At 62.4% G+C, this 114,652-nt stretch carries 104 protein-coding genes, 1 tRNA gene and 2 pseudogenes (2 of these 107 only partly in view); 46 read left to right on the forward strand and 61 right to left on the reverse strand.

The window, feature by feature from the left end; translation table 11 throughout:
• Positions 1-781, forward strand: the 3' portion of a protein-coding gene (accC, locus tag ACSSVQ_RS03155) for an acetyl-CoA carboxylase biotin carboxylase subunit (protein ID WP_339613797.1). The gene continues 563 nt to the left of window position 1, outside the view; the window shows 781 of its 1,344 coding nt (coding positions 564-1,344); its start codon lies beyond the left edge, outside the window; its stop codon occupies positions 779-781.
• Positions 782-817: 36 nt separating this feature from the next.
• A complete protein-coding gene (gene aat / locus ACSSVQ_RS03160) occupies positions 818-1,477 on the forward strand; it encodes a leucyl/phenylalanyl-tRNA--protein transferase (RefSeq protein WP_454180793.1) in 660 nt (219 codons plus the stop codon).
• Here the strand turns inward: aat and ACSSVQ_RS03165 are convergent.
• The 4 genes from ACSSVQ_RS03165 to ACSSVQ_RS03180 form a co-directional block, all read right to left on the reverse strand.
• Positions 1,411-1,839, reverse strand: a complete 429-nt coding sequence (locus ACSSVQ_RS03165) for a DUF2155 domain-containing protein (protein ID WP_454180794.1) — start codon at positions 1,837-1,839, stop codon at positions 1,411-1,413. The two genes, aat and ACSSVQ_RS03165, sit on opposite strands and share 67 nt — an antisense overlap.
• Positions 1,840-1,899: 60 nt before the next feature.
• Positions 1,900-2,415 (reverse strand): outer membrane lipid asymmetry maintenance protein MlaD, encoded by a 516-nt coding sequence (gene mlaD, locus ACSSVQ_RS03170; protein ID WP_293328908.1) that lies wholly within the window; start codon positions 2,413-2,415, stop codon positions 1,900-1,902.
• A gap of 19 nt (positions 2,416-2,434) precedes the next feature.
• Entirely contained in the window at positions 2,435-2,833 is a 399-nt protein-coding gene (locus ACSSVQ_RS03175) for an NADH:ubiquinone oxidoreductase subunit NDUFA12 (RefSeq protein WP_454180795.1), read from the reverse strand.
• Positions 2,834-2,968: 135 nt separating this feature from the next.
• The gene (locus ACSSVQ_RS03180) at positions 2,969-3,478 is read right to left on the reverse strand and encodes a response regulator (protein ID WP_454180796.1); all 510 of its coding nucleotides are present in this window, start codon (positions 3,476-3,478) and stop codon (positions 2,969-2,971) included.
• A gap of 415 nt (positions 3,479-3,893) precedes the next feature.
• Here ACSSVQ_RS03180 and ACSSVQ_RS03185 point away from each other — a divergent pair, with 415 nt between their 5' ends.
• Together ACSSVQ_RS03185 and ACSSVQ_RS03190 are read left to right on the forward strand one after the other, a co-directional pair.
• Positions 3,894-7,604 (forward strand): vitamin B12-dependent ribonucleotide reductase, encoded by a 3,711-nt coding sequence (locus ACSSVQ_RS03185; protein ID WP_454180797.1) that lies wholly within the window; start codon positions 3,894-3,896, stop codon positions 7,602-7,604.
• Between the two features lie 173 nt (positions 7,605-7,777).
• Positions 7,778-8,401 carry an OmpW family outer membrane protein gene (locus tag ACSSVQ_RS03190; protein WP_454180798.1) on the forward strand — a complete coding sequence of 208 codons (624 nt, stop codon included), beginning with the start codon at positions 7,778-7,780 and terminating at the stop codon, positions 8,399-8,401.
• A gap of 61 nt (positions 8,402-8,462) precedes the next feature.
• Here the strand turns inward: ACSSVQ_RS03190 and ACSSVQ_RS03195 are convergent, their stop codons facing one another.
• Positions 8,463-10,358, reverse strand: coding sequence for a PAS domain S-box protein (locus ACSSVQ_RS03195; protein ID WP_454180799.1), 1,896 nt, complete (start codon positions 10,356-10,358; stop codon positions 8,463-8,465).
• A gap of 321 nt (positions 10,359-10,679) precedes the next feature.
• Here ACSSVQ_RS03195 and ACSSVQ_RS03200 point away from each other — a divergent pair, with 321 nt between their 5' ends.
• Positions 10,680-11,252 carry a fasciclin domain-containing protein gene (locus tag ACSSVQ_RS03200; protein ID WP_454180800.1) on the forward strand — a complete coding sequence of 191 codons (573 nt, stop codon included), beginning with the start codon at positions 10,680-10,682 and terminating at the stop codon, positions 11,250-11,252.
• A 10-nt stretch (positions 11,253-11,262) separates the two neighbouring features.
• On the opposite strand, the gene ACSSVQ_RS03205 is transcribed toward ACSSVQ_RS03200, so the two are convergent.
• Positions 11,263-11,721 carry a host attachment protein gene (locus ACSSVQ_RS03205; protein WP_454180801.1) on the reverse strand — a complete coding sequence of 153 codons (459 nt, stop codon included), beginning with the start codon at positions 11,719-11,721 and terminating at the stop codon, positions 11,263-11,265.
• A gap of 214 nt (positions 11,722-11,935) precedes the next feature.
• On the opposite strand from ACSSVQ_RS03205, the gene ACSSVQ_RS03210 reads away from it, so the two are divergent.
• The gene (locus tag ACSSVQ_RS03210) at positions 11,936-12,364 is read left to right on the forward strand and encodes a phasin family protein (RefSeq protein WP_454180802.1); all 429 of its coding nucleotides are present in this window, start codon (positions 11,936-11,938) and stop codon (positions 12,362-12,364) included.
• 90 nt (positions 12,365-12,454) lie between these two features.
• On the opposite strand, the gene aspS is transcribed toward ACSSVQ_RS03210, so the two are convergent.
• A complete protein-coding gene (aspS, locus tag ACSSVQ_RS03215) occupies positions 12,455-14,287 on the reverse strand; it encodes an aspartate--tRNA ligase (protein WP_454180803.1) in 1,833 nt (610 codons plus the stop codon).
• A gap of 189 nt (positions 14,288-14,476) precedes the next feature.
• Between aspS and rnd the strand changes: the two genes are divergently transcribed.
• Positions 14,477-15,631, forward strand: coding sequence for a ribonuclease D (gene rnd / locus ACSSVQ_RS03220; protein WP_454180804.1), 1,155 nt, complete (start codon positions 14,477-14,479; stop codon positions 15,629-15,631).
• A gap of 18 nt (positions 15,632-15,649) precedes the next feature.
• Here rnd and ACSSVQ_RS03225 read toward each other — a convergent pair whose 3' ends face one another.
• Complete coding sequence (locus ACSSVQ_RS03225) at positions 15,650-16,606, reverse strand: diguanylate cyclase (RefSeq protein WP_454180805.1); 957 nt, start codon at positions 16,604-16,606, stop codon at positions 15,650-15,652.
• Positions 16,607-16,610: 4 nt separating this feature from the next.
• Entirely contained in the window at positions 16,611-17,543 is a 933-nt protein-coding gene (locus tag ACSSVQ_RS03230) for a diguanylate cyclase (RefSeq protein WP_454180806.1), read from the reverse strand.
• Between the two features lie 251 nt (positions 17,544-17,794).
• On the opposite strand from ACSSVQ_RS03230, the gene ACSSVQ_RS03235 reads away from it, so the two are divergent.
• Positions 17,795-18,232 carry a MarR family winged helix-turn-helix transcriptional regulator gene (locus ACSSVQ_RS03235; protein WP_454180807.1) on the forward strand — a complete coding sequence of 146 codons (438 nt, stop codon included), beginning with the start codon at positions 17,795-17,797 and terminating at the stop codon, positions 18,230-18,232.
• Between the two features lie 6 nt (positions 18,233-18,238).
• Here ACSSVQ_RS03235 and ACSSVQ_RS03240 read toward each other — a convergent pair whose 3' ends face one another.
• The 6 genes from ACSSVQ_RS03240 to ACSSVQ_RS03265 all read right to left on the reverse strand — a co-directional run bounded on the left by ACSSVQ_RS03240 (position 18,239) and on the right by ACSSVQ_RS03265 (position 26,836).
• The gene (locus tag ACSSVQ_RS03240) at positions 18,239-19,615 is read right to left on the reverse strand and encodes a 4Fe-4S ferredoxin (protein ID WP_454180808.1); all 1,377 of its coding nucleotides are present in this window, start codon (positions 19,613-19,615) and stop codon (positions 18,239-18,241) included.
• A gap of 71 nt (positions 19,616-19,686) precedes the next feature.
• Complete coding sequence (gene ppx, locus ACSSVQ_RS03245) at positions 19,687-21,180, reverse strand: exopolyphosphatase (RefSeq protein ID WP_454180809.1); 1,494 nt, start codon at positions 21,178-21,180, stop codon at positions 19,687-19,689.
• A gap of 30 nt (positions 21,181-21,210) precedes the next feature.
• Positions 21,211-23,349 (reverse strand): RNA degradosome polyphosphate kinase, encoded by a 2,139-nt coding sequence (locus ACSSVQ_RS03250; protein ID WP_454184640.1) that lies wholly within the window; start codon positions 23,347-23,349, stop codon positions 21,211-21,213.
• A gap of 291 nt (positions 23,350-23,640) precedes the next feature.
• Complete coding sequence (locus ACSSVQ_RS03255) at positions 23,641-24,318, reverse strand: chromosomal replication initiator DnaA (RefSeq protein ID WP_454180810.1); 678 nt, start codon at positions 24,316-24,318, stop codon at positions 23,641-23,643.
• Entirely contained in the window at positions 24,319-25,482 is a 1,164-nt protein-coding gene (locus ACSSVQ_RS03260) for an AI-2E family transporter (protein WP_454180811.1), read from the reverse strand. It lies immediately after the preceding gene.
• A gap of 43 nt (positions 25,483-25,525) precedes the next feature.
• Entirely contained in the window at positions 25,526-26,836 is a 1,311-nt protein-coding gene (locus ACSSVQ_RS03265) for a DUF2066 domain-containing protein (protein WP_454180812.1), read from the reverse strand.
• 288 nt (positions 26,837-27,124) lie between these two features.
• Here ACSSVQ_RS03265 and purM point away from each other — a divergent pair, with 288 nt between their 5' ends.
• From purM to ACSSVQ_RS03280, 3 genes are all read left to right on the forward strand, one after another.
• Positions 27,125-28,219 carry a phosphoribosylformylglycinamidine cyclo-ligase gene (purM, locus tag ACSSVQ_RS03270; protein ID WP_454180813.1) on the forward strand — a complete coding sequence of 365 codons (1,095 nt, stop codon included), beginning with the start codon at positions 27,125-27,127 and terminating at the stop codon, positions 28,217-28,219.
• Positions 28,219-28,866: a phosphoribosylglycinamide formyltransferase gene (gene purN, locus ACSSVQ_RS03275; RefSeq protein WP_454180814.1), complete on the forward strand. Its 648-nt coding sequence runs from the start codon at positions 28,219-28,221 to the stop codon at positions 28,864-28,866. The genes purM and purN overlap by 1 nt, the downstream gene beginning before the upstream one ends.
• 142 nt (positions 28,867-29,008) lie before the next feature.
• Positions 29,009-29,404 (forward strand): L,D-transpeptidase family protein, encoded by a 396-nt coding sequence (locus ACSSVQ_RS03280; protein ID WP_454180815.1) that lies wholly within the window; start codon positions 29,009-29,011, stop codon positions 29,402-29,404.
• An 8-nt stretch (positions 29,405-29,412) separates the two neighbouring features.
• On the opposite strand, the gene ACSSVQ_RS03285 is transcribed toward ACSSVQ_RS03280, so the two are convergent.
• Both ACSSVQ_RS03285 and ndk read right to left on the reverse strand, forming a co-directional pair.
• Positions 29,413-30,261 carry a sterol desaturase family protein gene (locus ACSSVQ_RS03285; protein ID WP_454180816.1) on the reverse strand — a complete coding sequence of 283 codons (849 nt, stop codon included), beginning with the start codon at positions 30,259-30,261 and terminating at the stop codon, positions 29,413-29,415.
• A 176-nt stretch (positions 30,262-30,437) separates the two neighbouring features.
• On the reverse strand, positions 30,438-30,860 hold the full coding sequence (gene ndk / locus ACSSVQ_RS03290; protein WP_454180817.1) for a nucleoside-diphosphate kinase: 423 nt from the start codon (positions 30,858-30,860) through the stop codon (positions 30,438-30,440).
• A 140-nt stretch (positions 30,861-31,000) separates the two neighbouring features.
• On the opposite strand from ndk, the gene ACSSVQ_RS03295 reads away from it, so the two are divergent.
• Complete coding sequence (locus ACSSVQ_RS03295) at positions 31,001-32,917, forward strand: ABC-F family ATP-binding cassette domain-containing protein (RefSeq protein WP_454180818.1); 1,917 nt, start codon at positions 31,001-31,003, stop codon at positions 32,915-32,917.
• Between the two features lie 19 nt (positions 32,918-32,936).
• Here the strand turns inward: ACSSVQ_RS03295 and ACSSVQ_RS03300 are convergent, their stop codons facing one another.
• Together ACSSVQ_RS03300 and ACSSVQ_RS03305 are read right to left on the reverse strand one after the other, a co-directional pair.
• Positions 32,937-33,263 (reverse strand): DUF6665 family protein, encoded by a 327-nt coding sequence (locus ACSSVQ_RS03300; protein ID WP_454180819.1) that lies wholly within the window; start codon positions 33,261-33,263, stop codon positions 32,937-32,939.
• A 76-nt stretch (positions 33,264-33,339) separates the two neighbouring features.
• Positions 33,340-34,206, reverse strand: a complete 867-nt coding sequence (locus ACSSVQ_RS03305) for a transglutaminase family protein (protein ID WP_454180820.1) — start codon at positions 34,204-34,206, stop codon at positions 33,340-33,342.
• A gap of 312 nt (positions 34,207-34,518) precedes the next feature.
• Between ACSSVQ_RS03305 and ACSSVQ_RS03310 the strand changes: the two genes are divergently transcribed.
• A complete protein-coding gene (locus ACSSVQ_RS03310; RefSeq protein WP_339613804.1) occupies positions 34,519-34,659 on the forward strand; it encodes a hypothetical protein in 141 nt (46 codons plus the stop codon).
• Positions 34,660-34,665: 6 nt separating this feature from the next.
• Here the strand turns inward: ACSSVQ_RS03310 and ACSSVQ_RS03315 are convergent, their stop codons facing one another.
• Positions 34,666-35,670, reverse strand: a complete 1,005-nt coding sequence (locus tag ACSSVQ_RS03315) for a fatty acid desaturase family protein (RefSeq protein WP_454180821.1) — start codon at positions 35,668-35,670, stop codon at positions 34,666-34,668.
• A 417-nt stretch (positions 35,671-36,087) separates the two neighbouring features.
• On the opposite strand from ACSSVQ_RS03315, the gene ACSSVQ_RS03320 reads away from it, so the two are divergent.
• Positions 36,088-36,303: a cold-shock protein gene (locus tag ACSSVQ_RS03320; protein WP_339613807.1), complete on the forward strand. Its 216-nt coding sequence runs from the start codon at positions 36,088-36,090 to the stop codon at positions 36,301-36,303.
• Between the two features lie 186 nt (positions 36,304-36,489).
• On the opposite strand, the gene ACSSVQ_RS03325 is transcribed toward ACSSVQ_RS03320, so the two are convergent.
• From ACSSVQ_RS03325 to ACSSVQ_RS03345, 5 genes are all read right to left on the reverse strand, one after another.
• A complete protein-coding gene (locus tag ACSSVQ_RS03325; protein WP_454180822.1) occupies positions 36,490-37,176 on the reverse strand; it encodes a Crp/Fnr family transcriptional regulator in 687 nt (228 codons plus the stop codon).
• A gap of 24 nt (positions 37,177-37,200) precedes the next feature.
• Positions 37,201-37,506, reverse strand: a complete 306-nt coding sequence (locus tag ACSSVQ_RS03330; protein ID WP_454180823.1) for a DUF4242 domain-containing protein — start codon at positions 37,504-37,506, stop codon at positions 37,201-37,203.
• Positions 37,507-37,629: 123 nt separating this feature from the next.
• Positions 37,630-38,556 carry an MBL fold metallo-hydrolase gene (locus ACSSVQ_RS03335; RefSeq protein WP_454180824.1) on the reverse strand — a complete coding sequence of 309 codons (927 nt, stop codon included), beginning with the start codon at positions 38,554-38,556 and terminating at the stop codon, positions 37,630-37,632.
• Positions 38,557-38,681: 125 nt separating this feature from the next.
• Positions 38,682-39,131, reverse strand: coding sequence for a DNA polymerase III subunit chi (locus tag ACSSVQ_RS03340; protein ID WP_339613811.1), 450 nt, complete (start codon positions 39,129-39,131; stop codon positions 38,682-38,684).
• 21 nt (positions 39,132-39,152) lie between these two features.
• A complete protein-coding gene (locus ACSSVQ_RS03345; RefSeq protein ID WP_339613812.1) occupies positions 39,153-40,652 on the reverse strand; it encodes a leucyl aminopeptidase in 1,500 nt (499 codons plus the stop codon).
• A 231-nt stretch (positions 40,653-40,883) separates the two neighbouring features.
• Here ACSSVQ_RS03345 and lptF point away from each other — a divergent pair, with 231 nt between their 5' ends.
• The 8 genes from lptF to ACSSVQ_RS03385 all read left to right on the forward strand — a co-directional run bounded on the left by lptF (position 40,884) and on the right by ACSSVQ_RS03385 (position 50,813).
• A complete protein-coding gene (lptF, locus tag ACSSVQ_RS03350) occupies positions 40,884-42,056 on the forward strand; it encodes an LPS export ABC transporter permease LptF (protein ID WP_454180825.1) in 1,173 nt (390 codons plus the stop codon).
• Entirely contained in the window at positions 42,056-43,150 is a 1,095-nt protein-coding gene (lptG, locus tag ACSSVQ_RS03355; protein ID WP_293323887.1) for an LPS export ABC transporter permease LptG, read from the forward strand. Before lptF ends, lptG begins: the two co-directional genes overlap by 1 nt.
• A 78-nt stretch (positions 43,151-43,228) precedes the next feature.
• Positions 43,229-45,451 (forward strand): LPS-assembly protein LptD, encoded by a 2,223-nt coding sequence (locus ACSSVQ_RS03360; RefSeq protein WP_454180826.1) that lies wholly within the window; start codon positions 43,229-43,231, stop codon positions 45,449-45,451.
• Between the two features lie 195 nt (positions 45,452-45,646).
• Positions 45,647-47,002, forward strand: coding sequence for a peptidylprolyl isomerase (locus tag ACSSVQ_RS03365; protein ID WP_454180827.1), 1,356 nt, complete (start codon positions 45,647-45,649; stop codon positions 47,000-47,002).
• Between the two features lie 5 nt (positions 47,003-47,007).
• Positions 47,008-48,066: a 4-hydroxythreonine-4-phosphate dehydrogenase PdxA gene (gene pdxA, locus ACSSVQ_RS03370; protein WP_454180828.1), complete on the forward strand. Its 1,059-nt coding sequence runs from the start codon at positions 47,008-47,010 to the stop codon at positions 48,064-48,066.
• Positions 48,063-48,917, forward strand: a complete 855-nt coding sequence (gene rsmA, locus ACSSVQ_RS03375; RefSeq protein ID WP_454180829.1) for a 16S rRNA (adenine(1518)-N(6)/adenine(1519)-N(6))-dimethyltransferase RsmA — start codon at positions 48,063-48,065, stop codon at positions 48,915-48,917. The genes pdxA and rsmA overlap by 4 nt, the downstream gene beginning before the upstream one ends.
• 82 nt (positions 48,918-48,999) lie before the next feature.
• Entirely contained in the window at positions 49,000-50,049 is a 1,050-nt protein-coding gene (locus ACSSVQ_RS03380; RefSeq protein WP_454180830.1) for an alcohol dehydrogenase, read from the forward strand.
• A gap of 140 nt (positions 50,050-50,189) precedes the next feature.
• Positions 50,190-50,813, forward strand: coding sequence for a Spy/CpxP family protein refolding chaperone (locus ACSSVQ_RS03385; RefSeq protein ID WP_454180831.1), 624 nt, complete (start codon positions 50,190-50,192; stop codon positions 50,811-50,813).
• A gap of 6 nt (positions 50,814-50,819) precedes the next feature.
• Here ACSSVQ_RS03385 and gmk read toward each other — a convergent pair whose 3' ends face one another.
• The 7 genes from gmk to fabD form a co-directional block, all read right to left on the reverse strand.
• A complete protein-coding gene (gene gmk, locus ACSSVQ_RS03390; RefSeq protein WP_293323869.1) occupies positions 50,820-51,458 on the reverse strand; it encodes a guanylate kinase in 639 nt (212 codons plus the stop codon).
• 14 nt (positions 51,459-51,472) lie between these two features.
• Positions 51,473-52,363: a YicC/YloC family endoribonuclease gene (locus tag ACSSVQ_RS03395; protein ID WP_454180832.1), complete on the reverse strand. Its 891-nt coding sequence runs from the start codon at positions 52,361-52,363 to the stop codon at positions 51,473-51,475.
• 73 nt (positions 52,364-52,436) lie between these two features.
• Positions 52,437-53,507, reverse strand: coding sequence for an endolytic transglycosylase MltG (gene mltG / locus ACSSVQ_RS03400; protein ID WP_454180833.1), 1,071 nt, complete (start codon positions 53,505-53,507; stop codon positions 52,437-52,439).
• Positions 53,504-54,760 (reverse strand): beta-ketoacyl-ACP synthase II, encoded by a 1,257-nt coding sequence (fabF, locus tag ACSSVQ_RS03405; protein ID WP_454180834.1) that lies wholly within the window; start codon positions 54,758-54,760, stop codon positions 53,504-53,506. The genes mltG and fabF overlap by 4 nt, the downstream gene beginning before the upstream one ends.
• Positions 54,761-54,897: 137 nt before the next feature.
• Positions 54,898-55,137: an acyl carrier protein gene (locus tag ACSSVQ_RS03410; RefSeq protein WP_167095541.1), complete on the reverse strand. Its 240-nt coding sequence runs from the start codon at positions 55,135-55,137 to the stop codon at positions 54,898-54,900.
• A gap of 256 nt (positions 55,138-55,393) precedes the next feature.
• Complete coding sequence (gene fabG / locus ACSSVQ_RS03415) at positions 55,394-56,131, reverse strand: 3-oxoacyl-[acyl-carrier-protein] reductase (protein ID WP_454180835.1); 738 nt, start codon at positions 56,129-56,131, stop codon at positions 55,394-55,396.
• 59 nt (positions 56,132-56,190) lie between these two features.
• Positions 56,191-57,132, reverse strand: a complete 942-nt coding sequence (gene fabD / locus ACSSVQ_RS03420; protein WP_454180836.1) for an ACP S-malonyltransferase — start codon at positions 57,130-57,132, stop codon at positions 56,191-56,193.
• A gap of 250 nt (positions 57,133-57,382) precedes the next feature.
• Here fabD and clpS point away from each other — a divergent pair, with 250 nt between their 5' ends.
• From clpS to ACSSVQ_RS03485, 13 genes are all read left to right on the forward strand, one after another.
• A complete protein-coding gene (gene clpS, locus ACSSVQ_RS03425) occupies positions 57,383-57,688 on the forward strand; it encodes an ATP-dependent Clp protease adapter ClpS (RefSeq protein ID WP_454180837.1) in 306 nt (101 codons plus the stop codon).
• Positions 57,689-57,932: 244 nt separating this feature from the next.
• The gene (rpsF, locus tag ACSSVQ_RS03430) at positions 57,933-58,397 is read left to right on the forward strand and encodes a 30S ribosomal protein S6 (protein ID WP_454180838.1); all 465 of its coding nucleotides are present in this window, start codon (positions 57,933-57,935) and stop codon (positions 58,395-58,397) included.
• Positions 58,397-58,636 (forward strand): 30S ribosomal protein S18, encoded by a 240-nt coding sequence (gene rpsR, locus ACSSVQ_RS03435; RefSeq protein WP_167095546.1) that lies wholly within the window; start codon positions 58,397-58,399, stop codon positions 58,634-58,636. The genes rpsF and rpsR overlap by 1 nt, the downstream gene beginning before the upstream one ends.
• Before the next feature lie 23 nt (positions 58,637-58,659).
• Positions 58,660-59,280, forward strand: coding sequence for a 50S ribosomal protein L9 (gene rplI, locus ACSSVQ_RS03440; protein WP_454180839.1), 621 nt, complete (start codon positions 58,660-58,662; stop codon positions 59,278-59,280).
• Between the two features lie 182 nt (positions 59,281-59,462).
• A complete protein-coding gene (locus tag ACSSVQ_RS03445; RefSeq protein WP_454180840.1) occupies positions 59,463-60,707 on the forward strand; it encodes a class I SAM-dependent methyltransferase in 1,245 nt (414 codons plus the stop codon).
• Between the two features lie 246 nt (positions 60,708-60,953).
• Positions 60,954-62,465, forward strand: coding sequence for a replicative DNA helicase (locus ACSSVQ_RS03450; protein ID WP_454180841.1), 1,512 nt, complete (start codon positions 60,954-60,956; stop codon positions 62,463-62,465).
• Positions 62,462-63,685, forward strand: coding sequence for an alanine racemase (alr, locus tag ACSSVQ_RS03455; RefSeq protein ID WP_454180842.1), 1,224 nt, complete (start codon positions 62,462-62,464; stop codon positions 63,683-63,685). Before ACSSVQ_RS03450 ends, alr begins: the two co-directional genes overlap by 4 nt.
• Positions 63,682-64,455, forward strand: a complete 774-nt coding sequence (locus ACSSVQ_RS03460) for an MlaE family ABC transporter permease (protein ID WP_454180843.1) — start codon at positions 63,682-63,684, stop codon at positions 64,453-64,455. The genes alr and ACSSVQ_RS03460 overlap by 4 nt, the downstream gene beginning before the upstream one ends.
• 8 nt (positions 64,456-64,463) lie before the next feature.
• Positions 64,464-65,252, forward strand: coding sequence for an ABC transporter ATP-binding protein (locus ACSSVQ_RS03465; RefSeq protein WP_454180844.1), 789 nt, complete (start codon positions 64,464-64,466; stop codon positions 65,250-65,252).
• Complete coding sequence (gene radA / locus ACSSVQ_RS03470; protein ID WP_454180845.1) at positions 65,252-66,658, forward strand: DNA repair protein RadA; 1,407 nt, start codon at positions 65,252-65,254, stop codon at positions 66,656-66,658. Before ACSSVQ_RS03465 ends, radA begins: the two co-directional genes overlap by 1 nt.
• A 58-nt stretch (positions 66,659-66,716) precedes the next feature.
• Entirely contained in the window at positions 66,717-67,379 is a 663-nt protein-coding gene (locus ACSSVQ_RS03475) for a CvpA family protein (protein WP_339613814.1), read from the forward strand.
• A gap of 39 nt (positions 67,380-67,418) precedes the next feature.
• Positions 67,419-69,032, forward strand: coding sequence for an amidophosphoribosyltransferase (gene purF / locus ACSSVQ_RS03480; RefSeq protein ID WP_454180846.1), 1,614 nt, complete (start codon positions 67,419-67,421; stop codon positions 69,030-69,032).
• A gap of 10 nt (positions 69,033-69,042) precedes the next feature.
• Positions 69,043-69,768, forward strand: a complete 726-nt coding sequence (locus ACSSVQ_RS03485; protein ID WP_339613816.1) for an SDR family NAD(P)-dependent oxidoreductase — start codon at positions 69,043-69,045, stop codon at positions 69,766-69,768.
• 152 nt (positions 69,769-69,920) lie between these two features.
• Here ACSSVQ_RS03485 and der read toward each other — a convergent pair whose 3' ends face one another.
• From der to ACSSVQ_RS03545, 12 genes are all read right to left on the reverse strand, one after another.
• A complete protein-coding gene (gene der, locus ACSSVQ_RS03490; protein WP_454180847.1) occupies positions 69,921-71,348 on the reverse strand; it encodes a ribosome biogenesis GTPase Der in 1,428 nt (475 codons plus the stop codon).
• 60 nt (positions 71,349-71,408) lie between these two features.
• Positions 71,409-72,785, reverse strand: a complete 1,377-nt coding sequence (locus ACSSVQ_RS03495) for an outer membrane protein assembly factor BamB family protein (protein ID WP_454180848.1) — start codon at positions 72,783-72,785, stop codon at positions 71,409-71,411.
• 25 nt (positions 72,786-72,810) lie between these two features.
• On the reverse strand, positions 72,811-73,569 hold the full coding sequence (locus ACSSVQ_RS03500; protein ID WP_454180849.1) for a tetratricopeptide repeat protein: 759 nt from the start codon (positions 73,567-73,569) through the stop codon (positions 72,811-72,813).
• Positions 73,570-73,734: 165 nt separating this feature from the next.
• Positions 73,735-74,559, reverse strand: a complete 825-nt coding sequence (gene panB / locus ACSSVQ_RS03505) for a 3-methyl-2-oxobutanoate hydroxymethyltransferase (RefSeq protein WP_454180850.1) — start codon at positions 74,557-74,559, stop codon at positions 73,735-73,737.
• 298 nt (positions 74,560-74,857) lie between these two features.
• Entirely contained in the window at positions 74,858-75,751 is an 894-nt protein-coding gene (locus ACSSVQ_RS03510) for a hypothetical protein (RefSeq protein ID WP_454180851.1), read from the reverse strand.
• A gap of 37 nt (positions 75,752-75,788) precedes the next feature.
• A complete protein-coding gene (locus ACSSVQ_RS03515) occupies positions 75,789-76,706 on the reverse strand; it encodes a hypothetical protein (protein ID WP_454180852.1) in 918 nt (305 codons plus the stop codon).
• An 11-nt stretch (positions 76,707-76,717) separates the two neighbouring features.
• Positions 76,718-77,590: a hypothetical protein gene (locus ACSSVQ_RS03520; protein WP_454180853.1), complete on the reverse strand. Its 873-nt coding sequence runs from the start codon at positions 77,588-77,590 to the stop codon at positions 76,718-76,720.
• A complete protein-coding gene (locus ACSSVQ_RS03525; protein WP_454180854.1) occupies positions 77,587-78,492 on the reverse strand; it encodes a hypothetical protein in 906 nt (301 codons plus the stop codon). The genes ACSSVQ_RS03520 and ACSSVQ_RS03525 overlap by 4 nt, the downstream gene beginning before the upstream one ends.
• A gap of 117 nt (positions 78,493-78,609) precedes the next feature.
• Positions 78,610-79,368: a hypothetical protein gene (locus ACSSVQ_RS03530; RefSeq protein ID WP_454180855.1), complete on the reverse strand. Its 759-nt coding sequence runs from the start codon at positions 79,366-79,368 to the stop codon at positions 78,610-78,612.
• The gene (locus tag ACSSVQ_RS03535) at positions 79,365-79,910 is read right to left on the reverse strand and encodes a tetratricopeptide repeat protein (protein ID WP_454180856.1); all 546 of its coding nucleotides are present in this window, start codon (positions 79,908-79,910) and stop codon (positions 79,365-79,367) included. Before ACSSVQ_RS03535 ends, ACSSVQ_RS03530 begins: the two co-directional genes overlap by 4 nt.
• 49 nt (positions 79,911-79,959) lie before the next feature.
• On the reverse strand, positions 79,960-80,361 hold the full coding sequence (locus ACSSVQ_RS03540) for a nuclear transport factor 2 family protein (protein WP_293324027.1): 402 nt from the start codon (positions 80,359-80,361) through the stop codon (positions 79,960-79,962).
• A complete protein-coding gene (locus ACSSVQ_RS03545) occupies positions 80,358-81,626 on the reverse strand; it encodes a cytochrome P450 (RefSeq protein ID WP_454180857.1) in 1,269 nt (422 codons plus the stop codon). Before ACSSVQ_RS03545 ends, ACSSVQ_RS03540 begins: the two co-directional genes overlap by 4 nt.
• Positions 81,627-81,793: 167 nt before the next feature.
• Between ACSSVQ_RS03545 and ACSSVQ_RS03550 the strand changes: the two genes are divergently transcribed.
• The 7 genes from ACSSVQ_RS03550 (at position 81,794) to ACSSVQ_RS03580 (ending at position 89,652) form a co-directional block, all read left to right on the forward strand.
• A complete protein-coding gene (locus ACSSVQ_RS03550; RefSeq protein WP_454184641.1) occupies positions 81,794-82,303 on the forward strand; it encodes a MarR family winged helix-turn-helix transcriptional regulator in 510 nt (169 codons plus the stop codon).
• A 108-nt stretch (positions 82,304-82,411) separates the two neighbouring features.
• The gene (locus tag ACSSVQ_RS03555; protein WP_454184642.1) at positions 82,412-83,431 is read left to right on the forward strand and encodes an aspartate-semialdehyde dehydrogenase; all 1,020 of its coding nucleotides are present in this window, start codon (positions 82,412-82,414) and stop codon (positions 83,429-83,431) included.
• A 184-nt stretch (positions 83,432-83,615) separates the two neighbouring features.
• A complete protein-coding gene (locus ACSSVQ_RS03560) occupies positions 83,616-84,431 on the forward strand; it encodes a lysozyme inhibitor LprI family protein (RefSeq protein ID WP_454180858.1) in 816 nt (271 codons plus the stop codon).
• Between the two features lie 14 nt (positions 84,432-84,445).
• Positions 84,446-84,937, forward strand: a complete 492-nt coding sequence (locus ACSSVQ_RS03565; RefSeq protein WP_454180859.1) for an anthrone oxygenase family protein — start codon at positions 84,446-84,448, stop codon at positions 84,935-84,937.
• 231 nt (positions 84,938-85,168) lie between these two features.
• A complete protein-coding gene (gene ilvD, locus ACSSVQ_RS03570; RefSeq protein WP_454180860.1) occupies positions 85,169-87,031 on the forward strand; it encodes a dihydroxy-acid dehydratase in 1,863 nt (620 codons plus the stop codon).
• Positions 87,032-87,160: 129 nt separating this feature from the next.
• Entirely contained in the window at positions 87,161-88,378 is a 1,218-nt protein-coding gene (locus tag ACSSVQ_RS03575; RefSeq protein ID WP_454180861.1) for an amidohydrolase family protein, read from the forward strand.
• Positions 88,375-89,652 (forward strand): serine hydrolase domain-containing protein, encoded by a 1,278-nt coding sequence (locus ACSSVQ_RS03580; protein ID WP_454180862.1) that lies wholly within the window; start codon positions 88,375-88,377, stop codon positions 89,650-89,652. Before ACSSVQ_RS03575 ends, ACSSVQ_RS03580 begins: the two co-directional genes overlap by 4 nt.
• Positions 89,653-89,671: 19 nt before the next feature.
• Here ACSSVQ_RS03580 and ACSSVQ_RS03585 read toward each other — a convergent pair.
• The 9 genes and pseudogenes from ACSSVQ_RS03585 to ACSSVQ_RS03625 form a co-directional block, all read right to left on the reverse strand.
• Positions 89,672-89,752: pseudogene (locus ACSSVQ_RS03585) on the reverse strand (GMP synthase (glutamine-hydrolyzing)); the annotation flags it as partial.
• Between the two features lie 7 nt (positions 89,753-89,759).
• Positions 89,760-90,083, reverse strand: a pseudogene (locus tag ACSSVQ_RS03590) (RpiB/LacA/LacB family sugar-phosphate isomerase); the annotation flags it as partial.
• 45 nt (positions 90,084-90,128) lie between these two features.
• On the reverse strand, positions 90,129-92,963 hold the full coding sequence (locus ACSSVQ_RS03595; RefSeq protein ID WP_454180863.1) for a type I restriction enzyme HsdR N-terminal domain-containing protein: 2,835 nt from the start codon (positions 92,961-92,963) through the stop codon (positions 90,129-90,131).
• Between the two features lie 249 nt (positions 92,964-93,212).
• Positions 93,213-94,769 carry a glutamine-hydrolyzing GMP synthase gene (gene guaA / locus ACSSVQ_RS03600; protein ID WP_454180864.1) on the reverse strand — a complete coding sequence of 519 codons (1,557 nt, stop codon included), beginning with the start codon at positions 94,767-94,769 and terminating at the stop codon, positions 93,213-93,215.
• Between the two features lie 93 nt (positions 94,770-94,862).
• Entirely contained in the window at positions 94,863-96,158 is a 1,296-nt protein-coding gene (locus ACSSVQ_RS03605) for an RsmB/NOP family class I SAM-dependent RNA methyltransferase (protein WP_454180865.1), read from the reverse strand.
• A 23-nt stretch (positions 96,159-96,181) separates the two neighbouring features.
• On the reverse strand, positions 96,182-97,651 hold the full coding sequence (gene guaB, locus ACSSVQ_RS03610) for an IMP dehydrogenase (protein ID WP_454180866.1): 1,470 nt from the start codon (positions 97,649-97,651) through the stop codon (positions 96,182-96,184).
• Between the two features lie 163 nt (positions 97,652-97,814).
• Complete coding sequence (locus tag ACSSVQ_RS03615) at positions 97,815-98,558, reverse strand: RlmE family RNA methyltransferase (protein ID WP_454180867.1); 744 nt, start codon at positions 98,556-98,558, stop codon at positions 97,815-97,817.
• Positions 98,558-99,811 carry a Ppx/GppA phosphatase family protein gene (locus ACSSVQ_RS03620; RefSeq protein ID WP_454180868.1) on the reverse strand — a complete coding sequence of 418 codons (1,254 nt, stop codon included), beginning with the start codon at positions 99,809-99,811 and terminating at the stop codon, positions 98,558-98,560. The genes ACSSVQ_RS03615 and ACSSVQ_RS03620 overlap by 1 nt, the downstream gene beginning before the upstream one ends.
• 354 nt (positions 99,812-100,165) lie before the next feature.
• Positions 100,166-100,239 (reverse strand) — tRNA-Gln (locus ACSSVQ_RS03625).
• A gap of 517 nt (positions 100,240-100,756) precedes the next feature.
• Here ACSSVQ_RS03625 and ACSSVQ_RS03630 point away from each other — a divergent pair.
• Both ACSSVQ_RS03630 and ACSSVQ_RS03635 read left to right on the forward strand, forming a co-directional pair.
• Entirely contained in the window at positions 100,757-101,740 is a 984-nt protein-coding gene (locus ACSSVQ_RS03630; RefSeq protein WP_454180869.1) for a cytochrome c oxidase assembly protein, read from the forward strand.
• On the forward strand, positions 101,694-102,164 hold the full coding sequence (locus tag ACSSVQ_RS03635; RefSeq protein WP_454180870.1) for a copper chaperone PCu(A)C: 471 nt from the start codon (positions 101,694-101,696) through the stop codon (positions 102,162-102,164). The genes ACSSVQ_RS03630 and ACSSVQ_RS03635 overlap by 47 nt, the downstream gene beginning before the upstream one ends.
• A gap of 4 nt (positions 102,165-102,168) precedes the next feature.
• On the opposite strand, the gene ACSSVQ_RS03640 is transcribed toward ACSSVQ_RS03635, so the two are convergent.
• The 3 genes from ACSSVQ_RS03640 to ACSSVQ_RS03650 form a co-directional block, all read right to left on the reverse strand.
• A complete protein-coding gene (locus tag ACSSVQ_RS03640; protein ID WP_454180871.1) occupies positions 102,169-102,843 on the reverse strand; it encodes an SCO family protein in 675 nt (224 codons plus the stop codon).
• A gap of 157 nt (positions 102,844-103,000) precedes the next feature.
• Positions 103,001-104,071, reverse strand: coding sequence for a helix-turn-helix domain-containing protein (locus ACSSVQ_RS03645; protein ID WP_454180872.1), 1,071 nt, complete (start codon positions 104,069-104,071; stop codon positions 103,001-103,003).
• 130 nt (positions 104,072-104,201) lie between these two features.
• A complete protein-coding gene (locus ACSSVQ_RS03650) occupies positions 104,202-106,034 on the reverse strand; it encodes an amidohydrolase (protein WP_454180873.1) in 1,833 nt (610 codons plus the stop codon).
• A 189-nt stretch (positions 106,035-106,223) separates the two neighbouring features.
• Here ACSSVQ_RS03650 and ACSSVQ_RS03655 point away from each other — a divergent pair, with 189 nt between their 5' ends.
• Positions 106,224-107,048, forward strand: coding sequence for a crotonase/enoyl-CoA hydratase family protein (locus ACSSVQ_RS03655; protein ID WP_454180874.1), 825 nt, complete (start codon positions 106,224-106,226; stop codon positions 107,046-107,048).
• 89 nt (positions 107,049-107,137) lie between these two features.
• A complete protein-coding gene (locus ACSSVQ_RS03660) occupies positions 107,138-108,514 on the forward strand; it encodes a phenylacetate--CoA ligase family protein (protein ID WP_454180875.1) in 1,377 nt (458 codons plus the stop codon).
• 343 nt (positions 108,515-108,857) lie between these two features.
• Here the strand turns inward: ACSSVQ_RS03660 and ACSSVQ_RS03665 are convergent, their stop codons facing one another.
• The 5 genes from ACSSVQ_RS03665 to ACSSVQ_RS03685 form a co-directional block, all read right to left on the reverse strand.
• Entirely contained in the window at positions 108,858-111,320 is a 2,463-nt protein-coding gene (locus ACSSVQ_RS03665; RefSeq protein ID WP_454180876.1) for a DUF4062 domain-containing protein, read from the reverse strand.
• Between the two features lie 130 nt (positions 111,321-111,450).
• A complete protein-coding gene (eutC, locus tag ACSSVQ_RS03670) occupies positions 111,451-112,209 on the reverse strand; it encodes an ethanolamine ammonia-lyase subunit EutC (RefSeq protein ID WP_454180877.1) in 759 nt (252 codons plus the stop codon).
• Positions 112,206-113,594 carry an ethanolamine ammonia-lyase subunit EutB gene (locus ACSSVQ_RS03675; RefSeq protein ID WP_454180878.1) on the reverse strand — a complete coding sequence of 463 codons (1,389 nt, stop codon included), beginning with the start codon at positions 113,592-113,594 and terminating at the stop codon, positions 112,206-112,208. The genes eutC and ACSSVQ_RS03675 overlap by 4 nt, the downstream gene beginning before the upstream one ends.
• Before the next feature lie 62 nt (positions 113,595-113,656).
• Positions 113,657-114,301: a LutC/YkgG family protein gene (locus tag ACSSVQ_RS03680; protein WP_454180879.1), complete on the reverse strand. Its 645-nt coding sequence runs from the start codon at positions 114,299-114,301 to the stop codon at positions 113,657-113,659.
• Positions 114,301-114,652, reverse strand: the final stretch of a protein-coding gene (locus ACSSVQ_RS03685; RefSeq protein WP_454180880.1) for a LutB/LldF family L-lactate oxidation iron-sulfur protein. Its footprint extends 1,100 nt past the window's final position; only the last 352 of its 1,452 coding nucleotides appear in the window; the start codon falls outside the window, past its right edge; the stop codon is at positions 114,301-114,303. The genes ACSSVQ_RS03680 and ACSSVQ_RS03685 overlap by 1 nt, the downstream gene beginning before the upstream one ends.

Here is a 114,652-nt window from a genome sequence, read left to right on the forward strand (position 1 = left end):
CAAGGCGGCCTTTGGCGACGACAGCCTCTATATGGAGAAGTATCTCGGCCAGCCGCGCCATATCGAAATTCAGGTCGTGGCCGACAGTCACGGCAATGTGGTGCATCTGGGCGAACGCGACTGCTCCTTGCAACGTCGCCACCAGAAGGTTCTGGAAGAATGCCCCTCGCCCGCGCTCAACGATGCGCAGCGGGCGGAAATCGGCGGTATCGTTTCCAAGGCCATCAAGGGGCTCGGCTATCTCGGCGTCGGCACGGTGGAGTTCCTCTACGAGAATGGCGAGTTCTTCTTTATCGAGATGAATACGCGCCTGCAGGTGGAACATCCGATTACGGAAATGGTGACCGGGATCGATCTCGTCCGTGAGCAGATCCGCATCGCGGCGGGGCTCGAAATGAGCTTCACGCAGGATGATGTCACCTTCTCGGGCCACGCCATCGAATGCCGCATCAATGCGGAAGACCCGCGCACCTTCACACCCTCGCCCGGCACCATCAAGGATTTCCACACGCCGGGCGGTCTTGGCGTGCGCGTCGATTCCGGCGTCTATTCCGGCTACCGCATTCCGCCCTATTACGACAGCCTGATCGGCAAGCTGATCGTGCACGGGCGCAACCGCAACGAATGCCTGATGCGGCTTCGCCGCACGCTGCACGAGTTCGTGATCGACGGGGTAAAGACCACCATTCCTCTGTTTCAGGAGCTGGTGAATGAGCCCGATTTCATCAATGGCGACTATCACATTCACTGGCTTGAGGACTTCCTCGCCGAAACGACCTGACCCGCAGCAGCATTTTCATCGCGGGAGCTTCCGTTCATGAGCGAGGACGGGATCGATGCCGACGTGCTTTTGCGCGCCTATGCCTATGGCGTCTTTCCCATGGCGGAATCGCAGGACGATCCGGAGCTTTACTGGATCGATCCGGAGCAGCGCGGCATCCTGCCGCTGGACGGTTTTCATGTGCCGAAGAGGCTGGCGCGCACGGTCAAAGCCGGCGTCTTTACCGTCACGGCGGACAGGGCCTTTGCCGATGTGATGCGCGGATGCGCCGCGCCCGCGCCCGACCGAGACGGCACCTGGATCAACGACCGCATCTTTGCCCTCTACAACGAACTGCATGAACGCGGCGACGCGCATTCCGTCGAGTGCTGGCTGGATGGCGAGCTGGTGGGCGGGCTTTACGGCGTATCACTGGGCGCTGCCTTTTTCGGCGAGAGCATGTTCAGCCGCGCACGCGATGCCAGCAAAATCGCGCTGGTGCATCTGGTCGGCCGTCTCAGGGCGGGCGGATACCGCCTGCTCGATACGCAATTCGTGACGGAACATCTCAAACAGTTCGGCGCTGTGGAAATTCCGCGAACGGAATATCGCCGCATGCTGCACGATGCCGTGGTGAGAGACGCGGACTTCTACTGCTGGCCGCTGGACGGCGTCTCGCCGATCTTGGCCTTGCAGTCATCCACCCAGATATCATAGACGGGGTGTTCCAGCGCATTGAGGCCGGGACTTTCGGCAAACATCCAGCCGCTGAAGATGGGCTGTTCCTGCGTCATGCCGGTCTGCTCGTCGACCTGCCGGATTTCGACATAAGCAGCGGTTTGCGGCGGGTCTTCCGGCGGTTTCTTTTCGCAGGCCCGGACCAGAATATCGAGCACGCCGAACCGCGCATGCTCGCCGACCTTCGCATCGAATTCGGAGACCCGGCCGGTGATCTTGTCGAGACCGCTGAACACGGCCGTCTTGTAGCTGTCTGCGAATGCAGGCGCGGCGAGCGCGCTGCCGGTCAGGAACAGCGCGGAAAGAGCCGCCGCCGCGCTTCGTGTGAACCCTCGTGCCATCGCTCTTTCTTCCTGCGCCCTGCCCCGCGCCCCATGCCCTTTTGCGCCGCCCAGGCCCGGTCAGTTGCCGCTGCTGCTCTTCTTGCCGTCGTCGGTGGAGAACAGCGCCTGGCCGATCAGCCCCATCAGATCGACGGAGCCTTGCGTGAACATGATCTCGTCGCCATCGGCCAGATAGGTCTCGCTGCCGCCCGGCACGACCGACACATAGTTGGATCCCAGCAGGCCCTCGCTGGTGATCTTGGCGTTGCTGTCGTCCGGAATTTTCACGTTGGAATCGAGATTGAGATCGACAACGGCCTGATAATTCTTCGGATCGAGATGCTGGCCCACGACCGTGCCGATCTTGATGCCGGACATGCGGACATCGGACCCGTTAGTGAGCCCGTCCACGCGGCTGAATTCAGCCGACACCGTATAGCCGTCACCCGAGCGCACACCGGCGGTCGAATAGCCGTAAAAAAGAAAAACCGCGGCGATCAGGACGACGACCGTGCCGATCAGCGTTTCGACGAGATTGCTCTGCATGGAAATCCCCGATTGATCCGTATCGAAACCGGCCCGGCCGATGGCCATGGCCGGGTTTCAGGCCCGATTATTCAGGCTGCCAGGCCTCGTAGTCGCCAGTGGCGCGAGCGCGCTGCCCGTCGACATGGAGCGACCCCTTGGGCCGGTAGGCGCGCGGCGTGCCCGTCCAGTTAGGCTGGTGCGGCTTCTGCCACTCGCGCGGTGTGTAGTCTTCCTCGCTGGGCGGCACATCGGAGCGGTGATGCAGCCAGCCATGCCAGCCCGGCGGAATGCGGGAGGCTTCGGCCTCGCCATTATAGATGACCCAGCGGCGGGTATAGCCGCCGATCTGCCGTCCGTCCCGCGCCTCATAGTAGCGATTGCCCTGGTCGTCGTCGCCGACCTGTTTTCCCTTCCGCCATGTGTAGAAGCGGGTGCCCATCGTCTGCCCCTGCCACCAGATGAAGATTTCGGAAAACAAACCCATTTGCTCTGACCTTTCGGCGGGTTCCGGCCACTGGCCCGGCAACCGCTTCGGAACGCTGAAATTCGCGCCGAATATGGCACCCGAACCCCGAATGGTCCAGTGGCCAGGCGGCACGTCTCACGAGTTTAAGTCGGATCAGTCCAGCGTCCAGCTTTCGCGCAGCGGTTCCAGGGCCCCGGTCTTGGCCTCGCCGCCGCCATGGGCGGCAGGCGTCGGTATGGCCTGGCGGTATCCCGCCCCGACCACCTCATAGGGCCGGTCGTCGGCCAGCACCCAGTCTATGCGGTGGTGAAGCCCTGCCGCGGTCACCGGCTTGACCAGCAAATGCGTCGCACCATTGTCGAAGGCCTGCTGCACCAGTTTGCGGGAGGCATGCCCGGTCAGCACGATAACGGGGATAAAACAGAAGGGTTTGTTGTCCAGGCTGCGCAGCTCGCGCAGGAACTCGCCGCCCTTCATCGGGGCCATTTCCCAATCCGTGATGATGAGGTCGTAGCCGCCCCCGGGGATCATCGCCAGCGCCTCGCTGCCGTCGGAGGCCTGCGAAATCGATTTGACGCCGAATGCGTTCAGAAGCGTGCGCAGGAGAAGCCGCATACCCGCATTGTCTTCGACAATCAGGACATCGAGGTCGCCGATCGCCAATCCATGGGTTGGGTTCGTCCCTACTTCCCGCACTGTTCCGACCCTGCCAGAGCTGTCCTGTTAACACATTAGGCGAATCTATCTTTCCGAATAGCTAACGCGCGGCATCCGATTCGCACCCGGAATGAAAGCAAATCGGATTCAAGACGCCCTAGATGTTGCGGTTTACAAGGTGCGACACGCTATCGCTTGACGCATGGGCGGACCCTTCATAGGATTTTCTCCTCTCAGGGGATGGGGCACGAGGCGACTGGCTCCCGTTAAGAAACGATCATCTGGGCGACGGAAAAACATTTCAGTTCAAACGGTTAGACCCGTTCGGAAGGAATGCGTCCGGCGCAGGGGATTGCTCGTCTCCACGACCCGGCTCTGAGGAGAATGTGGCGATCAAAATTGCGGAGACCGGGGCCAAATTATGCGTATCCAACGTTGCTTTACCGTCGAGGGGCACAGCCCCTATGAGAGCATTCCCTTCCGGACGGCCACGAGCGAGATCCGCAATCCGGATGGATCGGTCGTCTTCCATCTGGACGACATTCAGGTGCCGGCGGAATGGAGCCAGGTCGCCAGCGACATCCTCGCCCAGAAATATTTCCGCAAGGCGGGCGTGGCAGCGAAGCTGAAGCCGGTCGAGGAAGAGACGGTTCCCTCCTGGCTCTGGCGCCACGTGCCCGACGAGGAAGCGCTCGCCGCGCTCCCGGAGGAAGAGCACTACGGCCCGGAAAAGGATGCAAGGCAGGTCTTCAACCGGCTGGCCGGCACCTGGACCTATTGGGGCTGGAAAGGCGGCTATTTCAACGACGAGGACGACGCGCAGGCGTTCTATGACGAGATGCGCTTCATGCTGGCCGCGCAGATCTCCGCCCCCAACTCGCCGCAATGGTTCAACACCGGTCTTCACTGGGCCTATGGCATCGACGGCCCGGCGCAGGGCCATTATTACGTCGACCCGGAAACGGGCGAGACGGTCCGCGCCACCAGCTCCTATGAGCACCCGCAGCCTCATGCCTGCTTCATCCAGAGCGTCGGCGACGACCTCGTGAATGAAAACGGGATCATGGATCTCTGGGTGCGCGAGGCGCGGCTCTTCAAATACGGCTCCGGCACCGGCACCAACTTCTCCTCGCTGCGCGGCGAGAACGAGCCCCTGTCGGGCGGCGGCAAATCGTCGGGCCTGATGAGCTTCCTCAAGATCGGCGACCGGGCGGCGGGCGCGATCAAGTCCGGCGGCACCACGCGCCGGGCCGCCAAGATGGTGATCGTCGATGTCGACCACCCGGATATCGAGGAATTCATCAACTGGAAGGTGACCGAGGAACAGAAGGTCGCCGCGCTGGTGACCGGCTCCAAGATCAACCGGAAGCACCTCAACGCCATCATGAAGGCCTGCGTGAATTGCGACGGCCCCTCGGACGATTGCTTCAATGCGCGGAAGAACCCGGCGCTCAAGCGCGAAGTGCTGGCCGCGCGCAAGGCGCATGTGCCGGAAAACTATATCCAGCGCGTGATCCAGTTCGCCAAGCAAGGCTACAAGGAAATCGACTTCCGCACCTATGACACCGACTGGGATTCGGAAGCCTATCTCACCGTGTCCGGCCAGAACTCCAACAACTCCATCCGCGTGACGGACGATTTTCTGCGCGCAGTCGAGAATGACGGCGACTGGACGCTGCGCAACCGCACCGGCGACGGGGTGGCGCGTACCCTGAAGGCGCGCGACCTCTGGGACTCGGTCGGCCATGCCGCCTGGGCAAGCGCCGATCCGGGCATCCAGTTCCACACCACGATCAACGATTGGCACACCTGCCCGGCCTCCGGCCCGATCCGCGCCAGCAATCCGTGCTCGGAATATATGTTCCTCGACGATACGGCCTGCAACCTTGCCTCGCTCAACCTCATCCAGTTCCGCGAGGACAATGGCCGCTTCGATGTGGAAGCCTTCGAACATGCCGTGAAGCTCTGGACCATCGTGCTGGAAATCTCCGTCGCCATGGCGCAGTTCCCGAGCAAGGCGATTGCGGAACTTTCCTATCGCTACCGCACGCTGGGGCTCGGCTTTGCCAATATCGGCGGGCTGCTCATGTCCTGCGGCATCCCCTACGATTCCGATCAGGCGCGCGCCATTACCGGCGCCATCAGCGCCATCATGACGGGCGTTTCCTATGCGACCTCGGCCCAGATGGCCAAGGAACTCGGCCCCTTCCCCGGCTATGCCGACAATGCCGATCACATGCTGCGCGTGATGCGCAATCATGGCCGCGCGGCGCATGGCCTTTCCACCGGCTATGAAGGGGTCAACCAGCCGCCCGTGCCGCTCGACGCCGACAACTGCCCGCAGCACGACCTGATCGACCATGCCCGCGCAGCATGGGATGTCGCCTGCGCCATGGGCGAGGCCTATGGCTACCGCAATGCACAGGCCAGCGTGGTCGCGCCGACCGGCACGATCGGCCTCGTGATGGATTGCGACACGACCGGCATCGAGCCCGATTTCGCGCTGGTGAAATTCAAGAAGCTCGCCGGCGGCGGCTATTTCAAGATCATCAACCGCGCCGTGCCGCAGGCCCTCAACGCGCTTGGCTACACGCGCGAGGAGATCGAGGACATCATCGGCTATGCAGTCGGCTACGGTACGCTGGCCGATGCGCCGGGCGTGAACCATGCCTCGCTGCGCGCCAAGGGCTTCACGGAGAAGGAAATCGACGCGGTGGAGGGCTCGCTTGCCACCGCCTTCGATATTCGCTTCGTCTTCAACAAATGGACGTTGGGCGAAGAGTTCTGCACGCAGACGCTGGGGCTGGACGCCGAGGCGATGGACGACCTCGATTTCGATCTTCTGCGCGCCATCGGCTTCACCAATGCCGAAGTCGAGGCGGCCAATCTCCATGTCTGCGGCGCCATGACGCTTGAGGGCGCGCCGCATCTGAAGGACGAGCATCTGTCCGTCTTCGATTGCGCCAACCCCTGTGGCCGCACGGGCAAGCGCTTCCTCTCCGTGGAGAGCCATATCCGCATGATGGCGGCAGCGCAGCCCTTCATCTCCGGCGCGATCTCCAAGACGATCAACATGCCGAACGATGCAGGCGTGGAAGAGTGCAACGCGGCCTATATGCTTTCCTGGAAGCTGGGCCTCAAGGCCAATGCGCTTTACCGCGACGGTTCCAAGCTCTCCCAGCCCCTCAACGCGCAAATCCTCGAAGACGACGACTTCGATGAGGACGAAGAGGAGACCTTCGCCGAGCGCGTCGCCGCCGCGCCCGCTCAGGAGCGTGCCCGCGTGGTCGCCGAGCGCGTGGTGGAGCGTGTCGTGGAGCGCTCCCGCGAGCGGCTGCCCGACCGGCGCAAGGGCTACACGCAGAAGGCGCTTGTGGGCGGTCACAAGGTCTATCTGCGCACGGGCGAATATGACGACGGCAAGATCGGCGAAATCTTCATCGACATGCACAAGGAGGGCGCCGCCTTCCGCTCGCTGATGAACAATTTCGCCATCGCCATCTCGCTCGGCCTGCAATATGGCGTGCCGCTGGAAGAATATGTGGAGGCCTTCACCTTCACACGCTTCGAGCCGGCAGGCCTCGTCCAGGGCAATGACCGCATCAAGAATGCGACCTCCATCCTCGACTATGTGTTCCGCGAACTGGCGGTCTCCTATCTCGGCCGTTCCGATCTCGGCCATGTCGGGCCGGAAGACCTTGGCCACAGCGCGATGGGCGACGGCGCGGATGAAGGCAAGCTGCCGGAATCGCTTCCCGCCTCCGCCGTGGTGAGCCCCGGCTATACGCGCAATGCGCAGCTCGGCAATCTCTACCTCGTGCGCGGCGGTGCGGCCTCCGACGCCAAGAAGGCCGCCGAGAAGACGGGCACGCAGGCCATGCTCGACGCAACGCTGGACGCCGAAGACATGGCGGGCATCAGCCTGCATGAAGAGACCGTAGAAGCGAGCATCGCCGTCTCGGGCGGCGGTGGCGGCGGAAGCTTTGCCGCAAGCGCCATGTCCCGCGTCACCGAAGCCCGGATGAAGGGTTATGAAGGCGAAGCCTGCGGTGAATGCGGCAACTTCACCATGGTCAGGAACGGCACCTGCCTGAAATGCGACACCTGCGGGAGCACGAGCGGGTGTAGTTAGCGCCTTCGCAAATGCAATAAAAAGGCCGGTACAAAAGTACCGGCCTTTTTTGTGTCCTCACGGCCTCAATCGACTCCAAATCGAGCAGACTGATTAAATTTCAATCTCCATGCGTTGACTGCCCTCGCCCCGGGCCTCATAAATACTGCTCTATCAGTAAGGGGGGAAACTCAATGAATACTTCTAAACTTTTGCTCACAACTGCACTGGTTGCCGCCGTGTCCACGCCTGCATTTGCCGGCAAGGCGGATGTCGGTAAAACCTACGTCAAACTGTCCGGCGGTGCCTTTATCGCCGAAGACATCGACGGCACGGTCGGGGCAACCAACGTCAAGCTCAGCTTCAAGACCGGTTGGACAGCCTCTGCCGGTGTCGGCTACTGGATCACGCCGGAACTGGCAGCCGAAGGCGAGGTGACCTACCTCACAGCCGATTTCGACAAGGGCACGTCGGGCGGTGCCAGCGTAAATATCGATGGCAAGTACGACTCCGTGCTGACCATGGCGAATGTGAACTTCCACCCGATGGCCGATGACAGCTTCGATCCCTATATCGGTGCCGGTGTCGGTGTGGCGTTCTCCAACCTGGACGTCAATTCGATCGGCGGCACGCCGGTTAACATCAGCGACGACAGCACCGACCTGGCCCTTCAGGGGACGGCAGGCTTCAACTTCGCTCTGGATCAGAGCACGAGCGTCGGCGCCCAGTATCGCTATGTCTGGACCGACACGGGCAGTGCCAACGCGGACAGCTTCACCGGTCACGCCCTGACGGCCCATATCACGGTCGATTTCTAAGTCCACAGGACTATCGAGGCAGGAAGGAGGATGACGATGTCATCCTCCTTTTTTGTGCCTGTCAGCTCGACAAATACTTCGAAATGGTGAGGAGCAGGTCGGTCGGGCGGACGGGTTTGGTGACGACATCGTCCATCCCCGCTTCGAGGCAGGCCGCGCGGTCGTCCGCCGAGGCATTGGCGGTGAAGCCGATCACCGGCAGGTCTGCACCGTCCGCGCGTAGTTGCCGCGTGGCGGTCAGCCCGTCCATGACCGGCATTTCGACATCCATCAGGATGGCATCGAACTCCGCGCCCTTCAGCTTCTCCAGACCCTCGGCGCCGTCATGGGCGAAGGTGGCTTCAATCCCGACGACATCCAGCATGCCTTTGACGACCTTGCGATTGGTCTCATTGTCCTCGACGACCAGCACACGACGTCCGGCCAGCGGGCTGGAGACGACATTTGCCGCTTCCTCTTCCGTTTGCCGGTCGGCTTCCTGGGGCTTGCCGGGCTTCACGGGCAGAACGACCCGGAACTCCGAGCCCTTCCCCACCTCGCTTTCAAGTTCGATCGAGCCGTGCATCAGCGACACGAGATGCGACGTGATGGCGAGGCCAAGGCCGGTTCCGTCATGGCGTTTGCGGCCCTGCTGAAGCTGCTCGAATTCCTCGAAGATCGTCTTCTGCCTGTCGGCGGGTATGCCCGAACCGGTATCGATGACGCGCAACACCAGCTCCAGCGCGTCCGGGCCCTGCCGTGTCTCGGCAAAAAGGGAGACCGTGCCGTGTTCGGTGAACTTCACCGCATTGCCGAGCAGGTTGAACAGGATCTGCGAGATGCGGTTCGGATCGCCCTTCAGCCATCTGCGCGCTGAAATCGGCAGGACCGCGTTGAAGGTCAGCCCCTTTTCCTCGGCCCGACCGGCCATCAGATCGCACACCGTCCGGAAGACCGTATCGGCATTGAAGTCGATGCTGTCGATCTCGAGCTTGCCCGCTTCGAGCTTGGCCATGTCGAGAATGTCATTGATGATCGACAGCAGCATCTCGGCTGAATGCTGTGCCGTCTCGATCATCGCCTTCTGGTCATCCGTGACGCCGTTCTGCTCCAGCAGGGTCAGCATGCCGAGAACGCCGGTCATCGGGGTCCGGATTTCATGGCTCATCGCCGCCAGAAAATCGCTCTTCGCCTTGCTCGCCCGCCGCGCCGTATCGCGCGCCTCGACCAGCGCGGCCTCGGCTTCCTTCTGGCCGGTGACATCCTGAATCTGCGAGATGAAATAAAGCGGCGTCATGTCGTCGGAGCGGATGATGGCGACGGCAAGATGCACCCATATCAGGGATCCATCCTTGCGGAAGTAGCGCTTCTCCATCTGATATGTCGTGCGCTTACCTTCCACACACTCGTGAAGAAGGTCCAGATCGGCTTCCAGATCGTCGGGATGCGTTATGTCCTGAAATGTCTTCTCGTAAAGCTCGTCGGCTTCGTATCCCAGCATGGCGCTGAGCGCTGCGTTGACCTGCAACCAGGAACCGTCCAGCGCGACCAGCGCCACGCCATGCGCCGCCCCTTCCAGCGCCATGCGAAACCGCGCATCGGAGGAATTGCGCAGCACCGGGTCGGACAGGTCCTGGAAGAAGCCACTCGACCGGTCTTCATCCTGTTCCGCGCAATAGACACGCACCGAAAAGGGGTTGCGGGCATCGGTGAAGTGCACAGTCGCCGCATCGCCGGGCGCACATGAGACCAGCCAGTCGTGAAGCCCCTTCAGGGAGGGCGTCATGTATTTCGGTGTAAAGAGGACTTCGCGCGGAACCTCGATTTCGACCAGCCGCTCATGCGGCAGGTAGAGTCGATCCAGCTTCCGGTCGTATATCCAGTGAGAGATCGAAAAGGCATCGTAAAACCCCTTCCCGAGAGCCTCGGGAAGGTCGCCATTGTCGGGCTCCGTTCTGGTGCGTTCGCTAGATCTCATATTCTCGCCAACCCGGCTCAAACGAGCGATCGGGTGCTTCCGGCCGCTGTTTCCGTAGAGCCTATTTTCTCAGCGAGTCGTTAACCCAAGCGTTAATGCCCCGGTCGGATAAGGGCCAATTCCATCATTCCGGTCCGATTTACGACAACAAAAACGCACGGTTTTTCTCCTGAAACATGCAGATCGGATGAAAATGGCATTCCGGTAAATCTGTCTTCGGCCTGTCGAAATCTTTAACCGTCACCGCATGGACGGTGCCTGCTCGAGCCGATAAGACTCCCCGTTACCCAGATGTCTTCAATGCTCAGGGAGATCCTTCCGATGAACAAGCTTCTCCGCCACGCCATCGCCTTTTCGGCGGCGGCGACGATGATCCTTTCCGTTTCGGCAGGCGCCGCGCAGGCGGCACAGAAAACCTCGCAGGGCGACCTGTGGTCCGTCATCCGGTCGGATTCCCGCTTTTCGATCCTTGAACGGATTGTCGAGGGTGTCGGTCTGCAATGGCGCTATCAGGGCGCGGATACGCGCACCGTCTTTGCGCCGACCAATGAGGCGTTCGAGATGATCCCCGGCGGGTATCAGGACATGATCTCGCCGACCAACGACAGCACGAAACGCAATGTCCAGGCGCTGCTGCTCTACCAGATCGTGTCGGGCCGGATCGATCCCGCCGGGCTCAAGCCGGGGGCAACGGTGAAGACGACCTACCAGAAAGGCAAGGTGGAGATCGACCGCAAGGGGAGCGACATCCGCTATGGCGGCGATTATGGCGGCACCGTCACCGGCGATGCCGTTTCCGCCTCGAACGGCCTCGTCGTGCCGATCGATGGCGTTCCGATCCCCTCCTTCTCCGACGTCGATCCGAAGCAGGCCGACGGCGCTTCCGCCGAGTAGCCCGCCGGCGTCAGAGTAACAGGTCGAGCTCGGCGGATACCCGCTCGCGCAGTTCTTTCGGCTTCATGTGGGTGAGGTCCTTGTCGACCTCGCCTACGATCTTCTTGCGAATCTCGCCATGCAGCTCGTCGCGCAGGTCGCCGAGAAATTCCGGCGAGGCGACGACAACCAACTCGTCGAACTTGCCTTTCTGCGCTTCCTCACCCAGCAGCGTGGCGACGTGGCGAGCGAAACTTTCCTTTGCGAGCTTCTCCGGATCGGAGTGAGGCTCCATGGCGTGACGCGAAACGTCGGCGCTTTCATGCACGCGGCCGGGGCGGTCGTCATTGCCCTTCTTGCCGGATGGCGGGTTCGGCATATGAAGCTCATAGGGCAAGGCTTCCCTCAGCCCTTCATTGCGCTTCTCGCTTTCGTAGATCTTTCCGCTGTGGCCGTTTGCGACCAGAATCCAAATTTTTTTCGGAGCCATTTCATCCCCGTTTTCTTTCATCAAAAGATTGGCCGGAAGGGCAATCCTTCAAGGTCAAATCTGCCTTTGTCCAGTTCATATGGGTTTGATTCATATCATGTCACAATAGAAACAAACTCCTCTGCCTATGCTGTCTTTGTCCGGTTCTTCGTGGAAGGGCCTGCCCGTTGGAGAGCCGGTCGATTTTTGTCTGCAGGATTTGGGGAGCTTACCCGTGACCAAACAGGACAACGGCAAGGATTTCGGCGGCATATTCGGCGGCCAATTGGAGAATATTTTTCCGGTTGGCGTCGTCTCCGTCGAAAAGGCGATGAACGAAACGCTCGGCGCCTGCAAGGACGGCATCACTGCCTGGCAGGACGAAATGAAGCGCTTCACGGAGCAGCGCATGGAAGTGGCCAAGGATGCTTTCGACCAGCTCCGCGAGGCGAAGTCTCCCACCGATGCCGTAAAGGTTCAGAACAAGTATCTGACCGATGCGGCGACGGCCTATCTCGAGGAAATGCGTACGCTGGGCGAAATCTGGCAGAAGATGGCCAACGACAATCTCGAGGCCCTGACCGAAATGACGCCGACTGAAGACGCGAAGGATAGCAGCAAGAAGGCGTCCGCCGCGGCTGGGCAGCAAGCAGCGGCTGAGTAAAGGTTTTCGGCAAATAAAAAACCCGGCGGGCGCCCCATCACATGGATGGTCGCCCGCCGGGCCATAATGTTTGGCGCTGAACGAGTTGGTTCAGTCGTCCTTCTTTTCCGACTTCTTCTCCAGCGGCGGCACGTAGCGAATGTGCAGCTCCTTGAGCTGTTGCGGGTCTACCTCGGAAGGCGCCTGCATCAACAGGTCCTGCGCCTGCTGGTTCATCGGGAACATGGTCACTTCGCGCAGGTTTTCCTCCCCGCAAAGCAGCATCACGATCCGGTCGATGCCCGGCGCGATGCCGCCATGGGGCGGCGCGCCGTATTTGAAGGCATTCAGCATGCCGCCGAACTTGTTCTCGACCACCGACTTGTCATAGCCCGCAATCTCGAAGGCCTTGTACATGACTTCGGGCTTGTGATTCCGGATGGCGCCCGAGGACAGCTCGATGCCGTTGCAGACGATGTCGTACTGGAAGGCGGTCATGCCGAGGATTTCGTCGGCGTTGGACGCGTCCAGCTTGAGGAAATCGTCCAGCGGATAGTTCGGCATGGAGAAGGGGTTATGCGAGAAGTCGATCTTCTTCTCGTCCTCGTCCCATTCGAACATGGGGAAATCGACGATCCAGCAGAACTTGAAGATGCCCTGCTCGACCAGCTCGAGTTCCTCGCCCACGCGCGTGCGGGCAAGACCAGCGAACTGGTAGAATTTCGCGGGGACGCCGCAGACGAAGAAGACCGCATCGCCGGCGCCGAGGCCCAGCTGCTCGCGGATCTGCGTCGTGCGCTCCGGACCGATATTCTTGGCGACGGGACCCGCACCCTGCACACCGCCTTCTTCCTCGCGGAAGAAGATGTAACCGAGGCCCGGCTGGCCTTCGGACTGCGCCCAGGAATTCATCCGGTCGCAGAAGGCGCGGTTGCCGCCGCCCGGCGCGGGGATCGCCCAGACTTCCGTCTGGTGGTTCTGTTCGATCAGATTGGCGAAGACCTTGAAGCCGGAGCCGCGGAAGGCCTCGGTCACATCCTGCATCTCGATCGGGTTGCGCAGGTCGGGCTTGTCGGAGCCGTATTTGCGGATCGCCTCAGCGAAGGGAATGCGAGGGAACGGCAGCGGAGAGACTTCCCGCCCGTCGGCGAATTCCTCGAACAGGCCATGCAGCACCGGCTCGATGGCATTGAAGACGTCGTCCTGCTCGACGAAGCTCATTTCCACATCGAGCTGATAGAACTCGCCCGGCGAGCGGTCGGCACGCGCATCCTCGTCGCGGAAACAGGGCGCGATCTGGAAGTAGCGGTCGAAGCCCGCCACCATGATGAGCTGCTTGAACTGCTGCGGCGCCTGCGGCAGCGCATAGAACTGGCCCGGATGCATACGGGACGGCACCAGGAAGTCGCGCGCGCCTTCCGGCGAGGAGGCCGTCAGGATCGGCGTCTGGAACTCCTGGAAGCCTTCCTCGGTCATGCGGCGGCGGACAGATGAGATGATCTGGGAGCGCTTCAGGATATTGCGGTGGAGCGTCTCGCGGCGCAGATCGAGGAAGCGGTAGGTGAGCCGCGTCTCTTCGGGGTAGTCGGGCTCGCCGAAGACCGGCAGGGGCAATTCCTGCGCGTCCGAGAGCACTTCGACGCTCGCGACCCGGATTTCGATTTCGCCGGTGCCGAGGTTCGGATTGACCGTCTCGTCGGAGCGGGCCACCACCTGCCCCTCCACGGAGAGGACCGACTCGGCGCGCACGCGCTCGGCAATCGCGAAAGCGTCTGCCTGATCGGGGTCGAAGACGAGCTGGGTCAGCCCGTAATTGTCCCTGAGGTCGATAAAAAGCAGGCCGCCATGGTCTCTTTTACGGTGAACCCAGCCGGACAGGCGCACGGTCTTTTCGACATCGGACTTGGAAAGCTCGCCACAGGTGTGGCTGCGGAATTTGTTCATTTCTGCAAGGCCTTGAGATTCAAGGACGAATCGTCATCAAATCAGGTGGAGTGAATGAATTTGACGCGAAAAGCGCATGGATACACCTGCCTTGTCAAGACCGCGAGGCGCAGCTTTGCGCTGCGCGGCGGCGGTCGGGCCGGGCTTCATGCGGGACAGGCCGCGCGCCATGCGGTATAGAACCGGCCCATGAACATAATTACGAAAACCGACGCTCTGGAATCCCTGTGTGAGCGTCTCGCCAATGCCGGCTTCATCACAGTCGATACCGAGTTCATGCGGGACTCCACATTCTGGCCGAAGCTCTGCCTGATCCAGGTGGCAGGGCCGGACGATGAAGCCATAATCGACCCGCTGGCCGAAGGGATCGATCTTGCCCCCTTCTACCGGCTGATGGCCGACCGGAACGTGGTGAAAGTGTTCCACGCCGCGCGCCAGGACATCGAAATCTTCTTCCATGACGGCGACACCATCCCCGACCCCCTGTTCGACACGCAGGTGGCGGCCATGGTCTGCGGGTTCGGCGACAGTGTGGGCTATGAGACGCTGGTAAAGCGGCTCACAGGCGGCAGCGTGGACAAATCCTCCCGCTTCACCGACTGGTCGCGGCGGCCGCTCAGCGACAAGCAGCTCAAATATGCGATGGCCGACGTCACCCATCTGCGCACCATCTACGAGGTGCTGGCGCGGCGGCTCACCAAGACCAAGCGCGTCCATTGGGTGGGCGAGGAAATGGCCATCCTTCAGGCCCCGGCCACCTATGAAATGAAGCCGGAGAACGCCTGGAAGCGCCTCAAGATGCGCTATCGCGGGCGGCAGGGCCTCGCCGTTCTGGTCGAGGCCGCGGCCTGGCGCGAAAGGCAGGCGCAGGAGCGCGACATGCCACGCGGACGGATCATGAAGGACGATGCGCTTTATGAAATCGCGACGCAGCTTCCCCGCTCCCTGGAAGAGCTGGAGCAGCTCCGGGCGATCCCGCGGGGCTTTGCCGGCGGGCGTTCCGCGCAAGGGCTGATCGAGGCGATCGAACGCGGGCTCGCCATGCCCGAGGAAGACATCCCCGTCGTCGAAGGGCCCGAGCCCCTGCCGCCGGGCATCGGCCCGCTGGTGGAACTCCTCAAAGTGCTGCTGAAGATGAAATGCGAAAAGCACGATGTGGCGCAAAAGCTCGTCGCCAATGTGTCCGACCTCGAGCTCATCGCGGCGCATGAAGAGGCCAATGTCCCTGCCCTCAAGGGCTGGCGGCGGGAGCTTTTCGGCGAAGACGCGTTGCGGCTGAAAAAGGGCGAGCTGGCGCTTGGCGCCCAGGGCAAGAAAATCGTGCTGATCGAAACCAGCCGATAGGACCGCCCGCCCCGCCCGTCAGGCGTAAAGCGGGATTCCCATTTCTGGCGACCAGATTTTCGTGCAGTTCCGCCCGGCCTTCTTGGCTGCATAGACGGCGATGTCCGCGCGACGGATCGCTTCCTCCGCCGCGATGCCCTTTTCCATGAAAGCGATGCCGAAAGAGGCGGTGATATGGAACGTCTCGGCGTCCGGATCGCCGTCGCCGGTCGTCACCGGCACTTCCATCAGGCCTTCCCGGAGACGCTCGACCGCTTCCAGCGCCCGGTCCATTCCCGATTGCGGGGCGCAGAGCAGAAACTCCTCGCCGCCATATCGGAACAGCATGTCGAAGGGCCGCGTGGAGCGCATGATGTATTTCGTGAAAGCCACAAGCGCACGGTCGCCCGCCATATGGCCGTAGGTGTCGTTGACCAGCTTGAACTCGTCGATATCCATCATCACCAGCATGCAATCCACCAGGTGACGATCCACCAATTGTTGCTGCTTGTGCAACTTGGCGGACATTCCCACGCGATTGCCTGCACCGGTCAGCGGATCGAAGTCGAAAAGCAGGTCTTCCAGGGTGCGCTTCAGCAGCAGGATGAGCCAACGCAGATCGGTCACCAGCTTCAGAAAGACGTCATACTCGGCCTTTTCGATCGGGCGGCCTTCGGCGGAGCGCCGGAGCAGGAGGGATGCCCCCTCATGCATTTTCCGATGGCTGTCGCCCAGCTCCGCAAACCCCGACACGCTCCGAAGCCAGTCGGGGGCTTCGCTATCGTACCAGCGGCCAAAGGGGCAACAATGATGCGCGCTCCCGCTCAAATCATCGGTGTCGGAAGGGAGCCCGCAGATAAGAGCCGCGTTCAGCTGGTCCAGCCATCCGACATGCTCGAGAATCTGACGGTCGATATCGGCCATCACGCGCCTGATCTCGTCGGCGGGCGGTACGAATTCTTCCTTGCCGTCCTGCTCCACGGAAAACATGTCCATCAAATCATTCCCTGGCCGCGGCAGCGCTCCTCTCCGCCTCGGTCATGGAAGGCTCCCAGACCATGACCCGGTTTCGCCCTGCCCGCTTGGCCGCATAGGTCGCGCTATCGGCGCGGTCTATCGAGTCCACGACAGGAAGATCGGGATCGAGCAGGGCCAGGCCGAAAGACGCGGTGATATGCAGCTTCTCGTCGCCATTGTTCTCGATGGCAAGCTTCTCCAGCTCCGAACGGATGCGCTCGATCATCTCGTGCGCAGTCTCAAGATCCGTATGCGGAGCGCAAAGCAGAAACTCTTCCCCGCCATAACGGAAGAGCTTGTCGAAAGGGCGCGTATTCGACATCACATGTTTTGCGAAGGCGGCCAGCACCCGGTCGCCCGCCGTGTGGCCGTGATTGTCATTGACCAGCTTGAAGTGGTCGATATCCATCATGACGACGATGCATGTTTCCAGGCCGCGCTTCACCAGGCTTTGCTGTTCGCGAAGGCGCGTCAGCATGCCCGAGCGGCTGAACGCACCGGTCAGCGCATCCAGGTTGAAGGCTTCGTCCTCCAGCTCGTGCTTGAGCGTCTCCATCTGAAGCCGCATCCGCCTTTGCTCGTGAAGGAACTGTTCGTATTCGGCGACCGATATATCTTCATGCTCCATCAACAAGCAGAGCAACGCTGTGGCGCGTTCGTGCATTGCCTTATGCGCGGCTTCAAGCTCGACGAAATTCTGGTTGGAGCGGAAATGTTGCCCGCCCTCGCTGTAATACCATTGCCCGAAACGGCAATGACGATGGGCGTCTTTGTCGAGATCGCGGTTGTCGGGCCGCAGGCGGCAGACCAGCGTCATCTGAAGCGTGTCCATCCACTGGTTATGGTTGAACAGCTCCTGGTCCAGGACGGTAATCGCTTTTCGGATTTCGTCTTTCGGCGTCTCGCTGGATCGCATGATTGCAGTGCGCTTCCTGTTTTGGAGGATTCCTACGTATCTCGCTTTCTGGTTCCATCCAGAAGATCAGACAAACCTCTCCAAATCCTTTAGTCGCGCGTCCGAAATACGCACTTAACCCATTGTAAAATTTGCATTTTTGGCTCTACTCATACACCCGCGCGGTCGGGCTGATGCCTCGCGACGCTATTCTTGTCCACCCGAATTTGTGTAGATACACTTGCGTGACTAAACCAATGGGATAACGCGACATGCAGGAAGATGAGGGGCAGGAAGACTTGGTGCGGGAGAATTGCGCCTGTCTGCGGGCGCGCATGGCAGCGCGCAAGCTGACCCGTATCTATGACAAGGCGCTGAAGCCCACCGGCCTGCGGATTACGCAATTCACCCTGCTCATTGCGATCAAGGACGGTCGGGCCAAATCGGTGAGCGCGCTCGCCGATCATCTCGCCATGGAGCGGACGACACTTCTGCGCAATCTGAGAGTGCTGGAGGATGCGGGCCTCATCACGAGCGAACCGTCCGGCGAAGGGCGCGCGCTGTCGCTCAAACTCACATCCGGCGGCAGGACGCGCCTGCATGAGGCGCTTCCCTACTGGCAGGCCGCCCAGCGCACCGTGGAGACGGAGCTGGGCGACGACTGGCCGGTGGCGAAATCCTCGCTCGAGCAGATCATTCGCAATGTCTGAGGCTGCCTAGGCGGTCTCGCTCACCCGGTAGCGCGGGAAACAGTCCAGAACCCGCGCAAGGCTCTCTTCATCCCCCTCCACACGCGCCGCACCGCAATCTGTCAGCGTTGCAAGCTCGGTCTTGCCCTGAAAGAGACGGCGAAGGTCTTCCCATCCGATGGACAGATGCGCCGCCGGCGTTTCGGGGACGCCGAAATCGACGGTCAGCCTGTTCTCCGCGACCGTCAGCGCGGCATCCGCCGCCTGCTCGCCCGTCACGGTGAGATGGATCGCCGCGTCGAGCCCGCGCGCCTTGCGGCGCTGGAAGGTGAGCGTCAGGCCGAACAGGAAAGCGAAGGCATTGTCGCTCTCGATCGTCCAGTCCACCGGTTTCACCTGCTTGTGGGGGAAACGCTTCCGCACGCTGTCGGCGGCATCCGACCCTTCCAGCACGAAGACCATCTCCTGCTTCGCCAGCAGCGGATCGAGATAGGTTTTGCGATACTCGATCCGGTCATCGACATAAGGCCCCAGCACATCCGTTCCGGCAGGACAGACACTCAGGCAATAGGCGGCCTTGTAGCCCGGCTTGAAGGACAGGCTCTGCCACATGGACACGGTTTCGCCGTGGCTCACGCGACTATCGTAGTCCTCCGCGTCCCGCGCCTCGGCGACTTCATGCACCCAGTCGGTGAAGCCCCCCATGAACTCGCGATAATTATGCGTATAGCAGGCGGAGAAGTTGAAGGTGCCGTCCGCGCCGATCGCCTCCACCGGGCAGGCGGCCACGCAGAGACGGCAATCCAGGCAAGGCGAATAGTCGAGCGGCGCGCTCGTCTTCGTGACGGGATTTTCGATCAGCACCGTGCCGAGCAGGATGAAGCTGCCGAATTTCGGATGGATCACGTTGCGATGGAGCCCCATCCTGCCCATGCCGGCGGTTTCGGCGAGCGGCTTGTGGGAGATGGTTTGCATATTGGTCGGAAAGTTCTGCGCTTCCATGGGAAAGGCGGCGGCGGGGTTGATCGCGCGGATCCCCCTGTCCTCCAGCCGGCGCACCACGTCACGGGCGACATCGTTCACCAGGTCGTAGGTCTGGTGGAACTCTTCATTGGCGACGGAGCGCACCGTCGTGCGTACCGTCGTCCGGTTCATGCGGCAGACAAAACTCACCAGCGTCCGCGTCCCCGGCAAAAGCGCCTCGATCAGGTGGGCCTGAGCGGCAGCGGCCGGATCGCTTGCCGCCACGATGCCGCAATCGTCGGCGCCTGCCTCCAGAAAGAGCCCGCGAAGGAAGTCCTCATCGAGCGGTTCCAATGCCCGGGGGGCCGGCTCGCTCCCGCCGGTCTCTTTCAGGGCCCGATAGGCTTCGATATCGCGATGTTCGGCAGTCGTCCCGGTCATGTCTGACTCCATATAGTGTAGATACACTATATGGAGTGACGCAAACCGTCGTCAATGGCGGTCGCAGTGAATTATTTGATCTTTACCTCGCCCTTCCGGCCCAGCGACCGGGCCAGCGCATTGAGGCGCTTTTCCACGACCTCGCCGGTCAGCGCCTCGTCCTTGCGGTCGAGGGTGAGCGTCACGAAGTTCTTGCTCACGCTCAGCCGGGTGCGCGGCAGAAGGCCGGTCGTCGCGCCGCACAGCGTGAAGGCGAGACGGAGCGCCAGCCCCAGCACCAGCGCCCGGCTGTTTTCCTTCTCGTTCATCATGCCGGTGAGATCGCCCAGCAGGTCCGGCTCTCCCCGCCCCTCATGCCGGTGATAGCCGACACGGGCCAGAAAGATACGGCCCGGATGATCGATACCGGAGAACGGCGCCAGCATGATCTCGGTCATCGCATGATGCGCCCGGTAGTCGGGATGCACATACCAGCCGATATCGGCAAGGATGCACCCGGCAAGCCGCAGCCGCGCTTCTTCCTCGTTTTCGCCCAGCAGATCCTTGGCGAAGAGCGGCGCGGTCCAGTCGAAGAACTCGTCGCCATGCTCGGGAAAGCGCGCCAGCCGGCCCGCCAGATCATGCGCGCCTGCGATCAGCGGGTGCTTCGCCTTTTCCTCCGCCTCAAGCCGGTCGAAAAGGACGCCTTCGCGCAGACCATAGGCGGAGACGATGACTTCCTTCGCCTTGGTGGCTGCGAGGATCTTGTCCAGCACCAGCGCGCCATAGGGCAGCGCATCGATGCGGCGCTCCGAAACATCCGGAATCTGCCCGAGCGTCTTGGGGCCGAGCTTCTCGATCACGCGGGAAATCTCGGCCGCCTCCGAGGCGGGCATGGAATAGTGATGCAGCACATGGATGGGGTATTTGCGCTGCGCCATGTGGATGCGGGCAAGGTTTCGCCAGACACCGCCGACCGCATAGAAGCGTTGTCCTTCCAGGCGCTTCAGCCAGTCGAGGCCCTTGAGTTCCTTCTCGACGATGGTCTCGGCGAGCGTGAGATTGCCCTTGGAAAGGTCCATGAGGCGAAGCGGGCCGAGCGGCAGCGTGGCGCCCTCGCCCATCTTGCCGCCGCCCACCGTCACCAGTTCGAGGCTGCCGCCACCCAGATCGCCGACAATGCCTTCGGCATCGGGTGTGCCGGACAGCACGCCCTGCGCGGCAAAGCGGGCCTCGTCCTTGCCGGAGAGGATCATGAAGGGGAAGCCGCAAATGCCTTCGGCCTTCTTGACGAATTCGGCACCGTCCTCCGCATCGCGCACGGCGGCGGTTGCTGCAACGACCAGTTCGTCGATGCCGATCTGCTCGCGCAGCGCGACGAAGCGGCGCATCGCAGCCAGCGCCCGTTCCATGCCTTTGGGGTCGAGACGTCCGGTACTCGCAAGGCTACGGCCAAGGCCGCACATCACCTTTTCATTGAAGACCGGTACCGGGTTGCGTTGCGCACCGGCATAGACCACGAGTCGTACAGAGTTTGAGCCGAGATCGATAATGCCGAACCGGCCGCTCTTCTTGCTGCGGCTCACTTCAATCCTCTTGGACGTTTGCAGGACGTTTTAATCCTGCGCGGCCTTGATGTCGAATTTTGGCGGCAGATTTTTCTGCAGCGCTTTGCCGCGGCCAGAGAGGCTAGCATTGTTCATGAAATAGGTGTGTGCGTTAAACGGCTCCTCGCCCTCCGGCACCGTGATGCGGACGAATCGGCCGTCGGGACGCAGTTCCCAGCTCTGCTGGTTGTCCTTGAGGTTGGCCAGCATGATCTGGTCCAGCACCTGATCGTGAACCGTGGGGTTCAGGATCGGCACCAGCGTCTCCACCCGGCGGTCGAGATTGCGGGGCATCCAGTCGGCCGAGGAGATATAAACCTTCGCCTTGTCGGAAGGCAGCTCCGCGCCATTGCCGAAGCACACGATACGGGAATGCTCCAGGAAGCGCCCAACGATGCTCTTTACACGGATGTTTTCCGAAAGCCCCGGCACGCCCGGACGCAGGCAGCAAATGCCGCGAATGACGAGCTCGATGTGAACGCCAGCCTGGCTGGCCTTGTAGAGCGCATCGACGAGCGCCGTATCCACCAGGGAGTTCATCTTCGCCCAGATCGCGGCGGGACGCCCTGCTCTTGCATTGTCGATCTCGGTCTGGATATCGGAAAGCAGGCGCTTGCGCAGGTTTAGCGGCGAAACGGAGAGCAGCTCCATATCCTTCGGTTCGGCATAGCCCGTAATGAAGTTGAAGAGCTGGGCTGCGTCATGCGCCAGGCGCGGATCGCAGGTGAACATGGAGCAGTCGGTGTAAATCTTCGCCGTGATCGGGTGATAATTGCCGGTGCCGAAATGCACATAGGAGCGCAGCACACCGCTCTCGCGGCGGACCACCAGCGACACTTTCGCGTGGGTCTTGAGTTCGATGAAGCCGAACACCACCTGCACGCCGGCGCGTTCCAGATCGCGCGCCCAGCCGATATTGGCGGCTTCGTCGAAACGCGCTTTCAGCTCCACCAGCGCCGTCACGGATTTACCGGCCTCCGCCGCCTCGATCAGCGCCTCCACGATGGGACTGTCCTTGGAGGTGCGGTAAAGCGTCTGCTTGATCGCGACGACATCCGGGTCAGCCGCGGCCTGACGCAGGAACTGCACCACCACGTCGAAAGATTCGTAAGGATGGTGGACCAGAATGTCCTTGGCGCGGATCGCGGCGAGGCAGTCGCCGCCATGATCGCGGATGCGCTCGGGGAAGCGCGCATTATAGGGCGGGAATTTCAGGTCCGGACGATCGTCCACGATAAGCTGGCTCACCTGGGCGAGACCCAGAATGCCGTCGACCTGAACCAGTTCCTTTTCGCTGACGTCGAGTTCGTCCACGACGAAATTGCGTAAGCCCTCGGGCGTGGCCGCTTCGATCTTCAGCCGGATCACGCTGCCCCGGCGGCGGCGCTTCAGCGCGCTTTCGAAATAGCGCACCAGGTCTTCGGCTTCTTCCTCGATTTCGATATCGCTGTCACGCAGCAGGCGGAAGGCGCCGCGCCCGGCCACCTGATAGCCGGGGAACAGCCGGTCGAGAAACAGGCCGATCATGTTTTCAAGGCTGATGAAACGGATCGTGCCTTCCGTGCCCTTGCCGCCCATATTACTCGGCAGGCGCATAAAGCGTTCCACCTGATGGGGCACGGGCAGCAGCGCATCCATCATCTTGCCGTCGCTGATGCGCTTCAGTTGAAGCCCCAGCGCGAAACCGAGATTGGGGATGAAGGGGAAAGGATGCGCCGGGTCGATGGCCAGCGGCGTCAGCACCGGAAACACCTGTTCGAGAAAGCGCGTCTCGATCCAGGAGAATTCCTCTTCCGTGACTTCTCCCGGCTCCAGCAGGCAGATACCCGCCTGGCGCAATTCCTTCAGCAATTCACCCAAGCGGTTCTGCTGATCGTTCATCAACTCGTTCGCCATGGCGTTCACGCGATCGAGCTGCTGGGCCACCGTCAGGCCGTCCGGGCTCATGGTCTCCACGCCGGCGCGCACCTGGCCGCGCAGGCCCGCCACGCGGACCATGTAGAACTCGTCCAGGTTGGAGGCCGAGATGGACAGGAAGCGCAGGCGCTCCAGAAGCGGATGGTTGGGGTTTTCCGATTCTTCGAGGACGCGCCGGTTGAAGGCCAGCCAGGACAGCTCCCGGTTGATGAACCGCTCGGGCCGCGTCATGTCGATCGCCGTGACCGGAATGTCCGGCGCCGCCGGCGTTGTGGGCTTCGCCACGTCCGAAAGCGGCGCGTCCGAACGGGACGAGGCGTCCCGACCGTTCTCCGGCTGAGCCCTCTCTCTGGCGGAGGCATTTTGCTTGGCTTTACCGGTGCTCATTTCGGTCGCGTCTTTCTGTTCGGCCCGTCAGGCTATCAAATCAAGTCATGAAACGGATTGGAGATTACGAAAACTATATGACCAAGATATGACCTGGAAAAGCCGATTTCACTTGAACCATCAACGGCTTGGGGATCAATCCTGCGATGGGCCGCGCTCCAGTATCTCGGCGGCGAGTCGAGGCCCCAAAGGCCGTTTTCCCGCCAGAGACGCTTCGTCCAGCGCTTCCACCAGCGCACGGGCGGCCGCCACCGAGCGTTCCATGCGCGGCAGCAGAAAGGGGATCAGCGTCTCGGGCACATTGAGCTGGCGGTCGTCGAAGAGCTTTGCCAGCACGCCCGCCAGCAGCTCGTCATCGGGGCTTCCCAGTTCGGCATGCGGCGCGGCGCGAAGGCGCGAGGCGAGATCGGGCAAGGTGAACTTTTGCTGCGCCGGGGCGATGCGCGAGGTCATCAGCAAAAACCCGCCCTCTTCCCGCGTCAGGTTCACCAGATGAAAAAGCGCGCGCTCGCCCTTTTCCGACAGCGCGTCGATCCCCTCCAGCACCAGCGGACCGCCCGCTGCCAGGGCGGCTATGTCGGCATCGGGCAAGTCGGCGGGCGCGACGTGCCGCGCATCGCTTCTCATGCGCCAGACTTCGGCGAGATGCGTTTTGCCGCTTCCAGCGGGTCCCGACAGCACCAGCCACGGCGCCGACCAGTCCGGCCAGGCGTCGATCATCGCGACCGCCGTCTCGTTCGACGCTGCGACCAGAAAATCCTCCCGCCCCAGCGCCGGGCGGTGCGGCAATGCCAGTACAAGTTGCCGGGCCATTCAGCCTTCCGGTGTTTCCTTGGTGGGTGCCACGCCGGGCGGAACGGGCCGTCCCTCCGCATGCTGGGCCTTCGCCTCCACATCTCCCGCGCCCGATGAATAGGCGCGGTCGCCGAGATAGAGCGGGCTCGTCTGATAGCGCGCCACCGAATACCGCGCGATGACGCCGATCGCCGCGGCGACGGGCACGGCCAGCAACGCGCCGACGAAGCCGAACAGCGCGCCAAAGGCGAACAAGGCGAACATCACCCAGACGGGATGAAGCTGCACCCTGTCGCCCACCAGCTTGGGCTGGAGGAAATTGCCTTCCACGATCTGCCCCAGCTGATAGATCGCCATGATGATGATGACCTGGGTGTAGTCGGGCCAGAACTGCAGAAGCGCCAGAATGAGCGAGATGACGAAGCCTGTCAGCGATCCCAGATAGGGGATGAAACTGATGATGCCCGATACGATGCCGACAATGAGCCCGAAGCGCAGTCCGGCAGCCGACAGCGCAATGGCGTAATAGCTGCCGAGAATGATGCAGACCAGCACCTGTCCGCGCACATAGCCTTCCAGCACCGTGTCGATCTCGCGGGCCAGCGCGCGGATCGTCGGCGCATGATCGCGCGGCAGAAGTTGATCGATCCGCTCCACCATCCGGTCCCAGTCGAGCAGCAGATAGAAGGCGACGACGGGCGTTACCACCACCAGGGCGATGACGCCTGCGATCTGAAGCCCCTGCGACCCGACCGAGGCAACGATGTTCAGAAGCCAGCCGAAGCTGTCGCCCAGAGAACTCTTGATCGCGTCCTGAATGTCCGCGGCGCGCTCGCCGAAGATCGCTTCAAGCCGGGCCGATGTCAGATGCAGCAGGCCCTGCCGCGCTTCCTCGAAGAGCTTGGGCAGCGATTCAGCCAGCGAGACCGCCTGCTGCACGACCGGGGGCAGCACCAGAATGGCCAGCACAACCATGACGATGATGAAAAAGATCGTGATCACCGCGGTCGCCCAGAGGCGCGACAGCCCCCATTCCTCCAGCTTGTCGGCCATCGGATCGAGGAAATAGGCGATCGCCATGCCCGCCACGAAGGGCAGGAGGATGCTTTCGAGCAGCCAGAGCATGAGCACGAAGACGAACGCCACGATGGCCCAGACGATCAATTGCCGCTGAATGCTCATTGCCCTCTCCCCGGCCGGTCCATTTGCAGATCGGCGATGCCCGTCACGGCTGCACTTTCAGAACCCAGTGCCGACCGCTTTCGATTGCCCCCTGCGACGTCGCGCCCGGCACTGTACCGGCGCCAGGCGCGGGCATCGCGTCCATCGGCGTGCGGCGCGTCGTCTGCTGTTCCTCAGGCGTCAGAAAACCGCCCTCCTCGGGCACACGGGCTTCGGGTCCCCGGTCGCCCGCCTCGGCAACCGGCGTCATGCCGGCCCCGTCCATCCCTGCATCCGGTCCCGGTCCGGCGCTGGCCACCCCGTCCGAGGAAAGCGCGAGGCCCTGCTGTGCGAGGGAAAGCGCCAGCCGTTCCGGCTCCCCCTTGAAGGAGAGGCGCAGTTCGGCTGCCCCGCCCGTAATGCCCATCACATCCATGCCGGTGATCAGCGGGGTGCTGCCAAGCCCGTGGCGGATCTTCTGCCACTCGCCCAGATTGTCGAAGCGGGCCGTCGCGTTCAGCTCCCTTATGCGGGTATCGCGGACGATGATCTGGCGTTTCCACTGAATCCCGAGCGAGGTGAGCATGCCCTGCGCGGCCTGCGCGGCGGCGTCTTCCAGCGTATCGCCCTCGAAAGAGCGCTGGATGGTTTCCTGCGGCGCCGGGCCGCCATAATGGGTGGCGGTCACGTCGAGCACGGTCTTGCCGTCGCGCGGGCTGGCCTTGGCCAGCGCCACCACCGTGTCGGACGCGCCATAGCGTTCGGCAAGCGCCGTCAACGCCTCTGCGTCGCCCGAGACCGCCTTGTCGACGGGGACGAGGTTCATTTCGTCGATATCGCCCAGGGGCACGATAAGCGGCTTCATGGCGCCCGACAGGTCGACCTTGTTCCAGGCCTTGCGCCAGGGATTGTCGTCTTCCCAGAGAATACGGGTCCCGTCCTTTTCCAGCACCGGCAGGAGAAGCGCCGGGCGGGCCTGCGTCTCGGCAAATGGCACGCCGGAGCGGCTTAGGATGCCGCGCACGGCCCCACGCTGGAAGCTCACGATCAGATTGGCGATATAGCGGGTGGAACTCGCCTTTTCACTGGCGACCTGAAAGCCGGACACGGCGTTCTGAGCCATCTGGTCGTCCACCGGGGGCAGCTTGCTCCAGTCTTCCGGCAGGGTCAGGCGGTGCATGAGCTGCGTCAGCGCATCGCGCTGGCCTTGCGCCTGCGCGAGCCCGCGCGCCGTCGCGGCGCTGTCGGCGGTCACGTCCACATGCACATTCTTCACCGTAAACAGGTCGCCCGCGCTGGCCGGAAGAGTGCCGATTACGATCTGCGATGCGAGGAAAAGCCCTGCGATGGGCAGGAGCCGGTAAATCGCCTTCATGAACTGGCCCTTCAATTCTGTTCCGGCAATTCTGTCCGGGGAACGCTCGACTGCGCCCCTGCCTCGATGGCGGGAGCCTTAATTCCGGCGACACTATACCATCGCGCCCGCTCACGCGAAGGCGGCCAGACCAAAAAGCCGCCGCAATCCGCGCTTATCCACGCATTCTCGTTCTTCCGGCCGGCTTCTTTCCGGCTTCCTGGGCCCTTCTGCCACAGCCCCTTGCGCACGGGCTCAATTTCGGGTGGTTTATGCCCTTCGATTCCCCCTCCCTGAAGACGGCGCGACATGGCCTCCAATCCTGAAAATCCGGACCGCAGCAACCGCTACAGCTATGCCAAGGCCGGTGTCGATATCGACGCCGGCAACGAGCTGGTGCATCAGATCAAGCCGCTGGCCGCCTCGACGCGCCGGGCGGGCGCGGATGCGGAGCTTGGCGGCTTCGGTGGCCTGTTCGATCTTGCCGCCTGCGGCTTCAAGGACCCGCTGCTGGTCGCCGCCAATGACGGGGTGGGCACCAAGCTGCGCGTCGCCATCGAGGCGGACGAGCATGAGACGGTCGGCATCGACCTTGTCGCCATGTGCGTGAACGATCTCGTCGTGCAGGGTGCCGAGCCGCTTTTCTTTCTCGACTATTACGCAACCGGCCATCTGGACGTGGATGTGGCGCGCTCGGTCGTCGCCGGTATCGCGGAAGGGTGCCGCCAGGCGCATTGCGCGCTGATCGGCGGCGAGACGGCGGAAATGCCGGGCATGTATTCCAAGGGCGATTACGACCTTGCGGGCTTTGCCGTCGGCGCGGTCGAGCGTGACGGCGTGCTGCCGCGCTCCGACCTCAAGCCGGGCGACGTGCTGCTGGGCCTTGCCTCTTCCGGTTTCCACTCCAACGGCTATTCGCTCGTCCGCCGCATCGTGGAAGACGAGCGGCTTTCATGGTCCGCCCCCTTCCCCGGCGGCGACGGTGCGAACATCGCGCAGACGCTGCTGACGCCGACGCGGATCTATGTCCGCTCGCTTCTGTCTGCGATCCGCGAAACGCATGCGGTGAAGGCGATGGCGCATATCACCGGCGGCGGCTTTGTCGAAAACATTCCCCGCGTGCTGCCCGACGGGCTCGCCGCCCATATCGACGGCGCGAGCTGGGCCATGCCACCCGTCTTCCGCTGGCTGATGAAGCTGGGCGGGCTCGACGAAGCCGAGATGGGCCGTACCTTCAATTGCGGCATCGGCATGGTCGTGGTCGCGGATGCGGACAAGGCCGAGGAGGTGGCGAGCTTCCTGCGCGGCGCGGGCGAAACCGTCTATCGCATCGGCAAACTGGCCGAAGCGGAAAGTGGCGGCGAGCGCGTCGTCATCAAGGGCGAATTGGGGTCGGCAGGCTGATGCGCATTGCCGTCCTGATTTCGGGCCGCGGTTCCAACCTCAAGGCCCTGATCGATGCCTGCGCGGCGGAGGACTTCCCCGCCGAGATCGGCCTTGTGCTGTCCAACCGGCCGAATGCGTCCGGCCTCCTCCATGCCGAGGAAGCCGGCATTCCTCACAAGGTCATCGACCACAAGGAATTCAAGACGCGCGAGGAGTTCGACGCGGTGCTTCACCGCACGCTGGAAGATGCGGAGATCGAACTCGTCTGCAATGCGGGCTTCATGCGCATCCTGACCGACGATTTCGTCAACAGGTGGCGCGACCGGATGCTCAACATCCACCCCTCGCTCCTGCCCGCCTTCAAGGGCTTGCATGTGCATCAGCGCGCAATCGATGCAGGCGTGCGCCTCTCGGGCGCCACGGTGCATTTCGTCCGTCCCGAGATGGATGAAGGCCCCATCGTCGCGCAGGTGGCGGTGCCGGTGCTGCCTGACGACACGGCAGATGTGCTCGCCGAGCGCATCCTTGAGGCCGAACACAAGCTCTACCCCTTCGCACTGCGCCTCGTCGCAGAAGGCAAGGCGCGGGTGGCCGATGAGCGCGTCGTCATTTCCGATGGTATTCCCGACGCGCCCGCGCCCATCTTCATGCCGCCATTGGACTAGGAAGAGGCCGCCGTGAGAAGAGCTGTCTTTCCCCTTCTCGCGATTCTCGCCTTCGGTGCCGCAATTCTCCTTTATGCAAACTGGCCGGTCGACAATCCGATTCCGCCCGCGACGCGCGCCGACCGCATACTCATCGACAAGAGTGAGCACAGCCTGTCGCTCTATTTCCGGGGGCAGATCTCTCCGTGTTTATCGAATATCACTCGGCACCGGCGGGATTGCTCCCAAGACCCGGGAGGGCGACCGTCTGACGCCGGATGGACGATACAAGATCGCCTCGCGCAACCCTGACAGCGCCTACCACCTTTCCCTCCGGATCAGCTATCCGGACGCATCGGATGTCGCACGGGCCAATGCCGCTGGCATATCGCCGGGCAGCGACATCATGATCCACGGTCTGCGCAACGGCCTCGGCTGGTTCGGACGCCTTCATCGCTTGGTGGACTGGACGGCCGGATGCATCGCCGTCACCAATCCGGAGATCGAGGAAATCTGGCGCATCGTGCCCGATGGCACACCGGTTGAAATCCGTCAGTGAAGAAAACCTCAGAGCGGCTGGCGGGTGAACGGCACTTTCAGCTGTCCGAGGAAGTTTTCCGGCATGGGCTGCTCGATCCCGATATCCCGGGGCGGGCGGCGCGGCGAATTGTAGAAGCTGCCGAAAAGCTGGTCGTACAGCACCAGGTTCTCGCCATAGTTCCGGTTGCCCTCGTTCAAATCCTTCGAGTGGTGCCAGCGATGGAGCGAAGGCGTATTGAAGACATAGTTCAACACGCCGCAGCGCATCTCGATATTGCAGTGGGTGAGAAGCCCGATGAAGGCCGTCACCGCGCTGACCAGCAGCAGCACCGGCTCCGGCGCGCCGAGCAGCAACAGGATCGGGATGCCCACCGCGAGGCCGGTCAGCGTATCCACGAGGTGAAAGCGCCCGGTATTGAAGAACCAGAGCCGCGTCACGCTGTGATGCACGGCATGGAAGCGCCAGAGCCACGGCCATTCATGCGCCAGACGGTGCTTCCAGTAGAGCGGGAATTCGATGACGACAAGGCCCAACGCGAGCTGGATGGCGAGCGGCCATTCGGCGGGCCAGATGCCGTCTCCCCGGGGCGCCATCCATCCTGCGATCCCCATAAAGACAATGACGGTGATCAACACCTGCGCCACGCCCTTGTTCAGCACGGTATGGAGGAGGTCCGGCAGCATCTGGCCGTCATTTTCGAGCCAGGCGCGCTCATGCGGCATGGCCCGCTCGAGAACGGCAATGGTGAGCGCCAGCCCCAGATAGGTCACGTTGAAGGCGGCCACCCCGTGCCCGGTGGACATGGCGGCCCAGACAATGGCCAGCGGCACAGCGAAGAGCAGCGGCCAGAGAACGACAGACAATACGCGTCTCAAGATTTCGTCTCGCTTCGTCGGCAAAAATACGTCGGTCGGAAAAGACTAGCACGCGATTCCCGGCCGCGAGGCCTGCCGGGCCATTGCGTCGCAAAGTGTTGCCGAAAAAGCAAAAGGCCCCGCCCCCTTCTGCATTTCAGGGGCGGGGCCTTCCGAACTCGTCACGCAGGCTGAAATCAGCCGACGATCTCTTCGTCCTTGAAGAAGTACTTGATCTCTTCGGCAGCCGTTTCCGGCGCATCGGAACCATGCACGGAGTTCGCTTCGATGCTCTCCGCGAAATCCTTGCGGATGGTGCCCTCGGCGGCGTCGGCGGGGTTGGTGGCGCCCATCACTTCGCGGTTCTTGGTCACGGCGTCTTCGCCTTCCAGCACCTGCACCACGACCGGGCCGGAGATCATGAAGGCCACGAGATCGTTAAAGAAGGGGCGTTCCTTATGGACCGCATAGAAGCCCTCGGCCTGCTCCTTCGTCATGTGGATGCGCTTGGAGGCGACCACGCGAAGGCCCGCGCTTTCCAGGCGGTCGACGATCTTGCCGGTGATGTTGCGCCGGGTCGCGTCCGGCTTGATGATCGAAAAGGTCCGCTGAAGGGCCATGATCTTCGTCCTCTTTAGGGGGCTGTCTTGAATGCCGCCGGGCTCTCCCGGCGGGTTTTGGCGGCCTTATAGCGGGCCGCGGCCAAGGCGGCAACCATCGCCCCGTGACGAACGCATCGCCCGGTGCTAAGTAGCCGCTCATGTTGCATTTCAACGATCTCACATTCCGCATGGAGGGCCGCCTCCTTCTCGATCACGTCTCCGGTGCCATCCCGCCGGGCCAGCGGGTGGGGTTTGTCGGGCGCAACGGCACCGGCAAGTCCACGCTGCTGAAGATCATCACCGGCGAATACGGCACCGAGACGGGCGGCGTCAGCTATCCGAAGAACTGGCGTATCGGCATGGTCCGGCAGGAAGCGCCCGCCGGACCCATCACGCTGCTCGATACGGTGCTGGCCGCCGATCTGGAACGTGCCTCGCTGCTGGAGGAGGCCGAAACGGCGACCGACCCGCACCGCATCTCGGAAATCCATACGCGGCTCGCCGATATGGGCGCCCATGCGGCCCCTGCCCGCGCGGCCTCGATCCTGGCCGGCCTCGGGTTCGACGACGCCGCCCAGGCGCGGCCCTGTTCGGATTTTTCCGGCGGCTGGCGGATGCGCGTGGCGCTGGCCGCGGTGCTCTTTTCGGAACCCGACCTGCTGCTGCTCGACGAGCCGACCAACTATCTCGATCTGGAAGGCACGATCTGGCTTGAGGATTATCTGCGCCATTATCCGCATACCGTCCTCATCGTCAGCCATGACCGCGACCTGCTGAACAATGTCGCGCAGTCGATCCTGCATCTGGAGCACAAGAAACTGACCTTCTATGCGGGCAATTACGACCGCTTCGACAAAACGCGCCGCGAGAAGCTGCTGCTGCAGATGTCGATGAAGAAGAAGCAGGAAGACGCCCGCCGCCACATGGAAAGTTTCGTGGAGCGCTTCAAGGCGAAAGCCTCCAAGGCCCGTCAGGCGCAAAGCCGCATGAAGGCACTGGCGAAGATGGAGCCCATCGCCGACATTCTGAACGAGCGCGTGCTGCCCTTCCGCTTTCCCGCGCCGGAAAAGCCGCTGTCCTCGCCCATCATCCGGCTGGAACATGCCTCCGTCGGCTACGAGCCGGACAAGCCGGTGCTCAAGGACCTCGACCTGCGGATCGACCAGGACGACCGCATTGCGCTTCTGGGCGCGAACGGCAACGGCAAATCGACTTTCGCCAAGCTGCTTTGCGACCGGCTGCGCGTCAGCTCCGGGCACAAATACGATTCCAAGAAGCTACGTATCGCCTATTTCGCGCAGCACCAGCTCGACGAGCTCAATATGGGCGAGACGCCCTATGAGCATTTCCGCGAGCTGATGCCCGATGCGACGCAGGCACAGGTGCGCGCCGCCGCCGGCTCCTACGGGTTCGGCGCCGACAAGGCCGACACCAAGGTGGAGAAGCTGTCGGGCGGCGAGAAGGCGCGGCTTCTCTTTGCCATCGCAACCTTCCACAAGCCGCATCTCATCATTCTCGACGAACCGACCAACCATCTCGATGTCGACAGCCGCGAAGCGCTCGTCATGGCGATCAATGATTATGACGGCGCTTTCATCCTGATCAGCCATGACCGCCATCTGGTGGAAACCTGCGCCGACCGGCTCTGGCTGGTCGCGGACGGTACGGTCGCGCCTTATGAGGGCGACCTGAACGACTACCGCAAATGGCTGCTCGATCCGGCGCGGCGCGTGCGCCCCATCGCGCCCGGCGAGGAAGAGGCGGAGGACGTTCCCGCCGCCCCGCGTCCGTCCAACGACAAGCGGGAAGCCCGCCGCCAGGCCGCGAAGAAGCGGGAACAGTTCGCCCCGCTCAAAAAGAAGGCGCAGGCCGCCGAAAAGGAAATCGGGCGGTGTCAGGCCGAAGTCGCAAAGATCGACGCGAAGCTTGCCGAACCCGGTCTCTTCGACCGCGATCCGGACAAGGCAAACGAGCTTGCCAAGGCCCGCGCCGACGCCCTGCGCGCCGTGGAAGCCGCCGAGGAAGCCTGGCTGGAAGCAAGTTCGGCCTATGAAGAGGCCATGGCGGCGGATTGAAGGGCGGCGGATTGACCGGCTATTTCTTCGGGCCCGCCACGCCCAGCCGCGCCAGCACCTCGCCCGGAATGCCGTAGGCGCTGATCACCTCGCGCCGGTCGCGCAAACCGCAAAGCTCACGCTGGATCAGGAAGCCATAGACCTTGTCCGCCACATCCTGCACCAGCGCGGGACGCGCCTCGTCTTGCGCGTCGCATGCCCGCAGCTTCTTCAGCGCCTTTTCCACGCCCGCGCCCGCCCGGCCCAGCGCGGAGGCCTGCTCGGCGAGGATTTCCTGGTCCAGCACCTGCTCGCCGGTTTCCACATGGGTTTTGACGGCAAAAAGATTTGGCGGTCTGAGCGACATGGGGGCGCAATCCGTTCGATGGAGCGCTATTCAAACATGAGATCGCATGTGATTTCGAGAGGGACGTGAGGCGCCCCTAGCGGGACACGACGACCTCCACCTCCATCTCGCGAAAGGCGGCGGGACCGCCGGCGAAACTGCCTGAAACGGGGATCGTCTGGCGGATATTCCGCGCCACGCAAACGGGCACGAGATTGTATCCCCCCATCCCGCGATTGGTCGGGTCGAAGCTGATCCAGCCCGCCCCCGGCACGTAAACCTCCACCCATGCGTGGGTGGACCCGGCCTCGGCCGAGCCGATCGTGTCCGGGTCGTCGGGATTGCTCAGATAGCCGGAGACGATCCGCGCGCCAAAGCCGAGCGAACGGGCCGCCTCGGCAAACAGCACGGCGAAATCGCGGCAGGTGCCTGTCCCCCGGTCCAGCGTTTCCGAAGGAGACTGCGTCCCCTCCTCCTCGCGCTCGCGATAGCCGATCCACGCCCCGACGCCCGTATTGAGATCCTTGAGTAGCGCCAGCGTGTCGGTTTCCTCTCCCCGGACGAAGCCCCTCGCCCAGATCCGCAACCTGTCCGCGGGGTCTTCATACTGAAGCACCGTCATGGCGCCGAGATCGGTCCATTCGTCTTCGGAATATAAAAACGGATAGCGGATCGCAGAGGCCGCGATGGGAAAGACCGGCCAGGGCTCGATGTCGAGTTCGATCCGCGCGACGCTGTCGATCACCAGCCGGTCGGTGGGCGAGGCAATCGAGGCGATCGCCACGGCATTTCCGAACACGTCGCTCGACCATGAAAGCTCGGCCTTCGGCGTTACCGTCACCTCATGCGACAGGAGACGAAGGTCCCGGCTCTCGCGCGGCCGCAGCATGAGGCGGTGCGGTCCCAGGCTGACGGCTTCCTCATAGGTGTAGGTCGTTCGGTGCCGAATGGTAATTACCGTCACGTTGCGCCTCCTTGCGGCGAAGCTGGTCGGGAGACAAACCGGATACCGGCGCCGCTCCCGATGCAAGAATGGAATTGTATTGCGTCTGCCCTTGCCTGTATCGTCTGCGGATCGGTTACCGGCGAACCGAACGCGAGACACGCACCGGGCCGGCAAGCCTTTTGTCCTGAAAAACAGACAGCCCGCAGCATTACGTCGCTGCGGCACGACCGGAGCGGTTTCCATTCGCTCCGCTCATCTTCGCGTGTCCGAGGAAAAAGGCTCCCCTCATCACTGCATCGCAGCCCCATTGGGGGCGCAAAGGACACGAAAATGGCCAAGGGCCAGAAACGAAGCAACCGGGAAGCCAAGAAACCGAAGGCCGTGAAACCGGCGGTCGTGGCGGAAACGCTTCCCCTGTTCAACAAGGGAAGCAAGGCGCCTCTTTCCAAGACAGGCGGCAAAAAGCACTAAGGCTCGTCAGGCCGTCCGCGCGTCGCTGAAGGTCACGAGCTTCCTCTTCGCTTCATCCCACAGGGTAAGCGTCGAGGCCCGCAAGGCCGCCCGCAAGGTCAGCGGCGAGCGTTCGCTCAACACGGACGCACTTCGGTAACAAGCCTCCAGCCGGTAGTTCGGCACGCGCGGCGCCAGATGATGGATGTGATGAAAGCCGATATTGCCTGTCGCCCATTGCAGGATCCTCGGCAGTTTCAGATAGGACGATCCCTCCATCGAGGCGGCGGCATGGCTCCACTCGTCGCGGCGCAGCCATTTCGCATTGTCGAAGCGGTGCTGGACGGAGAAAAGCCAGACCCCGATCACGGTCGTCACCAGAATGATCGGCAGATGCACCATGGCGACCGTACCGAAACCGAAGATCAGCCCCAGCCCGGTGAAACCGGCAAGGAGCGCCAAATTCGTCATCCAGACTGAGCGGCGTTCCTTCACCCAGTCGCCGGGCGTGTCGAAGGGCAAGCGGTAAAGCAGCAGAAAAACCAGGGGCGGAATGACGAGATGCGCCAGCAATGGATGGCGCGGCAGGCGGTAGAAAAAACGTTCGCGCGGCGTGAGCGCCTGATACTCGGCCACTGTCAGGCAGGCGGAGTAGATGTCGGCCCCGGATTCCCGGCGGTCCAGATTGTTCCAGTTCGCATGGTGCTGCGCATGCTGGCGCCGCCAGTTCTGATACGGCGCGAGCGTCAGCCAGCCGCATATCCGGCCGATAATGTCGTTGGCGCGGCGCGACGCCACGAAGGAGCCATGCCCGCAATCATGCTGGATGATGAATATCCGCACGAGGAAGGCGGCGGCGGGCACCGACAAGGCGAGCGTCAACCAGTAGGAAACGCCGACCGACCAATACATCAGGGCCAGGGTGACGAGATAGGAACCGACGGAGGAAACGATCTGGAAGAGCGCGAGCTTCAGGCTCGGCTTCTCGAACGGCACCACGGCCGCCCGGAGTGTTTTGGCAGTTTCGGACAAAGAATATGTCTCACATGGTAAGAAAACGACCGGCATTGCGCTGCGGTCGGCGCTTTGAAATGGAACCGGCGCATGCGGTTCATGAAGGTAATTTCCAGCTCATTCGCAGCCACGGGTCGAAATTCAATCGCAAAAACCTTCGAGTTTTGCGAGAAAAACCGCTTTAAAAACAGTCGGCTGCGTTGGTATTCTTGGAAACATTTCGATTTTTTATACGGTACCAGATAAATAAATTTTCGAATATACTTGTACTTTACCCGTACAGGATTTATATCCTGTTCAATCGATAGACGGCCAGACGTTTTGGCCTTGTGCGGGCACAGCCCGCCCCAAGTTCATCATCATCTCACCTGACAATTCGATTTCGACGGCCCGCGAGGTGTGGGCCGACCACACTATGTTTGGAAGAAACAAAACATGACGACGACAGGAACCGTAAAGTGGTTCAACGCCCAAAAGGGCTTTGGCTTTATCCAGCCGGATGATGGCGGCAACGACGCCTTCGTTCACATCAGCGCTGTGGAGCGCGCCGGATCCAGCAACCTGCGTGAAGGCCAGAAGGTCGAATACGAGCTTGCACGGGATGCGAAGAGCGGCAAGAGCGCTGCTGAAAACCTCAAGTTTCTGGACTGATTGCACAAGCCGGCGTTCCGGATTTCCGGATAAGACCGGCAGTCCGCCTACCCTTTCTCAAGATCGACCACGGATGTACTGGCGGTCCTGAAAAAAGCGGTAGTGCGGCGGCATGATGCCCTGTAAGACGCCTCGCGTCTTTGGCCCCGTATCCTGATGATGGATGCGGGGCTTTTTGCTGCCCGATCACCGCAAGCCGGTTCCCGCGTCGGAGACCATGGCTTCGAGGCGCTTCCGGTCGAGGATCGTGATGCGGCGCGGCGCCAATTCGATCATTCCCTGGCTGGCAAGGTTGCGCAGAAGGCGGGAGACAACCTCGCGGACGGTTCCGAGATGCCGCGCCAGCGTCTCCTGAGACATGCGGATGACACCTGCCTCATCGGCACGTTCCATCAGCAGCAGTACCAGCCGCTCTTCCTGTGGCAGCCGCATCGTTTCTTCGAGAAACTGCAACAAGGAGAAGACGCGTCCTGAAAGCTGTTCGAAGAGAAAGCGTTGAACGGCCTGGTCCTCGGCAAACAAAGCACGAAACACAGGCCCCGAGACGGAAAGGACTTCGGCGCCCTGCTCCTCCGCTGCGGCCCATGCGGGATAAGGGATATCCGTGAACAGACTATTCAAGGCCAGAATGCAGCTCTGCCCCGGTTCGATCCAGTAGAGCGTGCCTTCGCGTCCATCGGGACCGACATAGTAAACCCGGATCGCGCCCGAGCGCACAAGATAGACGCCGCTCACCGCGTCGCCGGGATGGAGGATATCCGCTCCCGGCGGCACGGTGTTCAGCGTCAGGTCGGCATGGAGCCTCGCCTTTGTGTCGGATCGTATTTCGCGAGCAAAGGCAAATGCGTCGATGGCATCTTCCGGTATTTGCATTCGCCTCTCGCATTCTTTGTCTTGTCAGGCTGCCTTCCCGACAAAGTACATATCGCCCGGCGTCACCGTCGTGACCTCGGTGATCGTATCGAACATCAGCCCGACCTTCTCATGAACCCGCCTGACCGCTTCCGCGCTCGGCGCCATATTGAGACAGAAGGCGCGGCCCTCGTCAAAACCGACATGGATACGCAGGCTCACCACGCCTTCTTCGGCGCAAGCCGTTTCATAGGCCTCGTAGAACCCCGCAAAATCCTCCTTCGAAATCTCGGCCGGGAAGGAGCCGCGCGTCTGGTCGTGAGTGTCGATGAAGAACTTCATTTTCTGCATTGTCTTGCTCCAGATCGAAATCGGCGCCACTCGCGCCGCTCTTTCTGTAAACAGCAAGCGCTCCGCCATTTCTGGAACAAACGTCACATCGCCCCCCACTTCCCTCGGGCGAGCGAAGCATCGTTACTCCGCGAAGCCCCTGGCCATCACGCCCTTGTCGAGCAGCGCAGTCACGACCCCGCCATCATGTCCGGGCACGATCGCAACCTCCGGCGCCGCGTCGGCAAGGTCTGCCAGCGCCTTCAGCTCACTGAAAACCAGACCACGGTTCTCCTTCAGCATGAATTTGGTCACCAGCCGGGCGCGCTCGCGCATCACCTCGATGTTCTTGTAGTGCCAGGCGACATCGCCGATCAGCAGCACTTCCTTGCCGTCCGCAGTCTGGACATAGACCATCTGGCTGCCCGGCGTATGGCCCGGCGATTTGATCAGGACGATGCCCGGCGCAATGGCGTCGTAATGGGCATAGTCGAGCCCTTCATATCCATCGAGCGCCCCGTCGGGGAACTTCGCCGGCACGCTGCGCTCGGGGTGGGCGACCTGCTCCGCCGTCAGTTTGGTCTGCGGCAGGATCGCCGGCAGATCGGGATATGCCGTCAGCCCGCCAATATGGTCCATATGCTCATGGGTAATGAGGATCAGCGAGGCATCGCCCATCGCCTGCTCCATCCGGGCATAGGCTTCAGGGTCGAAGGAGGCCAGATTGTCGCCGCCCATCTCCTTTTCGAGCGCCGTGTCCACGATCACCGTGTGGCCGTCCGGATAGGCGATCTGGTAGGTGAATACCGGCAAGGATACGGTCTTCCAGCCGTCGCCCGCCACCACGGCGGTTGCCGGAAAGGCGAAGGCCGCGACCTCTTCGACACGGATTTCGGCCGGCTTGTCGCCGGGCCGTTCACTGGCCAGCTTGCGCAGATCGTCGATATCGAGAGCGAAATCGGCCACTTTCTCGGGCGCGGCGCCATCCACGATCAGCCACCAATAGACCCCGCTGCCAATCGCCAGCAGCACCGCCACGACGCCGAGCGTCACCTTCACCCATGTGGACATGATCCCCTCCCCTCCATTTTTCCTTCGCAGAAGATGGAGCGCGCTACGGCGAATGGCAATCGGGGAAATCTACATATCGGGACGACGAAAAATGTATGGCCGGGAACCATATGGCCGGGCGGGCCTCAGGCCTTCTTTTCCCATTTCCCGGCATCGCTCTGCTGCCAGTAGGTCGTGTCGTGACCCGCGTCTTTCAGCGTCTTCCAGTGGTTCCGGGCCGCGGCGACGGCATCCGCATCGCGGCCGTCGAACATCAGGACGCAGCGCTCGTAGCCGGTCACCTCACCGGGCGCCGCCCCGTCCACCAGAAAGAGCACATTCGCCCCGTTGGGGTTTTCGGCTTCCGTCGTCAGCAGGATCGGTTCCAGCTCCGGCGGCCCGTCCTCAAGCGTGCCATGCGGCAGGAAGCTCTCGTCGCGATAGGTCCAAAGCGTGTTGTTGAGCGCGTCCAGCCGCTCCTTGCTTCCTGCACGCACGATGGCCCGCCAGCCGCGTTGCAGCGAGCGTTCCAGGAGGTCGGGCAGAACGCGCTCAAGCGGCGCGTTCTGCAGATGATAGAAAAGCACCTCGGTCATGCCGTTCTCCGGTGCGGGCAATTACGCCTCGTAATTATCCGCCACCAGACGATTGAGCAGCCGCACGCCCCAGCCGGCGCCCCAGCTATGGTTGGTCGGCGTCTGCGGCGAGGCCATGGCCGTGCCGGCGATGTCGAGATGCGCCCATGTCACCTTGTTCACGAAACGCTCGAGGAACTGCGCCGCGGTAATCGAGCCCGCATCCCGTCCGCCGACATTCTTCATGTCCGCGAATTTGGAATTGATGAGCTTGTCATAGGCCGGCCCCATGGGAAGCCGCCAGACCTTCTCGCCCTCGGCCATGCCGGCATCGCCAAGCTGGCGCGACAGACGGTCGTCATTGGAAAAGAGGCCCGCATGCTCCTTGCCGAGCGCGACCATGATCGCGCCGGTCAGCGTCGCCAGGTCGATCATGAATTTCGGTTTGAAGCGGTTCTGCGTGTACCAGAGCGCATCGGCCAGCACGAGGCGGCCTTCCGCATCGGTGTTGATGACCTCGATGGTCTGGCCCGACATGGAGGTCACGATGTCGCCGGGGCGCTGCGCCTTGCCGTCGGGCATGTTTTCCACGAGGCCGATCACGCCGACCACATTCGCCTTGGTCTTGCGGGCCGCGAGCGCATGCATGAGGCCGGTCACGCAGGCTGCGCCGCCCATATCGCCTTTCATGTCTTCCATGCCTGCCGGCGGCTTCAACGAGATGCCGCCGGTGTCGAAGCAGACGCCCTTGCCGACGAAAGCGACCGGCTTGTCGTTCGCCTTGCCGCCTTCCCAGCGCATGACGACGAGCTTGCTCTCATGCTGGCTGCCCATCCCCACGCCGAGGAGCGCGCCCATGCCGAGCTTCTGCATCTGCGCTTCGCTGAGAACCTCCACCTTCACGCCGAGCTTGGAAAGAGCGCGGGCGCGCTTGGCGAATTCCCCCGGGTGCAGAATATTGGCGGGTTCGTTCACGAGATCGCGGGCAAGGCACACCCCTTCGGCCACCTTGGAAAGCGGCGAATAGGCCCGGCGCGCGGCGGCGGCCCCGCTGGACATGATGGAGAGCGTCTTCAACTCCTTCTTCGGGTCCTTGTGGTTGCCACCCTTGGCGGTCTTGTATTTGTCGAACTTGTAGGCCCTGAGCGCCGCGCCCAAGGCGACATGCGCCGCTGCGTCGGCCGCCGTGATGCGGGCGGAGGATATGCCGTCCACCACGACCGCCCCGGCGGTCTCCTTGTCCCTTTCGAGCCGTCCGACAATGATGCCGCCCGCCTTTTCCAGCACCGCCTTGCTGAGATCGCCCGTCTTGCCCACACCGACGAGAAGAACCCGGCTGGCGCTCAGCCCCTTGGGCGCGAGGATCTCGATCACGCTTTCCGCCTTGCCGGTAAATCCGGCGGCCTTCATGGCCCGCTTCAGGGCGCCATCGGCCTTTTTGTCGATGTCGGCGGCCACGCCCCGCGGCGTCGCGGCCTCGGTCACGAGGACGGCGAGCGCACCCGATTTGGTCAGCGATATGTCAGCGAAGGAAATATTCATCAAACAAGCCTTTCTCCGGACACCGGCGCCCTTGCGCCCGTTCCGCATTCTGGTTGGCCTCCCGGGCAGGCCTGAGAAGGCGGCCTTTGGGGGTCGGGCGGTCCGGAGGCGGCCCCGCCGCCTTTTCCCGCCCGTCGAATTGGGATAACCATGCTATCTAACCCGGCGGCACAGGATAGACAAACCTGACCGCTCCGAACAATTTTCCCATTGCGCCGTCCGACGGATTCGATGCTGCAATCGCTCACACGGTACATCTTCTGGCAATCGGCGGTGCCCTTCGCGATCGTCACATTCGTGCTGACCGGAATCATCTGGCTGACCCAGGCGCTCCGAATGCTGGACGTACTGATCTCGCAGGGTCAGAGCATTTTCTCCTATTTCGACCTGACGGTTCTCGCGCTCCCCAGCACGCTGGCCATCGTCCTGCCCATCTCGCTGCTTTGCGCCGTGCTTTACGCGCTGCACAAGCTCATCAGCGACAGCGAGGTTGTGGTGATGTTCTCCGCCGGCATGAGCATGTGGCGGGTGGCGGTTCCCGTCCTCGCAGTGGCGGGCGCGGTTTCGGTCGTGGTACTGGCCCTCAACATCTATATCGCCCCGGCGGGCCTTCGCGAGCTGAAGAGCCGGCTTTATGAAATCCGCGGCGATGTCGTCTCGACCATGCTGCGCGAGGGCACCTTCACCAATCCGACCGAGGGCCTCACGGTCTATGTCCGCGAGAGGTCGAGCGACGGCACGGTGCACGGCATTCTGGTGCAGGACAGCCGCAACAAGCTGAAGCCGACCACCTATCTTGCCGAGACCGGCAGTCTGGTGAAGAGCCCCGCCGGGCCCCGCCTCGTCATGTTCAACGGCAATATCCAGCGCGTCGACCGGACCGCCGACGGCGAAAGCGGGCCCGTCACCCTGCTCTATTTCGACAAATACACCTACGACCTGTCGTCCTACATCCAGCAGGAGCCGGAATATTACAACGAGGCCCGCGAGCGCTATTTCAGCGAGCTCGTGAACCCGGCGCCCGACGACGCCTATGCCAAACAATTCCGGACCCAGCTTCTGGCGGATGCGAATGACCGCCTCTCGAACGCCCTTTATCCGCTGCTTTTCGCGCTGGTGGCGCTGGCCGCGCTGCTGCCCGCCCCGTTCAGCCGCCGGGGCTACGGCATGCGCATCGCCATGGCGGCGAGCATTGCACTGTTCTTCCGCGTTCTGGCCTTCGGCATTGTGAGTTCGGCTGCCACCGCGCCCGCCGCGATCCCGCTCATGTACATCATTCCGCTCCTGGTATGCGCCATGGCCGGGGCGGTGCTGTCGGGTGTTCCGCTCGAGGCGAAAGCCTTCGCCGGGCTCAACGCGATCCGCGCCATGATCCGCCATCCGCGGTCCGGGAGACGTGCCTGATGAATTTCTCCTGGACGCTTTCGACCTATTTCGCGAAGCGCTTTCTCACCACGGCGCTGTTCACCTTCGGCCTGTTCCTGCTCATCATCTATATGATCGACCTCGTGGAGCTGATGCGCCGGGGGGCGGAGCATGACGACATTTCCTTCGCCTTTCTGGCTGGAATGGCCCTTCTGGATCTGCCGCGCGTCGGCAATGCAACGATGCCCTTCGCGGTACTGTTCGGCGCCATGGCCTGCTTTCTGAGATTGAGCCGCAGCAACGAACTCGTCATTGCGCGGGCCTCGGGCATCTCCGTCTGGCAGTTTCTCGCGCCCGCCATCTTCGTGGCCTTCACGCTGGGGGTGATCGTCATCACGATCTACAACCCGATATCGGCCACCATGGCGTCGCGATTCGATCAGCTCGACGCGACGCATCTGAAAGGCCGGTCGAGCTTCATGGCCGTGTCGGACAACGGGCTTTGGCTGCGTCAGGCGGACCAGAAGGGCCAGGCCGTGATTCACGCCACCAAGATCGGCGATGCCGGGCTGACGCTCGATCAGGTGATCTTCATTCTTTATGGCCTGAATGACGAGTTTACCGGCCGCATCGACGCCAAAAAGGCCGTCTTGCGCGACGGCTACTGGGCGCTGTCCGACCTCTGGATCGCCCGCCCCAACCAGTCGCCGGTGCATCTGGACAGCTTCCAGCAGCCGACATCGCTGACCCGCGAGCAGGTGCAGGAAAGCTTTGCGAATCCCAACACGATTTCGTTCTGGGACCTGCCCCGCTTCATCGAGACCGCGGAAGCCGCCGGCTTTACGGCCAGGCGCTACAAGCTCCATTTCTACGAAATTCTGGCGACGCCCCTGCTGCTATGCACCATGGTGCTGGTGGGATCGGCCTTCTCGTTGCGCATGAACCGCTTCGGCGGCATGGCCCAATTGGTGATGGGCGGCATATTTTCCGGATTTATCGTCTATTTTCTCTCCGACCTCTCGCTCGCGCTCGGCCTATCGGGCATATTGCCTCTCTTCCTTGCGGCGTGGGCGCCATCGCTTATGGTCCTGTTTTTGGGGCTTGCAGTACTGTTCCACCTTGAGGACGGTTAGAGACCAGACGAATCGCGGGGGATTTCCATATCCCCCGGCCGCGCATGAATGAGGGGCATCAGGGGGCTGAAGCAGCACGTGACACGGGGTGGAACGAACAAAATCCGGCACGAGTTGGGTGCTGCGATTCTCCTGCCGGCGACGCTGCTGGCGGGCCTGGCATTCGGCACTGTCCCGGCCTCGGCCCAGGACGCGCGACCGCAATCCGAAATCGTCAAGAACGAGCGCTTCCCGGACTCCGGCGAAGTGCTCATGCTTGCCGACGAACTCGATTATGACCGCAACGCACAGATCGTGACGGCGCGAGGGAATGTCGAACTTGCTTACGGCAAGCGTGTCCTGATTGCAGACAAGGTCGTCTATGACGAAAAGGCGGACGTCGTGACCGCCGACGGCAATGTGGCTCTTCTCGATCCCGGCGGGGATGTCGCCTTTGCCGACCATCTCGTCCTGCGCAACAAGATGAAGGACGGTGTCGTCACCACCTTGCGCATCCTGATGGCGAACAACGCAAAGCTCGCGGGCAATGACGTCGTCCGCAAGGACGCCAACATCACGACCCTCCACAAAGGTGTCTACAGCCCTTGCGACGTCTGTGCGGAAAAAGGCGAAACGGAACCTCTCTGGCAGATCAAGGCCTTCCGCGTCACGCACAACAAGGAAGAACAGCGGATCGTCTATGAGGATGCGCGCATGGAACTCTTCGGGGTTCCGATCCTCTATACGCCCTATTTCTCGATGGCCGATCCGTCGGTGAAGCGCAAATCCGGCTTCCTCTCGCCGAGCTTTGCCAATTCCAACGATCTCGGGCAGCAGGTTGAGACGCCCTATTTCTGGGCCATCGCGCCCGACAAGGATTTCACCTTCTCGCCGCGTTTCACGACCCGGCAGGGCATCATCTACAAAGGCACCTATCGTGAGCTGTTTTCCAATGGCCGGATGACGCTCAACGGCACGGGAACCTGGCCCAGGGACAAGACGCTGGGCACCCCCGGCGACAAGAATTTCCGCGGCAGCTTTTTCGGCAATGGCAGTTTCCGCCTGAACGACCACTGGAGCTGGAGCTTCCGCAGCGAGCTGACGACGGACGAAACCTATCTGCGCAAATACGACCTTTCCGGTGCGACCGACCTCGTCAACAACCTGTCGGTCGATTACGCGAATGGCCGCAACTGGTTTTCCTCCGACCTCTATGCCTTTCGCGGCCTGCTCGCATCCGACAATTACGACACGACGCCCTGGATCGCACCGCATATGAAGGGAAGCTACACCCTTCCTTCGAAGGTACTGGGCGGCATGGTCTCCTTTTCCGGCGATGCGCTGATACTGGGCCGGAACGACGGTCCGAACATGCGCCGCCTTTCCACCCGGATGGACTGGAACCTGAGACGGACGACCGTGGGCGGTCTGGTCTACCGGCTGTTCGCCAATCTGCGCGGCGATTTGTATTCCGTCGAAAACGTCAAGGACCCGTCCAACCCGGCCGTGACCTTCTCCGACACGACGCTGTTCCGCGGCCTGCCGACGATGGGCACCGAGGTCAGCTATCCGCTGGTACGCAACAGCGGCGGTCTGCGCGAAGTGCTGGAGCCGATCCTGCAGCTCATCTATTCGCCGGATATCGGCAATACGGTGGAGCTGCCCAATGAAGATTCGCTCAGCTTCGAGTTCGACGACACCAATCTCTTTTCGGAAAACAGGTTCCCCGGCCTCGACCGCTGGGAAACCGGCACGCGCCTGAATGCCGGTATGCGCTATTCGCTCTTCTGGGGCCCGCAGGGCCGCGCCAGCGCGCTGATCGGGCAAAGTTTCCGCCTGAACGAAAACCAGAGCTTTTCGTCCGCGAGCGGGCTTCGGAACGAACTTTCCGATGTGGTCGGACGGATCATGGTATCGCCCTCGTCGAACTGGCTGATCGTCCATCGCTTCCGGGTCGGCAGCGAAAGTTTCAAACTGCGCCGCAACGAAGTGAACGCCTATGGCCGCTACGGCCCGGTGAGCGCCCAGCTCGGATATGCCTATTTCGCGGCCGACCAGTTCAGCACCTTCACCCCGCGAGAAGAAATCGTGCTTGGCTCGGTCGTGCGGCTCGATGACTACTGGCGCCTGTTCGGGCAGACCCGCCGCGACCTTTCCAAGCATCGCGCGGTCAACAACAGCGTCGGGGTGGGATATTCGGACGAGTGCCTCGATATCTCGCTGGGATATTACCAATCCTTCACGCGGGACCGCGACATCGAGCCGGAGAATTCCTTCATACTGCGTCTGACGCTCAAGACGCTCGGGAGCACCGACGGGTGAGCATGAGCAGGCGCAAATCGAGCCGGACCAGATTTTCATGACGGTGCCACATCAAGATACGGTATCGCCAACCCACTGAAACCGGACAGTTTTTTCCGATTACCGGCCAGGTTGATCGGACACTCAATTCCAGTATTCTGTGCCCGGGTTTCTGGGCCGACCATCGGACGACACGTCCGCCGTGAGAAAGCAGCCATGACGAAAGAGATTGCCGTTCGCGAGACACCTGCCTTTCGGCGGGGCGTTGCCATGCCGTTTTTCGCAAAGATTTTCGGGCTGGCCTGTCTCGTCATTCTGACGGGCGGTCTTCCTCGCGCCGCATCGGCCGCGGAGGGCGCGGCAAGTGGAGCCTCGAACGGCTCTCTGAGCCAGGGTATCGCTGCGGTCGTGAACGACGAAATAATTTCCAGCTACGACCTCAACCAGCGTATCAAACTTGTGTTCGCCAGTTCGGGCATTCCCGACACTCAGGAGAACCGCGACCGCATCCGCCCGCAGGTCCTCCGAAACCTGATCGATGAAAGGCTGAAGGAGCAGGAAGCCAAGCGGCTGAAGATCGAGGTGACCCAGGACGATGTCGACAGGGCATTCAAACGGATCGCCACCCGCTCGAACATGACGGTCGATCAGATTGGCGAGTTCCTGAAGAAAAACGGCGTCAACAAGAGCACGCTGACGCAGCAGCTGCGCACCGACATTGCCTGGAACAAACTTGTGGGCCAGCAGTTCGGCTCGCTGGTTTCGGTCAGCGACGGCGAAGTGCAGGAAGTGCTTCAGCGGCTGCGCGATGAATCGGACAGCCCGAGCTACGATGTCAGTGAAATCCTCCTGACCTTCGACAATCCCGCGCAGGAAGCCGAGATTCGAAACGGCGCCGAGAAGCTCATCGAGCAGATCCGCAAGGGAGCGCCTTTCCAGGCCGTGGCCCGCCAGTTCAGCCAGTCGGCCTCCGCGGCCAGTGGCGGCGATATCGGCTGGGTCCGCGCAAGCCAGCTCCCCGCGCCTGTCGCCGAAGTCGTCAAGAACATGCCGAGCGGCACGGTTTCCGATCCGATCCGTACCCGGAACGGCTACTACATCGTGCAGCTTCGCGCGATGCGCCGCGGCTCCGGCGCCGATCCGCTGAACGACCAGTATGTGCTGATGCGCGTGCTGCTGCCGCTCACTCCGGATGCCGCGCCGCGCTTCGTGGCGCAGCGTGCGCGGGAAGCGGAATCCTTCCGCGCCAGCGTCAAGAGCTGCGACGAGGCCTCCAGGAAGATCAACTCCTACGTCGGCGGCAAGGCCGACAGGCCGCGCACGGTGCTGGCCGGACAGCTCGAGCCGCGCATGCGCAAGGCGATCTCCGGTCTCAAGACCGGCGATGTGAGCCAGCCGGTCCGCTCCAATGCCGGCGTGGAAATGCTGGTCGTCTGCGGGTACAAGCCGGATGAAGGCGGTCTGCCCACGGCGGAGCAGATCGACGACAACCTCTACGAACAGCAGCTTTCCATGATGGCGCGGCGTCACCTGCGCGATCTGCGGCGCGATGCCGTCGTGGTCAAGCGGTAAGATGCATGAGCGCATCCAGCGGCAGCGCGGACAACGGGCCCGTCCCTGACGAAACGCCGCCGCTTGCCCTGACCATCGGAGAGCCGGCAGGCATCGGGCCTGAAATCTCTCTCAAGGCCTGGGCGCATCGCGAGCGGGAGGCGCTTCCTCCCTTCTTCGCCATCGGCGATGCGTCCTGTTATCGCGAAACGGCAAGCCTTCTCGGCGCCGACATTCCGGTCGAACAAATTTCGCGGCCGGGCGATGCCTCGTCCGTTTTCAAGCATGCCTTCCCCGTGCTCGATCTGCCGCTCGCCGTTGCCGCCCGGCCCGGCAAGCTCGCGCCGGAGAATGCCGCCGCCGTCATCGACGCCATCGATCTTGCCTGCGACCTTGCGCTCAAGGGCGAGGCGTCCGGCATCGTGACCAGCCCCATCCACAAGCGCGTGCTTTACGAGGCCGGGTTCAAACTGCCCGGCCATACGGAATATCTCGCCGAGCGGGCCGGCGGCACACCGGTCATGATGCTCTCCTGCCCGGGCCTGCGCGTTGCGCTCGTCACCATCCATATGCCGATCAAGGCCGTTGCGGCGCATCTGTCGACCTCGGCCATCGTGGAGACGGGCACAACGCTGGCGCATGCGCTGCGCACCGATTTCGGGATCGACGCCCCGCGCCTCGCCGTGGCCGCGCTCAATCCTCATGGCGGCGAGGAAGGCCATCTCGGGCGCGAAGAGATCGAGATCATCGCACCCGCCATTCCCTTCATCCGCGACACCGGCGTGGAGGTGACGGGACCGCTTCCCGCCGACACGCTTTTCCATGAACGCGCGCGCGAAAGCTATGATGCGGTTTTGTGCATGTATCACGACCAGGCTCTGATCCCGCTCAAGACCATCGACTTCGAGCGCGGCGTCAACACCACGCTCGGCCTTTCCATCGTGCGCACCTCGCCCGACCATGGCACCGCGCTCGACATTGCCGGGAAGGGCCTCGCCCATCCGGGCAGCCTCATCGAAGCGATCCGGCAGGCGGGCGAAATCGCCTGGAACCGCAGGCAGACAGCAGCGGGAGCACACGCATGAGCGATGCCTCACCGCCTGAGCTTCCATCCGTTCGCGAAATAATGGAGCGCCACGGGCTCAGTCCGCAGAAATCGCTGGGACAGAACTTCCTGCTCGACCTCAACCTCACCCGGCGGATCGCACGGGCCTCCGGATCGCTTACGGGACGTCAGGTTCTCGAAGTCGGTCCCGGACCGGGCGGCCTCACCCGATCGCTACTTGAAGAGGGGGCGGAGCGCGTCATCGCGATCGAGACGGACCATCGCTGTGTCCCGGCGCTGGAGGAGCTTTCGGCCGCCTATCCCGGCCGGTTGCAGATCGTCGAGGGCGATGCGCTCAAGGCGGATATGCGTGCGCTTGTGGGCGGACGCACGCGGATCATCGCCAATCTCCCCTACAATGTGGGCACGCCCCTCCTCGTCAAATGGCTCCAGACCGAGCCCTGGCCGCCCTGGTACGAAACCATGACGCTGATGTTCCAGAAGGAAGTCGCCCAGCGCATCGTGGCGCCGCCCGGATCCCGCGCCTATGGACGGCTCGGCGTGCTCGCGCAATGGCGGACCCATGCCCGCATTCTTTTCGATGTGGACCGGCGCGCCTTCACGCCGCCGCCTTCCGTCACCTCATCGGTGGTGGAACTCATTCCGCGTCCCAAGCCGCTTGCGCCAGCCGATCCGAAAGTTCTGGAAAAAGTCGTCGCCGCCGCGTTCGGGCAGCGCCGCAAAATGCTGCGCGCCGCGCTGAAAACCATTGTGCGCGAGCCCGTCGCGCTCCTCGAGGCGGCGCATATCGACCCGACCACGCGCGCGGAGCAGCTCAGCGTGGAACAATTCTGCCAGCTTGCCGAAACCCTGCGTCTGCAGGCGTTTTAGCGGGCCGCCCATGTTGTGAGTGGGCCTTCGCCGTGCAAAAGTAGCGCGCAAAACAACCAGCCAGCTCAGTCGGGAGGCCATCATGAAAGCCGAAGCCATAGTCGAATACGGAGCGCCGCTCCAGGAAGTCACCATGGACACGCCGGAGCCGAAAGGCAGCGAAGTCCTCGTGAAAGTGAGCCATTGCGGCGTCTGCCATTCCGACGTCCATCTGCATGACGGCTATTTCGACATGGGCGGCGGCAACAAGCTCGATGTGAGCGGCGGGCGCAAGCTGCCTTTCACGCTCGGCCATGAGATCGAAGGCGAAGTCGTTGCCGTGGGCCCGGACGCGGAAGGCGTGAAGGTCGGCGACCAGCGCGTCGTCTTCCCCTGGATCGGCTGCGGCGCCTGCCCTACCTGCAACCGCGGCGACGAGCATCTGTGCAACCGGCCGCGCGCGCTCGGCATCACGGTCGCTGGCGGCTATGCCACGCATTGCATCGTGCCGCATCCGCGCTACCTGCTCGACTATGAAGGCGTGAAGGAAGGCCTTGCCGCGACCTATATGTGCTCCGGCCTCACCGCCTATAGCGCGATGAAGAAGCTCGGCGATCTCACCGACGAAGAGCGCGTGCTGGTGGTCGGTCTCGGCGGCGTGGGCATGATGGGCCTGCAATTCGCCAAGGCCATGTTCCCGGCCGCGCCGCTCGCCGCCGATGTGGACGAGAACAAGCTCCAGTCCGCCAAGGGCTCGGGCGCGCATGAGATCTACAACCCGAAGGACGAAGACGCGCTGAAGAAGCTGCTCGCCGATACCGATGGCGGTGTCCCGGCGGCGGTCGATTTCGTCGGCTCCGAAGCCTCGCTGAAATTCGCGCAGGGCGCCGTCCGCAAAGGCGGCAAGGTGATCGTGGTCGGCCTTTTCGGCGGCGGTTTCTCCATGCCGATCCCCATGTTCCCGATGCGCGCCATCTCCATCGGCGGCTCCTATGTGGGCTCGCTGTCGGAAACGCATGAGATGATGGATCTGGTGAAGGCCGGCAAGATCGATCCGATCCCGGTCGCCGAGCGGCCGCTTTCGGAGGCCTCCAAATCGCTGGACGATCTGCGCGAAGGCCATGTGATGGGCCGCGTGGTACTGAAGCCCTGACGGCGACAAAGGGCATTTGACCCAGGTCAAACGAGCACCCGGTAAGCCCATAAAAAAATTATGGGTTCTGTTTGATCTCGATCAATGAGTTAACCCGGTCCCGGGACAAGCATGGCGTCCTCTCGTAACAGGAGGACGCCATGACTTTTTCCAGGCTTGCAGGTGCCGGTTTCTGCGCACTCACCCTCGCATTGGGCCTCGCCCTTTCCGCGCCCGCGGCCCGGGCGCAGGACGACACGAGCACATCCCCCCGGCCGGGCTACGGCATGATGAGAGGCGGCGGTCAGGGCCCCGGACAAGGCATGGGCCCCGGCATGATGGGGCAAGGCATGATGGGTTCCGGCATGGCCGGACAGGGCTATGGCCGCGGCATGATGGGCGGCGGTGGCATGGGCGGTTGCGGTATGATGGGCAACAGCGCATCGGGCGACTACGACACCTATCTCGATGGCCGCACCGCCTTCCTCAAGGCCGAACTCAAGATCACCGAAGATGAGGAACCGGCCTGGAACGAGTATGCGGACGCCATGCGCACGAATTCCCAGACCATGGTCTCCATGCGCGGCACCATGATGCAGATGTTCCGCAACAGCGGACAGAACCGCTCGGTGGTCGACCTGCTCAATTTCCGGATCGAGGCCATGAAGGCCCGGCTGGAAACGCTTCAGGAACTCAAGCCCGCCACCGAAAAACTCTATAACGCGCTTTCCGACGAGCAGAAGAAGAAGGCCGACGAGATCCTGCCTGTCATGGGCTGCATGTAAGTAGGCTCAGAGCGCTTCGCGGATCTGCTTCACGAAGTTGGACAGCCCCGTCAGGCGGCTCAGGCGAAGGCGTTCGGCCTGCAGGATTGACTGCAACTCGCCGAACGCCTTTTCCGGATCGTCATTGACGATGATGTATTCATATTCGGAATAATGGCTGATCTCGTCCGACGCCTTCTCCATGCGCCGGGCGATCACTTCCTTGCTGTCCTGCGCCCGCGAGTGCAGCCGCCGTTCCAGCTCCTGTGCGGATGGCGGAAGCACGAAGACCCTCACCAGATCGCCCTTGGCGCTCTCGCTGAGCTGCTGCGTGCCCTGCCAGTCGATATCGAAGAGCACGTCGCGGCCCTCGCTCAGCGCCTCTTCCACGGGGGCGCGCGGCGTGCCGTAATAATTGTCGAAGACCTTGGCGCTCTCCAGGAGGTCGCCCTTGTTGCGCATGATGCCGAAGTCTTCCGTGGACAGAAAATAATAGTCCTTGCCGTCCACCTCGCCGGGGCGCGGGGCGCGCGTCGTGGCGGAGACGGACATGGTTATATTGCCGTCGCTTTCGAGCAGACGGCGCGACAGCGTCGTCTTGCCCGCGCCGGAAGGCGATGACAGCACCAGCATCAACCCCCGCCTCTTGATGTCGATCCCGCTCATGCGCTCGTCCCCCGTCACTCGATATTCTGGATCTGCTCGCGGAGCTGATCGATCACGGCTTTCAGGTCGAGCCCGATCCGCGTCAGGCTTACATCCGCCGCCTTGGAACACAGCGTATTCGCCTCGCGATTGAATTCCTGCGTCAGGAAGTCGAGGCGGCGTCCTTTCGGATCCTTGCCGGTGAGCAGCTCCCTCGCCTGTTCCACATGGGCGGTCAGCCGGTCGAGCTCTTCGCGGATATCGGCCTTGGTCGCAAGCAGGGCCGCCTCATGCGCAAGGCGGTCTTCGGCAATGCCGCTATTGCCGTCGAGCAGTTCATGGATTTGCGCGGCCAGCCGGTCGCGAATGGCGTGCGGGCTCGCTGCGGGCGCGGCGGCGGCGTCCTTCGTCAGCCGTTCGATCTCGTCGATCTGGGCGGAGACAAGCGCCTCGAGCTTCAGCCCCTCTTCCGAGCGTGCCATGGCGAGAGCGGAGGCCGCCTCCTCGAAGGATTTCACCAGCGCCGCCTCCAGCGCCGCTTTTTCTTCCGGGTCGGTTTCCGAGGCATCGCCGGTTTCCAGCACGCCCCGGAGCGCCAGAATGCCTTCCGGGCGGGGCGGTTGCGTCTCGCAGATGCCCTGCACTTCCTTGAGCGCGTCGACGACCACGGCCAGCGCCTCGCGATTGAGCCGCAGCGGCGCGGGCGTCGCGCTCTGGTCTATCGAGAGCGATGCCTGACAATTGCCGCGCTTGATATGCTTGCCCAGCGCCTCGCGCAGGCGCGCCTCCAGCCCGTCGATACCGGGCGGCAGGCGGAACCGGCAGTCGAACGACTTGCCGTTCACGCTGCGCAGTTCCCAGTGCCAGCGCATGTCGCCCAGCGCACCGTCTGCGCGGGCAAAGCCTGTCATGGAGTTGAGCGACATCTGGGCCTCCGGGAATCGTGTCGGTCGGGGCCGCATCATAGCAGGCCCGACAATCGGTATGGGATCGCGAGGGCTAGTTGCCCTGTTTTCGGCGGCGCTCGCGCTCCACCTTGCGCCATTTGGCGACATTGCGGCGGTGCTGCGCCAGCGTGTCGGAGAAGACATGTCCTCCGGTGCCGTCCGCCACGAAATAGAGATGCCTGGTCTCAGGCGGATCCAGCACCGCGCGCAGCGACGCCTCCCCCGGATTGCAGATCGGCGTCGGCGGCAATCCGTCGATCACATAGGTATTGTAAGGCGTGGCCTTGGCGATCTCGCTGCGCCGAAGCGGACGGCCCAGCGGCCCCTTGCCGCCCACCAGCCCATAGATAATGGTCGGGTCGGACTGGAGGCGCATCGGCATTTTCAGCCGGTTCGTGAAGACGGAGGCAACCAGCGGGCGCTCTTCCGGCAGTCCCGTTTCCTTCTCCACGATGGAGGCGAGGATGACGGCCTCTTCCTTGGTTTTGACCGGCAGGTCTTTCGCCCGGCCCGCCCAGAGCTTGTCGATGAGCTTGTCATGCGCCTCGCGCATCCGCGCGACGATCTCGGCACGGGTGGTGCCCCGGGTGAAGCTGTAGGTTTCCGGCAGCAGCGAGCCTTCGGGCGGCGTCTCGGGCAGTTTGCCCTTCAGCACCGGGTCCTTCGCCACAATCGCCATGATCTGCTCGCTGGTCAGCCCTTCCGGCAGCGTGATCCGGTGCTGTATCGACTTGCCTGCCCGCAGAATGCCGACGATAGAGGCCATGCTGGCCTGGGCGGGAATTTCATACTCCCCGGCCTTCAGCGCGGCGTCCGCGCCCTCGAGCCTGACACCGAGGCGGAAGATCATCTCGTCGGAAATGGCTCCAGCGCCCTCCAGACGACCCGCGATATCGCGCACGCCGATACCTTTGGGCAGCATCACCACGACCGGCTTTTCCGCCGGGCCCGGGGCTTCGTATTTCCATTTTCCATAGAGGAAAAAGCCGCCGGCCAGCAGCGCAACGAAGAGAGGCAGTCCGATCAGGTGCCAGAGAACGAGTTTCATGAAGAAGCCGCGCGACGATGTCTGCGCGGCTTCCTTTGTCTCGTTCACTTCCGGCTTGTCGGTCGGCTCGCTCAATCAGTCACCTTCTTCATGACGAGAGAGGCATTGGTGCCGCCAAAGCCGAAGGAATTGGACAGGGCGTAGTTCACTTCCTTGTCCACGGCCTTTTTGGGCACGAGGTCGATTTCCGTTTCCACTGCCGGATTGTCGAGGTTCAGCGTCGGCGGCAGCTTGCTGTCGCGCATGGCCAGCAGGCAGAAGATCGCTTCCACCGCGCCCGCCGCGCCCAGCAGATGGCCGATGGACGATTTGGTGGACGACATCGACACCTTGCTCACCGCATTGCCGAGCAGGCGCGAGACGGCGCCAAGCTCAATCGTGTCGGCCATGGTCGAAGTGCCGTGTGCGTTCACATAGTCGAGGTCGGAAGCGGTGATGCCGGCGCGCTTCAGCGCGGCCTGCATGGAGCGGAAGCCGCCATTGCCGTCTTCCGGTGGGGCGGTGATGTGATAGGCGTCGCCCGAGAGGCCATAGCCGACCACTTCGCCGTAAATCTTTGCGCCGCGCGCCTTGGCGTGTTCGTACTCTTCGAGCACCACCACGCCTGCGCCCTCGCCCATCACGAAGCCGTCGCGATCGGTGTCATAGGGGCGCGATGCCTTCGTCGGGTCGTCGTTGAAACCCGTGGACAGCGCACGGCAGGCGGCAAAGCCTGCAATGCCCATCCGGTTGATCGCCGATTCCGCGCCGCCCGCGACCATCACGTCGGCATCGTCCAGCGCGATGAGACGCGCCGCGTCGCCAATGGCGTGCGCCCCTGTCGAACAGGCGGTGACGACAGCGTGGTTCGGTCCCTTCAGCCCATGCTGAATGGAGACGTAGCCCGAAGCGAGATTGATAAGTCGTCCGGTGATGAAGAACGGGCTCACGCGGCGCGGGCCCTTTTCTTTCAGCGTGATCGCCGTTTCGGCGATGCCTTCCAGGCCGCCGATGCCCGAACCGATCATCGTGCCCGTGCGGCACTGATCTTCCTCGGTTTCCGGCTTCCAGTCCGCATCCTGAAGCGCCTGCGTGGCGGCGGAGACGGCATAGACGATGAATTCGTCGACGCGCTTGGCTTCCTTGGGGTTCATCCAGTCATCCGGATTGAACGCCCCCTCGCCTTCGCGCGGTACCGGCATGGCAATCTTGCAGGGAAGGTCGGAGACATCGAACTTGTCGATTTTCCGAGCGGCGGACTCGCCGTTGAGAATCCGTTTCCAGGTCGTCTCGGCGCCGCAGCCAAGCGGCGAGACCATGCCCACACCAGTAACGACGACACGTCTCATACGCTTCGAGCTCCCTTGCGCGACTTCGTTCCCACCCGGCTTGTTTCTTCAACAAGGTTCGGACGGGAGGGAAGTCTTCATAATTCGCGGGGCCGGCCAGGCGTCATTCGTCGCCGGCCGGCCGCCACGAGAGGACTTTACGACTGGTTCGATTTAACGAACTCGATCGCATCCTTGACGGTCAGGATCTTCTCGGCGGCATCGTCCGGAATCTCCACGCCGAATTCTTCTTCAAACGCCATAACCAGTTCGACGTTGTCGAGGCTGTCTGCGCCCAGGTCGTCGATGAAGCTGGCGTTCTCGGTGACCTTGTCGGCATCGACACCAAGGTGTTCGACGACGATCTTCTTCAGGCGTTCCGCGATATCTTCACTCATTCTCAAGTCCTCAGATCGTTGTTTTGACCGGCCCCGGTCCCTGGCGGTTATACCCGCTTCGGACCCCGAGGATTGCTCGCGATCGAATTCGGCAGAAAATCGTCCCCCTTCTGGCCCAGAAAAGGGCCTGGCCGCAAGCCAAATCGACGGCCTAGGTATCACATATTTCCGCCATGTACCAGCAAGGGGTATTGCCGGTTACGCTAGGTTACACCCCTGAATTGCAACAGTTTTTCGGAGAACGGGATCTCCGGCTTCAGATCATGGCCATGCCGCCGTTCACATGAAGGGTCTGACCCGTCACGTAAGCGGCTTCGTCGCTGGCGAGATAGACCGCGGCGGACGCGATCTCCTTGGCGTCGCCGAGACGAGCGGCGGGAATCGTCGCAAGAATTCGCGCCTTCTGGTCTTCGTTCAGCGCATCCGTCATGGCGGAGCCGATGAAGCCGGGCGCAATGCAGTTGGCGGTGATGTTACGGCTTGCGACTTCCTGCGCAATCGATTTGGTCATGCCGATCATGCCCGCCTTGGAGGCTGCGTAATTCGCCTGACCGGGATTGCCCGTCACACCCACCACCGAAGTGATGCCGATGATGCGGCCCCAGCGGCGCTTCATCATGCCGCGCATGACGCCGCGCGACAGGCGGAAGGCGGCCGTGAGGTTCACCCGCAGAACTTCTTCCCACTCTTCATCCTTCATGCGCATGAAGATGTTGTCGCGGGTGAGGCCTGCATTGTTGATGAGAATGTCCATGCCGCCCATGGCTTCTTCCGCCTGCTTGGGCAGCGCGTCCACGGCCTCGCCGTCGGAAAGATTGCAGGGCAGCACATGGGTGCGCTCGCCAAGCTCGGAAGCCAGTCCATCGAGCGCTTCCTTGCGCGTGCCGGACAGCGCCACGGTCGCGCCCTGCGCATGCAGCGCCCGGGCAATCTCGGACCCGATGCCGCCGGAGGCGCCGGTCACGAGCGCGCTTTTACCGGTGAGGTCGAACATTCTCTCCCCTTTCGTCTCTTTCCCTGTGTGGGCGTACTTGTCTGGATGAATATGGGCGCTCAGAGCATCTTCAAAAAGGCCTCGACATCGGCGGGCGTACCGACGGCAGCCGTTCCGGCTTCCTTCGCGATACGTTTTGCCATGCCGGTCAATACCTTACCGGCGCCGACTTCCACGAGCTGCGTCACGCCCTGATCCACCATATAAAGAACGCTTTCGCGCCAGCGGACCATGCCCGTCACCTGCTCAACCAGCAGGTTGCGGATGGTCTCGGCATCGGCGACGCGCGAGGCGGTGACATTGGCGACCAGCGGCACGGCGGGCGCCTGCATGGACACCTCGGCGAGCGCCGCTTTCATTTCGTCGGCAGCGGGCTGCATCAGCGCGCAATGGAAAGGCGCGCTGACCGGCAGCAGCATGGCGCGCTTGGCGCCCTTGGTCTTGGCGATCTCGGCGGCGCGCTCGACGGCGGCCTTGGCGCCGGAGATCACGACCTGTCCCGGCGCATTGTCGTTCGCGGCTTGGCAGACATCGCCCTGCGCCGCTTCTTCGGCAACTTCCTTTGCCACATCGAAGTCGAGGCCAAGCATGGCGGCCATCGCCCCCTCGCCCACCGGCACGGCGCGCTGCATGGCCCTGCCGCGCAGCTTCAACAAGCGCGCGGTATCGGCAATCGTGAAAGCCCCGGCGGCGGCCAGCGCGGAATATTCGCCCAGCGAATGGCCGGCGACGAAAGAGGCCTTGTCGGCCAGCGCGAAGCCGCCTTCGGCTTCCAGCGTCTTCATGGCCGCCAGGCTCACTGCCATCAGGGCAGGCTGTGCATTTTCGGTGAGGGTGAGTTCGTCCTCGGGGCCTTCCCACATCAGCTTGGTGAGGTTCTGGCCCAGCGCATCGTTCACTTGCTCGAAGACTTCGCGGGCGGGCGCGAATGTCTCGGCCAGCTCCTTGCCCATGCCGACCGCCTGGGACCCTTGCCCCGGAAAGGTGAATGCGCGCGTCATCCCTGCTCCCGTCTTTATATCTGTTTTCCGTCCCGCCTGACCGGCCGGTTTCTGCGCGATGGCGGCGCCCGAAACGGCGCACCCCCCGCGAAGCGCCAAGAGATACCGGCAAAGAGACCCAAGTCAAGCAGCGCGCGGCAATTCCCGGCACGCGCGTACAGGCACGCGCGGATTGGACCGGAAGCGGCGATCGTGAGAAACTGCGTTCGTACTCTTTCGGATGTCCGTTGCCCGCAAGGAGTTCTTCAAGATGAGCGATACCGACATCAAGCCCCGCCCCGGGACGAAACCCCGGACCCAGCGGCCGAAGCTCCACAAGGTCATTCTGGTCAATGACGACTTCACGCCGCGCGAATTCGTGGTGAAGGTTCTGATGGGCGAGTTTCGCATCGCCGAGGCGCAGGCCCATAAGGTGATGATAACCGCTCATCGGAAGGGCTCCTGCGTGGTTTCGGTCTATCCGCAGGATGTGGCGGAAACCAAGGCGGCACGGGCGATCGAAGCCGGCCAGCAGAAGGGCTATCCCCTGCTTTTCACGACCGAGCCCGAGGAATAGGGCCATCGGCGCGAAAGCCCTTGCGTTGAAACGTCTTTTTTGTATATTCCGCGCTTCCGAAGGCCCTGGTTGGAGGCTGAACGGCGCACCGGCGGATTTCCGCCGGCAGGACTGAAGCAGGTCCGGGCTCCGGTGTCTCCGCTTCTTTGGTGGTCCTTTCGAGCCTTTCTCCGCTGTTTGCGGCGTTTATCCAGGGCTCAAAGGGGGCTTTGCGCCGGGGCCGGATACATATGAGGAAGGCTCTATGGCTCTCTACGAGCATATTTTCATTGCGCGGCAGGACGTGTCGCAGCAGCAGGTCGAGCAGATGCTCGAACAGTACACCAACGTCATCAAGGAAAATGGCGGATCGGTCGGCAAGACCGAGTATTGGGGCCTGCGCAACCTCGCCTACAAGGTGAAGAAGAACCGCAAGGGTCACTACACGCTCATGAACATCGACGCCCCGCATGACGCGGTCGCGGAGATGGAGCGTCAGATGGGCCTCAGCGACGATGTGATCCGCTTCATGACGATCCGCGTCGAGGAACATGAAACCGAACCCTCCGCGGTGATGCAGAACCGTGGCGGACGCGATCGCGACGACCGCCGTGGCGACCGCGGCCCGCGCCGTGACGACCGTGGCCCGCGCCGTGACGACGGTCCTCGCCGCGACGATGGCCCTCGCCGTGAAGAACGCAACGCCAATTCCGAAGGGGGTAATGCCTGATGAGCAGTGCACCGCAACGCCGGCCTTTCTTCCGCCGCCGCAAAACCTGCCCGTTCTCCGGCGCCAACGCCCCGAAGATCGACTACAAGGACACCAAGCTCCTGCAGCGTTATGTGTCCGAGCGCGGCAAGATCGTGCCGAGCCGTATCACCGCCGTATCGGCCAAGAAGCAGCGTGAACTCGCCCGTGCCATCAAGCGCGCGCGTTTCCTCGCCCTTCTGCCCTACGTGATTTCCTAATCCCGGCTGAAGGAGACGCCAACATGCAAGTCGTACTTCTGGAACGGGTGGAAAAACTCGGTCAGATGGGTGACGTCGTCAAAGTGAAAGACGGCTTCGCCCGCAATTTCCTGCTCCCGCGCGGCAAGGCGCTGCGCGCGACCAAGGACAACCTCAAGCGTTTCGAAGAGCAGCGTGCCCAGCTCGAGGCTCGCAACCTGGAGCTTCGCAAGGAAGCCGAACAGGTCTTCGAAAAGGTCAATGGCGAGAAGTTCATCGTCATCCGTCAGGCCGGCGACACCGGCATTCTGTACGGCTCGGTCAGCACCCGCGACATCTCCGATGCGATGACGGTCGGCGGGTTCTCGACGCACCGCAATCAGGTGCAGCTCGACAAGCCGATCAAGAATCTCGGCCTGCACGACGTTCGCGTCGTCCTCCACCCTGAAGTGGTCGCCACCGTCAGCGTGAATGTGGCCCGTTCGGAAGAAGAAGCCGAACGCCAGGCACGCGGCGAAGACGTCACCCAGACGCAGGACGATGACGACGACATCGAGGCCGCGGAGTTCTTCGAAGACGAAGAACTGGCTCCGGACGAGGATGGCTCGGAAGAAGCCGAGGCCGATGCCGAGGCTGCTTCCGAAGAGGAAACGCCGGCCGGCTGATCTTCGGCAAGGCATTGAAAATCAAGGCGCTCCGGCATTGTCCGGGGCGCCTTTTTCTTTGGATAGTTGTCGCGCGATTGGACGAGTTACGAAGCTTTTTAGAACCACTCTTGCAAACAGCCGCCAATTCTTTTTTCATAGTTGGGCAAACGACCGGTTCACCACTCGATTGAGGGGGTACCATGCTTCTTCAGATGCTTCTCAGGATGGTCGTCAAGAAAGGTTCGCTGAACCTTATCGATGCCAACGGCAAGGCGACGACCATAGGGAACAGCGAAGGTCAGACTGTTACCGTCCGTCTTCATGACGCGAAGGCCGGACGCGAGATCGCCCTCAACCCCTATCTGAAACTGGGCGAAGCCTATATGGACGGCAGGCTCACGGTAGACCGGCCGCATACCATCTACGACCTCATCGACATGCTGACGAGCAGCCTTGGCCATGACTATGCCGGGCCCGTCTTCCGCATGCAGGCCCATCTCCGTCGGCTGAAACGGCGCATCGACCAGCACAATCCGGTCGGCAAGGCGCAGAAGAACGTCGCCCATCACTACGACCTCGACGGCGGCATCTACGATCTGTTTCTGGACGAGGACAAGCAGTATTCCTGCGCCTATTTCGCCCGTCCGGACATGACGCTGGAAGAAGCACAGCTCGCCAAGAAGCGGCATATCGCGGCCAAGCTCAGGATCGAGCCGGGTATGCGCGTTCTCGATATTGGCTGCGGCTGGGGCGGCATGGCGCTCACGCTGGCGGAAGAATGCGGCGCGGAGGTGGTCGGCGTCACCCTCTCCAAGGAGCAGCATGCGGTCGCCACGCAGCGCGCCAAGGATCGCGGTCTTCAGGACCGGGTGGATATCCGCCTTCAGGACTATCGCGAGCTTACCGAGCAGTTCGACCGCATCGTGTCGGTCGGCATGTTCGAGCACGTGGGCATCGGCCACTACCCCGAATATTTCAACGCCATCCGCGAGTTGCTGAAGGATGACGGCGTAGCGCTCGTCCACACCATCGGCCGCCTCGACCCGCCCGGTGCCACCAATGCGTGGATCGCCAAATATATCTTCCCCGGCGGCTATATTCCCGCGCTCAGCGAAATGTCCGCGGCGGTGGAAAATGCCGGCATCTTCATGACCGACATCGAGGTGCTGAGGCTCCACTATGCCGAGACGCTGCGCGAATGGCGCAGGCGCTTCATGGCCCATTGGGACGAGGCCAAGGGCATCTATGACGAACGCTTCTGCCGGATGTGGGAGTTCTATCTCGTCGGCTCGGAAACCTCGTTCCGCAATGAGGGCATGGTCAATTTCCAGATGCAGATCACCAAGAAGATCGACGCCCTGCCGATGACGCGCAACTACATGATCGACGATGAGCAAAAGCTCGGCGCGTCCCAGGCGATGGAACAAAGGCTGGCGGGAGACTGACAACCCGATTGCACCCGCCATCGACAAGGGGCGTCGCGCCGGAAAGCCGGACGGCGCCCTTCCCGAATCGCTTTAAACTCATAACTTATCCACAGACTTGTTCACGCCTTGCCGCGAGGCACAGGGCGGGATTGGGCTCGCAGATGCGCAATTGCTCACAGGCTGTGAAAAACATTGCTGTTAACTGTCTGAAACAGGGCGCTTTTAGTGCTTTAAGAAGCGCAGCTCGCGGGTGATAAGGGGACCATGGACACGCCTCTTCACGCCTATAACGACATTCCCGACGATCCCGCCCCCGACGAGGGAGGCGGCGAATATCGCGTGCCGCCTCACAACATCGAGGCGGAGCAGGCGCTGCTGGGCGCCGTGCTGGTGAATAACGACGCCTTCGACCGGGTGGCCGCCTTTCTGGAGCCCTCGCATTTCTTCGAGGATGTGCATGGCCGGATCTTCGAGGCCATGTCCAAGCTCATCACGCAAGGCCATCTCGCCTCGCCGGTGACGCTGAAAGGCTTTTTCGAGCGCGACGAGGCGCTGGCCGAGGTCGGCGGCGCGCAATATCTCGCCCGGCTCGCAGGCGCGGCCACGACCATCATCAACGCCCAGGAATATGCGCGGACGATCTACGATCTCGCCATAAGGCGCGAGCTCATCCGCATCGGCACGGATATGCACAACCGCGCCTTTGACGCGCCGGTGGACGATGCGCCGGGCACCCAGATCATGGATGCCGAGCAATCGCTCTATCAGCTCGCCGAAAAGGGCAAATATGAAGGCGGCTTTCAGGCCTTCCACGAGTCGCTGAAGACCGCGATCGACATGGCCGCCGCCGCCTATGAGCGCGATGGCGGCTTGTCGGGCATTTCCTCCGGTCTTCGCGATCTCGACCAGCGCATGGGCGGCTTGCAGCAATCCGACCTCATCATCCTGGCCGGCCGTCCCTCCATGGGCAAGACGGCGCTCGCCACCAACATCGCCTTCAACGCGGCCAAGAGCTACAAAGCCGTGCACCATCCCGACGGCACGGTAGAAGCGAAAGACGGTGCCATCGTCGGCTTCTTCTCGCTCGAAATGTCGTCCGAACAGCTCGCCACGCGACTGCTCGCCGAACAGTCCGGCGTGCCGTCTGAGCGCATCCGGCGCGGCCGGATCGAGGAAGACGAATTCCACCGGCTGGTGGAGGCCTCGCGCGAATTGCAGAGCGTGCCGCTTTATATCGACGACACCGGCGGCCTCACCATTGCGACGCTGGCTGCGCGCGCCCGGCGGCTCAAGCGCCAGCGCGGCCTCGGCCTGCTCGTGATCGACTATCTCCAGCTTCTGGCGGGCTCGGGCAAGTTCGGCGAGAACCGCGTGCAGGAAGTGACGCAGATCACCACCGGCCTCAAGGCGCTGGCGAAGGAACTCAACGTCCCGATCCTCGCCCTCTCCCAGCTTTCGCGTCAGGTGGAAGCGCGAGACGACAAACGGCCCCAGCTTTCGGATCTTCGCGAATCCGGCTCCATCGAGCAGGACGCCGACGTGGTGATGTTCGTCTTCCGCGAGGAATATTACGTCTCCCGCCGCGAACCGCGCGAAGGCACGCCCGAGCATCTGGAGTGGCAGGCGGAAATGGAGCATGTCCACGGCATCGGCGAAGTCATTATCGGCAAGCAGCGCCATGGACCTACCGGCACGGTCAAACTACAGTTCCAGGCGGATGTGACGCGCTTCAGCGACCACATCGCCGATGACCACCTGCCGGAATCCATACCTTGAGAACCAAGTCCAGCGCGCCCGCCCCCGCCGATGTTCCCTTCGAGGCCGATGCGGGCGGCGTGCTCACGATTAACCTTGATGCGCTCGCCGCCAATTACCGGCGGTTTCAGGACACCGCGCCGCATGCGGAAGTGGGCGCCGTGGTCAAGGCGAATGCCTATGGGCTCGGCCTCAAGCCCGTCGTCGCCGCGCTGGCGGAAGCCGGGTGCGGCAGCTTCTTCGTCGCCGAGGCGTCTGAGGGCCGGGCGGTGCGCGAAGCGCTCGCGGGCCGCGCCGACGATATGCCCATCTATGTGCTGAACGGGCTGATGGCGGGCGCCGCGCCCGCCTTCATCGAATACGGACTTCGGCCCTGCCTTTCTTCATTGGCCGAAATCGGGGAATGGAAGGCCGCGACGCATCTGCCCTGCGCCATTCATTTCGACACCGGCATGAACCGGCTGGGGCTCACCGCCGGCGAGACCGCCGAATTCATGGCCAGCAACACCTGGTCGGAGGGGCTCGATGTGGCGCTGCTGATGAGCCATCTGGCCTGCGCCGACGATCCCGATCACGAACTCAATGCCATCCAGCGCGAGCGGTTCGCCCATATCGTGGACACGCTCCAGCCCCGTTTTCCGCGCGCCGTTGCAAGCCTTGCCAATAGCGGCGGCGCCTTTCTCGGCGCCGATTATCATTTCGACCTCATCCGGCCCGGTATCGGCCTTTATGGCGGCAACCCGTTTACCGCGCGCGACAACCCGTTCGAGACGGTGGTGACGGTGGAAGCGCGCGTGCTTCAGGTAAAGGACGTGCCCGCCGGGGAGAGCACCGGCTATGGCGCCAGCTCGACGGGAGACGGCGTGCGCCGGGTCGCGGTACTTGCAGCGGGCTATGCGGACGGGTATTTCCGGTCCCTGAGCTTCCCCTCCCTGCCCGGCCTTCAGGCGCAGGGCGGCGTGGTTGCGCTGGCGGGACGGATCGTGCCCATTGCAGGACGTGTTTCGATGGATCTGATCGTCGCGGACATTACATCCCTGGCCGAAGGCGCCGTATCGCGTGGCGATATGGCGGAACTCGTAGGCCGTCATGTGCCGCTCGACGAGGTTGCAAAGCGGGCCGGTACGCTCGGCTATGAAATTCTGACCTCGCTGGGCGAACGATACCGGCGGCACTACACTCGAGGCGGCCGAATCCCTTCCAGCGCCGCGGACAACAATATGGGCAGGAGCGTATCTTGAATTTTCTAGCGGTTATCGGGCGGGTCGTGATCGCGACGCTCGCCGAGATCGGCAAGCTGAGCAAGTTCACCTGGGCCGCCGTCACGCATATCGTCCGTCCGCCCTTCTTCCTGCGGATGCTGCTTCAGCAGATGTTGAGGATCGGCTATTTCTCGCTGCCCGTGGTGGCGCTCACCGCCTTTTTCACGGGCGGCGCCCTCGCCCTCCAGATTCACTACGGCTCCAGCGAATTCAATTCGGAATCGCTCGTCGCCACCGTGGTCGCGCTGGGCATCACGCGCGAACTCGGGCCTGTTCTCGGCGGCCTCATGGTTGCAGGCCGCGTCAGCGCCGCGATTGCCGCCGAGCTTGGCACGATGCGCGTGACCGAACAGATCGACGCGCTGACGACGCTTTCCACGAACCCCTATAAATATCTCGTCGCCCCGCGCATCGCGGCGGCCGTCATTACCCTGCCCCTTCTCGTCTTCGTCGCAGACATTATCGGCATCATGGGCGGCTATGTGGTGTCCACCGCGTCGCTCGACTTCAATGCGGGCGTCTATCTGAAGAACACCATCAATTACATTCAGGACAATGGCGTCACCTCCGGCCTCATCAAGGCGGCCGTGTTCGGTTTCATCATTGCACTGATGGGCTGCTTCCACGGCTTCAACAGCAAGGGCGGCGCGCAGGGCGTGGGCCGCGCGACGACGAACGCAGTGGTGAGCGCTTCCATTCTGATCCTTGCAGCGAACTATGTGATGACGTCGCTGCTGTTCGCGAAGTGAGAACGGACATGGCAAACAAACCCGATCCCGACGCGAAGATCGAACTGCGCGGCGTCCACAAGCGCTTCGGACCCAAAGTGGTTCTGGACGGTATCGACCTGACCGTGCCGAAGGGCGAGTCCCTGGTCGTCATCGGCGGCTCGGGCACCGGCAAGTCGGTCATGATCAAATCCGTGCTCGGCATCGTGAAGCCGGAACAGGGCGAGATCTTCGTCGATGGCCAAAACGTGCTGAAGATGGACCAGAGCGACCGCGAAGACACGTTGCGTAAATTCGGCATGCTGTTTCAGGGCGCAGCCCTGTTCGACAGCCTGCCCGTCTGGGAAAACGTCGCCTTCGGTCTCATCCAGGGCCGGCGCATGAAGCGCAAGGAAGCCAAGGAAATCGCCATGGACAAGCTGTCCAAGGTGGGGCTTGGCGCGGATGTGGGCGAACTCTACCCGGCGGAACTTTCCGGCGGCATGCAGAAGCGCGTGGGCCTTGCGCGCGCCATCGCGGCGGATCCGGAAATCATCTTCTTCGACGAGCCGACCACCGGCCTCGACCCGATCATGGCCGACGTCATCAACGAACTGATCGTGGACAGCGTGAAGGAACTCGGCGCGACGACGCTTTCCATCACCCATGACATGGCGAGCGCGCGCAAGATCGCCGACAAGATCGCGATGATCTACAAGGGCAAGATCATCTGGGCGGGCAGCGTCGAAGAGGTGGACAAGAGCGGCAACGAGTATGTCGAGCAGTTCATCAATGGACGCGCCGACGGCCCGATCCAGATGGAAGTGCTGAAGCCCTGATGGCCAGGCCGCAGCGCATATTCGTCTGCCAGTCCTGCGGCGCCGTGGCCGCGCGGTGGCAGGGTCGATGCGAGGCCTGCGGCGAGTGGAATACCATCGTCGAGGAAACCTCCGACAATACCGGCATCGGCAGCGGTCCGCAAAAGGCCGCGCGCGGCAAGGGCCGTCAGATCGAGCTTGTCGCCATGAGCGGCGAGAGCGCGGACCCGCCGCGTCTGGAAAGCGCCATTGCCGAACTGGACCGCGTGCTGGGCGGCGGGCTCGTGCCCGGCTCCGCGCTGCTGGTCGGCGGCGATCCGGGCATCGGCAAATCGACGCTGCTGCTGCAGGCCATGTCCGCCCTTTCCAATCGCGGGCATGACGTCGTCTATATTTCCGGCGAAGAAGCGATCGCACAGGTGCGCATGCGCGCGCGCCGTCTGGGACTTGCCGAAACCGACGTGCAGCTCGGCGCGGAAACCAATTTGCGCGACATCATTTCCACGCTCGAAAGCGGCAGGCCGCCGGACGCTGTGGTGATCGACTCCATCCAGACCATGTGGACCGATGCGCTCGACAGCGCGCCCGGCACCGTGGCGCAAGTGCGCGCCAGCGCGCAGGAGCTGGTGCGCTTTGCCAAGAAGAACGGCACCGCCGTCATCCTGGTCGGCCATGTCACCAAGGAGGGCCAGATCGCGGGCCCGCGCGTGGTGGAGCATATGGTCGATGCGGTGCTCTATTTCGAAGGCGAGCGCGGCCACCAGTTCCGCATTCTGCGCGCGGTCAAAAACCGTTTCGGCCCGGCCAATGAGATCGGCGTCTTCGAGATGGGCGCGCTGGGGCTCACCGAAGTCCCCAACCCGTCCGCCCTCTTTCTGGGCGAGCGCGATGGCGGCACCAGCGGCAGCGCGGTCTTTGCCGGGATCGAGGGCACGCGGCCCGTGCTGGTCGAAATCCAGGCCCTTGTCGCCCAGAGCGCGCTCGGCACGCCGCGCCGGGCGGTGGTCGGCTGGGATTCGGGCCGCCTCTCCATGGTGCTTGCCGTGCTGGAAGCGCGCTGCGGCCTCTCGCTGGCCGGTCAGGACGTTTATCTGAACGTGGCGGGCGGATTGCGAATCAACGAGCCCGCGGCGGACCTCGCCGTGGCGAGCGCCCTCGTCTCCTCCATCACCGGCAACCCGCTTCCCGCCGAATGCGTCATTTTCGGCGAGATTGCGCTGTCGGGGGGCGTGCGCCCGGTCAGCCAGATGGATGCCCGCCTGAAAGAGGCGGAAAAACTGGGATTTTCGAGCGCCATCGTACCGGCGGGGGCCGCACGGCCGGACGCCGGCGGGGCGCTCAAGCTGACGGGGATCGGGGATTTGGCCTCGCTGCTTGCCCATCTTGCCACCAGCGACGATAAAGAACGGGCCTCCCGGGACGCCTGAATATGGTATTTTTCGGGAAAAAGACCCGAAAGAAGGCCCGAAAGAAGGAGAGTGGCTGGTGACCTGGTTCGACGGGATCGTGATCGGCGTTGTCCTGATTTCGAGTGTGCTGGCGCTGTTGCGCGGTTTCACCAATGAAGTCCTCTCCATCCTCGCCTGGATCGTGGGCGCCATCGCGGCGCTGTGGCTGTTTCCCTATCTTTCGCCGATCCTGCGCGATTTCATTCCGACGCCATGGCTCGCCGCGGTTGTCTCGGCCATCCTGATCTTCTTTGCTGCCTATGCCATCGTCGCGATGTTCACCTCGCGCTGGTCCGATTCCCTGATGGAATTGCACGACCGCGCGGCCATGATGGACCGCACGCTGGGCTTCGTTTTCGGACTGGCGCGCGGGCTTCTGGTGGTGGCGGTGGCCTATCTCTTCTTCGTCTGGCTGGTACCCGACCCGGTGGATCAGCCGGGCTGGATCCGGAATGCCAAGCTGCGCCCGATGGTGGAAAGCACCGCCAGCCTGCTGTTTACCCTGGCGCCCGAGGAAACCCGCCGTCCCCGCTTCCCGGACGGCCGCGGCGGTACCACCACGCGCCCCATTCCCAGATTGCCCACAGGCGGCAATTCAGGGAGCACTAATTCTGACGCTGACAAGAGGCCTCCTCCCGGCTATAACTCGTCCGAACGCAGGGGGCTCGATCGGCTGTTCGAAAGCACGACCGGGGAGTAACGGGGGGAGGTAACCCTTTAGCTTCTCTGGAGCGCATGTATGATTCAGCAGCACGTGTCCGAAGGATGTCTGACCGATCAGCTCGCCTTCGACTTTGGTGCGGCCGGCCTATCCGGCAAGGCCCGTCCCGGGGCCCTGAAATCCGGGACCAGCAGTGAAATACCGGGGCGTATCCTGTCTAAAGAAGACGAGCATATCGGCATTAACGACGACGACCTCCACGCAGACAAGCTGCGCGAGGAATGCGGCGTCTTCGGCATTCTGGGCAATCCGGACGCAGCGGCGCTGACGGCGCTCGGCCTCCACGCCCTTCAGCATCGCGGACAGGAAGCGGCGGGTATCGTTTCCTATGACGGCGAGCACTTCCATTCGGAGCGCCGTCTGGGGCTTGTCGGCGACCATTTCACCAGCGGCAAGGTGATCGACCGCCTACAAGGCGATATGGCGATCGGCCATGTGCGCTACTCCACCACGGGCGAGACGATCCTGCGCAATGTGCAGCCGCTCTTTGCCGATCTGTGGGGCGGCGGTTTCGCCATCGCGCATAACGGCAACTTCACCAATGCGATCACGCTGCGCAACGATCTGGTGCGCGCGGGCGCCATCTTCCAGTCCACCTCGGATACGGAAACGATCCTCCAGCTTGTCGCGCGCAGCGAGCAGCCGCGCACGGTGGACCGTTTCGTGGACGCGCTGTCCCATATTCAGGGCGCCTATGCGCTTGTGGTCCTGACCAACAAGAAGCTCATCGGCGCGCGCGACCCGCTGGGCATCCGTCCGCTGGTTCTCGGCATGCTGGACGGCGCCCCGATCTTCTGTTCGGAGACGGTGGCGCTCGACATTATCGGCGCGGAATTCGTGCGTGAGCTGGAGCCCGGCGAAATCGTCGTGGCGACCAAGGACGGGATCGAGTCCATCAATCCCTTCCCCGTGCAGAAGGTCCGCCCCTGCGTCTTCGAATATATCTACTTCGCAAGGCCGGACAGCATTGTGGGCGGCAAGAGCGTCTACAATGTCCGCAAGCGCCTGGGCGAAGAGCTGGCCCGCGAAAGCCATGTGGAAGCGGATGTCGTGATCCCCGTGCCCGACAGCGGCGTTCCCGCCGCCATCGGCTATGCGTCGGAATCCAGCATCCCCTTCGAACTCGGCATTATCCGGAACCACTATGTAGGCCGGACCTTCATCGAGCCGACGCAGAATATCCGCCAGCTCGGCGTGAAGCTGAAGCACAATGCCAATCGCGCCATCGTGGAAGGCAAACGCATCATCCTGGTGGACGACTCGGTGGTGCGCGGCACGACCTCCATCAAGATCGTGCAGATGATGTATGAGGCCGGCGCGAAGGAAGTGCATTTGCGCGTCGCAAGCCCGCCCATTACCCATTCCGACTATTACGGCATCGACACGCCGGAACGTCAGCAGCTTCTGGCCGCCAATTACGACCTGGAAGGCATGCGCCGGTTTATCGGTGTGGATACCCTCGCCTTCATTTCCGTGGATGGACTATACCGGGCGATGGGCTTCGAGGGACGCGATCCCGAGAACCCTCAGCTGACGGATCACTGCTTCACCGGGGACTACCCCACGCCGCTGGTCGACCGCGACGGCGAGCAGAAAACGAGGCAGCTCTCGCTCCTTGCCGAAATTGCTTGAGTAAAATGAAATGAGTGGACGACTTCAGGACCGCCTGGCGGTTATCACCGGCGCATCCCGCGGCATTGGCCGCGCCGTGGCGCTGGGCATGGCGGCCGAAGGGGCGCATGTGATCCTCGTGTCGCGCACGGTGGGCGGGCTTGAGGAAGTGGACGACGAGATCCAGAAAATCGGCGGCAAGGCGACCCTCGTCCCGCTCGACATTACCGATGGGGACGCCGTCGACCGGCTGGGCGCCAGCATTTTCGAACGCTGGGGCAAGCTCGACATCATGGTCGCCAATGCCGGCACGCTGGGCGTGCTGACGCCGCTCAGCCATATGGACCCGAAGGACTGGGACACGACGCTTGCGCTCAACGTGACGGCGAACTGGCGGATGATCCGCTCCTTCGAGCCGCTGCTGAAGCGCTCGGACGCGGGCCGCGCGATTTTCGTGACCTCGGGCGCCGCGCATAAATGCCGCCCCTATTGGGGTCCCTATGCGATGACCAAGGCTGCGCTCGATACGATGATGAAGACCTGGGCGGCGGAATGCGAAAAGACGCCCATCCGCATCAATTCGATCAGCCCCGGTCCCGTCCGCACCGCCATGCGCAAAAAGGCGATGCCGGGCGAAGACCCCTCGACGCTGACCAGGCCCGCCGATCTGGTGCCGCTCTTTCTGGAGCTGGCCTCGCCGGACTGCACCCGGCATGGCGAAATCGTCGAATACCAGAAGGTGAAGGCCGAGGCCTGATCCTTTCCGGGCTTCCGGAAACCTGATCCCGGAACACCCGTTTGCGTCATGGCCCGGCTTGTCCGGGCCATCCACGTCTTCGCTTGGACGGCGGAGCGCATGCAGACGTGGATGCCCCGCATGAAGCGGGGCATGACGGCGCCTTGCCGGATTTAATGGATTTTCCGCTTACCGGCCTTGTTCGCATAGGGGTTCGCGCCCTTGCGCATGAAGAGGCGGATCGGCACGCCCGGCAGCTTGAACGTCTCGCGCAGCGCATTCACCAGATAGCGCTTATAGGAGGTCGGCACCTCGTCGGCGCGGCTGGAAAACACGGCGAAAGTCGGCGGACGCGATTTCACTTGCGACATATATTTGAGGTTCACCGGACGGCCCTTGGCGGCGGGCGGCTGGTGATGGGAAACCGTCTGCGTCAGCCAGCGATTGAGCCGCGCGGTGGAAACGCGCGCGTTCCAGAGCTTATGCATACGTTCGATCTCGGGCATGAGCTTCTGCGCCCCGCGGCCCGTCAGCGCCGATAGCGTAACGATGGGAATGCCGCGTACCTGCGGCAGGAGGCGTTCAAGCTCTTCCTTCAGCTCGCGCAGCTTCTCCTGCGGCTCCTCGACCAGATCCCATTTGTTGACGGCCACGAGGAAGGCGCGCCCCTCCTGCTCCACCAGATCGGCGATGTGAAGATCCTGCCGCTCGAAAGGCATGGTCGCATCGAGCACCAGCACCACCACCTCGGCAAATCGAATGGCGCGCAGCGTGTCGGCCACGGAAAGCTTTTCCAGCTTTTGCGTCACGCGCGCACGGCGGCGCATCCCTGCGGTATCGAATAGCTTCACGCGGCGGCCGCGCCACTCCCACTCGATGCCGATGCTGTCGCGCGTAATGCCCGCTTCGGGACCGGTCAGCATCCGGTCTTCGCCGATCATGTGATTGACGAGCGTCGACTTGCCGACATTCGGGCGGCCCACCATGGCGATACGCAGCGGCGCTTCGAGGTCGGGCTCATAAGGCGTATCGGGGTCGAACCCCTCTTCCATTTCGCCCTCGGCCAGCGCTTCGGCGATGGCCTGTTCGGCCTCGTCGTCCTCAATGCGGTTGGCAAAGGGCAACAGCGCGTCGTAAAGCTCGTCGAGGCCCTGACCATGCTCGGCGGAGAGGGACAGCGGCGTCCCCATACCCAGCTCATAGGCTTCCATCCGCCCGGCCTCGCCGCCGCCGCCTTCGCATTTATTGGCTGCGAGGATCACGGGCGTCTGCGCCCGGCGCAGGATCTGGGCGAAGCGGCTGTCGAGCGGGGTCACGCCCGCACGCGCATCGATCAGGAACAGGCACACATCGGCCTCGGCGATGGCCGCATCGGTCTGGCGGCGCATGCGCGCTTCCAGGCTGTCGTCGGTCGCCTCTTCGAGGCCCGCCGTATCGATGATGGTGAATTCGAGGTCGGCAATGCGCCCTTCGCCCTCCTGCCGGTCGCGCGTCACGCCCGGCGTATCGTCCACCAGAGCGAGCTTCTTGCCCACCAGACGATTGAAAAGGGTCGATTTGCCCACATTGGGGCGGCCGACTATGGCGAGTTTAAAAGACAATTGCGGTCAGGCCCCTCCAGAGGCGCCAGTCATTTCCAGCGGTGCCCGATCGCGATGTCCCTATTTCAGGGCGATCAGTTCCGCATCCTCGGTGAGAATATACATCGTTCCATTCGCAACGATCGGAGCGATGGCCGAACCTGCGGGCAAATCGATCCTGCCCTCGATCTTGCCGGAATATGGCGACAGGGATACCGCCTCGCCACTGGTGGACACTAGCACAAGGCGATCGCCCGCCAGCACCGGGCCGGACCAGGAAATCGGCTCCGTCCGGTCTTCCGGGTCCTCGAAGCGCGGCAGGCTTGTGATCCAGCGGATACGGCCGTCGCGACGCGACAGCGCCGCCACCTGCTGTTCGCTCGTCACGATGAAGACCCAGTCGCCTGCGACCCAGGGGGTCTGCACGCTGGCAACATCCTTGGTCCAGACGCGCTCGCCGGTCCGCAGGTCGATCGAGACCATGCGGCCGGAATGGCTGGCCGCGAAAACGCGGTCGCGGTCGATGACGGGGCGGCCTGCGATATCGTTCAGCGAGCTGAGCGAGGTCAGATTGCCGGTCCGGGTCAGCGAGTCGCTCCAGACGGGCGTGCCGTTCTGGACGCGGATCGCGAAGAGTTCGCCCGAGCTGTAGGGCACCACCACGATCGACCCGGCCACGGCGGGGCTCGTCGAGGAGACGATACCCGCGCTCTCGGCAATGCCGCGATGGCGCCAGAGCACGGTGCCGGTCTTCTCGTCCAGGGCGAGCAGCTGATTGTCGGAGGTGATGGCGAATACCCGACCGCCATTCACCGTCGGCGCGGCGCGGAAAGGCTCGCGCAGCTTCTTCGTCCAGACATTCTTGCCGGTCGCGGCGTCGAGTGCATGCACCTCGCCAAAGCCGGTGGTCACGAACACCTTGCCGTCATTGAAGGCGATACCGCCGCCACGGCCTTCATCGGCGTCCTCGTCCTCGGGCACGAGTTCGGTTTCCCACAACTCCTTGCCGCCCGAGACGGAAAAGGCGCGCACGGTGGCTTCGGTATCGAGCACGTAGATCCGGCCATCCGCGATGATGGGCGATGCCACAAGCTCGCCTTCGCTGCTGGAGCCGTCGCCCGCATCGACGGACCAGATCTCGTCCAGCTTGCCCGGCGCGGCCAGGTGATACATCGCATTGTCCGGCGCACCGCCGGGCTGCGGCCAATCGGCATTCTCATAGGGCTTGGGCAGAATGACCTTCTCGTCCGCCGACAGCGGATCGACTTCCAGCCTGCCACCGAGTTCCATCACCGAGAGCCGTTCGCCCTGCAGCTTCTGCCCGTTGTCGCTGCTGGAGAACACGTCGTTCACCGTGTCGCAGCCTGCGAGCCCGGCCAGCGCGATGCAAACGAGGCCGAGCCGAAGCGCGCGGGTCCCAAAATGGCCGTTCTTCTCCGGCTGCTGCGTTCCGGTCATGCGTAACTCCCCCGACATTGATGTCTCACTTCCCGTTTGCCGCATCCGACGCCTCCGCCCCGGCCGGGGCTGCTTCCTCGCCGGCCGTGGCCGCGGCTTCGTCCTGCTTGCCATCCTCATCGGCCGCCGCCGTTTCGAGATAAGGCGCGAGCACCGCCTGCATCACATGGGCGCGGTCGCGCATGCCCGGCGGGATGCTCTGGCTTTCCAGAATGGCCTGAAACTGTTCATTGGCGAACTGGTAGTCGCCGGCGCGATAGGCTGCAAGCCCCATCAGCTCATGCGCGTTGCTCGCCCAGGGAGACCGCGCCTCGACCAGCGGCATCATGCGCGCCTTCACATCGTCCAGGCTCGCCTCGTCCAGGTTCAGCAGCGTGGCCTTGATGGTGGCCATGCCGCGAATGATATCCGTCGCATCGGAATCATTGGCGACCGCCTCGAACGCCTTGACGGCCTCGTCGGTCTTGCCGTCTTCCATAAGGGCATTAGCCAGCTCCAGGCGCGCCAGCACGGCATAGCCGCCGGAATTCTCATCGGCGAACTGTTTCAGCGTCGCCACCGCTTCGGCGGGCTTTTCCTTCTGCGCCGCGGCCACGACCTCGTCATAGCGGTCGGAAGCGGCCTCATTGACGGATTTGCGCCATTCCTGCCAGCCGATGATCGCGGCGGCTCCCACCACGATCGCCACGGCAAGGCCGATGACGTAGATGCCGTATTTCTCCCAGAGTTTGGAAGCCCGTTCGCGGCGAAGGTCCTGTTCGACTTCGCGGAAAATATCGCTCAAATCTTTGCTCCGAGGAAAAACCGGTTCGGCAGGCTCTCCCGCCATTTACAAATCGGACCGTTCTCCGATCCGGAAAACGGTCTGGCAGGCGGCGTAAAATAGCCCGCCCCGGAGACGATGGCAAACGGGGCGGGCCTCGGCGAAATGACGAATTGGTAACGGGGCTTACTTGGCCTTTTTCATGCCGTAGGTATGCTCCTGCGCCGGGAAGCTGCGATTGCGCACGGCGTCGGCATAGGCCTCCGCCGCCCCGGCGATCTGGGCGCCCAGAGAGGCGAATTCCCGGACGAATTTCGGCGGTTTGGGCGACAGGCCCAGCATATCCTCCAGCACCAGGATCTGGCCGTCGCAGACCGGCGACGCGCCGATGCCGATGGTCGGGATCTCGATCTGGCCTGTGATACGGGCGGCCAGCGGCTCGGCCACGCCCTCCACCACCACGGCGAAGGCGCCGGCATCCGCCACCGCCTTGGCATCGGCCTCGATGGCGGCCCATTCCGATTCTTCGCGGCCTTGCGTCTTGAAGCCGCCCATCACATTCGTGCTTTGCGGCGTCAGGCCGATATGAGCCATCACCGGAATGCCGCGCTCGGTGAGGTAATGGATGGTGTCGGCGATGCGCGCGCCGCCTTCCATCTTCACGGCGGCGCAGCCGGTTTCCTTGATGACGCGGACGGCGTTGCGGAAGGCCTCTGGCGGGCTTTCCTCATAGGAGCCGAAAGGCATGTCGACCACCACCAACGCGCGTTCGGTGCCGCGCATCACGGCGGCGCCATGCGCGATCATCATATCGAGCGTAACGCCGAGCGTGGTTTCCATGCCGTACATGACCATGCCCAGCGAGTCGCCCACCAGCAGGAAGTCGACATAAGGATCGACATAGCGGGCGGTGTGCGCGTGATAGGACGTCAGCGACACGATGGGGTCGCCGCCCTTGCGGGCGCGGATTTCGGGAACGGTGATACGGCGCGTCTTGGAATGGACGGACATGAAGCTCGCCTCCTCCTATGCGGCCTTGCGGCCTGTCGGGAATGTCATGGCGGCCGATGCCTCGAAGCGCGTTCGGGGACATCCGCCGGTCTATGGCGTTTCGATTGGATTACCGGCCGGATGCCGGTTCATCTGGGCGCCGACCTTTCGGCGTCCTGGCCATTCCCGCACCCGTTACATACGGGCATCTGAGTGGGAGCCATCGCTTTTCGAGCGTTTCTTCCAAGGCGAAAACTAGCCGAATGTCACGAAAAGTGCAAACGCCGCCCCGCGCCCGGACCGAAAACTGACAATAGTGTCAGGCAGTTACCTCCAGCGATTCCCCGTCGCCCTCCAGCCCGATGATCTCGCGATAGGCGACGGCGAAGAGCGTAGTCTGGAGCATGTGGGAGTAAAGGAACAACGGTACGCCGAGAAGAAAGACAATGATGAGCCCCGGCCCACCGGCAATCGTGCCGTAGGCTGCGCCCTCCTGCCACGACCAATAGCTCGCCGCCGCAAGAACGCCCACTCTGAGTACGTTCACCGGCAAGGAAAGAAGCACATCGCAGACCACCAGACGCCAGGTATTGCCATGAGAGGCCCAGATCGCTCGCCACAGCGAGCGCTGTTCCTCAATCGCAGCGCCGGGCAGAAGCATCATGATGCGGACTTTGATTGCCGCGACAAGAAGGTCGCCTACCCAGCGAAACAGCAAGAATATGAAGCTGAATGCCCCCGGACTGAGATGAATCGAGGAACGCAAATCCAGATCAATCGAGTACGTCACGGATCTCACCAACAGCAGAGCGCCCGCTAGGGCGAGCGCAAGGTCAATGATCTGAACTTTCAGCCAGGCGATGAAAAACACCCGGTCCGCCCGGTCTAGAAAGAGACTGCTCCGTTCGCCGAAAAGCACAAGCCGATACCAGCGAGCCATCGCGAATATGAGACCGGCGAGTATGAGGAAAAGACCGATCCAGTATTCCGGTCCTCCGAGGCGCAGGGCCAGAGGCCCATCCCGTGCTGAAATGCCGAACCCCCACAGAACCAGCCAGTCATAAACACCGGACCGATAAGCTGACAGGAGATAAAGAGCGAATCCTGTCGCAACCATCAGCAGATGGAAGGGCGCCGCCTTCAAATATCGCCCACCCCCCAGCGACGTCTCGACGAGAACCTCGCGGATCGTGGCGATGACGGGGAGCTTCATCGCGGAGCAACCGCCGCGGCATTCGTGTCTCGTGACCTCATGCAACGACCTCCGGCGAGCGCGTGTCTTCCGGCAGCCCCACGATCTCGCGATAGGAAACGGAGAGCATGGTGACCTGCAGCATGACGACATAAAAATAGATCGCCGTGCCGATCAGCGAAGTCAGTAACCACGTCACGCCCAGCCCATCTACAGTCAGTCCTGTGGCAAGCCGAAACAGGCTTCCTCCGCTTGCGAGGAGTGCCACGACTATCAGCAGCATAAACGGCAGGTACAGCAACACCGCCAGCCCCAGCAGGCGCAGGCCGTTTCCCGAACTCCGTCCGAAAACATCTCCCAGTCTGCTGCCCTCGCCTAGGGCCGCATGAGGCAGAACGAGCGCCCCTCTCAATATCAGAGCCAACCCACCGCAAAGGCCCGCAAAAACGGCCAATGAAAATACTGTCGAGAGAAGGCCATTGTTTTTTAAATGCTCCGAAAGTCCCGTTTGGCTGCCGTAGAAAGCAAAAAGAATGACTCCGAAAATTGTCCACAGAGCCACGACCAGCCCCAGCTTGATCATCGCCCAAACATAGGCGCCGTCCTCGCGCCTCACCCTGCGGAGGGACGGCTGTCCTGAGAAACCTTTTTCTCCCAGAAGAACGAAACGATGCCAGCGAACAGCGGCGACCGCGCCAGCGGCGAATGTCACGATTGACGAACCCCAGGTCAGTATCCGCGCCGGGATGGTTCCGGTCATCCGTTGCAGGTTTTTGAAATCTTCCGGATTCGGATTCTTCAGAAAAGCGCGGGCGGCATCATTGTAACCGCTCCATTCCTGATATCCGTACACGGCGAAGCTCATGGCAACCATGAGTGCGACGGCAGGCCAAGCGGCACCCAGCAATTGAATGTAGTGGCGCGTCACGCCCGCATACACTTCGCGAAAGGTTGCAAAGACCGGAAGCTTGTTCATGAGAACTCTCCCTAGACGGCGGCCTCCGACACCTCTTCGCCCGGCATCCCGACGATCTCACGATAGGCCACCGAGAGCATGGTGATCTGGACCATCAGGGAGAAGAGATATACGCCCGCATAGAGGATGTCGCCGATTACGGTACCCACGAGGCCGATGCCGGACAGTGCGCCAAGGACTAGGCCCGCAATGACCATCAGGATGGCGGCCGTCACCAGCAAAATAAGGAAAGCACCCAGCAAGCGCCAACTGTTGCCCCGCGTGCGTCGGAACGCCTCCATGACACGTCCACCTTGCCCCAACGCCGCATCCGGAAGGGCGATCATCAGGCGGAAGAAAACCAGAAGCACCCCAAGGTAGATGATTGTTATCCCCAGAAAGAGGAGCATGCTTGCTCCACTGCCTTTCTCCTCGCCGCCGCCAATCGCGTGGGCGATCGATGCCCCCAGCACAACGAAGATCCCGACCGCCACGGCGAAAAGCAGGTAGACGAGCCCGAGTTTGATGGATGTCCAGATATATGAACCGTCTTCGCCACGCAGAATCCGGATTTGTCCGTAGCCCCTATCGGCCCCTTCTCCCAGCAGGACGAAACGGTGCCAGCGCACCGCCGCGATTGCACTCGTCAGCACAAACAGAAGAAGTACCAGGATCAAGACAAGACCGGTTCCGCCCGAGAAGAGATGCTCCAGTGCCGCTTTGGTCGCTTCCCGGTCATTCTTCTGCGAGGCTTCCATGAAATCGGCACCGAGATAATTCATGGTACCGAATGCTGCGAGCAACAGCAGGATCGCGGGCCAGGACGCTAAAATCAGTTGAAAATAGTGGCTTGAAACACCCGAAAGCACTTCGCGTACGGACGCAAAGACAGGCAGCTTTTTCATGAGTCTCCCCCTTGAATATTGGCCGTCGATACGACCGTATCCGGTAAACCGATGATCTCTCGGTAGGCGACCGAAAGCATCGTGACCTGCAGCATGGCGAAATAGAGGGATACGCCGACACTGGCGGTCGTTCCCAGTACGAGGAACAGCCAATGCTCTTCGATGCCCTGATGGTGGAACCAACTCTGCAACGCCACCCCCATCCCCTGAAACACCAGAGCCGGTATCATCGATAGAATTGAGAGCAATATGGAGAAGCCGAGCAGCTCTCCGCCATTTCCACTACTTTGTGCAAAGACGAACCGTATGCGCCCTCCCCGGCCGACGGCCGCATCGGGCAGCGCAAGAGACATACGCAAAAGCGCCACCGCGCCGGCAATCAAACCAATAAAGAGCAAAGGCACGGCAATTAGCGCAAGTCCACCGAGCCCCTTCACGGCGAAGATTTGAAGGACCGACCACACGGCAATCACAACTGCCACGGTGATCAGCCAGATTTTGACTGTCGTCCAGAGATAGCGTCCATCTTCCGCCCGCAAAAAGTGAGCAAGCCCAGAAGTCCCACCTCCTTCGCCAAGAAGAACAAACCGGTGCCACCGTACCGCTCCCATTGCGCCGACCAGTAGCGCGCCCAGCACAATTCCGGCCGAGATTAAAAACGAACTGATTTTGTCCGACGGCCCGGCCGAGCCGGTCAGTCCTCCCTCCAGCCCGGTATCATTCCTGATGATCTGCGCCATTCCCTCCGGCCCCACGCCGTAGAACACAAGCAAGGTCACCAATGCCGCAACACCCAACAAAATGACGACTGCGGGCCATACGGCAAAAAGAAGCTGGAAATAATGGCGTGTGACGCCCGTAAACACTTCGCTCACGGACGAGATAACCGGCAGCTTGTTCATGTGACCTCCCCCAAGGTTGCAGCGCGCCCTCCCGCGCCGCATCATGAAATCAATATTCTAGAGAGGAGGCAGCCTCCGTCCAGCGCAAAATCACCCCTTTGCGGCGGCGCGGAGACGTCAGAGCGATGCGTCGATTTCCGGTTCCGGCGCGTGGGTGCCCGCCGGGCCTGCCAGTTCGCGATAGGCGATGGACAGCACGGCGACATTCACGATGGCGTAGAACAGCATCACGATGGCCGTTCCGATGGCCTTGAGCGCCAGCGGCAAGACGTCGAACAGCATGAGGGCGGCGAAGAAGGGCAGCGCCGACAGGGCCGCAACACCGAAAAGCCGCCAGAAATTGCCTTTCGTGCGTTCCAGCATGCGCCCGGCATTGACCGCCTCATCCACCGCCACCGCGGGCAGAAGCAGGGACAGGCGAACCATGAAAAAGACGCCCGCCATCAGCAAGGCGATGCCGACAATTGCGATCATCGCAGCCAGCTGTGAGCCCTGCCCGTCCTGCGCCAGAGCGCCGACCAGCATGAAGCTGAGGAAGCCCGGCACCATGAACAGCGACAGCATGATGGTCACGAGCAGGAACCGCGCCTCGCGCCGTCCGAAGGAGAAATGAATACGGCCCGCCGGTTCGTCGCCCAGCAGAATGAAGCGATGCCAGGTGACGGCGACGATCGGCCAGAGAAAGAGCGAGGCGAGTTCCAGCAGCAGGAAGAAAACCGTGTCCGTCTTCGGATCGAGAAAAATCGTCCCGACAGAGAGAAGGATATAAAGCGCACCCGCCAGCCAGATGAGGCGGAACATGTCGCTGAAATGGGTCCAGGCGCCGCGATAGGCTTCCGCGACCGTGGCCATGACGTCCAGCTTATGGGCACTCATTTGCCGGCCACCTTCGCCCGATAGGTCTTGTTGTCCGGCGCAAGCGCCAGCGCCTGGATGTAATCCTTGCGCGCGCCGGGCTCGCCCTTCGCGTCCTTGATCTCGCCGCTGACATACCAGGCGGCGGCGGATTTGGGATCGATGTCGAGGGACTTCTTGATGTCGTCCTCGGCCGCGTCGAGATCGCCCTTCTCCAGATAGGCATTGGCCCGGTTGCTCAACACCAGCGCATCCTGCGGCACGAGCTTCAGCGCGCGGCTGTAGTCGCCGATGGCGGCATCGAGCTTGCCTTCGGCCTTGTAGGCCACACCGCGGTTGATCAATGCGCTGACGAGGTCCGCGTCCTGCAGGTCGCCGGAGGCAATCGCCTTGCTGCAGGCCTCGATCGCCTTGTCGTTCTGGCCGCCGCTCGTATAGACGAAGCAGAAATTCGCCTGATCGACGGCGTCCGCACGCGCGGGCACGACACCCGCCATAACGGCGCCGGCAAGAACCGACAGCGCACAAAACCCAGAAACAGCAAATCCCGCTTTACCGAACATCTCGTCATCTCGCTCTTTTACAGAGCCGGGAGACTACCTTGTTCGGCGGTCAGGCGAAAGCCGCGACGGCGACCGCGGTGTTCATGAAGTCGCGAAAGCGCAGCCATTTGCCGTCCTTCAGCGTGATGACATGCACGAAGTCGGAATCGATGCTGCGTCCGGTCGCTTTCGCCGTCAGGTTGAGATGGCCCGTCACGACCACCTTGTCCCGCTCGGCGATGAATTCTTCCGCGTCGAACTGGTGAATATCGACGGAGGAAAGCACGGTCTCGAAAAAGCCCCGGCATTCTTCCAGGCCGCTATAGGTGCCGGCATAGGGAATGACTTGCGGGCCGTAGAATTCGATCCCGATGTCGGGGTGAAGGAATTCCATGATGCCGGGAATGTCCTGCGCGCCGAAGGCCGCGAAGAGCGCCTGCGTCGCCTCGATGTTCTTTTGCGTCTCGCTCATGCCGCTTCTCCCTGCCGATGGGGCGTAAAACGAAGGCTCAGCCGGTCGAAACCGTGATTGAGCAGGCTTGCGCGCTGCGGCACCGGGGCCTCGCTGCCGACCGAGATCTCGTCCATGCGGTCTAGTATCGCCTCGATGAGCGCCCTGCCCTCCATCCGCGCCAGCGCCGAGCCGAGGCAATGATGAATGCCAACGCCGAAGGTGAGCTGCTTGTTGAGGTTCGGCCGGGTTATGTCGAAAACCTCCGGAGCGGGAAACATGGCCGGGTCGTGATTGGCCGCGGCGAAGAAGAGCGCCACCCAGTCTCCCTCTTTGATACGCCGCCCGCCGATCTCTACATCCTGCGTAGCGATACGGAACAGCCGCTGCGGCGGCCCGCCATGGCGCAGGCTTTCGTCGATAAAGGCCCCGACAAGCGAACGGTCGGCGGCGAGCTGCGCGCGGACATCCGGCATGGCGGCCAGATTGTGCAGCAGATTGCCGAGCAGGAAGGTCGTCGTCTCCGCGCCCGCCACGACGAGCGTGATGCAGAAGCGGATCACCTCGTCGAGGGTCAGCTTCTCGCCTTCCATCTCCGCCGTCAGCAGCGCGGTGATGAGCGAGTCCGGTACCTCTTCGCCTGCCTTCAACCTGCGGTCGAGATCGCTCACCGTCTCGATGAAATAGCCGACCAGTTCGGCATTGCTCGCCTCGCGGTCGGCGGGGCTCAGATCGGCGGAGAGCATGAAGGCGGTCGCCCAGCGGCGGAAGCGGTCGATAATGCTTTCGGGCAGGCCGAGCAATCCCACCATGATGCGGGCCGGGATGCGCGCCGACAGCGCTTCCATCACCTCCACCTCGCCCCGAAGCGGCGTCACCATGTCGGCGACGATGCCCGCCACCCAGGGCTCCAGTTCCTCGATGCGGCGCCTTGAAAAGGCGAGATTGACGATGCCGCGCAGCCGGTCATGTTCCGGATTGTCATGATTGACCAGCATCAGCGTCGGCGCGGAAGATTGTTCCTGTAGCGGATCGCGCGAGGAGAAAATCCTGTGATCGCGGGCCGCTGCCGAGACATGCTCATAATCGAGCAGCACCCAGGCGGTCACGGGGTCGTCCGCCTCCGGCACCGTTCCCGGCGGGTAGTCGCGATAGCCATAGACCGGACCGAAAGGCCTGAGCCGGTCATAGAGTTCATAAGGCGCGGCGATGGTGTCGCCTCTGGGCAGCGCCGCTACCAGCGCGGCGGCCTCTTCATCCCGGCCGTTCGGCCCTTGATCCGGCATGTCGTCCTCCCTTTTTCGACCTGGCGCACCTCCCATGCGCATAATGTTTCTTTCATAAACTATTTCTTTTGTAAACTGTTTGGATCGTGATGAGACCGGATGCCCGGCCTACAATTCCCGCGCGGATTCGCGGGCAGCGCGAACGGTTCCAGGAGGCGAGTTTGGCGGTGAAGACAACAGGCGGCGGCAAAGGCAAGGCGGCAAAGGCCATCCCGGACGCGGCGCTGCGCTTTCTCGAATATTATTATCCGATCCACTACAAGGCCGGGATCGGCGTCGAGGATGCGCTGCGCGGCGGGATGCTCAGCCGCCATCAGGTGGCCATGCTCTGGCTTATCCATTCGGAAGGCCGCGAGGGCCGGGAGATGAACCGCAAGGCCATCGAGCGCTCGCTGGAAGCCTGGTTCGAAATCTCGGGCGGCGCCGTTACCAAGGCCTTGCGCGGCATGGCCCAACCGCCGCTGGACCTGGTGCGGCTTGTGGAAGACCCCCGCTCCGGCCGGGAGAAGATCGTCAAGCTCACGCCCAAGGGCGAAACCCATATGAAACGCATGATCGCCGGGGGCGAGGCCTTCGTTCAGCGGATCGTCGATCACATGAGCGACGAGGAAATCGAGCAGGGCCTTCACTTCTTCAAGCGCATTACCGAGATCGTGGACGGCTTCCGCCAGGACTGAGCCTCGCCTTGCCTAGGGGGCGGAGGCGCTGATATACGCTCGCCATCAATCCGGCAGGCGCCCCGGCCCGTTCTCCAAAAAGGCGTCCCCTTGAGCGAAAGAGTAGATATGAGCGCGATTTCCAATCCCGTCATCGCCATTGCGGGCGCCACAGGCGCCGTCGGCGTGGAGATGCTGAAATGTCTCGAAGAGCGGAACTTCCCGGTCTCGAAACTGAAACTGCTGGCCTCCGCGCGCTCGGCCGGCAAAACCATGACATTCCGGGGCGAGGAGATCACGGTCGAGGAACTGACCGAGGAGAGCTTTCAGGGTGTCGATATCGCCTTCTTCTCGGCAGGTGGCAGCATCTCGCGCAAATTCGCCGACGCCGTGAAGCGTTCCGGCGCGGTGATGATCGACAATTCGTCGGCCTTCCGCATGGACCCCGATGTGCCTCTCGTCGTGCCGGAGATCAATCCGGAAGCGGCGGCGGACCATAAGGGCATCATCGCCAATCCCAACTGCTCGACCATCATCGCGATCACGCCGCTCTGGCCGATCCATCGGAAGAACCGCATCACGCGCATCATCGCCGCGACCTATCAGGCCGCGTCGGGCGCGGGTCAGGCGGCGATGGACGAGCTGGAAGAGGCCACCCGCGCGCATCTTGCGGGCGAGCCCTTCGAGCAGAAGATCATTCCGCACCCCTACCCCTTCAATGTCTTCAGCCACAATTCCGATATCGATCCGGAAAACGGCTACAACGAAGAAGAGCTGAAGATGGTGAAGGAGACGAAGAAGATCTTCGCCGATGCCGACATCCGCGTCACCGCGACCTGCGTGCGCGTGCCGGTGCTGCGCGCCCATTGCGAAGCCATCGACTTCGAATGTGAAAAGCCGATTTCCGTTGCCGAGGTGAAGGGCATCCTCTCCACCGCGCCGGGCGTGAAAGTGGTGGACGACCGCGAGAAGAACTACTTCCCCATGCCGAAGGATGCGTCGGGCGAGGACGACATTCTGGTCGGCCGCATCCGGCAGGACATTTCCGATCCAAGCGGCAAGTCGATCTCGCTCTTCGTGGCCGGCGACCAGCTCCTCAAGGGCGCCGCCCTCAACGCGGTCCAGATCGGCGAATTGCTGGTGAAGTAAGCGCCGGAAAACGACATGCGAAAGGCCCCGGTTGCACGCCGGGGCCTTTTTCGTTTCGGGTGGCGTCTTCCGAGGGGTCATAAATATCCAAAGCCGGAACCGTCCCGATCCGTCAAATTATGCATAATGGGTGATTGCGACAAACGATCTTCGACAACAAGAAACGTGAAAGCCCGATTGCGACATGACGATCCGCCAGCTTCTCCTCTCCGCTTTCCTGCTCACATGCGTCATGGGCGCCATGCCCTCCACCGCTTCCGCGGCGAGTTTCGACTGCGCCCGCGCAGCGGCGCCGGACGAAACGACCGTCTGCCGGACGCCGGACCTTTCCGCGCTCGACAGCGAGATGGGCGCGCTCTGGTTTGCCTATAAACAGATGCCGCTCGGCACGATGGGCGTGCTGAATGCGCGCCGCGAGGATGCGCAAGCCTTTCTGCAGACCCGTAAGATCTGCGGCAGCAATGTGGACTGCCTGCGTAGCGCCTATCGCGCACGGATCGCCGTACTGAAAGACAATATCCGTCAGGCCTCGGACTATTACCGTTACCTGCAGGCCGATCAGATGTTCACGCTGCCCGTCGCGGTGAGCGCGCTCGTCGCCGAAACCCGGGCCGAATGTCGCAAGCTCGGCGGCAGGCTCGATGGCGGCGCGGACGCCCCTGCCTTCGTCCGCACGCAGGATTTCGACGGCGACGGCAAGCCCGACTATCTGATCGACAAGCGCCATCTCGCCTGCAAGGGCGCGGCGACGGCCTTCTGTCACAATAATGGCTGCGACATGGAAATCGCGCTGTCGGGCAAGGGCTACCGTCACCCGATCCGTGAGACGGGTGCGCTGCGCGCCATCGAAGACGGGCCGGACGGCGCGGTCATCCGCATCGAGGTCGACAAGTCACGTTGCGGCGCAGGCCTCGGCCCTGAAAAGAAATGCCTGCTCATGCTGGCCTGGCGCGACGGCCACATGAAGACCGTCTATCAGGAAGACCCGCCCGGAAACTGAAGGGAGAACGCATCATGTCGTTCATCGTCTTTGCTGCCCTGCTGCTCGCCGCCATCGGCTGCGCCATCATTGGCGGGATCTATTTCGCCTTCTCGGCCTTCATCATGCGGGCCTTTGCCGAAATCCCGCGCGAGCACGGCATGAGCGCCATGCAGTCCATCAACCGGGTGATCGTCCGCTCGCTTTTCCTGCCTGCCTTTTTCGGCAGCGCGATATTAAGCCTCTTCCTTATCGCCGCCTGGTGGCTCGGCTGGGGCGGCCTGCGCTCGGGCTACGCCCTCATCGGCGCATTGCTCTATTTCGTGACCTCTTTCGTCAGCACCATCGTCTTCAACGTGCCGCTCAACAATGAGCTGGAGCGCACCGATGCCGCCTCGCCGGAGGCCGACGGCGTGTGGTCCCGCTATCTCTCGCGCTGGACGAAATGGAACCATCTGCGCACGGTGACCTCGCTTCTCGCGGCCATCGCCTTTTCGATCGCGGCTGCGGAGCAGGAATTCGGCTGATACCCCGGTCGCGGGTATGGCCTTTCCGCCCTGCCGGGAGCAAGGCACGCTCCGCCCTCTCCTGCTAAACTGTTGACGAAGGTGGTATTTTTATCTCCACCCCCTTCATCCCGGCGGGCCGAATAGCCACCTCTAAAGAGACATTCGACGCAGGCGGCTGCAAGGACTATTCTCCCGCCGCGTCGGGAACAGCCCCGACGGCGACAGAAGTAGCACGAGGACCAGATCATCATGGGCAGCTATCGTTCACGCACCACGACCCATGGCCGCAACATGGCCGGCGCCCGCGGCTTGTGGCGCGCCACCGGTATGAAAGAAGGCGATTTCGGCAAGCCGATCATCGCCGTGGTGAATTCCTTCACCCAGTTCGTGCCCGGCCATGTACATCTGAAGGATCTCGGCCAGCTCGTCGCCCGCGAAATCGAAAAGGCCGGCGGCGTCGCCAAGGAATTCAACACCATCGCGGTCGATGACGGAATCGCGATGGGCCATGACGGCATGCTCTATTCCCTGCCCTCGCGCGAGATCATCGCCGACAGCGTGGAATATATGGTCAACGCCCATTGCGCCGACGCGATGGTCTGCATCTCCAATTGCGACAAGATCACGCCCGGCATGCTGAACGCCGCCATGCGGCTCAACATTCCGGCGGTCTTCGTCTCCGGCGGCCCGATGGAAGCCGGCAAGGTGGAACTGCGCGACAAGACGAAAGCGCTCGACCTCGTGGACGCCATGGTCGCCGCGGCCGATGAGGGCTATAGCGACGAGGAAGTCCAGACCATCGAGCGCTCGGCCTGCCCCACCTGCGGCTCCTGCTCGGGCATGTTTACCGCGAACTCGATGAACTGCCTCACCGAGGCGCTGGGCCTCAGCCTGCCGGGCAATGGCTCGACGCTGGCCACCCATGCCGCGCGCGAAGAACTCTTCCTCGAGGCGGGCCGCCGCATCGTCGATCTTGCCAGGCGCTGCTACGAGCAGGACGACACCTCCGTGCTGCCGCGCTCCATCGCCACCAAGGAAGCCTTCGAGAACGCCATGTCGCTCGACATCGCTATGGGCGGCTCCACCAATACGGTGCTGCATATTCTCGCCGCCGCCTCCGAAGGCGGGATCGACTTCACCATGGCCGATATCGACCGGCTGTCGCGCCGCGTGCCGGTGCTCTGCAAGGTCGCGCCCTCCAAGGACGATGTGCATATGGAAGACGTGCATCGCGCGGGCGGCATCATGTCGATCCTCGGCGAACTGGACCGCGGCGGGTTGCTGCACAACCGGTTGCCGACCGTCCATGCCGCGACGATGGCCGAAGCGCTCGACACATGGGACATCGCCCGCAACACGGCGAGCCCCGCTGCCAAGGAGCTCTTCCTTGCCGCGCCCGGCGGCGTGCCGACCCAGACGGCGTTCAGCCAGGACAGCAAATGGGAAAGCCTCGACCTCGACCGCGAGGGCGGCGTCATCCGCAATGTCGAGCACGCCTTTTCCAAGGATGGCGGGCTGGCCGTTCTCTACGGCAATATCGCGCTCAATGGTTGCGTGGTGAAGACGGCGGGTGTCGATGACAGCATCCTGAAATTCACCGGCACGGCCCGGATCTTCGAAAGCCAGGACGATGCGGTGAGCGCCATCCTGACCGGCAAGATCAAGGAAGGCGACGTCGTCGTCATCCGCTATGAAGGCCCGCGCGGCGGCCCCGGCATGCAGGAAATGCTCTACCCGACCTCCTATCTGAAGTCGAAGGGTCTGGGCGCCAAATGCGCGCTCGTCACCGACGGACGTTTCTCCGGCGGCACCTCGGGCCTGTCCATCGGCCATGCCTCGCCGGAAGCAGCGGAAGGCGGCGCCATCGGCCTCGTGCAGGACGGCGACCTCATCGACATCGACGTGCCGGGCCGCACCATCGCGGCGCGGGTGAGCGACGAGGAACTCGCGGAGCGTCGGGCCGAACAGGATAAAAAGGGCTGGCGGCCGGTGAAGCCGCGCAAGCGCGCCATCTCCACCGCGCTCAAGACCTATGCCGCTTTCGCCACCAGCGCCGACAAGGGCGCCGTGCGCGACAAGGACGCCATCGACAAGGCGGCGGGCATCCACTGACGCCGCCAACTCTTCGGCAGGAACAAACGAACGGCAGGGTCATCCCCTGCCGTTTTTGTTTTGCCCGCTCTCCCCTATGATGAGCGCAAACAACATGGCCGGGGCGATGCGGCGGATAGAGGGGGAACAATGCGGCTTGTCATCAGAAATGCGCGGCGGCTCGATGTGGAGAACATGGCCTTCGTCGAGGACGGCCCTGTCGTTTCAGAGGATGGCAAGATCGTCGCCATTGGCGAAAACGCCTCCGCGGATGTCGAGATCGACGCCAGGGGCAGCTTCCTGCTGCCCGGCTTCATCGACGCGCATGTGCATTTCCGCCTCGCGACGCTCGATTTCGCAAAGCTTCAGCGCTGGTCCGAGGTCGAGTTCGGCATCGTCATGGCGCGTCTCGCAAAGGAAACGCTACAGCGCGGCTTCACCACGGTGCGCGATCTGGGCGGCGATGTCGAAGGGCTGATGCGCGCCATCCGGGCCGGCATGGCCGAAGGCCCGCGCATTATCCGCGCCGGGCGGATGCTCACCCAGACGGGCGGACATGGCGATGCGGAATCGGGCCCCCGCCCCGTGCCGACCTGCGCCTGCGAAATGCGCCACACCGCCTTCGGCATCGTCGCCGACGGGCCGGACGCGGTGCGCAAGGCCGCGCGGCACAATCTGCGCGACGGCTCGGACTTCATCAAGATCCATGTCTCGGGCGGCGTCGCCTCGCCCGCCGACCCGCTGGAATCCGTTCAGTACACGGCAGCCGAAATCATGGCCGCCTGCGAGGAGGCGCGTCACCGTCAGACCTATGTGGCCGCGCATGCCTATTCGCCGGAATCGATAACCATGGCGGTGGAGAACGGCGTCCACACCATCGAGCATGGCAACATGATCGACGCGGACGCCGCCGCCGCCGTCGCGCGGCATGGCGCGGTGATGGTGCCCACCCTTTCCACCTATGAGGCGATGGACCTTATCGGGCGCCAGATGGGGTTCCCGGCGGCCAATCTCGTCAAGAACAGCAAGGTGCTGGACGCAGGGCTCCGCTCGCTCGAAATCGCCCGCGAGGCCGGCGTCACGCTTGGCTGGGGCACGGATCTCATCGGCGAAAGCCAGTCGCGCCAGCGCCGCGAATTCGCGATCCGCGCGGAGGTCGAAACGCCGGCGGACATCCTGCGCGCCATGTATGTCGTCAATCCGCGTCTCTGCGGCCTGGAAGGAAAGATCGGCACGCTCACGCCCGGCGCGGCGGCGGATATGGTCCTGACGAAAATCGACCCGCTCGAAAACATCGCCGCCCTCGGCGAAGACGGCGCCATCGAACGCGTCATCCATCGCGGCGCGGTTGTCGAGGGCGGCGCATGACCCTGAAGCTTGTGGCGGGCCTTGCTCTCGGCGCGTGCCTGGCATTTGCAATCTGGGCCCTCATTGTCGCCGTCGGCGCGCGCGAGGGCTGGTGGCGGCCCATGGTGGCGGCAAAGGGCGACACAGCCAGCTTTCTTCTCTGGGCGGAGAGCCGCTATACGGCGGAGTCGAAGGGCAACTTCGCAATCGCATTACTCGAGCAGGGCCATGTTTCGCGAACATGGTTCGCCTCGCATGGCCAGCCCGTCGATGCCAAATCCCTTTTCCAGGTCGCCTCGCTGAGCAAATGGATCACCGCCTGGGGCGTCATGGTTCTGGTGGAGCAGCACCGGATCGAGCTTGACGCGCCGGTCTCGCGCTATCTGACCCGGTGGCATTTGCCGCCAAGCGAATTCGACAACGACAAGGTCACCGTGCGCCGCCTGCTCAGCCACACCGCCGGGTTGACGGACGGGCTGGGCTTTCTCGGCTATCCGCCGGACACGCCCCTGCCCACGATCGAAGAGGAACTGACGCATGCGGACGACACGCTGCCGGGGGCGAGAGGCGTTACGCGCGTCGGCGCACGGCCAGGCTCGCGCTGGCGCTATTCGGGCGGCGGCTATCTGATCCTGCAACTCCTCATCGAAGAAGTGACGCATGAAAGCTTCGACGATTTCATGCATCGCGCAGTGCTTCGGCCGCTTGGCATGACCTCCTCCACCTTCGTCGATCCCGACCCCGCGCATCTCGCCGAATTTTACGACGCCGACGGATCGAGGGCCGTCCATTACAGGTTCACCGCGCTCGCCGCCGCGTCACTCTATAGCTGCGTTGAGGACATGACCCGTTTCCTGCAGGCGCAAATGCCGCGTCCCGACGGAGCCCCGGCGGGACGCGGCGTCCTGCGGCCGGAAACGTTGGAAGAGATGCGCAAACCCCAAGCATTCCTCTACGGCTTCCCGGTCTGGGGCCTCGGGGAAAGCCTCTATGCGCCGAACGGCGAAGGCGGCTATGTCGTCGGCCATGACGGGCACAACGCACCGGCGATCAACACCACGGCCCGCATCGACCCGGCCACGGGCGACGGCATCGTCCTGCTCGAAACCGGCAATGCAAAGCTTGCCGCCGAGATCGGCGGCGAGTGGGTCTTCTGGCACACGGGCAAGGTCGGTCTCGATACGCTGGCGATGTTCGAGGTGCGCCGGATACTGCTCCGTCTGGCCTATGGCGCGCTGGCTATCCTGATCGGCAGCTTCGTCATCGCATGGGCATGGCGACGCATCGGAAGCTGACGCCCGCGTGCCCTCACTCTCACTCGATCGTCCCGGGGGGCTTCGAGGTCACGTCGTAGACGACGCGGTTGATGCCTCGCACCTCGTTGATGATGCGGGTCAAGCTACAGCATGTTGGCGTCATTGTGCTGACGGATCATGCGGCCCGAAAAGGTGTCGGCGCAGACGCCGCAGCGAATGCCCTTCACCTTGTTCGCCGCCATTATAATGCCCTGCTCCGTGCCGCACAGGATGATGCCCAATCTGCAATCGCCGGAAGCAACAAGCCGCGCCACCTCGGCGCCATGCTCGGGATAACGCGTGCTCTCCGGCGTCACCGGCCCGATATCGACAACCTCGAAGCCCTATGCCTCAACATGTGCGGCAACGGCCTGCCGGAGCGGAATGGCGGCATGGTCTCTGGAGAAAACGATGCGGCTGTTCGTCGTCATGGAGAGGTTGTCACGTTTTCGTGGAAATGGTTAGGGGCTCTTCTATCAAATAGAAAAAGAATCATCACAAGATGGGAGGTTTTGGAAGGTCCTTTTCATTTCCTCCTTCAACCATGAAATTACTTTGTTCGTAACTGGCGTTGCACCATTGAAGAGGCCATTCAGCGTAGATCCGTCGTAACCTGCGTGGGTTGTAAATCCACCATAGTGGGGAACATTGGGTTTACGCCCCAACTCGATCAGGCTTTTTGTAACTTCGTCTACGGACGGAACTGGATCGGGCCATGGCCCGTCGAACGAAACGTCGGCACCGGCATCATTCCAAGACTTTACTGGTATCCAACGCGGATAAATAACAAAAGTCCGCTCAATTGGATCACCTTTGACGACTTTGAGATTCCATCTGAGTGGAAGGATGGGGTAGAAGATCATATCATTGACAAAGCCCTTGAACGACGATTCAGCAATCTCTTTATAGATAATCTGAACGCGCCGATACTCCTCATCCAAGATACGCTCAAGTGCACCCTCAGCTATGGCGCTTGCGTTTTTGTCATTCCAACCCAGCCTCGACCACCAAGGATCGAGCGCTTTCGTTCCAGCAGCACGCAGCTTGATGATATCGTCCAGCATAGACTGAATGGGAAAGTGCAAATGAGAGCCTTCCCGGTACCATTTGTCCGCATGAGGCTGAAGCAAGCGCTCAATTTTGGACAAGTCATCATCCGTTGAAAAAGGGAAGCCATAACGCTCGGCCAGAAAACGTACTCGACCAATCAGACGTTCGCCCGCCCATGCAGTTCCGCCTTCTATGTCGAGTTTATCAATAACCTCCTCAATACTCTTACTTAGCAGCGTCATACCCAATAACCTCGCGCTATCTGCTCGATAACGAGAAAGACTTAGATCAACCCCACGGATTGTTCCTGGAAACTCTGGATCACCGACCACGACGCGAGAAGAATCTTTGTCTCTAGCAAATATTTTATAAGAAAGACTATTCGAGTTTGCTCTGCCTATGATTGAAAGAGGTTTGTTTCTCACTTCTGTCAAATGTTCAACGATGGCAGGACGGAGTGCTGGAAAGAATCCATCAAGCGGCTCATCAACGCCATTCAAAAGATCTGTCAGGTAACGACGGGATAACTCCTCCCGCCCCAGACGTTCCATATCATCGGACGTATCGCGCCTGTATCTCAGGGCATCAAGATATGTCTCAATCGATCCCGATGTCATACGCTCCCAAAGTGCCCCTTGGGCACTAAGATCTGTCAGTTGTGACATTAGAAGAACAGGCAGAAACGAGTCCGACGAAACTTTCAACCGGGATATTGCGATCAGCTGATCCGGCACGCTCTTTTCCGTCAATGCCTTCGCACGCAGATAATCCGCCAACCCATCATGTTTCACTTCCATCATGGAGTTGTGTACCCGCACAGCATCGGATCGTACCAATTCGTTCAGCACATCCTCATTAGTTTCTTTCTCTTTAAGAAGCTGGATTATTTTCGCGCTTGGTAACGGCGATTCTATAGTTGCTTGAGCAATGATTGAGAGTGCGTATTCGCGATGGAGCCGGGACATTTGGTCGTTTGGTTCGGCATCCAGCACGGCTTCCAGCCATGAACGAAACAGCATGTCAACATCCCGAGGGAAATCGCGGCGCCGTTTCCAGTGACCCAACGCCAATTCCAGTATCAACGGATTGCCAAAGAGCGAATGGAGAGTTGGCGGTGCCATTCCAATAATTGAATAATGTTGAGTGCTTCCGTCTGTGAGAATAATCTGCTCCATCTCACGCATTTGCATATCCGACAAAGGTTCAAGCTCTAGTGTCGGTATATCGATTGTGGGTTCTGCATCGGCACGCGAAAAAACAAAAAACTGAGACATTGGGTAATCTCGCAAAAATAGTGAGATATCTGCCTCAATCCTTCGTTGAAAATTGCGGCTAGTGCGATCCAAGCTATCGCAAATAACCGTTACTCCAGCATCCCGAACTAGGTCTCGAAAGCTATGATCTGTAACTCCCGGCTGATGGGGTTGTAACCGCTGAAGCAAGAACGAAAACAAGTCGGACCCAGATGCCTCCAAGGCTGGCAATGGTGCTTCTATGGCAACAAGCGCACGTTCTCCCCTCCAGCGGGCTTCTATTGCTTCCTTTGCGACACTGCGAGACAGAGTTGTCTTTCCGTACCCTGATGAACCAACAATTATTGCTCCTTTTGGATAAGCCACTAACAACTGACCCGACTCTACTGTGGTAGCATCTGCTCCCACTTGCTTTAGCGTCAGAGTTCGCCGCACCGCCGTGGGACGAGAAAGCATTCGCGTCAACTCGGCAGTTTCATAGCTACCAAGGTCCGCAGTTGCCTCTACAATCGTCTTAAATTTTAGAGTCTTACAGTAATCACGGACTGCAATTTTATTAAGAAATTTCTCGATCTTTCCCTTGTTCTCAATCAGCTGACTGACTGAAATCTGCAGAACACATTCGCTTTCAAAAGTTGCTTGCTGTTGCCAGATTTCAAGCTCCTTCCCATTCGTTAGAAGAAGCAAGGGCGCACGTAGGTTTTGGGCATAGGATTCACCTTGTGCCTTACCGTTAGGCAACGCTTCATTAGACGCCTTGGTTTCAACAACAAGCAGAGAGTTGTTCCTGTCATGCAGCGGCCCATAAAAGCAGACGAAATCTGCTTCCGGCTTGCGCCCAGCACGGCCCTGTTGAAACTCGACGGGATATTTAGCTGCAATATCAGCACGTCTGTCGTAGCCGAGAGACTCTAGCAATGGGACAACAAGGCGTAGTTCGATATTGGCCTCGCTATCCAACGCCCCAAGGTCAGGTATTGCATTCCAAAAATTGTCGAATGTGTTCACGACTATTGCCCTCAATAAAACGGTGTATCCGCCTTACAACAATCTTTGTCCACACAGACGCTTCACTCGTTGGAACTATCTTGGCACCTTAATTAAACTAAGGACGCAGAGCGTTGGCTGAATGTATAAAAATTTTCGCTCGCAAAACATCCCGCCCAAACGTAGGCCTGACTTTAGTTTTTGATCGTTTATTTGGATTCAGAAAAACTTTAGAAATTTTCTACCATCATTCGACAAATCAAATCCCCCTCACTCCCACTCGATCGTCCCGGGGGGCTTCGAGGTCACGTCGTAGACGACGCGGTTGATGCCTCGCACCTCGTTGATGATGCGGGTCGAAACATGGCCGAGGAATTCGTGGCTGAAGGGGTAGTAGTCCGCCGTCATGCCATCCAGTGACGTCACCGCGCGAAGCGCGCAGACGTAATCGTAAGTGCGCTCGTCGCCCATCACGCCCACGGTGCGCACGGGCAGCAGCACGGCGAAGGCCTGCCAGATCTGGTCATAGAGGCCCGCCGCGCGGATTTCCTCCAGATAGATCGTGTCGGCCTTGCGCAGGATTTCCAGCTTCTCGCCCGTGATCTCGCCCGGCACGCGGATGGCGAGCCCCGGCCCGGGGAAAGGATGCCGCCCGACGAATTGTTCCGGCAGGCCGAGTTCGCGGCCGAGCTCGCGCACCTCGTCCTTGAAGAGTTCGCGAAGCGGCTCCACCAGCTTCATGTTCATGCGTTCCGGCAGCCCGCCCACATTGTGGTGGCTCTTGATGGTGACGGACGGCCCGCCCGCGAAGGACACGCTTTCGATCACATCCGGATAGAGCGTGCCCTGCGCCAGGAAGTCCGCGCCGCCCACTTTCTTCGCCTCGTCCTCGAAGACGTCGATGAAGGTGGAGCCGATGATCTTGCGCTTCTGTTCCGGGTCGGTCACGCCGTCGAGCTTGCCGAGGAAGAGCTCGCTCGCATCCACCGCCACGAGCGGAATGTTGTAATGGTCGCGGAAGAGCGAGACGACCTCGGCGGATTCGCCCGCGCGCATCATGCCGGTATCGACAAAGACGCATTGCAGCTGGTCGCCGATGGCCTCATGCAGCAGCACGGCGACGACTGAGCTATCCACCCCGCCCGACAGCCCGCAGATGACGCGGCCCGAGCCCACCTGCTCGCGCACCTTGGCGATTTCGGTTTCGCGGAAGGCGGCCATGGTCCAGTCGCCCTTGCAGCCGCAAATGCGGTGCGTGAAGTTCCACAGCATGTCGCGCCCGCGCGGCGTGTGAACAACTTCCGGGTGGAACTGCACGCCATAGAAGCGGCGTTCCTCATCCGCGATGGCCGCGAAGGGCGCGCCCCGGCTCTGGCCGATCACCTTGAAGCCCGGCGCGAGGCTCACCACCCGGTCGCCATGGCTCATCCAGACGGGTTCCGTCTCGCCCTTCTGCACCACGCCGTCGAAAAGCGGGCTGTCCTCCAGCACCTCGATGGCGGCGCGGCCGAATTCGCGCTCGTCATGGCCTTCCACCTTGCCGCCCAGCTGCAGCGTCATGGTCTGCTGGCCGTAGCAGATGCCCAGCACCGGCAGCCCCGCCTCGAAGACGAATTGCGGCGCGCGGGGGCTGCCCTCCCGGCTGACGCTGGACGGGCTTCCCGACAGGATCACGCCCTTCGGCCCGAAGCTCTCCCACATCTCCTCCACCTTGTTGAAGGGCACGATCTCGCTATAGACGCCGCTTTCGCGGATACGCCGGGCGATGAGCTGCGTCACTTGGCTGCCGAAATCGATGATGAGGATGCGGTCTTCGGTCATAGGCATGTTCCGGGGCAATACGGGGGAAGGCAGATTATGGATGGCGATAGACCATCATAGCGAAAAGGGGTCAAGGCGGCGCGGAGACAGAGCACGGGGTCAGGCCCTCCGCCGCAGAATGGAGACGAAAAACCCGTCCGTGCCGCTGGTCGCCGGGCTGAGGCGCAGCGCGATGGCCGACAGGCTCGCCGGGCGCGGCAGGTCTTCCGGCCAGTGCTTCGTCCAGGGCTCTTCGGCGAAATCCTCATGGGCGGCGAGGAAGGCGGCCACCCGGTCCTCGTTTTCCGACGGCAGCAGCGAACAGGTCACATAGACGAGCCGCCCGCCCGGCTTCACCAGCGGGGCTGCGCGCTCCAGCACTTCCGTCTGTGCCGCGCGGTAGCCGGCGAGCTTTTCCGTCGTCAGCCGCCAGCGGGCGTCCGGGCTCCGCCGCCAGGCGCCCGTGCCGGAACAGGGCGCATCCACGAGAACGAGGTCGGCCCGGCCCGCGAGCGCGGCGAGATCGGGGTCCGTCCCGCCCGGCACCCAGAGGTGCAGCGGCATCGTCTGGATGTTGCGGCAGCCCGCGCGCTGCGCCCGGGGCATGAGGGCCTTCAGGCGCCGCGCCTCCAGATCGCAGGCAAATATCTGGCCGTGGTTCTCCATCGTCGCAGCGAGCGCCAGCGATTTGCCGCCGCCGCCCGCGCAGAGATCGACCACCTGCTCGCCCGGTTTCGCGCCCGCCAGCAGGCAGGCCAGTTGCGAGCCTTCATCCTGAATCTCAACAAGCCCGTCCTTGAAGGGTTTCAGCGCGGGCAGATTGGCTTTCTTCAAAAGCCTTATAGACCAGGGAGATAGCGCCCCTTCTTCAATCTCCGCGCCAGCCTCTTTCAGGGCCCTCATCACGTCTTCACGCGATGCTTTAAGCGTGTTGGCGCGCAGATCCGTCGGCGCGCGGTCCATCAGCGCGGCCAGTTCCGGCTCCAGCCTCTCGCCGAACGCGTCCTGAAATTCCGGGTGCAGCCATTCGGGATAGTTGAGGCGGATATGGGGGGCGATGTCCGGTCCCGGCAGCGCGGCCGCTTTCAGCGCGGCGGCTTCCTCTTCGGTGGCGGGTGCGGGATCGTGCTTCTCACCGGTCATCAGGGCAAGCACGGCATCGGCCCCCTCGCCCGCGCGCAGCGTCAGCCAGCCCATCGCCATCAGCCGCGGTGCATCGTCTCCCACCGCATGGGCCAGTTCCGCCTTGTGGCGCAGCACGCCATAGACGATGGCGCTCACCGCCGCCCGGTCCTTCGACCCGGCATAGCGGCTTGCCCGTGCCCAGTTCTCGAAGATGCGGTCCGCCGGCGTCTCGCTGCGGAAAATATCGACCAGAATATCGATAGCGGCGGAGAGCCGCGCGCCGGGGGTCATGACCTATATGGCTTTCGGGTCTCTCAGAGGCTGCTGCCGCCGGGATAGTTGGGGGCTTCGCGGGTGATCGTCACGTCATGGACATGGCTTTCACGCAGCGAGGCCGACGAGATGCGGACGAATTCGGCCCGCTCCTGGAAGTCCTTGATGGAGGCCGAGCCGGTATAGCCCATGGCCGCGCGCAGGCCGCCGACCAGCTGGTGGATCACCGTGCCGACCGGGCCCTTATAGGCGACCTGGCCTTCGATGCCTTCCGGCACCAGCTTCAGCGTGTCCTTCACATCCTGCTGGAAATAGCGGTCGGCGGAGCCCACCGCCATGGCGCCCACCGAGCCCATGCCGCGATAGGCCTTGTAGCTGCGGCCCTGATAGAGGAAGACCTCGCCCGGGCTTTCCTCGGTGCCCGCGAAGAGCGAGCCCAGCATGGCGCATTCCGCGCCCGCCGCGATGGCCTTGGCCAGATCGCCGGAAAACTTGATACCGCCATCGGCGATGACCGGCGTGTCGGTCTTCTGCGCCGCTTCCACCGCATCCATGATGGCGGTGAGCTGGGGCACGCCGACACCGGCCACGATGCGGGTGGTGCAGATGGAGCCCGGCCCGATGCCGACCTTCACCGCGTCGGCGCCCGCGTCGATCAGCGATTTCGCGCCGTCGCCGGTCGCCACATTGCCGGCAATCACCTGCGTGGAATTGGAGAGCTTCTTGATGCGCTCCACCGCCTCGGCCACGCGGGCGGAATGGCCATGCGCGGTATCGACCACGATCACATCCGCGCCGCCGTCGATCAGCGCCGCGGAGCGCTCATAGCCCTCGTCGCCCACCGTGGTGGCGGCGGCGACCCGCAGGCGGCCCTGCCCGTCCTTGGCCGCATTGGGGTGAAGCTGAGCCTTCTCGATATCCTTCACCGTGATGAGGCCGACGCAGCGATAGGCGTCGTCCACCACCAGCAGCTTTTCGATGCGGTGCCTGTGGAGAAGCTTCTTCGCCTCGTCCTGGCTCACCCCGTCATTCACCGTGATGAGATTTTCCTTCGTCATCAGGTTGCGGACGGGTTCGATCATATTGCTGGCGAAGCGCACATCGCGGTTGGTGAGAATGCCGACGAGCTTGCCCGTTTCCGGCTCCACGACCGGGATGCCGGAAATCCGGTTGCGCTCCATCAGGTCCAGCGCTTCGGCCAGCGTCGAATCCGGCCCGATGGTGACCGGGTTCACCACCATGCCGCTTTCGAACTTCTTCACCTGGCGGACCTGCTCGGCCTGCGCCTCGATGGTCATGTTGCGGTGGAGGACGCCCATGCCGCCGGCCTGCGCCATGGCGATGGCCAGCCGCGCTTCGGTAACCGTGTCCATCGCCGAGGAGATGATCGGGATACCGAGCTGGATGGATTTGGTAAGGCGGGTGCGGGTTTCCGCCTGGCTGGGCATGACCGTCGATGCCGCTGGCAACAGCAGAACATCATCGAACGTCAGAGCATCGCGGATTTTCATGCCAACCTCCTGTCGGGGGCCGTTTTCCCAAATGAAAAACGAGCCTGCCTGCCTTGTGTTGGCGCTGGTTCTTAACACCGAAGCGGGGATATGCAAAGCGCTTCTCGCCGCAATGCGGCATGACATTCATGTAAAGAGCAAAAGCCGGGCGGAGGCCTCGGAATCAGGCCTCTTCCGCCTCGTCCGTCCCCTCTCCCCGGCCCTTGAAGCCGGTCGCCAGCACATACATTTCCGACGAATCGGCGCGGCTGGCCTTGGGTTTCACGTGCCGCACGACCTTGAAATGCTGCTTCAGGAAGGCCAGAAGCTCGTTTTCCGTGCCGCCCCGGAACACCTTGGCGATGAAGGCGCCGTCCTCGTTCAGCACCTCGATGGCGAAATGGGCCGCCGCCTCGCACAGCGCCATGATCTTCAGATGGTCGGTCTGCTTGTGACCGGTCGTATTGGCCGCCATGTCCGACATCACGACATCGGGCAGCCCGCCCAGTTCCTGGATCAGGCGCTCGTCCGCGCCCTCTTCCAGAAAATCCATCTGCAGGATAGTGGAGCCCGGCACCAGCTCCACTTCCAGAAGGTCGATGCCGACCACGGCCCCTTGGGCCTTGCCGGGCTTTGTCCCTTCCCCGGTCGGCGCTTTCACGCGCTCCACCGCCACCTGGCACCAGCCGCCCGGCGCCGCGCCGAGGTCCACCACGCGCTGGCCGGGTTTCAGCACGTGAAACTTGTCGTCCATCTCGGTCAGCTTGTAGGCCGCGCGCGAGCGCAAGCCGTCGCGCTTGGCGGCCTGCACGTAAGGATCGTTCAACTGGCGCTGGAGCCAGCGCGTGGAAGAAGTCTTGCGGCGTTTCGCGGTTTTCACCCGCACCTTCAGACTACGGGCGCCGCTGCCCTTCTTTTTCTCGACCATTACTCGCTACTCGCTTCCGTCGCATTCGCTGCCGGGCCCTGCTGCCGGTTCGCCTTTTGCTTGCGCCGCCGTCGCCTGCGCCGTCGCCGCGCCTTCGATGCATCGGCGTCCATCATGGAGAGCAATATGCCCTCCCTGAGGCCCCGGTCGGCAACGCGCAGGCGCTGGCTAGGCCAGGCCTCGGCGATCGCCTCGAAGATGGCGCAGCCCGCCAGAACGAGATCGGCCCGTTCCTCGCCGACGCAAGGATGCCCGGCGCGGCTGTCATAATCCATCGCGATCAGGTCGCGCGTCACCCGGTGCACGTCTCCCGGCGACAGCCAGATCCCGTCCACCACCGTTCGGTCATATCGTTTGAGGTCCAGCATGACGCCCGCGATGGTGGTCACGGTGCCGGACGTGCCGAGAAGGTGGAAAGGCGGCATCGCGCCGTTGCGGGCTTCTTCATGCCAGTCCGCCATGCGCGCCGCGAAGGGCTCGAGATGGCCTGCGACCTCCTCGACCATTTCCCGGTAGATATCCTCCGACACATCCTCGCCGCCATATTTTTCGGCCAGCGTCACCACCCCGTGGGGCAGCGATATCCAGTCCGCGATCCGCGGGCGCGCAGGCGCCGCACCGTCATCGCCGGGCCGCTCGATCTCGACCCAGATGAGTTCGGTCGAGCCGCCGCCAATATCGAAGACGAGCGCCGCCTCGCAATCGCGATCGAGCAGCGGCGCACAGCCGGCCAGGGCCAGCCGCGCCTCATCCTCGGTCGAGACGATTTCAAGCGAGAGTCCCGCTTCCCTTTTCACCCGCTTGATGAAATCCGGGCCGTTATCCGCCGCGCGGCAGGCCGCCGTCGCAATAGCGCGCGCCCGGCCGACGCCGCGCCGCTCCATCTTTTCGGCACAGATGCGCAGCGCTTCCACCGCCCGGTCCATGGCCTGATCGCTCAGACAGCCATTGGCGGCCACGCCCTCGCCCAGCCGGACGATGCGCGAGAAGGCATCCACCACCTTGAAGCCGTCGGACGTGCGCCGGGCGATCAGCAGGCGGCAATTATTGGTACCGAGATCGAGCGCGGCGTAGAGCTTTTCCCGGCCGCCCGCCGCCCCTCGAGTTCCGGGTGCACCGCGCCTGTTCCGGCGCCGCTTTCGGCGGGCCGTGCGCGATTTCGTCTCGCTGTTGCCGGTATCGGATTTGCCGTCGGTCTTGCCGCTCTCGGACGCGGCATTCTCGGGCGCAGCTGTCCCGGATGCGGCGGCCATTGCAGCCTTGCCGCCGCGGCCACGCTTTCCCCGGCGCTTGCGACGGCGCGCGGGCGCGGTTCCGGTGTCTTTTCGGGCGGCATCCCCGCCAGCCTGTCCGCCCTCGGCCCCATCGGGACCGGGATGGAAGGATGGCACGGATTGCCCGGCGGCGGGACGTGATGCGCCCCTTGCACCGCCTTCATCGTCGTGTTGCACGCGATCCTTAAAATCCGGGAAGCAGCAGTACCGGCGCCCCCTCACAAGGCCCCGATCGCGCTTCGAACACCGGATTCCCTCTGTTCTCAGTTGAGGCAAGTCTAGCAGCTTGGGGAAAGCGGTAAAGCGAAGCGTTCTGAGCCTGGGAAGAAGGCTTGGCTGGGGGACTAGGATTCGAACCTAGACTGGCGGAGTCAGAGTCCGCTGTCCTACCATTAGACGATCCCCCAAGAGCCTGAGCCGGCCGGGCTTTTATGCCCGGATACGGTAAAAATACCGCAAATGGCGCCGTGACCGGCACTTGGTGCGCGAAACGCGGGAATCCCGCGTCGCGAGGCCCGGAACTTATGCGCAAGGGTCCGCTTTCGTCAACTCCCCCAACCCGCAAACAGGGCGGAAATCCGGCCCTGCGGGCTAAATCACCATAAATGATCCAGATCAAGGCGCCCGCGCGTCCGGCGGGCATTATGGATGCCATAACAACGGGCGGTACCACGTAGGCAAGCCGCTTCAGTTGTCTCCACTGCGCGATACCGGTGTCCTCCCCCCCTCACCTCCCTCTCGCAGCCAGTGGTATCTCAAGGGAGCCCCGAAAGGGCTCCCTCTTCTTTTGGCGACTGTCCCTTTGCGTGCGCCCTTTTCCCGCCCCCATTTCCGGCCATTGCGACGACCGGACGCGGGCGCGCCCACTTGGCATTTCGGGCGGCAGGGATTAGCACCCTTGGATATGCTTCAAGGATGCGAATGGTGACGACCGCTCTCCAGAAGGCGCTGCCGCGCCGGGCTTCCCTTCCGATCATGGACGGCGCGGTTTATCTGCTGCTGGCCGTGACCAGCGTCGCTTTGTGGTGGCTCTGCCGCAATGTGCCCACGCTGCTGCCCGTCTGGGCGCCGTGGGATTTCTACCCGCTGGAATTCATCTCCTTCTGGCTGGCGCTCTGGTGGTTCGTCCGGGGGCTTCACCTCTCCTCGCCCGAGGAACGCCCCGCCAAATGGCGCATCGCCTCTTTCCTCATTGGCCTTGGCCTCACCTATGCCGTGCTGATGACGCGCTACGACTATCTCGCGCAGCACATGTTTTTCCTCAATCGCGTCCAGCACATCGTCATGCATCATCTGGGACCGATGCTGATCGTGCTCGGCTGGCCGGGGCAGACGATCCTGCGCGGCATGCCGGAACCGCTCGCGCGGCTTTGCCGCGCGCACTGGCTGCGGCGCGTGATGCATGTCGTCCAGCAGCCGGCGCTCGCCGCCTTCCTCTTCGTCGGGCTCATCTATCTCTGGCTGATCCCGGACGTTCATTTCCGGGTCATGGTCGATCCCCGGCTCTACTCCATCATGAACTGGTCCATGGTGGTGGACGGGATCCTGTTCTGGAGCCTGGTCTTCGATCCGCGTCCCTCGCCGCCTGCCCGCCTGGGGTTCCTGGCGCGAAGCGGTATTCTGATGGGGGTCATGTTCCCGCAAATCCTGATCGGGGCCTTCATCACCTTTTCGACGAAGGACCTTTATGAGTTCTATCACTGGTGCGGTCGTATCTATCCCTCGATCGACGCCATGGCGGATCAGACCTATGGCGGGCTGATCGTGTGGATTCCGGGTGCCATGATGAGCGCCGTCGGGTTATTGCTTGTGCTGAATTTCATGCGCCTCGCGGAAGAAGAGGCAGAAAGCGAGAATGAGGATGAAACATCTCCTGCAATCAACGCGGCAAGCTGGACTGGCATGTAGCCTCGCGCTGGCGCTCGGCGTGAGCGCCTTTGCTGCGGCGCCCGCGCTGGCCGGCGACACGTCGGGCCTCACCCTGTCCGACACCTGGATGCGGGTCATCGTGCCGAGCCGTCCCGCCGCCGGTTATTTCACGCTGACGAATGAGAGCGGCGAAGCCCGCACGCTTGTCGGCGCTTCCTCGCCCGCCTGCGGCATGGTCATGCTGCATGAGAGCAAGGGCGACAAAATGGTCATGCTCCCCGAAGTCGCCGTCGCACCGGGCGAGAGCGTGAGCTTCGCGCCGCGCGGCAAGCACCTGATGTGCATGAAGCCCGCCGCCGAGCTGAAGCCGGGCACGACCGCCGAGGTAACGCTGAAGTTCAAGGACGGCTCGACGCTGACCGGCAGCTTCGACGTGAAGGGCGCGACCGCGACCGGCAAATAAGCTCTTAGAACCAGGCGGCGATGCGGCTCAGCCAGCCGCCGCCTGAATCTTCCCGCGTCAGTCTTTCAAGGTCGGCCGTCATGCCGTCCATATCCGGCTGCGCGCGCGACAGCGACGAAAAAAGCAACCTGATCCGGCCCTCGCCGTCGAACACATAGACGGCGGAGCCGTGCGACACTTCGTATTCACTGTCATCCTTTGCCGGACGCACCGTATAGGCGACACGATAGCGTTTCGCGAGCGCCGCAAGCTCGTTGGGCGTCCCGCGCAGCGCATCCACCTGCGGCGCAAAGGCGTCGGCATATCGCTTGAGGTCGGGCAGCGTGTCGCGGTTCGGATCCACGGTCACGAAGAGCACGCGCACATCGTCCGCCGACTTGCCCATGCGGTCCAGAATATTGCTGATATGGCTGAGCGTGGTCGGGCAGACATCGGGGCAAAACGTGTAGCCGAAATAGAGCAGCACCGCCTTGCCGCGATAATCCGCTTCCGTCACCTGCTTGCCGTCGTCGGCACGGGTCATGGAAAAATGCAGCGGCGGAAACGCACCCGTCAGATTGGTCGCATGCCAGTCCTGCCCGTCGTCGCACCCGGCGAGCGCGAGCATCATCATGCCGGCGCACAGAATACGCGCGACGCGGCCTTTGGCATGGTTCCCCGCGGCGGACGAAAGCCCCATTCCGCAATCTCCTCCTGTCGGACCGGACGGATGCCACGGCGCTACGCCTCCCGGCGTCCCGGCACAATGCGACGCTTCGTCCCGGCTGCCCGAAAGACGCGCAATAGGGAGGAAACTTACAGAGTTTTCATCGCCGGGAAATATGAAATCGGGCGGATCAGACGCAGCCGGCTTGTCCGCGCTGCGCGACATAGTCGGTGAAGATCCAGCCCTTGGTGCCGTCCTTGCGCTCGACCTCGCGCCAGTAGCGGTTGCCGCCCAGCACCTGCAGGGGCTCGCAGCGATTGACGACGCCGAGCACGGCCCCGTCATTGTCCGGCCGGGCGCGGATGAACACATCGCTCGAGGCCAGATAGGCCGGCCGCAGCGCCGCGCGGTCGGTCTCGCTCGCGCCGGTCTCGCTGGACCCGGCTTCGCTGGCTTCGGCTTCACTGGTCTTGGTTTCGCTGGCTTCGAGCTTGCCGGTTTCGGCCTTCCTGGCTTCAACCTTACTGGCTTCGGCCTCGTCTGCCTCGGTCACATCCGGCGCAGCGGAAACGGCTTTCGTCTCTGCCTTCTCTGCCTTCTCTGCCTTCTCTGCCTTCTCGACCGTCGCGGCCGTCTCGGCATTCGCCATCTTCACGGCCGGCATCTCGTCCGCCTGCAGCTCGTTGTGGGCTGCCGCGGCATGCGCTTCCGTGGCCATCGCGGGCGCCGCAAGGGCCACGGTTTCCGAAGCGTCATCGCGGTCTGCAAGATCGGTCTTCACCGGCGCCGGGCTTTTAGCCCTGTCCTCCAGCACCGGCAGCGAGGCCTTGGCCGGGGGAACGCTGGTCTGCGGCGCATTCGTGGCCGCGACATCGCCGCTCTGCGTTCCGCTGAAATAGAAGACGCTTCCGGCGACAAGTGCCATCAGCACCGCCGCCACGCCATACAGGCCCCAGCCGCGGCGCGCTTCGGGCAGCAGAAGCGCCGGCGCTGAATAATCCGTCTGCGAGACGTGATCGTTCACTTCCTCGCTTAGCTTGTTCAGGTCGTCGCCGAGATCGATCTGCAGGAAATCGGCATAACAGCGCGTGAAGCCGAGACGCTGGGGAATGGCGGGCAGAAGCTCGAACTGCCCTGCCTCGATCGCCTGGAGATAGACCGGGCGAATATGGATGCGCTCCGCGACCTCATCCAGAGAGAGTCCGCAGGCTTGTCGCGCATCGCGCAAAGCGGCGCCGATCTTGTCGTGGTGGTCTGACATGTGAAGCGATGACTTCGTTTCTTCCCCGACCCCAAGTTAGCAACCGTACAAGGGTAGCGTTGTGCATTTTTGTCACGGTTTGCAACAGCCATATAAGCCTACTCACGCAATTATTTCCCGCTTATGAAGATCAAGCGGCATATACGCGCTTTCCGCCCATCCATGTTTCCAGAATCTCGATGCCGCCCACCTCTTTGGGCGCCACGGTGAGTGGATTGCGGTCAAGAACCACGAAATCGGCCAGCTTTCCCGGCTCCAGCGAGCCGATTTCATGCTCGGAATGGCATTGCCAGGCCGCATCGCGCGTCAGCGCCAGAATGGCCTCTTCCATGCTCACCCGCTCGGCGGGGTTCAGCACGCTTCCCGGCTCCTTCCACAGGGTCCGGTTCACCGCATTGTCGATGAGGCGCAGCGGCCCCATCTCGCTCACCGGCTCGTCGGAATGCATGGTCCAGGGAATGCCCGCCTGGCCGCAACTCGCCGCGCGGCCCAGCAGGTCGGCCTTTTCCGGCCCGAATATCTCGTCGCGGAAGGCCTTGCCCCAGTAATGCACATGGCCGATGAGGAAGCTCGGGCTCACGCCCAGCTCCCTGATCCGTGCGATCTGCTCGTCATGCAGGATCGAGCAATGCTCGATGCGGAAACGCCGGTCTCGCGGCACGCCCGCCTCATAGGCCGCCTCGAAAGCATCCAGCGCATGGTCGATGGCCTTGTCGCCATTGGCATGCACCACGACCTGCCAGCCTTCCAGCGCGCGGCTCACCACCGTCTCGCGCAGCGTGTCCTTGTCGACATAGGCGATGCCTGTGTCGTCGCGCTTGTAATAGGGGTCGCGCTGCAGGCCGGTGCGTCCCTGATTGGAGCCGTCCGACACGATCTTCCAGCCGACCGCACGCGCGATCTCGTCGCCCTTGCCGAAAGCGATGTCGCTTTCGTCCCAGCGTTTCGCGCCCGCATTGATGAGCGAATAGCGCAGCCGCGCCGTCATATGGCCGGAGGCGGCGAAAGCGTGGAAGGCGTCGATCTCGCCCGGTCCCTGAAAGCCGCCGCTCGCCTGATCGCAGAAGGTCGTGACGCCGACCGCGTTCGCCTTTTCGCAGACCGCCTTGCAGGCAGCCGGCACATCGTCCAGCGCCAGCGCGGACATGTTATGCGCCAGCACGCCGAACATGGTCGCCTGCCCCTGCAGCACACCGTTCGGGTGGCCGTCGGCATCGCGCCCATAGGCTGCGCCCGCCGGGTCCGGCGTTTCCGCCGTCACGCCCGCGATCTTCAGCGCCGCGGAGTTGCAATAGGCGATATGGAGCGAGGCATTGAAGATGAACACCGGATTGCGCGGCGCGACCTGGTCCAGCGTATGCCGCGTGATGCGGTCCGCGCCCGGCTGCAAGGACGGGTCGAACTGCCGCGCGACGATCCATGTGCCGTCTTCCGTTTCCGCCGCGAGATCGCCCATCCGCGCGATCACGGCATCCGCATCGTCGCATTTGAAGGGCCCCACATCGGTGAGCCGGTTCATGATGGCGATGGGGAAGAAATGCATATGCGGCTCGATGAAACCCGGCAGGATGGTGCGGCCCGCGCAATCCACCACTTGCGCGTCCTCGCCCGCCGCCGCCTTCACCTCGTCGAGCGTGCCCACCGCCACGATGCGCCCGTCCTTGAAGGCAAGCGCCTCGGCGATGGAAAAGCCCGCATCCGCGGTCACCACCGTCGCATTCGCCATGATGAGTGTTCCGGCAGGCGCCTCCTTCGGCGCGCCGAGGCTATTCCAGGCGGCGGGCCGCGCGGCATTGGCCAGCGGCGGCAGCGAGATCAGGCCGAGGTCCTGCAAAACCGGCGCGCAACAGGGGCAGCCATAAAGGTCATGTGTATGGTGATCGTGATCGGGGCAGTCGCATGTCTCCGCCTCGCAAATCCCCACCGCCTCGCAAATCCCCATCGTCTCGCCCGGATTGTTCATCTCGCCCTGCCTCGTTTTCGTTTGCTTCTTGTTTTCAGGCAGAGTTGACGCAAGGTCGCCGCCTGTCAAATCCTATCCCCGGCGCTCTCCGGGGCGGGATCGCCCTCTTTCCTGTCGGACAGCGCGGCCGAATGCGCTAGTCTTCCGCCAAACAAAATCGAAAATCCGCAACTTCGGGAGGATAACGACATGAGCGACCGGATCACCGTCACTATCGAGGATGGCGTGGCCGATGTCCGCCTTGTGCGCACCGACAAGATGAACGCGCTGGACGACGCGATGTTCGAGGCGCTGCTCGACACGGGCGAGCGCCTGCGCAACGAGAAGAGCCTGCGCGCCGTGGTGATCTCGGGCGATGGCCGCGCCTTCTGCGCCGGTCTCGACATGGGCAATTTCGGCAAGATGGCCGGCGGTGGAAAAAAGGATAGCGGCGAGAAGAAGGAAGGCGGCGTGCCGAGCCGTCTCACGCCCCGCACCCATGGCATCTCCAACCGCGCGCAATATGTCGTCTGGCAGTGGCGCGAGCTCGAAGTGCCGGTGATCGCCGCCGTGCATGGCGTGGCCTTTGGCGGCGGCTTCCAGCTCATGCTGGGCGCGGATATGCGCTATGTCGCGCCGGACACGAAGATGTCCATCATGGAAATCAAATGGGGCCTCGTGCCGGACATGGCAGGCACCCAGATCATGTATCACCTCGTGCGTGAGGATATCGTCCGTGAGCTGACCTATACGGGCCGTATCTTCCTCGGCGAGGAAGCAGGCCGCATCGGCTTTGCCACCCGCGTCACCGAAAACCCGCGCGAGGAAGCGCTGGCGACGGCGCGCGAAATCGCCGGCAAAAGCCCGAGCGCCATCCGCGCCTCCAAGCGCATCCTCAACGCCGCGGCGGTCGTCAGCGAGGAAGAAGGCCTCACCATGGAGTCGGTCGAGCAGGACAAGCTCATCGGCAGCCCGAACCAGGTCGAGGCGATCATGTCCAACCTCGAAAAACGCGCCGCGAACTATCAGGATTGAGGCAAGCCATGACCCGTCGGTTTCATCGCAATCGCGTATCGGGGTGACACCGACGGCTCATTGCTGACTTATGGGGGAGGTCGGCAGCCATGCGTTTCAGTCTTCTCAGGACATTCGGGTATTTCGTCGGCGGGCTCTGGACCGCGTGGGGCGGGCGGAAACGCATCGAAACGAAGCAGCTCCGCAACCTCAGGCGCCTCGTCGAAAAGGCGCGGCGCGACTCCCCGCTGTTTCACCGGCTTTACGCGGATGTGCCGCCCTCAAGCGAGGTCGAGCTGCGCGACCTGCCGGTGACCCGCAAACCCGATCTCATGCGCGCGTTCGACGACTGGCTGACGATCCGTTCTCTCCCTCTCGAAAAGGCCCGCGCGCATCTCGCGGATATGAGCAAGATCGGCGTGCCCATTGGCGGTGTCGCCGTCTTCCGGACCTCCGGCACGTCGGGCGAACCGGCAATCATCGTCCTGCCCTCGCGCTTCCTGGAATATACCTTCGGCATTTCCCTCGCTCGCTTCGAGCGCTACCACTGGCAGTTCCTCCGGGAGATGCGCAAGCGCGGCATGCGGGTGACGGTTACCGGCGGCAATGGTCACTTTGCGGGTGTCGGGTACAACAAGCTGGTGAGAAGCCTGCATCCGAAACTGGTGAAGGGGGTGACCTTCATCGAGGCCGAGCAGCCCATCGGCCGCCTTGTCGAGCAGCTCAACGCGATCCCGGTCTCCAGCATCGTGACCTATCCGAGCGTGTTGGCGATCCTCGCAAGGGAAAAGGAGGCCGGGCGGCTGAAGATCGAACCGGTGATCCTCAACACGGGCGGCGAAACCCTCACGGAGGAGCTTCGCGCCCGCGTTCTCAAGGCCTTCCCCTCTCTCAAATACGGCATTCTCGACGCCTATGGCTGCACCGAATGCCTGGTGCTGTCCTTCGTGTGCAGCCACGGGCGGAAGCATGTGCATGAAGACTGGGTGATCCTCGAAGCGGTCGACGAAGCCATGCAGCCCGTGCCCGACGGCATGCTGTCGGACAGCGTGCTCCTCACCGTGCTGGCCAATGACGTTCAGCCCTTCATCCGGTACGACCTCGGCGACTGCGTCCGCTTCCACACGGACCCCTGCCCCTGCGGCTCGCCCTTCCGCAGTTTCGAGGTGGAAGGCCGCGAGGCGACGCTCGTTCATGTCGGCGGGGTGACGCTGTCGCCCCTCATCTTCGAGCTTGAGCACGAGCGGGCCCGGCGCGTTCAGCTGGCCCAGACCGGCGAGAGAGAGTTCGAGCTGCGAATAGACGCCACCGACGAAACGGCGGCGGAAACCGTCTTTCAGGAGGTCAGCCAGTCGGTCACCCGCGTGTTTCGCGACAACGGCCTGGCGGACGTCGTGGTGCGGCAAAGCCGGACACCGCCCGAATTCACCGCAAGCGGCAAGTTCCATGAGGTGTTGCCTTTGCGGGCGGCGAAACATCAGGGCTGAGCCGCCCCACCCAAACAACATCGTCATGCCGGACTTGCCTGCCCCGGTGAAAACCGGGGATCCGGCATCCATACAGAGGCTGCGATCTGCTTCGGGGCCGCATGGATTCCGGGTCGAGCCCGGAATGACGGCGTTTGGAAATCAGCTTCCCCTCACCTCAACCATGATTGTCATCCCGGGACTTGCCCGCCCCGGCGCAGGCCGGGGTTCCCGGGATCCACTCGCGAGGCGGCCAATATCAAGGTGAATGGATCACAGCAACGAGTGTCGGGCGCGTCAAGAAGGAGGTCGAATGAAGCGGAGCTTCACATCGACTATCGTCGGATGGTTTTTCATCTCGCATCTATTGGTGAGACAACGCGCGCTTCGCTACGCTCTGGGCTACAGCGGTTGGAAGCGCTGCCCCCAAGTCAAGCCAATGCACACTGTTGTAGTAGCGGTGTTCGTCGCTGTCGATATATCGATCTAAAAGGCTCTTAATTCGCGACTTAGGTAACGCCTGCACACATCTGAGAGCAAAGACGGCTCTGTAACCGTCTCCTTCCCGATCCAACTCGCGTAGGAGCACCTCATCCCGCAAGCCACCAAGCAACCTCTTGGGTAATTGTTTGGCAAGCGAGGCCCTTACGGCTGAATCAAGCTCCAGCGCCAGCATGTCTGCGGTTCGGTCCTTGCCGAGAGAGATAATTGTCGCAGCTCTTTGGTCCGGCAAATTTACGCTGAGTAGACTAAGCCACGATCTTTTCTCGTCTGAACCAAACCCCAACTTTTTGACAAGCTCGATATCAGACCAGCCTCCAAATCGGGAGAAATACGCAAGAATATCCTCGGTTGCATCAACTTCGATTCTCTTAATGACCTTCCTCGCCAATTGAAGGTCTTTAGAGTTTCGCATTCGACAGAGAGCCGAAAGCGCCTGGGTGCACAATCTCCTTCGGAGAAAACTATCGATACTCCTTATTTCACCTTCTAGCTTGGGGTCCAACGAGCCCGCTTCACGCGCTTGTTGAATTCTCTTTTCCAGATGCCCTTTGAAGCAGTCCTGCAAGTTTCCTGTAATTTCAGCCCGCATTTCGTTCGGGTATTTTCGATAGAGCGCTGACACTTCTCGTATATCGAAGATACCTGCGGCTTTCGCCCTAACTTTTAGCGTTGGCAAATCCAATTCCATCAACCGGTTCAGACAATACTGCTCGTAGTAGGTCTCATCAGATGTTTTGCCTTTGGATGTGAACGCACTGACGAAACTTAAATCCCTTTTGACAAGAGCCTTTTTAACAACCTCCTCACTAAGTTCCTGTCCGAGCTTCTTGAAACTTTCTGCCGCCAATAAGCGAACTTCGTGATTGCTGTCGGTCAAGAGTGTTTGAGCCACTCCTAGGGTTATCTCATCACGTTCGAACAACAGCTTTACAGCACGTACACGGATCGTTTCCGGTTTCGCTGATAGACACAATTGCACAGTATCCGTCGTCAGAGATTGCGGGCTTCCGAAAAGCACTTCCGTCAACGCCTCATCAACTTTATCGACTTCTTTTTCAACCAAGCGTTTTACGGCAGCATCCACGCTTGTGCGCGACAAGACGCTAACGATAGCCTCTTCCATCTTTGCGCGCCGATACTGCGGCAATGCCACCGCTGTTTTTTCAAGAAGCGTCACATCAGCCTCGCTTGCCCCCGACGCTAGAAACGATATCGCCGCATCGAACACTTGAGATGGCATGTCCTCAGACAACATCAATTTGATGCATTCATCTTTTTTGGTAGCCAGCCCCTCAAATGAGTCTAGAGATTGAGACCCGAGCCTTAGAATATCGAAAGCATTCCGTTTCTCTGATTGGTTTCCGAATACAGCGAGCAGCCTGACCCGCTCCCAAATGTCGGCTCCATCTACCTTCTTGGAAAGCCACCTCCAAAGGGGAACATTGTGATGCTCAAACCCTACAACACCGCAATCAATGAGCGCTCTCACCTCTCGTTCTGAAAGAGTCTGCTCTCTAAATTCTCGGAAAATCAGATTTGCATCATGGTTGCCGAGGTAAAAGTCGTCGTTGCCAGATCGGTTCACAGCGGTACCAATCAATCGGAGACGGGCGACATCATATGATGATGTGGCGTCCCAATCTGTTGACCTATGCGCTAAATCTTGGAGAAAATCCCGGACACCCTCATCAAGCAACAACGTGTTTTCTGCCGTTGGCTCATCTGGAGAATCTTCGCTGGATGGCGTTTTCTTTGACTGGCCTGCTTGTTGATCTTCGTCAGTTAGAATTAGTGTCTCTCGCCAGCCAATTTCCTCTAACTTTTCTCGGATACGATCCTCAAAATCGTGAATATTAGAAAATTCTTTGAAGAATACTTTATGCTCATCAATGCACTTCTGCTTAAAATCGAAGACCTTCTGAATTTCCTCGCCCGGCTTCATCCCAGACGGAACTTCTATTTTTTTGAAATAGATTGCCATATCTCTCATATGGCCACTTTCGATCCCCTCTTTAGCTCGGTAGTATTCTTCTTCAAACCCCGATGTATAATCATCCGTATCGGCAGACGGTTTGGACCCCCACTTGTCCCATAACACGCCTATAAAATAACTACACCGATCTAGGTCCTCGTTGATTTTGCTTTGAGGCCGAATGTAGCCGGGTACTACAGATTCCCAACCAAGTAGTTTGAAGTGAATCCCCCAGCGCTCAGAATGACTACGGTTTACGCTGTCGACAACGTTATGAGCTGCCTGACGCTCCTCATCCAATCCGCCCGGCGACCCTATGAATATTCGGATCAATTTTAGGTTGTCAGACAAGCTCTCCCCCTCGCGCAACTTTTGGTATAAAGCTTACCACGCTCCAATTATTTGGAGAAAGCTCAGAGGTTGATGGAGCCGCATAACGAAAGCTCGGACGATATTGGATGTCGGATTGGAAAACCTAAGCCTAACCCAATACCGCCACCCCGCTCCCCGGCAGCGCGTCCGGGGCATCGTCCTTCAGCTTCACGCCGGTTAGTTTCAGACGCCGCGCCTCCTTCAGCAGCCAGGCGATCTTGTAGCCGGCAAGCTCCGGCTTGAGGCCCGCGGGGCGGATGTTGGAGACGCAGTTGCGTTCCGCGTTCTGTCGCCCCGGCTTCGGCCCATAAGTGAGATAGGCGCCGAGACTGTCGGATGCGGAAAGACCCGGCCTTTCCCCGATCAGCATCACGCTCAGCGCCGCGTTGAAATGCGCGCCGATTTCGTCGGCCAGCGCCACGCGGGCCTGATGGGCGATGACGAGCGGCGCGACTGTCCAGCCTTCGAGATGTTTGAGCGTCGCGGCGAGCGTCGCCACGGCGTTTTCATGCACCGCGGTTGCGGACAAGCCATCGCCGATGACGAAGACCACATCATGCTCGCCCGCTCCCTCCGGCAGCTCGGCATCCACCGCCAGATGCCGCCCCTTCGACGGGTCCTGCAGATAGGCATGGCGCGTCGGCGCTTCCGACTTTACCTCCGCGACCGACAGTCCGATCCCCGCCTCCGCAATCTGCCTTTGCAGCAGGACCATATCGAGCGCGGCATGGACGGCGTCGCGCGCCCTTGCATGGGCCATCTGGAAATCGAGCAGGTTTGCCGTCGGCAGCGCATTGCCGGTGCGGCCCAGCGCAATGCGCGCGGCGGTGAATTCCTTCAGGAAGGACCATCTATCCGCCCCGCTCATTCCGCCGCCCCATATTCGAGAAGCTGCGCCGCGCCACCTGCCAGCTCCGGCCTCACCTGCCCCTGATCGTCCATGATGTTCATGGCCTTCAGCCAGGCTTCGAATTCCGGCGCGGGTTTCAGGCCCAGCGCGGAGCGCACGTAAAGCGCATCGTGATAGGAGGTGGACTGATAACTCAGCATGATGTCGTCCGCGCCCGGTACGCCCATCACGAAATTGCAGCCCGCCACGCCCAGCAGCGTCAGCAGATTGTCCATATCGTCCTGATCGGCTTCCGCGTGGTTCGTGTAGCAAACGTCCACCCCCATGGGCACGCCCAGCAGCTTGCCGCAGAAATGATCCTCGAGCCCCGCCCGCGTGATCTCCTTGCCGTCGAAGAGATATTCCGGGCCGATGAAGCCCACCACCGTATTGGTGAGCAGCGGCGAGAAGGCGCGGGCCACCGCATAGGCGCGGGTTTCCACCGTCTGCTGGTCGAGCCCTTCATGCGCCTCCGCCGAAAGCGCCGCGCCCTGCCCCGTTTCGAAATACATGACATTGTTGCCGACCGTGCCGCGGTTCAGCGCCAGCGCCATTTCGCGCGCTTCGGCCAGCATGGCGAGGTCGATGCCGAAGCTTTCATTCGCCTTTTGCGTGCCCGCGATGGACTGGAAGACGATGTCGACCGGTGCCCCGCGCTTCATCACCTCCATCGCCGTCGTCACATGCGCCAACACGCAGGATTGCGTCGGAATGTCGTAGCGCTGCCGCAGATCGTCGATCAGGTGCAGAAGCCGCGCCATCGCCTCCGGGCTGTCGGTCGCCGGGTTGATGCCGATTACCGCATCGCCGCAGCCATACATGAGCCCGTCCAGCGTGGAGGCCGCGATGCCTTTGAGGTCGTCCGTCGGGTGGTTGGGCTGGATGCGGATGGCGAGCCGGCCTTCAAGGCCGATGGTGGAGCGGAAACCCGTCACCACGCGGCATTTTTTCGCCGCCGCGATCAGATCCTGATTGCGCATGAGCTTTGAGACGGCGGCGGCCATTTCCGGCGTCAGCCCCGGCGCGAGCGCCTTCAGCGCCGCCTCGTCCGCCGCGTCGGACAGCAGCCAGTCGCGAAACCCGCCAACCGTCAGAGAACGGACGGGTTCGAATGCGCCCGCGTCATGCCCGTCCATGATGAGGCGCGTCACCTCATCCGCCTCGTAAGGCACGAGTTCTTCATGGAGGAAGGTTTCGAGCGGCAGATCGGCCAGCGCAAAGCGCGCGGCGACGCGCTCTTCATCCGTTTCCGCCGCCAGCCCCGCCAGCCGGTCGCCGGCGCGCGCCGGGCTCGCCTTCGCGAGCAGCGTTTTCAGGTCGGGGAAATCATAATGGTGACCGGCAAATGAATGGCGATAGGCCATGAACGCCTCATGGAACTCAAGGTCGTGAGAGCGTAGCCGCTGCGCCGGGCCTTGGCGAGGCCCTAGCCGTCCACCAGCAGGATATGCACGCTGCGCGGCCCATGCGCGCCCATCACCATGGTCGCCTCGATATCCCCGGTGCGCGAGGGCCCGCCGATGATGTTCACCGCGCGCGGCAGGTCGCGATTGCCGCCCTTTGCCCGCGCCGCCGTCCAGATGCCCTCGAAGCCGGACACGATCTGGCTTTTGCGCAGCACCACGAAATGGAAATCCGGCAGGAAGGCGATCCCGGTGACGTGATCCGCATCCGAGGTCAGCGCCAGCGCGCCCGTCTCCGCGCTCGCCGCCGCGCAGGCGCTCACCGCCGCCACGCCGTCCAGCGCATCGCGATCCATCTCGCGGCTGGTTCTCAAACCGGGGACATCTTCCCATGGCAGCGAGGCCAGTTCCGGCTCGTCGGAGACATGCAAAACGGGCATGGTTCCAATCTCGCCCAGCACGCGCTCAATCTCGCCCGGAACCTCGCTCAACCTCGACAATTCGGAGAGCCCGCAAGAGAGCTTCACCGCCTTCTCGCGGAACTGGGCGACCATCTCCTCGCCTGTCTTCATCGCCACGGCGGGCTTCATATGGCCGGATATCCCCGTCGCGCCGCCGCCCTGTTTCTTGCGGGCGAGCTTGCCGAGGATTTCGTCGCGCGCGCCCATCAGCTCCGCCTCCCCTTCTTATATTGCTCGAGGAAACTGCCGCCTTCCGGCGCTTTCAGGTCGCGCATCTGCGTCCATCCGCCTGCGAAACCGGGGAGCTTCTTCACCCAGCCTTTCGACGCCATCGCCCGCAAAACGCGCCCGCCCATGGAGGATGCGAGCCGATAAAGCGCCGGTTTGCCTGCGATCCAGCGCCATGCGCCCATGCCCCAGCGCTGGCCTGCGGGCGTGTAATGCTTTTCGAATTCCCGTTCCCGCCAGTGCCGCATCAAATTCGGCAGCGGGATGCGAACCGGGCAGACTTCCTCGCATTTTCCGCAGAAAGTCGAGGCATTAGGCAGGTTCGCCGCA

It is taken from the genome of Parvibaculum sp. MBR-TMA-1.3b-4.2 (assembly GCF_053628815.1).

Excerpts from the sequence above, each read along its gene's own strand:
- pdxA (WP_454180828.1), top strand. The coding sequence starts at position 47,008 with ATGAGCGCATCCAGCGGCAGCGCGGACAACGGGCCCGTCCCTGACGAA.
- ACSSVQ_RS03240 (WP_454180808.1), bottom strand. The coding sequence starts at position 19,615 with ATGACCGGGACGACTGCCGAACATCGCGATATCGAAGCCTATCGGGCC.
- purM (WP_454180813.1), top strand. The coding sequence starts at position 27,125 with ATGGCCTCCAATCCTGAAAATCCGGACCGCAGCAACCGCTACAGCTAT.
- guaB (WP_454180866.1), bottom strand. The coding sequence starts at position 97,651 with ATGAAAATCCGCGATGCTCTGACGTTCGATGATGTTCTGCTGTTGCCA.
- ACSSVQ_RS03185 (WP_454180797.1), top strand. The coding sequence starts at position 3,894 with ATGCGTATCCAACGTTGCTTTACCGTCGAGGGGCACAGCCCCTATGAG.
- radA (WP_454180845.1), top strand. The coding sequence starts at position 65,252 with ATGGCCAGGCCGCAGCGCATATTCGTCTGCCAGTCCTGCGGCGCCGTG.
- ACSSVQ_RS03620 (WP_454180868.1), bottom strand. The coding sequence starts at position 99,811 with ATGGCCGCCGCATCCGGGACAGCTGCGCCCGAGAATGCCGCGTCCGAG.
- ACSSVQ_RS03580 (WP_454180862.1), top strand. The coding sequence starts at position 88,375 with ATGACCCTGAAGCTTGTGGCGGGCCTTGCTCTCGGCGCGTGCCTGGCA.
- ACSSVQ_RS03650 (WP_454180873.1), bottom strand. The coding sequence starts at position 106,034 with ATGAACAATCCGGGCGAGACGATGGGGATTTGCGAGGCGGTGGGGATT.
- ACSSVQ_RS03515 (WP_454180852.1), bottom strand. The coding sequence starts at position 76,706 with ATGAACAAGCTTCCGGTCTTTGCAACCTTTCGCGAAGTGTATGCGGGC.
- aat (WP_454180793.1), top strand. The coding sequence starts at position 818 with ATGAGCGAGGACGGGATCGATGCCGACGTGCTTTTGCGCGCCTATGCC.
- eutC (WP_454180877.1), bottom strand. The coding sequence starts at position 112,209 with ATGAGCGGGGCGGATAGATGGTCCTTCCTGAAGGAATTCACCGCCGCG.
- rplI (WP_454180839.1), top strand. The coding sequence starts at position 58,660 with ATGCAAGTCGTACTTCTGGAACGGGTGGAAAAACTCGGTCAGATGGGT.
- ACSSVQ_RS03330 (WP_454180823.1), bottom strand. The coding sequence starts at position 37,506 with ATGCAGAAAATGAAGTTCTTCATCGACACTCACGACCAGACGCGCGGC.
- ACSSVQ_RS03545 (WP_454180857.1), bottom strand. The coding sequence starts at position 81,626 with ATGCCGGATCAAGGGCCGAACGGCCGGGATGAAGAGGCCGCCGCGCTG.
- ACSSVQ_RS03640 (WP_454180871.1), bottom strand. The coding sequence starts at position 102,843 with ATGGGGCTTTCGTCCGCCGCGGGGAACCATGCCAAAGGCCGCGTCGCG.
- ACSSVQ_RS03310 (WP_339613804.1), top strand. The coding sequence starts at position 34,519 with ATGGCCAAGGGCCAGAAACGAAGCAACCGGGAAGCCAAGAAACCGAAG.
- ACSSVQ_RS03525 (WP_454180854.1), bottom strand. The coding sequence starts at position 78,492 with ATGAACAAGCTGCCGGTTATCTCGTCCGTGAGCGAAGTGTTTACGGGC.
- ACSSVQ_RS03395 (WP_454180832.1), bottom strand. The coding sequence starts at position 52,363 with ATGTCGCTCAACTCCATGACAGGCTTTGCCCGCGCAGACGGTGCGCTG.
- ACSSVQ_RS03680 (WP_454180879.1), bottom strand. The coding sequence starts at position 114,301 with ATGGGCGCGCGCGACGAAATCCTCGGCAAGCTCGCCCGCAAGAAACAG.
- ACSSVQ_RS03205 (WP_454180801.1), bottom strand. The coding sequence starts at position 11,721 with ATGGCTCCGAAAAAAATTTGGATTCTGGTCGCAAACGGCCACAGCGGA.
- ACSSVQ_RS03385 (WP_454180831.1), top strand. The coding sequence starts at position 50,190 with ATGACTTTTTCCAGGCTTGCAGGTGCCGGTTTCTGCGCACTCACCCTC.
- ACSSVQ_RS03200 (WP_454180800.1), top strand. The coding sequence starts at position 10,680 with ATGAACAAGCTTCTCCGCCACGCCATCGCCTTTTCGGCGGCGGCGACG.
- ACSSVQ_RS03615 (WP_454180867.1), bottom strand. The coding sequence starts at position 98,558 with ATGGTCGAGAAAAAGAAGGGCAGCGGCGCCCGTAGTCTGAAGGTGCGG.
- ACSSVQ_RS03450 (WP_454180841.1), top strand. The coding sequence starts at position 60,954 with ATGGACACGCCTCTTCACGCCTATAACGACATTCCCGACGATCCCGCC.
- ACSSVQ_RS03560 (WP_454180858.1), top strand. The coding sequence starts at position 83,616 with ATGACGATCCGCCAGCTTCTCCTCTCCGCTTTCCTGCTCACATGCGTC.
- ACSSVQ_RS03225 (WP_454180805.1), bottom strand. The coding sequence starts at position 16,606 with ATGGACATGTTTTCCGTGGAGCAGGACGGCAAGGAAGAATTCGTACCG.
- purN (WP_454180814.1), top strand. The coding sequence starts at position 28,219 with ATGCGCATTGCCGTCCTGATTTCGGGCCGCGGTTCCAACCTCAAGGCC.
- ACSSVQ_RS03365 (WP_454180827.1), top strand. The coding sequence starts at position 45,647 with ATGACGAAAGAGATTGCCGTTCGCGAGACACCTGCCTTTCGGCGGGGC.
- rsmA (WP_454180829.1), top strand. The coding sequence starts at position 48,063 with ATGAGCGATGCCTCACCGCCTGAGCTTCCATCCGTTCGCGAAATAATG.
- ACSSVQ_RS03320 (WP_339613807.1), top strand. The coding sequence starts at position 36,088 with ATGACGACGACAGGAACCGTAAAGTGGTTCAACGCCCAAAAGGGCTTT.
- ACSSVQ_RS03655 (WP_454180874.1), top strand. The coding sequence starts at position 106,224 with ATGAGCGACCGGATCACCGTCACTATCGAGGATGGCGTGGCCGATGTC.
- ACSSVQ_RS03605 (WP_454180865.1), bottom strand. The coding sequence starts at position 96,158 with ATGACCCCCGGCGCGCGGCTCTCCGCCGCTATCGATATTCTGGTCGAT.
- lptF (WP_454180825.1), top strand. The coding sequence starts at position 40,884 with ATGCTGCAATCGCTCACACGGTACATCTTCTGGCAATCGGCGGTGCCC.
- ndk (WP_454180817.1), bottom strand. The coding sequence starts at position 30,860 with ATGGCCCTTCAGCGGACCTTTTCGATCATCAAGCCGGACGCGACCCGG.
- ACSSVQ_RS03485 (WP_339613816.1), top strand. The coding sequence starts at position 69,043 with ATGAGTGGACGACTTCAGGACCGCCTGGCGGTTATCACCGGCGCATCC.
- ACSSVQ_RS03530 (WP_454180855.1), bottom strand. The coding sequence starts at position 79,368 with ATGAGTGCCCATAAGCTGGACGTCATGGCCACGGTCGCGGAAGCCTAT.
- ACSSVQ_RS03230 (WP_454180806.1), bottom strand. The coding sequence starts at position 17,543 with ATGCGATCCAGCGAGACGCCGAAAGACGAAATCCGAAAAGCGATTACC.
- ACSSVQ_RS03255 (WP_454180810.1), bottom strand. The coding sequence starts at position 24,318 with ATGGCCCGGCAACTTGTACTGGCATTGCCGCACCGCCCGGCGCTGGGG.
- ACSSVQ_RS03345 (WP_339613812.1), bottom strand. The coding sequence starts at position 40,652 with ATGAATATTTCCTTCGCTGACATATCGCTGACCAAATCGGGTGCGCTC.
- ACSSVQ_RS03380 (WP_454180830.1), top strand. The coding sequence starts at position 49,000 with ATGAAAGCCGAAGCCATAGTCGAATACGGAGCGCCGCTCCAGGAAGTC.
- guaA (WP_454180864.1), bottom strand. The coding sequence starts at position 94,769 with ATGCCTATGACCGAAGACCGCATCCTCATCATCGATTTCGGCAGCCAA.
- ACSSVQ_RS03565 (WP_454180859.1), top strand. The coding sequence starts at position 84,446 with ATGTCGTTCATCGTCTTTGCTGCCCTGCTGCTCGCCGCCATCGGCTGC.
- ACSSVQ_RS03175 (WP_454180795.1), bottom strand. The coding sequence starts at position 2,833 with ATGGGTTTGTTTTCCGAAATCTTCATCTGGTGGCAGGGGCAGACGATG.
- rnd (WP_454180804.1), top strand. The coding sequence starts at position 14,477 with ATGAACATAATTACGAAAACCGACGCTCTGGAATCCCTGTGTGAGCGT.
- ACSSVQ_RS03235 (WP_454180807.1), top strand. The coding sequence starts at position 17,795 with ATGCAGGAAGATGAGGGGCAGGAAGACTTGGTGCGGGAGAATTGCGCC.
- ACSSVQ_RS03645 (WP_454180872.1), bottom strand. The coding sequence starts at position 104,071 with ATGTCAGACCACCACGACAAGATCGGCGCCGCTTTGCGCGATGCGCGA.
- ACSSVQ_RS03540 (WP_293324027.1), bottom strand. The coding sequence starts at position 80,361 with ATGAGCGAGACGCAAAAGAACATCGAGGCGACGCAGGCGCTCTTCGCG.
- ACSSVQ_RS03195 (WP_454180799.1), bottom strand. The coding sequence starts at position 10,358 with ATGAGATCTAGCGAACGCACCAGAACGGAGCCCGACAATGGCGACCTT.
- fabF (WP_454180834.1), bottom strand. The coding sequence starts at position 54,760 with ATGAGACGTGTCGTCGTTACTGGTGTGGGCATGGTCTCGCCGCTTGGC.
- ACSSVQ_RS03300 (WP_454180819.1), bottom strand. The coding sequence starts at position 33,263 with ATGTCGCTCAGACCGCCAAATCTTTTTGCCGTCAAAACCCATGTGGAA.
- ACSSVQ_RS03260 (WP_454180811.1), bottom strand. The coding sequence starts at position 25,482 with ATGAGCATTCAGCGGCAATTGATCGTCTGGGCCATCGTGGCGTTCGTC.
- fabD (WP_454180836.1), bottom strand. The coding sequence starts at position 57,132 with ATGACGCGCGCATTCACCTTTCCGGGGCAAGGGTCCCAGGCGGTCGGC.
- rpsR (WP_167095546.1), top strand. The coding sequence starts at position 58,397 with ATGAGCAGTGCACCGCAACGCCGGCCTTTCTTCCGCCGCCGCAAAACC.
- ACSSVQ_RS03325 (WP_454180822.1), bottom strand. The coding sequence starts at position 37,176 with ATGCAAATACCGGAAGATGCCATCGACGCATTTGCCTTTGCTCGCGAA.
- purF (WP_454180846.1), top strand. The coding sequence starts at position 67,419 with ATGATTCAGCAGCACGTGTCCGAAGGATGTCTGACCGATCAGCTCGCC.
- ACSSVQ_RS03335 (WP_454180824.1), bottom strand. The coding sequence starts at position 38,556 with ATGTCCACATGGGTGAAGGTGACGCTCGGCGTCGTGGCGGTGCTGCTG.
- ilvD (WP_454180860.1), top strand. The coding sequence starts at position 85,169 with ATGGGCAGCTATCGTTCACGCACCACGACCCATGGCCGCAACATGGCC.
- mlaD (WP_293328908.1), bottom strand. The coding sequence starts at position 2,415 with ATGGCCATCGGCCGGGCCGGTTTCGATACGGATCAATCGGGGATTTCC.
- ACSSVQ_RS03495 (WP_454180848.1), bottom strand. The coding sequence starts at position 72,785 with ATGACCGGAACGCAGCAGCCGGAGAAGAACGGCCATTTTGGGACCCGC.
- ACSSVQ_RS03520 (WP_454180853.1), bottom strand. The coding sequence starts at position 77,590 with ATGAAAAAGCTGCCTGTCTTTGCGTCCGTACGCGAAGTGCTTTCGGGT.
- lptG (WP_293323887.1), top strand. The coding sequence starts at position 42,056 with ATGAATTTCTCCTGGACGCTTTCGACCTATTTCGCGAAGCGCTTTCTC.
- aspS (WP_454180803.1), bottom strand. The coding sequence starts at position 14,287 with ATGAACAAATTCCGCAGCCACACCTGTGGCGAGCTTTCCAAGTCCGAT.
- ACSSVQ_RS03510 (WP_454180851.1), bottom strand. The coding sequence starts at position 75,751 with ATGAAGCTCCCCGTCATCGCCACGATCCGCGAGGTTCTCGTCGAGACG.
- ACSSVQ_RS03295 (WP_454180818.1), top strand. The coding sequence starts at position 31,001 with ATGTTGCATTTCAACGATCTCACATTCCGCATGGAGGGCCGCCTCCTT.
- ACSSVQ_RS03465 (WP_454180844.1), top strand. The coding sequence starts at position 64,464 with ATGGCAAACAAACCCGATCCCGACGCGAAGATCGAACTGCGCGGCGTC.
- ACSSVQ_RS03555 (WP_454184642.1), top strand. The coding sequence starts at position 82,412 with ATGAGCGCGATTTCCAATCCCGTCATCGCCATTGCGGGCGCCACAGGC.
- fabG (WP_454180835.1), bottom strand. The coding sequence starts at position 56,131 with ATGTTCGACCTCACCGGTAAAAGCGCGCTCGTGACCGGCGCCTCCGGC.
- ACSSVQ_RS03535 (WP_454180856.1), bottom strand. The coding sequence starts at position 79,910 with ATGTTCGGTAAAGCGGGATTTGCTGTTTCTGGGTTTTGTGCGCTGTCG.
- ACSSVQ_RS03265 (WP_454180812.1), bottom strand. The coding sequence starts at position 26,836 with ATGAAGGCGATTTACCGGCTCCTGCCCATCGCAGGGCTTTTCCTCGCA.
- ACSSVQ_RS03340 (WP_339613811.1), bottom strand. The coding sequence starts at position 39,131 with ATGACCGAGGTGCTTTTCTATCATCTGCAGAACGCGCCGCTTGAGCGC.
- ACSSVQ_RS03660 (WP_454180875.1), top strand. The coding sequence starts at position 107,138 with ATGCGTTTCAGTCTTCTCAGGACATTCGGGTATTTCGTCGGCGGGCTC.
- ACSSVQ_RS03675 (WP_454180878.1), bottom strand. The coding sequence starts at position 113,594 with ATGGCCTATCGCCATTCATTTGCCGGTCACCATTATGATTTCCCCGAC.
- ACSSVQ_RS03635 (WP_454180870.1), top strand. The coding sequence starts at position 101,694 with ATGAAACATCTCCTGCAATCAACGCGGCAAGCTGGACTGGCATGTAGC.
- gmk (WP_293323869.1), bottom strand. The coding sequence starts at position 51,458 with ATGAGCGGGATCGACATCAAGAGGCGGGGGTTGATGCTGGTGCTGTCA.
- ACSSVQ_RS03250 (WP_454184640.1), bottom strand. The coding sequence starts at position 23,349 with ATGACGCGGCCCGAGCGGTTCATCAACCGGGAGCTGTCCTGGCTGGCC.
- clpS (WP_454180837.1), top strand. The coding sequence starts at position 57,383 with ATGAGCGATACCGACATCAAGCCCCGCCCCGGGACGAAACCCCGGACC.
- ACSSVQ_RS03445 (WP_454180840.1), top strand. The coding sequence starts at position 59,463 with ATGCTTCTTCAGATGCTTCTCAGGATGGTCGTCAAGAAAGGTTCGCTG.
- rpsF (WP_454180838.1), top strand. The coding sequence starts at position 57,933 with ATGGCTCTCTACGAGCATATTTTCATTGCGCGGCAGGACGTGTCGCAG.
- panB (WP_454180850.1), bottom strand. The coding sequence starts at position 74,559 with ATGTCCGTCCATTCCAAGACGCGCCGTATCACCGTTCCCGAAATCCGC.
- ACSSVQ_RS03410 (WP_167095541.1), bottom strand. The coding sequence starts at position 55,137 with ATGAGTGAAGATATCGCGGAACGCCTGAAGAAGATCGTCGTCGAACAC.
- ACSSVQ_RS03165 (WP_454180794.1), bottom strand. The coding sequence starts at position 1,839 with ATGGCACGAGGGTTCACACGAAGCGCGGCGGCGGCTCTTTCCGCGCTG.
- ACSSVQ_RS03575 (WP_454180861.1), top strand. The coding sequence starts at position 87,161 with ATGCGGCTTGTCATCAGAAATGCGCGGCGGCTCGATGTGGAGAACATG.
- ACSSVQ_RS03190 (WP_454180798.1), top strand. The coding sequence starts at position 7,778 with ATGAATACTTCTAAACTTTTGCTCACAACTGCACTGGTTGCCGCCGTG.